The sequence below is a fragment of the Neobacillus drentensis NBRC 102427 genome, assembly GCF_001591445.1.
Taxonomy (GTDB): Bacteria; Bacillota; Bacilli; order Bacillales; family Cytobacillaceae; genus Neobacillus; species Neobacillus drentensis.
On the sequence record NZ_BCUX01000008.1, the window covers coordinates 57,672 to 173,014 of the forward strand.

Genomic DNA, 115,343 nt, shown 5'->3' on the forward strand with positions numbered 1-115,343 from the left:
AGTCTTTAGCCAGCTTAATAATTGCATGAATTAGGCTTTCAACACCTTCCTCTGTTGTTCTTGCAGGTAGACCAAGCATTTTGGCAATTTCAGCATAGCGCTCGTCTGCAATAAAACTTTCATATTTAGGATAGGTCATGAATTTATTTGGCTTAGCAGCATTATAACGAATGACATGCGGCAAAAGAATCGCATTGGCACGTCCGTGCGGGATGTTAAATTCTGCACCTAAAACATGGGCAAGGCTATGATTAATCCCTAGGAAGGAATTGGCGAAGGCCATCCCAGCTATTGTCGATGCGTTATGCATTTTTTCGCGTGCAAGCTCATCACTGCCATCCCTATAGGCCATTGGCAAATACTTAAAGACAAGCTGAATTGCTTTCAATGCAAGTCCATCTGTATAGTCATTCGCTAAAACTGAGACGTACGACTCAATTGCATGTGTCAGGACATCCATACCCGTATCAGCAGTAACATGCTTTGGAACTGTCATGACAAACTGTGGATCGATGATTGCGACATCAGGTGTCAATTGGAAATCTGCTAGTGGATATTTCATATTTGACCTTTTATCTGAAATAACAGAAAAAGCGGTAACCTCTGAACCTGTCCCGGAAGTAGTCGGAATCGCTACAAATTTTGCTTTTTCACGAAGAACTGGGAATTTTACCACTCTTTTACTTGGGTCAAAGAATTTTTGTGTTAAACTGTGGAAATCTGTTTCTGGATGCTCGTAGAATAACCACATTGCTTTCGCTGCATCCATAACAGAACCGCCGCCAAGGGCAATAATACAATCCGGCTGAAACTTTCTCATTCTTTCCGCACCTGTCATAACCGTTTCAATGCTCGGTTCCGGTTCAATATCGGAGAAAGTTTCAAATTGGATTTTACTTGGATTCTTATCAAGATAATAAAGAACCTTGTCGACATAGCCATTTTTCAAAGGGCTTCCACTTGTAACAATAAAAGCTTTTGAGATACCTGGGATTGAAGCAAGCGTTTGAATTGAATTTTTCTCAAAGAAAATCTGTGAAGGCACTTTAAACCACTGGGTAAACGTTCTTCTTTTGGCAACCTTTTTAATATTTATCAGATTTTCTGCTCCTACATTTTGTGACACAGAGTTCCCCCCATAAGTACCACATCCGATTGTTAATGACGGCAATGATGTGTTATAGATATCCCCAATCGCCCCATGGGTCGATGGTGTATTAACCATGATTCTGCCGGCTTTCATACGAAGTGCGAACATATCTACTAAATTCTGATCAGCTGTATGAATCGCAGCAGAGTGTCCAAGTCCACCGTATTCTAGAGTTTCCTCCGCAATAAGCATACCCTCTGCAAAACTATTAACCTTGTAACACGCAAGAAGCGGACTTAGTTTTTCACATGAAAGCGGATATCTTGGACCTACTCCCTTTAATTCGGCAATGAGAATCTTGGTATTTACCGGGACATTTACTCCAGCCAGTTTAGCAATCATCGCAGCTGGCAACCCAACGATTAAATGATTGATTGAATTGGTTTTTTCAAAAACTGCAACCTTTTCCACCATTAATCTTTCTTCTTCATTAAGAAAATAACAATTATTTGCTATCATTTCTTGCTTAACTTCTTCATAAATTTCTTGATCGATAATAAGAGCTTGTTCAGAAGCACAGATCATTCCGTTATCAAATGTTTTGGACAAGATAACGTCATTGACTGCCCTTTTAATGTTGGCGGTTTTTTCAATATAACAAGGCACATTTCCAGCGCCAACTCCTAGTGCCGGTTTACCGGAGCTGTAAGCAGCCTTTACCAAATTTGGTCCACCTGTTGCTAGGATCATGGATACCTTCGGATGTTTCATTAAGGCCTGAAAGGCTTCGTGGGAGGGGACTTCGATCCATTGAATACAATTCTCTGGAGCACCTGCCTTAATGGCAGCTTCCTTAAGTAGTTTTGCTGTCTCAGTGCAGCATTTTTGCCCAAACTGCGGGAATGCAAAAATAATTGGATTCCTCGTTTTAAGTGAAATCAATGATTTAAAGATAACAGTCGACGTCGGATTTGTAATCGGGATGACCGCTGCGATCACACCAACTGGTTCAGCAATCTCTACCATTCCTTCATTTTCGTTTTCACGAATAACACCCACAGTTTTCATATCTCGAATATTGTTGTAAATGAATTCTGTGGCAAACATATTCTTGAAAACTTTATCTTCATAAACGCCTCTTCTTGTTTCTTTAACTGCAAGCTTTGCTAGATTCTTATGATTTTGAAGGGCCGTAAGAGCCATTTGTTTGACGATTTCGTCGATCATTTCCTGGTTGAAACATCGAAAATCTCCGAGCGCCTTTGCAGCATTATTAGCTAATTTATCAATCATCGAAGCAATCATTTGTTTTTCTTGTACTGCCTTTTCTTCAACTGCCATTTTATATCCCTCCGTATTCATTACTACTTTAGAAATTCGACTAAAATCAGGCTCGTATACTAAGCAAATGGGTTTAAACTCACTCCCTTTTCTCTATTGGCTAAAATATATCACGACAGATAAATCGAAATTTGTCGAATTGTGCGAAAAAATGAATGAATAACCATTCATTATTAGAAGTTTCATAAAATGTTCATAATTATCCAGATCACACAGATATTCAATTCCGTTTCAGGCATGTTAGCATGAAAAAAAGCCATAAACTCCTTATTGGAAAGAGTTCATGGCTTTATCCTTATTATCAACCAGTATTTCGTAGCCCTGCAGAGATCCCGCTAATTGTCAGCAAGACTTCCGTTAGCAAGTCTTCATTAGGTTCGTCTTGATTTCGTAATTCTTTTATTAATTCTACTTGTAAAAAGTTAAGCGGATCGACATATGGATTTCTTCTATAGACCGATTCCTTAATATTCGGTGTGTGATCTAGCAATTCTTTATCGCCAGTAATTCTAAGAAGTATTTCTTTTGTTCTTTCATACTCTTCAAGAATATTCGTAAATATCCGTTCTGCAATTTTCTGATCCTCCACAAGCAATAAATATTCTCTAGCTGTTGTTATGTCTGCTTTCATTAATGCCATTTGCAGATTATCAATGGTTGATTGGAAGAACGGCCATTTTTCATACATTTCCTGTAGAAGTGGCAAATTTTGTTTTTCATTTGCTGCATAACCTGATAAACCAGTACCGGCAGCGTACCATGCAGGCAGCAGCTGACGGCTTTGCGTCCAGGCAAATACCCATGGGATTGCCCGTAAATCTTCGAAACGGCCTTGGTTTTTTCTGCTCATCGGCCTTGAACCAATATTTAAATCCCCGAGTTCTCTGAGTGGTGTTGCTTCTGAGAAGTAGGTAAGGAAATCTGGATCGCCAAACACAAGTGATTGATATTTAGTCAACGCTAGGCTTGAGATTTCTTCAATCGCCTCTACCCACAAAGGGTCACGTGTCTGTCTTTGCTCCGCTTCTTTTGATAAATGTGTGGCTGCTAAAAGGAGTGTGGAAGTTGCCTGTTCTAAACTGCGATAGGCAATATCCTCGAGTAAATACCGTGATGATAATACTTCTCCTTGCTCAGTGATTTTTACCCCGTCGCCAATAGTTTCTGTCGGTTGGGAGAGGATACTTTTGTTCAACGGACCGCCGCCACGTCCTAACGAACCACCACGGCCATGGAAGAACTTAAGTCCGATTTTGTACCTATTCGCCATTTCATGGATTTCAATTTGAGCCTTATAAAGTTTCCAGTTAGCTGTCAATGTCCCCCCATCTTTGCTTCCGTCTGAATAACCGAGCATAATTTCCTGCTGGTCGCCCATAATTTGCAAATGATTTCGATAAACAGTCATCTCAAATAGTGTTGCCATAATTTTTGGTCCTGCGGATAAATCGTCAATTGTTTCTAGCAATGGCGCCACATGTAAATGGCTTTCTAAGGTCCCATCTGCATGAAGGCGATAAATTCCGGCCTCTTTCGCAAGAACCAGTACTTCAAGCAAATCACTTGGTGATTTTGTCATGCTCACAAGATAAACGGATATAGCTCGTTTTCCGAATTCCTCATGTGCCTTCTTGATCATTTGAAACACTTTAATCATTTCTTGTGTTTGCTCCGAATAATCTTCATTTAATAATAGTAGTGGGCGAGGATCCATTAGAATATTTTGCAGTATTTTTAGTTTTTCTTCTTCGGTCAGCTTCGCATAATTTTCGGAGATACTAACTTTGCGTAAGATTTCCGTCATAGCTGCCTCATGTTCACCGCTATGATTCCGAATATCGAGTGTGGCTAAATGAAAACCAAACAATTGTACTTGTCGGATCAGCTTTTGAATCGTCTTTAATTCATGTGCAGCTGGATGATGCTTTTTCAAACTTTTTCTAATAATAAATAGGTCTTCTAATAATTCATCGGAAGAATTATAGCCCAAGTTAGTTTTACCCACTTGTTTTACCCGTTCAATAATAATTGCAAATGCCCGGCGGTACACTTCCCCTTGAATTGGCCATTTTTTCTCTTCTGTTAAATAAATATCTTCTCGTTCAATCAAATGAAGAAGCTCTGTACTTACCTCCACTCTTGAAGTGGAATGACTGTATCGTTTCATTAAATCAACCAGAACATTTCTATATTTTTTTAAGACGAGTCTTCTCTGCCTATTTAGTGTCTCCCAAGTAACATCGTGTGTAACATTGGGATTACCATCGCGGTCTCCACCGATCCATGAGCCAAAACGTAAGAAATTCGGAACTTCCCATTGTGTTTGAGTGAAGTTTTTCTCTAAACAATCTGCGACTTCTTGATGGATTTCAGGAAGAACCTCGAAAAGTGTCTGATCAAAATAATACAAACCATTTCGGACTTCATCTAAAACAGTTGGTTTCGTTTGCCTTAATTCATCTGTTTGCCAAAGAATGGAAACCTCATTAAACAAACTTTCTTCAAGTTTTTTTCTCTCTCTGCTTGTTAATAACGGGTGATTAAGACTTTTTAGGATAACAGCGATTCTCTGCTGAATTTCAAGAATGGAGCGCTTAGTTGCCTCTGTTGGATGGGCTGTAATAACAAGTTCAAGTGACAAAGTATTAAGGATATCTTGAATGACATCTTCCTTAATATTGTTTTCTTTAAGCGAAAGGATCGCACTTTCAATTGATGCGGGTTGGACAATATTTTCAGCCTCGAGTTGGTATTGTCTCCGTCTACGAATACGATGATTCTGCTCAGCGGCATTAATCAAATGAAAATACATGGAGAACGCCCGAATAACTTGTTTCCTCATCGGTGCACTAAGACTAGTAATTTCTTCCTTCAAGGCATCATAGATAGCTTGGTCGAAATGTTCTCTTAATGTCTTACACATTAATCGAATTGTTTCCACTTTATCAAGTAAATCGGAACCACCATGATTGAGCAGAATCTCACCTAGCATTTTGCCAAGTAATTTTACATCCTGTCGCAACGGAAGACTGCTGTCAGTTAATTTCAATTCTGTAGTCATACGGCCACCTTCCTTTAATCGAAAAATTCACTAAATTTTTATTTATTAATATAACATAATTTTTTACTTCATGTTAAAAATTAAATGGTCTTTTTTTAAAATAAAGTTTTTCTAATCAAAAAAACCTGCAGAAAAGCAGGCTTTTTCAAGTTATTTAAAAAATTAAAGTGATTTATTTTAGGATTTTTCAAGTTGGTTTTCCTGGTTCGGAGCCGTATTTTGGACTAACTTTATCAATCCTAGCTTAAGTTTAACTTAAGTTTATTTTTACTTGCGATGAAATTCTTCTAATTTTGAAGAAATAACTGATGCTACCTCTTCATCCGATTTTTGAAGTGCTTTTTTGAAAAGAGAATTCGCTAATGTACCCATTGGCCCTGTTGCATTAATTTCAAGAAAGCCTGTCACACGTGTTTTATTTTTATTTAATGCTTTTGCTTCAAAGTAACCTTCACCCAAATACTTTTCATTTGACCGTTTTAATTCAAAACTTACTCGGGCAGGTTCATTCCATTCTTTAATATCAATTAATAAACTTACCTTCTTTTTCATAACACCGAGATCACTCTTAAATTCCCAACAGATTTGACTGTCATTTATTTTTTCATGTTGAATATAACCAGGTACAAGTGGTGCCCAATTGTTTTCGTCTCGGATAAAGTCCCAAATTACTTCAATCGGGATATCTAATTCTAGATGTTGTAAATCGCTTAGCATTTGTATCCCTCTTTCGTATTCAATGTAAAAGACCTTCGAGTGGCAGAAGGTCCTTTCAAAAATATATGTAGATTAACCATTGATTATTACCGGGCAATACCTTAGAATCTTATGATAGATTAAAATATTCAGAAAATACATAAGAAGTGGGGGTACCTAAGGTTGAAAATCTTTCAATATTTCTTATTTTTTGGGGGTTTAACCTTTTTCGGATTAGGAAATGCGATTGCCGTAAAAGTAAAATATGTAGGGTTACACCCATGGGAAGTACTAAATGTAGCTCTATATGAACATTTTGGTTTAACTATTGGTACTTGGGGAGTGATTTGCGGGTTAATACTGATTCTCATCTCTTTTTTTGTGGCACGAAGTTATATAAGCATTGGTACCGTCCTAAACGCCCTTTGTATTGGACCAATCATGGACTTTTTCCTCTGGTTAGATATTCTTCCAAAAGCAACGGGAACTTGGGTGGACTACCTCATTCTTTTCAGTGGGATCATCATTACAGGGGTCGGTGGTGGAATGTATGTAGCGGCAGGAATTGGTGCTGGGCCACGTGATGGTTTTATGCTATCCATTTCTGATAAAACAAAGCTGTCAGTAAGCCAAGCACGTATCATTGTCGAAAGCATGGTATTAATTATCGGTTTATTATTAGGTGGTCCTGTATTTATTGCAACTTTCGTATATACATTCATTCAAAGTCCGATTTTCCAGCATTCTCTTAAGCTATTTAAAACATTAGTGGAAACTGTCAAAAGGAAAAAAGGCAAAACTCAAGAAAGTATTGTAATCTAAATAAACCGAAGATGCCGGTGGCATCTTCGGTTTAAAACTTTAGTCTGTTATTTTTTGCGAATTGCGATAAAAATTGATGCTAAAGAAAGTAACGCAGCTATTCCTGATAAAATCAGGGATAAAGAATTGGATGTTTCTGTTGTCTTCTTAGTTGCTTCTGTTTTTGCTTTTTCAGTTACTTGCTTCTGAGTCTTATCACTATGTTCTGTATTTTGAGTGGCATGGTGATCCGTGGTTGTTGACGTTACAATATCTGTAATCGAATGAGGTGCATCTGATCCTTCGTCACCTGTCCACTCGACAACGCTGCCATCTTTGTAGTATTGAAACGCATCCCACGCAGCTTTTGAAGCTTTTTCAGGGTTTTTCCCTACAAACAAAAATTGTTGAAATTGACCAGCTTGAATTCCTTCCCCTGTCGCCTTAAATGTGAAGGTTTTAACTTTTCCACTAGCATCCTTTTCAGAAGAATAAGTCCATCCGGGAACAGGCTGATAGGACATAATCTCTACTCCTTGAGGAGCCTTGATGGTCACTTTCGTTGTAGCCACTTCTTTTTCAACTGGCACTTTTAGAGTATAGGTTTCCCAAGCACCTGTTGTAGAAGTTTTTGGCATTACGGTAACATGGGCACTTGCCAAACTTGAAAAGAAAAATAAACTTACTACTGCTGGAATAAATAATTTTGAAATCCTAATCATCATTTTCTTCAATTGAATTCTCCTCAATTTTTTTATTGACTTCCCACTAAAACTTTAAAATCCGTGTCGATACTCTCTAACGACTTTGTTAGCACATGGACATGTACGTTCCATCGGCCTGCCATGCTAAAATGCAAACCCTTTACTTCATAGTTGCCTTCAGCAATTTTTGTTAAATTAACGGTTTCTTTTCCCATGTCCATTTCAAGCATGGTAAAGGTTAAGTGCATTTGTTCAATATCTTTGATTGGCTTCCCTTCTCGGTCTTTTAAGGTAACCTCGAATAAATTCACTCCGATTATATTAGGCGTTGCTTTCAATGAAACTTGCATATCTTGATTTACTTTTTTTGTTTCCTTGAAAGGTCCCGGTGACTGCATTGCCGTTGGCAAATTGGTTAAAACAACTGAAAGGACTAGAATGATCAATCCAATTAAAAGCTCTCCCTTTAGTGTTGCCCTTAGTCCTTCAGCTGTTCCCCTTTTTCCTTTAATAAAATTCACAGCTGCAAGTATCAACATTAACAAAAATAGGCTTACTTTGCACAATAAAACCTGTCCATAGTTCGTTTGGAAAAGTGCTGAAAAGTTTGGAATATATAAAAAGCTGCCATACAATCCTGTTAACGTTAGAATAAGAACCAGCAAGATTCCCCATTTGGAGAAATTTTTGACCATTTTTAGATACTCCTGCTTTAATTCCGGCTTCTTACGGAATGATAGCAATCCGACAAAACCAATTAAACTTCCTATCCAAATCGATGCGGCAAGTAAATGGAGAAAATCCATTGTTATCGCTAATACCTGATTGGTTTGTCCAGCTGCATGACTTGTCACTGCTTTTGTCAATACCATAGCTGTCCCTAAACAAAAGCACGCCCACAAAATGATTCGTTTTGTGCTCTCGGCCAATCCTATAAAAGAGGTGAGTAGGGTTAGCGTTAAAAGGATTGCGATCTGTATAAGCCACGATTGACCGTAATTTGTGTTCATTAGCATATTTTCGAAGGTTGAGAAAGTAAACACTTCACTCCAAGGATAACCCGATTCAATCGTCGCCTGTAATGGCAGGCCTAGCAGAATTATAATGAATAAAAGTTTCAAACCTGCGCTAATCAGTTTACGGAACCGCTTATCAACTAAACCTGTTTCCCTTAGTTCCTTAGGCAAAATAACCATATAAAAAAAGATGAGCCCGACGTAACACGCAGTGCTTAAATATTGCAGCCAACGAATAATAATTAAATCTGCTTTGGGTGTGTAGCCTTTCGTTTTATTTTCTATCGCAGTAGAGTCTTGTCCTTTTTCACCAATTTGAAAAGGAATAACTCCTTCAACGGGATGGCCGTCGCTTGAAACCACCTTCCACTTTATTCGATAAGAGCCATTGGGGAGATTCTTTTTTAAATCACTCTTTAAGATAAAAGGTTGCTTCGCATCAATCCGCCCATTTTTTTTATCGACTCGATTTCCTTCTGAATCAAAAACCTTTATAGAGTTAAAGGAAGGCTGGATCGATTCATCAAATTTAATCGTTACTTTGGTTGGCACTTTTTCTACCGTCTCATTTTCAAAAGGTGTAGATTTTTTAATATAAGCATGTGCAGATGAAATGGACGGAAATAAAAATAAAAGCAGGGATAGGATAACAAGCAATGAACTGGCTTTTTCTCTAATATGCAATCCATCACTCCCCTTACATTCGAATTGATATAGTAATTCATAAATACATCATATGTAATATAATTTTCACTATCGATACTATGATAATGATAAATAAGAATATTAACAATATCTTTATAAGAACAACTTGTGAAAAATTGTTGAACTTTCATATTTATAAGGCAGATTTGTCACACAATATTAGCTTTACCGCTAATATTTTTTTAACACTAAATATATAAATTAAATCTTCATAATATGTACATAGAATCTCCCCTATTTCTGCAAATTTTTGATTTATTGTTAAGAAAAGAAAGGAGTTGTAGAATAATGAAAAGATTTATTGTTGGAATTCTAAGTGCTGCTTTAATTCTTGGAGCAGGCACGGCTGTATTTGCAGCTGGAAATAGCAATTCGGGTGAACGTGTAAGTTTTGAAAAAATGTTACCGTTTATGCAAAAAATGCATCCAGATTCTTCAAAGGCTGAATTAAAAGACATGTACAAAGCTTGTCATGGAAATGAAGGGATGATGGGTGATACAAAAGGGATAGGAAATAATAGTGAAAATATGATGAATAGTTTTTAAAGCCTTAAAATAAATTCATCTCTACTATTCTAGAGGTTTGGTATTATTACCAGACCTTTTTTGCAATCTATCTAATCCCATAATAAAAAACCTGGATAGAATAAATAATTCTATCCAGGTAATATAAAATCAATGTAACTCCTTGGTTCATGATCATACCCTATGCATCATTGGTAAGGAGAATAAATAAATATTAGTGATGGCTAGTACAGTCATAAGTACGTAATATGGAAGCATTGCTTTTATAGAGGTCATTTTGCTTCTGCCCATCCTATACATAACGTAACAAGTACCGACCAATCCGATTAAAATCACGATATACTGAATCCTTTGTACGGTTGGAGTAGATGCAAGACTTAAACTTGCTGGATTTGAGTCGACTCCAAATAACCGAATCGAATTAAACCATACTGCCTTTCCTTCAGTGAAGATATGAAACAGGTTATGAGCCAGATGTCCAGCAAGATCTAAAGGAATAATAGCATAGCCAAAACGTGTAAAGTTCTTTTTAATTGAACCTTCCATTCCAAGAAATGATGCTAGTTTTGCAGTTCCTAACAATAATAGGATCGGTAATGCCATGGCAATGATAAAGGCAATAGTGAAGTTAACAACATAGTTTGAGGTACCGGTAATAGAACTGATTGTATTTAAGATATCCTGCCAAGGTTCTAGCATCGTAATATTTTGTACAAACACGATTCCCATAATAACAGCGGCAAGGGAAGCATGCTCAAGCTTCGGATTTTTTAAGCCCCATAATTCTTTCGTAGGAATTCTTGTTGTAATTTTAACTGAATTATTTGGACAGTTTTTCACACAGTTTCCGCAAATATTACATTCTGCACTTGACTCCATTGTTCTAGGGAATTGGAACATTGGACATCCTTCTACACCCTCTGTTCCTTTGTAACAGGACTGCACTCTACACGATTTACATATATCAGGTGTTGCCTGCACTTTTAATGCTCCGGAGCGTGAATAGTTTCCGGCAAGACCGCCAAGGAAACATAGCGTCTTACAAAACGTCCTTCTCTCGTAAAAAACAGAGGTTGCTACCACCATTGTGACGAGTAAAAGTAATAGGTAACCAGAACCTCGTGGTGACTCGACAATTCCCCACACATGGTCACTATAAGTAATCATAATAAAGAATAAATCAATCAGCCAAATTCCATATTTTTTTAAAAACTTAGGCATTGGTCGCTTGCTGCCAACAAATTTACGAACAATATCACTTAATTTACCGAACGGGCAGATGGCACACCAGAAGCGGCCGGTTACTAAAAATAGGACTGGAATAACTGGCCACCACAATACCCACGTCATTGTTGTACCAAAGTTTTTGCTTGGATCTACGGTACCCATAACTAATTCATAGACAATAATCGAAAATACAAAAATTACAATCCATTGAAAGATTCCCGGATACCATTTGCTTTTAACAAATTTATTCACGATCGGTATCGATAGGAGATCAAAAGGTTCTTTTTCTGGTAAGTTTTTCTCAGGCATGGCCATTGTTTACATCCCCCTTCCGTCTAAACCATTTATTCCAAACACCTATTAAAATAAATAATAGATTTACTGCTCCATAGGTTCCTAACACCTTATAGTTTGGCGGTGTTTCAACAACTGCCGCATGGTGATCATGAACTTCACTGCTGCTTCCACCCTCCATATCCATTCCTTCCATGTCGGTTCCGCTTTCATGATTCATACCTTCCATATCGGTTCCGCTTTCATGGTCCATAGTAGCATCTTCACCACCGGATTCATCATGATCCTTTTTGAGATTCTCTGTTGCTTGTTTTACATTTGGGGTATGAGAATGTCCCTCATCTGCTAAAGCCCTTACATCGAAAGAGAAAATAAATGCTATTGCAAAAATAAATAAACATAGTTTTTTCATTTTTCCACCTCCAGAAAGTTAATTATGCATCTAATGTTCATATGTTTAATTTACTGGTGAAATTTGCAGTTTGTATGCATTTTTGAAGGAGATAATATGCACAATTGATTTTCTAGTCATTTGTTCATATATTTGTAAAAACTCGAGCTTAATCATACTTACAAAACAAAAAAACAACGATACATCGTTCGTTGTTTTTTTTGTTATATATCATTTTTATAAAGACCAATAAGTTAATGTATCAAAAATTCCTAATAGTAACATCAGAACTCCTGCAATCCTTTGAATCAACATCCCAAACTTTCTCCCTTTTTTCATAATCACACCACTAGCACCGAGGTACCAAATGATAAAAATGAAAATCAATAGTGGAATAGCCGTTCCAATGGCAAATATAGGAGGCAGTATAAACCCATAGGCACTAGACAATACGACTGGCATTAAGGTGACAAAGAAAAGTATAAACATAGTAGGACAGAATGCTAGTGAAAAACTAAATCCTAACATAAAAGAACCTAGAGCATTATCACTCTTGTACTCTTTTGAACCCTTTAATAGATTTATTGTTCCTTTTAATTTGATAAAACCCAACATAAACAACCCAACAATAACTAATAAAGGTCCCATAATCTTCCGTAGCCACGGAAAATATAACGTAAGATTTTGTTCAAATCCCCTTCCGAGCAGCCAAACCAAAATACCCAATAAAGAAAATGCTACTACCTTCCCTAAAGTGAAAAAGAAAACATCCTTCCAAGCAATTTTCTTTTGAATAGAACGGTTACCATAAAGTGTTACAGCACTTATATTACCTGTGAGCTGACATGGTGCAAGAGCTCCTATAAGTCCCAGAATAAACGCAAAAACTATTGGCCATGATTCTAAGCTATATGCAAAATTGGTAAACGGTTTACTCACAAAGGAGCTAAATTGACTCAATATACTGTACATTTAATCACCTTAAATCATTATTTGATAGGCAAAAGCTTAACATAAAGTGATGCAGAAATTATGAAGAACAACCTAAAAATCGTCAATATTCTGCTGAATCAATTCTCACAAAAGGATCTAAATTTATTTATACAATTTTGTTTAAGCCCAAACCTCTTCAAGAACTTCTCGGAATAAATCATCCAAAAGTGGGGTCATATCCTTTTTGGACACTTTAAGCGTTTTGGTGTATTCCTCAAGCCGGTTGATTTCTTTTTCTAAAAATTCATTAATTACCGTTAACTTTGGTTCAAGGTCTAACTCATCCCCACTAATTTTCCGCTCTAACAATGTATGGATTTCCTCTTTTAGTTGCCCCTCTTCAAGAAGTTCCTCCACCAATGTTTGAAATTCAATCGGCGGTACCGAATTATACCTTTCAATCCAAATACACGCTAAAACTGGTCGCAGGACATAGAAGTACTTTTTAATCTTCACATGATCACCACGAAGATAATCACGAAAATTACCTTTTGCCATATTTAAATAATGATAGAGTGCTGATTGCGGTAAAAACACTTGATTTTGGATGGCCTTCAATTTATCTACTAATGAATAAGCTTGATAATAAACAATGCCCGAATGGAGCCACTCCATTAGCGGCGGATTGGATTTGCGAAATAGCTTAAGTGCTTTGCGCAATTCCCAGCCATTAATGTCCAGAAGGTCATTTATCGGAAGTTCAATGACATCACGCTTTTGATCAATACTTAAATACCAGTCCTTTTTGTGGACATAAATAAACCGAACATCGTAATCACTGTCCTTGGATGGAAAGCCCCATGCTCTGCTACCGGACTCGACTGCAAGACAGATTTTCACATCGTCATGTTCCTCGATTTTTTTAATTTCTGTTAGGATTTTTTCTTTCATACGTTATTCACTCCCCTAAACCATGCCTTGACCAAAGACTTTTACAATAATTGCGATAGTCATGATGGAGCTGTTGAACAATTGGCCCCTTTTTGCCTGGCAACCTCAGCCCCTCAAAAGAAGTAATTGGCACGATTTCTTGTATGGAATTGGTGACAAACAATTCATCTGCCTGTAGGGCGTTCTCCACGGTATAAAACCCCTCTGCCACACTCAAATTATTTTTCTTCCCTAATTCAATGACAAACTGACGTGTAATTCCATTTAATATACCGGTCTGTACTGCCGGGGTAAATAAGACATTTCCTTTTAACCAAAAGATATTTGAGACAATCCCCTCAGCCAGATATCCATCCTTGGTTAAGAAAACTCCTTCCACATCAGCGGCATTTCCGATTTCTCTTTTTGCCAGAATATTATTCATAAAATGATGGGACTTTATTCGTTCCTTACCCTCTGGGCTGTTTCGTCTTAGCTTCAATAAAACAGCCCTTTTTTCCGCTAATTCCCCAGCAGGAGGTAACGGCTTAGGAAAAATAAGGATGTTCGGTTCCATGTAAGGTTCCACCTGCAAACCAATGTCACCAATTCCAGCAGAAACATTTAAGCGGATATAGGCATTGGTTAAATTGTTTATTTCTAGTAACTCCTGCAAGTTTGAATACAGTTCGTCTCTATCAAAGCGGAAGTTAATATTAAGCAACTCTAGCCCCTGCTTAAGACGCTCTAGATGATCATCTAATAAAAAGGGATGCCTTACATATACTCGGAACGTTTCAAATAATCCCATTCCATATAAAAAACCATGATCAAAAGGTGATATTTTTGCCTCTTCTTTTTTTACAAATTGACCGTTTAAGTAGATATACATTTTTAATTCCCCTGATGAATTGGTGCTGGTTTATAGTGATAGACAAAATTCTGCAAAAGCTCTTTCCCTGAAGTAGTCATAATCGACTCCGGGTGAAATTGAACTCCTTCAATTGGTAATTCCTTATGACGAATCGCCATAATTTCCCCTTCTTTTGTCCAGGCAGAGATCTCAAAGCAATCTGGCAGCGTCTCTGTTTTGACAATCAATGAGTGATATCGTGTTGCTGGAAAAGGATTCGGTAAACCTTGAAAGATCGTCTTTCCATCATGATACATATCAGATGTTTTACCATGCATAAGCCGTTCTGCTTGGACTACCTCACCTTGAAATGCTTGGGCAATCGCCTGATGACCAAGGCATACACCAAATATAGGTATTTTTCCTTTAAATGCTTTAATTGCCTCAAGGCTGATTCCCGCTTCATTTGGACTGCAAGGGCCTGGAGACACCATTAAGAATTCAGGCTGCAGTTTCGAGATCTCCTCAATTGACGTTTGATTATTCCGTTTTACCACCAATTCTTCTCCTAGTTCACCAAGGTATTGAACTAGGTTAAAGGTAAAGGAATCATAATTATCTATCATAAAAATCATCGCTGCTTACTCCTCTGCCATTTCTTTTGCCTTCCATAATGCGGCTGCTTTTTTCATTGATTCTTTATATTCATGCTTTGGGTTAGAATCAATGACAATTCCAGCCCCTGCTTGAACATGTGCCATTCCATCTTTAACTAGCATCGTTCGGATAATAATATTTAATTCTAGATCACCGCTGAAATCAATCCAGCCAAGTGAACCCGTATAAATTCCGCGTTGGACAGGTTCAAGTTCTTCTATTATTTCCATTGTCCGGACTTTAGGGGCACCTGTGATCGTTCCACCTGGGAAAGCAGCATTAATAATATCAAAGTTTGATTTATCATCAGCCAATTCCCCTCTTACATTAGAAACGATATGCATCACATGGGAGTATTTTTCAATGACCATAAATTCATTGACCTCAACGGTCCCATACTTACATACCCTGCCAAGGTCATTGCGCTCTAAATCCACCAGCATTACATGTTCCGCTCGTTCCTTTTCATTTTCAATTAATTCATTCGCAAGCATCGTATCTTCTTGGTCGTCCTTACCTCTAGAACGAGTTCCAGCGATTGGACGTGTACTTACTTCCTGTCCGTTCTTTTTAACTAGAAGTTCTGGTGATGCACTTACGAGTTGAAATTCTGGTGTATGGAGATAGGACATGTATGGTGATGGATTCAAGGACCTTAAGTGTTCATATACTTGAAGCGCCTTTACTTCAATTGGTTTTGATTGGCGAACAGCAAGGTTCACCTGGAACACATCACCTTGAGAAATATATTGTTGAACTTTTATTACTGCTTGTTTAAATTCCGCTTCCGTTAACGATACCTCTAAATGGTCAGAAGTTATTTCTGTTGTCTTTGGCTGTTTATTTTCGACTGGTTCTTGAAGCCAGCATTGTTCCCAATAAGATAACCGCTGATCAATACCGTGTTCATTTTCAGCCAAAATCATTATCCATAATTGTTCTTGTTCATGGTCATAAATGAACCATTCTTTCACAATGAAGAAGTAAATTTCGGGCATGCCCAAATCATCTTTTGCTATTTTAGGAAGTTCTTCTATGTTTCTTGCATAATCATAGCTTATGTAACCAATCGCACCACCGAGGAAACTAGGTAGACCTTCTATTTTATCTACATGATGCTGGCTGAGCCAGTCGGTTAGTATGTGAAGTGGATTACCCACTAACCGTTCCGTCGTGTTTTCAGATTCAATTTCAAGCTGATTGTTTTTCCCTTTAATAATCGTTTCGGGTTGAAAGGCAGCAATACTATAACGCCCCCCACGCCCACTCTCCAATAACACAAAATGTGTACTATTCTCGCTAAGCGAGCGGAACTGACTAAAGAACCTTGAATAAGTATAAGGAATTTTTTTACTGTACAAATGAAGTTGACGCAAACAATCCACCCCTTACCGTTTCTCTTTTTCCATCATACTTGAAATGGGTGTCAGGCACCACTGGAGATTGACGCCAGACACGGTGGAGTGAATTATTTTTTCGGTCATTAAATGAAGGATTTATTGGACTTGCTGTGGAAATTGGTAAATAAATCATTTGAATTTTCTGGAGGCTTTCTTATGAAAAAGGATTCAATTTTAGTTGTTGAAGACGAAGAAAAGATTGCACGGTTACTTGAACTTGAACTTGAATACGAAGGTTATCATGTTACGAAAGTAATGGACGGATTGGAAGCTTTTGCAGCCTATAAGAACGGAGACTGGGATTTAATTTTGCTGGATGTTATGCTTCCCGGCATAAGTGGGATTGAACTTCTTCGCCGTATTCGGCTAACTAACAAGACTACACCGGTTCTTTTACTGACTGCTAAGGATTCTGTAGAGGATAAAGTTTCCGGTCTGGATTATGGAGCAAATGATTATATAACAAAGCCATTTCAAATTGAAGAGGTACTGGCCCGAATCCGTGCTGCTTTACGGGTTAAAGTTGTCGAACAAACAGAAGAAGGTGGCAATTATTTGACATTCGCAGACTTAAAAATTAATCCAAAAACAAGAGAAGTTTTTAGAGGTGAAGAATCAATTGATTTAACCCCTAGGGAATTCGATTTGTTGGTCTATTTAATGACGAATAAACGCCAGGTACTAAATAGAGATCAAATTTTAGAAGCTGTCTGGGGTTATGACTTTATTGGAGACACAAATGTAGTTGATGTCTATATCCGTTATGTCAGAAAAAAAATGGAGCAGCCAAATAAACCTGCATTAATTCATACTGTCCGTGGTGTCGGATATGTCTTGAAGGAAGCAAAATGAAACTGAGCAATAAAATAAATTTGTACACTTCTGTATTATTTACCACGCTCTTAATCATCATGAATATTTCTGTTTATTTCACCTTTAGCAAATTAATTCTCGATAGTGAGCTAAACACCGCCGCAAAGGAGATGGAAAAAACCGCCAATGATATTGGGAAATCACTAGGTTCCATTTCTGAGGGTGAACTTTTACGTTCTTACGTACCCCTTAATGGGATGATTCAATTTGTCACCACTGAGAACAAGCCCATATCGACAGTTACAAGTCCTACCGAAAAAAATTTAATTGAAAGAAAAGTGAAGTTTTCTAAAGGAGAAGTGAGTACCTTTATTGTTTTTCAAAAAAGGGATTATACCTATGAGTCTATGCCGATTATATTATTAGATGGGAGTGTGGCAAATCTTCAAATTACAAAAAGTATTAAATCGGCAGCCGATAACTTAGAAATTTTGCGACTGGTTCTGGTTTTGGTGACACTACTTGCGATAATTCCCATGGTTATTTCTAGCCGGATTCTTAGTAAACTGATAACTAACCCAGTTACTTCGCTGATTAAGACAATGAAGGAAATTAGACACAGCGGCCATTTTAAGCGTTTAACTCTTGAAGGAAAATCCAAAGATGAACTGAATCAAATGAGCGAAACTTTTAACCATATGATTGAATTGCTTGAAACTAATTACGAAAAACAAAAGCAGTTTGTTTCTAATGCATCACATGAATTGAAAACCCCACTAACAATTATTGAGAGCTATGCAAGTCTTTTAAAGCGGCGTGGTATAGCAGAACCAGAGCTTTTTTACGAATCGATTGAAGCTATCCATTCAGAAGCAATCCGCATGAAAGAAATGACCGAGCAATTGTTACTGTTGGCCAAACATCACGAGCAGTGGAATATCCAAAGAGCTGCCATAGATCTTGGTGATTTCCTACTTCAAACCATTAAGGCCTTCCAAAGTGCTTATAAAAGAGAAATCCAATATCAACCGGGAAACAGTCTCGTGACAACTGTTGTTACCGATGAAAAAAAACTAAAGCAACTGTTGTACATCCTGCTAGATAATGCCCGGAAATATAGTGATGAAGCTATAACAGTCAGTTCTGGCCTGGAGCGCGGTGAGGCTTTTATTAAGGTAACCGACAAAGGAATCGGCATCAATAATGATGAAATGCCTAAGGTCTTTGATCGATTTTATCGTGTTGATCAGGCGAGAACCAGGAAAAAAGGCGGTTCGGGGCTTGGCTTATCATTGGCAAAGGAAATTGCCGATGCGATTGGTATCCGGATTCAACTTGAAAGTGAGGTGGGAGTTGGAACCACGGCAACTCTTTTTTTTAAAGCAGATAAAAATTAATCCATTTCTCAGCATTTTCTAATCTTGATATTAGAAAATAAATGTACTAATCGTGGTGGGATGTGAAAAAATGAACAACAAAACAGGGATCTGGATTCTGTTAACCTCTCTATTAATTGTTGTCCTTCTCTTTATAAGTTGGCAGAAATCCGGAAATACCAATGTATCTGCTGAAATTTTAACCAAAGAGGAAGCACAAAAACTGGTCCAAGACCGCTATCAGGGAATAGTTACACAAATAAAGCGAACCGACGAGCAATATGAAATTGAATTTGAAAAAGAAGCTAATTTATATCATATCAGTCTTGATGCATTAAGTGGAAAAGTCTTAGTGTTTTCAAAAAAAGGAACAAAGTCACAATCTCCTGTTCCTTCGACAACTACGACCCGCAATGATGCTTCTAAAAAACTTACTGAGGAAGAAGCTAAAGAAATTGCAAAAAAACAAGTGGATGGCGCAGTCGATCATGTTTGGCTAGAGACAAAAGGGGAACAAACCTATTATCTTGTACAAATTAAAACCAAAGATGACCGAGAAGCCATTGTTCAAATACATGCGATTACAGGCAATGTTATGTCTGTAACATGGGATGATCATAGCAGCGGTGATGATCATAAAAAGGATGACTCTAAAAATCGGAGCAAGGATGATAAAAAAGAAGATGATGACTAATTTATCACAGAGGTGAAAGTAATGCACTACCAATAATTCTCACTAATTTCTAATGTTTCTCCCCTATTTGCTCTAATCTTCAGTGGATATTCTGTAAGTGTAGGAACAAATACAAAGGAGGAATTATTAATGAAAAACAAACTTATTGTTGGTGCATTATCAGGGTTACTTATATTGGGTGGAGCAGTGGCCGTGGGAGCTTCAAAAAATGATACACGGGTAGAGGACTCGGTTCATAAGGAGGACAAAAACAGCAACACTAGGGATGATGCTAAGGCTGTTGATGGTGCACATCAAAACAGACACAGCGGTGATGATGATAACAAAATCGATGACGGTGCACATCAAAACAGACACAGCGGCCATGACGATAACAAGGCCGATGACGGCACTCATCAAAACAGACACAGCGGCGATGACGATAACAAAGCCGATGACGGTGCTCATCAAGACAAACACACCGGTGATGACGATACAAAAGCAGAAAACGATAAATAGACAATGAAAAACTTGGGGAACATACCTCGGAATCTTTTGTAAATAATGAAGGAGCCCATCCAATTGGATAGAGCTCCTTTTTTCACTTTCAATTTCTGTGTAAAAAATTAAGATTTTAAAATTTTCCGTGCCTCCAATAACCGTTGGATTCCTGTTGTAATTTCAACACCAATAAAAATGATTGTCCAAAATACGAGATGGGATTGAAAAAGTACCAATAAGGAAAATAGAATAAAACCTTCTGTTCGTTCGGCTAAACCAGGCTGATAATAAAATGATTTATAGCTCTCTTTTTCTGACAATGCCCCCACAGTTAGGAAAATCGTCATCGTAAAAATAATCGAAATAGCTAACAAGAGAAACAGCATTAGTACATTTGGTTCAGGGTGTCGAAGTGCTAAGGCAACTAGGATCCCTGCTTCAACTACACGGTCAAATGTGACATCAAGGACTGTTCCCCAGGAAGATGAAGTTTTGCTCTGCCTTGCCATACTCCCATCCACTGCATCAAGGAAACCGGATAACCAAAGCACTGCAACCCCCACAATCGGCTGTCCTAAATAGATTAGAACGCTCGAGATGATTCCAATAATAAATGCGATATATGTTACATGATTGGCACTTAAGCCAACTTTTAATAGGTTGTGAGCAGTTTTTGAAATAATAGGTTGAACGGCTGCACGTCCATGAGTATCAAGCATAATCATCCTCCCCCTTCCAAATTATTCAGTATACCAATGAATTTTCTCAAATGGCACGATAATGCTAATCTTTTCGTCTAGTTTCGGAATTTTATTCCATCCCAACGTATTAACATCAAGCAAATTGTTTTCCGATGTTACTTGGATTGAATAGCCCTCCCTGTTAGGTCTTACTTTTGTGACGATACCTGATATGATGCACGATGAAACTTCTTTATTTATATCACGCAACTGGCAGTCTCTATCTATTACTTGGAGATGATTGGAGTCAATCCATCCTCTATTTTGTGTTGTCGGCAGGTTTAATTCACTCTGAAACCATTTATTCCATTGTTTTCGGGAGATTCGATTCGGCAGCGATAAGAACTGTGCGATTTTTTCAGTTGCAGGGTTTTGAAAAAGTGCAGCAGGTGCAGCTATTTGTTGAATTGCCCCTTCAAACATAATCCCGATACGGTCAGCAACCGAAAGTGCTTCATCTAGATAATGTGTTACCCATAATATTGAAAAACCGAGTCTTCTCTGCAGTTTAGATAACCACTCAATTAAATCTTGTCTAAGTGATGTATCCAAGGATGCAAACGGCTCATCCAACAAAAGCAGGTCAGGCTTTAAAATCAGCGCACGCCCTAAGGCAACACGCTGTTGCTGGCCTCCTGATAACTGATGAGGATAACGACTTTCCAAACTTTCCAACTGCAGATTTTTCAAGAAATCAAGTGCTTGGTTTCTTCTTTCCTTTGCTGGAATACCTTTGACTCTTAACCCAAACGCAATATTTTCCAATACAGTAAGATGAGGAAAAAGCCTGGGTTCTTGAAAGACAATTCCCGTAGTTCCATGTTTTTCTTCCCATCTTAGTTTCCCTGAGGTAAATGGGATAAGTCCTGCGATCCCCTTTAAAAGGGTCGTTTTACCACTTCCGGAAGGACCCATTAACACAAAAATTTCCCCTGAATTAATTTGCAAATCTATCGAATTAATAATTATAGATTGGTTTATTTGTATCTTTATTCGCTCTAACTGCACTCTTCCTCACCCCCTTTTCATGAATTGTTTTCTTGAATTTATCCGCAGTAGAAGATAATAAACCAATAACAGAAACAAGATGGGGATAAAAAACAAAAGACTATAGGCTGCAACAATCGATGAATTACCGCTGTTGGCAAACGGAAAAATGACCAAGGGAATGGTCTGCAAGGTACCCCCGCTCATAATCCATGTCGGTAAATACTGACTAAAGGAAATGACAATGACTAAAAAACTCCCTAATAAGACCGAAGGAATAAGCAATGGGGCTTCAATCCAGATAAAGATTTTCCATTCACTTGCCCCAAGACTGAGAGCAGCTTCTTGAAGCTTGTTTCCAATTAAACGGAATTGAAACCAGATTGTCGCAATAAAATATGGCAGTGTTACTAAAAGATGGGCAAAGGCCACGCTTACATACTCATTTAAAAAATCAAACTGAATCGCTAAATCATGCATGCCAATGATAGAAACGGTATAGGGAATGAACAAGGGGGCGAGGAGAATCGCAAAGATTACTCTCTTCCCTTTAAATTCATTCTGTGCTAAGCCTCTCGAAGCAGGAATTCCTATTAGTAGGTTTCCGATGAGTGTTAAAAAAGCCACGATCCAACTGTTTAATAGACCTTCTCCTGCCCTGCCTGAAACGGAAAACAGGTAATTCCATGAATCCAAACTCCATTTTTCAGGTAGAAGTAAAGGCCAAGGCCACTGCTTCGTAAAACTCCAAATTACAAGTGGAATAAAGGGAAGAAAGAGAAAAAGAGTTAACATCATTATGAAAAGACCTTTTGCTACCAAACTAGATTTTAGACTTTTCACCATACTCTCCTCCCCTGATTGTACCATCGCAATTGTAAAAATATTAATATACTGCCAACCAAGAAAGAAATGCCAGCTAGTACCATATTCATTGCAATTGCAATCGGTTGGCGTTCCAAGCCAAATTGAGAATACTCCTGAAACGCTTCTACGGGAATGGAGCCGAACGATGTACTAGCTAACAGTGCGGGAATTTCATATGCGCCTAACGTGAAGGCAAAGACTACCCACATCCCTCCAACCCACATCGGTAAAAGGATCGGCACGATGACCCAGCGGACGGTCTGTGAAAATGATCCTCCTAATGCGATTGATTGCTCTCTCCAGTCAGAGAACAGTTTCAAAATAAATGGACTTATTAATAAAATAATAAACGGAACTTCCTTCCACATATAAGCTAATATTACGCCAACACCCCACTCATCGTGGACCAGAACGGGAAATGCTTCGATTGAATCAATCCAGCCTATTTGATAGGCAAATCTAGAATACCAACCGCTTTGCATTAATACTTGCATGAAGAGGTATGCGGATAATAAATGTGGAATACCGACCGGCGCTTGAAAAATAATATTTAGCCACTTCCAATGACGTGAACGTTCAACAAGGAATAATGACGCAATTAACCCGGTTACACCGGATAAAACTGATACAGCAGCCGCAATCCCAACCGTGACACCAATTGATTGAAGAAATGTGACATTAATCAATTCTTTATATGCCCAAAATTTTTCCTCTTGCAAAACCAATGAGAAAGTTTCCTTACTTTCAAAACTTAACGAAAGTGAATGCAATGTTCCACCTAGAAAAAAGATTAGCATAAACAAAAGGGCCGGTAGAATTCCCAACAGCCCCTTATATTTATTTAATTGATTGCTAATTTTAGTCGTTCGCCACATTTTTCATCCAACCTCGTTCCAGCCATTGGACATATTCAGCACCAATCTCCGGTATCCGATGACTAGACAATTCCTGCTGGGTTAGGGTAGCAGGCCCTCTATCAATTGCAGCCATTGTTTTTTTATCTTTTTCAGACAAGCGATCCACTGAAAGAGACATATTTTCTCCCCAATACTCCAGTTCCATTTTCTTCAGTTGAGCAGAAGGTGAAAGCAGGGTATTAATGAGGATTAATGCGCCATTTGGATTAGGTGCATTATAAGGAATAGCAAGAAAATGGGTATTCGACAGCGTTCCTTGATCAAAGACAAAGGTTTTAGTTGAAGCAGGAAATTCACCACTCTTGATTAAGTTAGAGGCATTGGCTTCATCGTATCCCATCGTCATCCAAACTTCACCATTCTTATATAATTGCTCTAATTGAGAAATGGATTGAGGATAAGATTTACCTTCCCTCCACAAAAATGGTTCTAACTCGTTCAATGCATTCCAAACTTGGTCCGCATCCGCTTTAATCAATGCTTCATTGTACCCATTTAAATACGCATTATAATCATTACTTTCTTCATGGAGAACATGGCGAATAAATGCACTTCCCGTAAAATCCGGTGGAGCAGGATACGTAAATTTACCTGGATTTTTCTTTACCCATTCTTTTAATTCAGCAATCGATTTTGGAGGGTTTGAGATTTTGTTAGCATCATAGGCAAAGACAAACTGTACCTTTCCCCATGGAGCTTCATAGCCTTCTGTGGGAAACCCAAAGTCGTAATTAATATCATTGCTTTTGGTATCAACAAATTGGTTAAAGTTAGGAAGCTTCGAAGTAAATGGTCCAAGGAGTAATTCTTGTTGCTTGGCAATTTTAAAATTCTCTCCATTCACCCATAAAACATCCATTTCTCCTGATTTTTTATTAGCATGCTTTTCAGTCATTAATTTATTGATAAATTCTGTTGCATCCATTGGATAACGTTTTACTTCAATCCCATATTGCTCTTTTACAAGCGGTGCGACCCATTCGTCTATGTAGCGGTTGATACCTTCATCCCCGCCCCACATAAAGAAGTTAACTTTCGACCCTTTTGCCTCCGCAGTAATTTCTTTCCAGTCACTTTTTAAACTAGTTTCTCCTGGTTGTTTGCTATTATTCTTTGCATCAGAACTACACCCTGATAATATCAATAGAAATAGTAAAACTACAATCGTGAATTTCTTCATAAACATCCCTTTCTAGATTTTACAGCTTGATTTGCATTTAAAATATCGTTCCCACATTCCTACGAAAAAGTATAATGCAATGACAAAACCATTGGTAGGAAGAAATGATGACATTTCAAAGGACAAATTCAAGCAATACAGATTATAAATCATAAGTCCAATTAGAAGCAGCCACCGAAAATGCCAGAGGCTCTTATGAACCAATATTGCTGTTTTTACTTTCATTGTTTCCCTTTCCCTTTCCATTTATAAGGAAGCTTTACCATCGTTTCCGGTTCATTAATCTCGCTTAAAAAGTGAATCGCATCTTGGAGGATTTGAGTCTGCAAATGGTGTTCCCCTGCTCTTCCAAAGCTTCTTCCCAGCGGAAAACGTAAATGTAATGACCTAGGAACCCTTACCTTTTCAGTTAAATCTGCCAAATGAGTAATTGAAATTGTCGGAATTCCTGCTTTTTCAATTGCATATTGAATCAATCCCACGGATTGATGACAAATATATCAGCCGGGATTCAAAATAACGGCATCTACCTTGTCTTCTTGCAATTGTTTAAGAATTAACGGAATCGTCTCTTCAACCAGCGGTGTCGTATTAGGAATATAGCCCATTAGCCCATAATGATGTCGAGCAACACCACCAATAATACCTTTAAGCGCTAGTTCTTTGAGGCGGAATAAAGGAAAGACACAATTGATGTCTTGGTCTGCATCACTTCGATCAAAATGAGTATGGCTGATCATTAAATTCGCTTCTTGGACTGATGATGGAATATACCTGACAGAGGAATCACCTGCTTCAACCTCAAAAACAGGCTGTGTTTTCATATGGACACCAGCAGTTGTGATAAGGGCAAACACTGCTTCCGATGCTGGCTTTGTAAAAGGTACGATCGGTATATCTCCAAGTATCGGGCTAACCATATGTTTTGCCTTTATACTGACGAGGGATTCAATGAACCGATTTCCAGATAGTTTCACTCTGTTTCCTCCTCTCTGCGATCCAAAATAAACCACCGGCTAAACTTGTTATTGAAACAAGAATAAAAAATAATAGTGAAATAGTTAGGGCAATCTCAGCAGGTACACCTAGCCCTTTAAAAAATAATACATAACACCCTTCGCGAACCCCTAAACCATTTACACTGATTGGCAGCATGGTGATCACTGAAATAAGTGTGATAATCATTAACAATTGAATCCACGGGAGATTGATACCTATTGATAAAAACAGTAAATCATTAATCCAAGCAAGACCGACCTGAAAAAGGATGGAGAGGAGGGTAATCTTTAACCACCACTTATAATCTTCTTTTCGATAATTCAAGGCAATTTGACTTGTTTTAACAAGCGTGTGTTTAATTTTTAGGACCCAACGATTGATATCAGAGTCAGTCATTTTCTTTTTATCTACTTTACACTTCTTTCTACGTTTGACCACTATACTAATTAGGTAAAACAACAGCAAAAGCATCCCTATGACAAACAGGATTGGCAAAAGGAAAGGTCTCGCTTCTTCCACAAACAAGGATGAAAAAACGGCAATTACTACTAGTGCAGCCCCACTTGTTATCCGTTCGAATGCTACAGATGCGGTGGCGATGGGAACTCCTGTGATTCTTCCTAAATAGTAAACACGGACAACATCTCCACCCACACTGCCTGGTAAAAAATTATTGAAAAATAGACCTATATAGTAGAAACGCCCCAATTTAGATAATGAGGCGTCTCGCTTTATTTCTTGATTTAATGATGAATCAACAAGCAATTTCCATTTTAAGATACTCGAGACAACGGTAAGTTGAATGGCAATAAATGCAGCAATAAAATAAATGAACGAGCCCTCTTTTGCAACCTCAATAACCTTACTCCACTCGATTTTTCGTAGAATCCAATAAATTAAACAGGTGCTACCCAAAACCCTTATAATTAGATCTTTATTTTTCAAGATGGAGGCCATTACCCTTTTACTCCTTGTTTTCCTTTACCCCAGGATTGTAATTTTGGGCGAAGTATCATACCTAATACTGCTAGTGCAATCACAATTGTAAAAACAAAGAACAATATTTTTACGGTGCTTGTTGCATTTTGACCAAGATAGGAATAGAGAAGCGTTGCAGGTAATTGACCAAGGCCAGTAGCCCAGAAAAATTGCCAAAAAGAGATGGATGTTACACCTGCAGCGTAGCTAACTAAGTCAAAGGATACAATTGGAACAAGTCTGGCTATAAAAACCGCATGCTTTCCATATTTATCAAAAAATTGATCCCACCAGGTCAATGCTTTTTTCGTGATGATTTTTTCAACGACTGGTCTACCTAAAATTTTGGCTAAATAAAAACATAGGACTGCTCCTGCCATTGCGCTGCTCCAGGAGAGAATAGCTCCCCCAACCCAGCCAAATAATAATCCGTTCGCAAAGGTAATTACAAATGCCGGGAGTGGTGCGATGATGGATTGGAAGACCATCAATAATCCAGAAACAACTGCAGCTAGGGAACCAAATGATAGAAGGTAATCACGGAAGCCCTCAACATCTGCGTCTTTTAAATATTGAATCGACTGGTTAAGCGAATCCTGAATTTCTCCTTGGGCTAAATAGATTAGCAAAAACAAAGCAATGAATCCATATAAAAACATCATTCCAAACTTTTGATATCTTGATAATAGATTCCAGCCTGTGTCGGACGCCATTTCGGGATTCCTCTTCTTCAAAAGAGTGATGACCATAATGGCAATACCAACCGGAATAACAACTAGTAAAATCTGATTCATTTCACTTAGAGTAAAAATCCCTTCTAAAAACAATGATTTCCTTACTACATAGGCGGGTAGAATTGCTAGACTCCCCTTAGTCATTGTAAAGAAAGCGATAATTGCCATGCTTGCGATTACAATTGCGGCTGTTGCCTTTGCAGACTCCCAGAGCGCAAGTTTTTTTGCACTCATAAACGTCCTTAAAAAGTAAAACCATGCTCCGGTTAGAATTGAAATCGTTACAAAGTATTCACTATCAAAACGCATATCCAGCCATGAATTTTGAATCAACAGAATAGCCATCGTAAATCCCATAAGGAAGAAGAGGAATAACGACGCAATTAATTGACCGAAGGCACGAATGACGTTTTTCATTTTCTCACCCCTATTATTGTACGATTGAATAAGTTAATGTAAGAGGTGTGCCGTCCTCAGGAAGCACATCCGGATTACCATGGAATTCTGCATGACCACCTTCAAACGTAATCGCCATATTTTCCTTCGATCCAGTTAAGCCCATGGCGTGTTGAATATTAAATATTAATAAAAGTTGATGATCTACGTTTCTTTTGCCTATTTCCCTTAAGATAATGATTTTGATGAATTATGTACGTTAAAGTAAACTAATATTGACCAATATTGTAAGTTTTTAACTTAACTAAGATTAATATGATAATAACACTCCAATAAAAGGGATAGTTTTATATCTGAAATTGTTCGAAATTTCGACAAAAAATTATTACAATATTGTTAAAACCTAATGCTCTATCAGTTAACCAATTAAAAACTTTTGAAACAAATCAAGCTATATCTTGAAAAAGTAAAACTTACATCTATCTGGGCTAATATATTATATTGAATTACTATGCCAAGATAAAATCATAATATCCATTAATCCTATAGTGTGTAATCGCTTTTTTCGATATTGGAATTTCTCTTTTAGAACAGAAAGAAGCCCATCCAAGGGTTTGGATAGGGCTTCTTTTTAATAGTAATAAGTTCGCTAGGAAATGAGTTAGGAAATTTTCTTTAGTTCTTCTGTTAGCTTTAGGAATAACTCTTTATCCCCATGTTGTAATGTGTGGTCGATTTCCTTGCGGATTTTCTCCCTCTTAAATTCTAGCAGGGCATTGTTTAGAAACATCTCAGCAACGACAGCATCTGTATTTTCATCCGAATGTTGTGGTGAATTAAGTAATTTCTTTTCCATGGAAATCAACTCCTTACGTTTTTTCTAATTATACAAGGAGTTTTCTAAAAATTCAAACATTTTATTTCAAAAATCAAAAAAAAATTCACAAAATGTTCAAAAATACAAAAATATGGTGTCAAGCACCACCTTTTGGGGAACATTATACTCATCTTTATTATCGACAGAGCAGGTGAGGGTTTAGATGGAACAAGCAGTCTTTTCAGGTTATCAACCAGTTAATAACATTAATGTTTATTATGAATTTTATCCAAATCAAGCATCGGAAGAAACGTTTGTTTTATTACACGGCTTTCTTTCGTCCACCTTCACTTTTCGTCATCTCATATCATTATTAAAAAAGGATTACCAGGTATTATCGATTGATCTCCCCCCGTTTGGGAAAAGTGCGAAATGTAACCATTATGTTTATTCCTACAAGAATTTAGCCCAAACAGTCATAAAACTTACAGAGTCTTTGGGGTTAAAAAAAATGACCTTTATCGGTCATTCTATGGGCGGGCAAATTGTATTAAATATCCTTCATATGACGCCTGAGCTAGCAGACAAAGCTATACTGCTCTGCAGTTCCGCCTATCTTAAACGCTCGAAATTGCCCTTAATCTTGACTAGTTACCTGCCCTATTTCCATCTCTTCGTAAAATATTGGTTTGCACGAACCGGTGTTAAAAAGAATCTTCAAGATGCACTTTTTAATCATGCGATTATTAACGAGGAAATGATTAATGGATACTTACAACCATTTTTAGAGGATGAGATTTTCGTCGCGCTTACAAGAATGATTCGGGACCGTGAGGGGGACTTGCCAATTGAAATTCTTAATCAAATCAAAACACCTTGTTTATTGCTATGGGGGGATCATGATAAATCGATACCGCTTAATGTGGGTGAAAAGCTAAATAAAGACCTGGTTAATTCTGAGCTAATTGTATTAAAAGATACCGGCCATGCCCTTCCGGAAGAGCGCCCTATGGAGGTGTTTGAATATATCAAGGGATTTATTGATCATTACAAAACGGCAGCTGAATCCTAGCTGCCGTTTTTGTGGTGGTGGTATCCCTGAAGAATATTAGTAACGGTGCCTGACACCTGTAAAACACTCTTTATTTAAACCAGCCCTTTTCCTTAGATTGGGTGATAGCCTCAATTCGATTTTTAACTTCAAGTTTGTCGAGGATAATGGAGATATAATTTCTGACTGTTCCTGTTTTGATGCTCAGCTCTTCCGCGATTTCTTTTGTGTTTTTACCATCTGCAACGAGCTCTAACACCTCTTTTTCTCTGTCGGTTAGCGGATTTTCTTCTCCGTATACATCATCCATTAATTCCGGTGCATAAATTCGTCTTCCTGACATTACACTTCGGATGGAATTAGCCAACTCTTCGCTAGGACTATCCTTCAACAAATAGCCGCTTACACCGGCCTTTACTGCACGTTGAAAATATCCGGTTCGGGCAAATGTCGTTAAAATGATTACTTTACAGCCCAAACCCTTTAGCTCTTCAGCTGCCTCAAGTCCGCTCTTACCCGGCATTTCAATATCCATAATACAAACATCCGGTTGAAGCTTTTTCACCAGCGAAACCGCCTCTTCTCCGTTTGAAGCCTTACCGACAACTTCCATGTCATCTTCCAAATTTAGCAGTGAACCAAAGGCTCCTAAAAGCATTTGCTGATCTTCAGCAATCACGATTTTAATCATTTTTTATCCCCCTGTTCTAGGCTTGACATCATTCGGTACACTTATAATTAATGTTGTTCCATCTTTTATCAATATTTCAAGTCTTCCATTAATAAATTCCAGCCGTTCTTTCATGCCAATCAGCCCATGTCCTTCAGCTGACTTTTCCTTCTCCCCCTTAAAAATGCCATCGTCCTTAATCTTCATTACTAATTCCTTCAACGATTGCTCAATGGATATGGAACACGACTTTGCTTCACTATGTTTAACGACATTATTTACAGCCTCTTTTAAACACATGCTTAGAATATTCTCTGTTAACAGCGAGACACAGGTTGGTGAAAAGTCTCCATCACTGACAAAATTAATCTGCGCTGCCCTAAGGATTTGTTCCACCCGAAGGATTTCATCCTTCAAGCGGATTCCTCGCATCGAAGAAACCATCTTTCTAACTTCACTTAAAGCCGTTCGAGCAGTTTGCTGAACATCCTTCAATTCATTCCTTGCCTGATCAGGGTCTTTTGAGATTAATTTTCGTGCTAAATCTGATTTCAACCCTATAAGTGAAAGTTTTTGTCCAAGTGTATCATGAAGGTCACGTGCTATTCGCTGCCTTTCTTCTATTTTGACAAGTTCTGAAATCCGTTTATTTGCATCACTTAACTTTTCTTCAAGCTGTCCTCTCTCCTTGCGATTATGAATGCTAAACGGGAGAAGTATCACACTAATCCAGATAATGATAACAAATGGTAATTGTTGTAGAAATAATTTTTCATGCATGACGATGCTGAAGTTGATTGAAACAGATGTGCTAAACAAATGAATAAAATACAAGGTCAAAAAGGCAACCCTATCTTTTATATTTCCTATGAAATAGGCAAGGAAAAAAGCAAAATAAACGTAATTGAAAAGGCTGTTCGCAGTGATCGAAATTCCAATCAAAATCAACGTCCATAAATAAACCGGCCATCCTTTTGAAATGAACGCAATCCGGTAAAAGATAAAGAATAGCAGTGTCAGTAAAATTCCAACAACTATTTCAATCGTGGAAGGTGACTGGAAGATAAAGTAAAACGGCAAAATACCAAGAATCGTCCATATATACGGTGCAATCCCATTATTTTTTTGAAATGTCATATACTTTTTTATCATGAACGAAACCCCATTTTCACCTTTAATCCTTCATTCTCATATCATAACTCAAAGTAGCAATGGATTGAAAATTTGTTCTACCTGGCTCATTCCATATATGTTGTTTACACCCATATGTAATATTTTCCCACAGATAATTATATAATACACTAATCAGAATTTTATACACGTTTAGACCGTTTGAATATTGGAAATACAGGTTGTTATAAAACAACTAGGAGGAATGGATGTTGAGAGAAATATTCAAAAATTGCTCCGAAATTCCTTATTTGCGTCTTGGTGCCGGTGAACCATTAGTTTTTCTTCACGGACTTGGTGAAGTGAAGGAGGGGTGGGGAAATCAATTTGAATTTGCGAATCAGTATGACTTAATTATCCCTGATTTACGAGGTCATGGAGAGTATATTACACCTGGAGAGATATCAATAAAAAACTTTGCTTATGATGTTATTAGCCTATTAAAAGGCCTCGGAATTGAAAGCGCACACATTTGTGGGTTATCAATGGGTGGAATTGTAGCGCAAGAAATTTATCGTCAAGCACCCGAAATGTGCCGCTCCTTAATGCTGGTAAGCACGTTACATTTTGCTCCACATCATCTTGGCAAACTATTTACAGACTTTCGGAAAAATCGATCAGAAAATAAATCTCTTGAGGATATAACAGAAAGGTCTGCGAAGGTTTGCCTCTATTCTTGGACAAAAGAAAATATCGACAGCTTTTCTCAATTTTACAAACCAAATAAAGAATTCTTCTTTAAATCCATGGATGCCTGTCTAAAAGTAAATAATATCACATTACTTCCAACAATCAAGGTTCCCACCCTAATTATTGGCGGCCAGTATGATTCGGTGATCCCTGTTTGGGTACAGCTCATGATGCACAAACAAATTCGCCACTCCGAATTTGTTATTTTCAGGAATACCGGCCATATTGCAAAGTTAGAGGCGAAGGATGAATTCAATCAAGTTCTATGGACATTTTTGAACAAACATAGAATGGCAAGTTAAAGGGGAAGGATTAACCTTCCTCTTCTCATTGCCTCTACTTATTATATATTTCCTTGTACCATACTTTAGTACAAAATCATTTTGAGAGCTGTTTTGAGCGACTGGATGCCCATTGATCAACAATTCCCGCAAACATGCCGGATAATGCAAGTCCAACATGGCCTGATTCAACGCAAAGATATGTTTTATCCTTACTTGATACTAAATCCATAATTGGCTTACTTTGATTTTCCAAAACTAAGTTATCTCTAGAACCAGAGATAACAAATAGATTGGCCTCAATATTACTTAAATCCACCTTTTTATTTCCAACTAAAAATTCCCCTTTTACCAGCTTGTTATCTCTCATCAGGTCATTGGCTAACTGTTTGTAAGCCTCTCCCGTAAAAGGAACTTGATCAAGCGTCCACTTGTTCATTCGACGCCACTTATCCACATAACGCTGATCGTGGGCTCGATTTAAAAGCGTGGTATAGTTAGTAAAATAGATAGGTGATCCAACCGCTCTAAACATCATTTCAACATATTTAGGTGGGACAACCCCATAAACATCGAGAAGATGTTCAATCGTAAAATCCCCATTTTTGAAGCCCTCAGCCCATTTCTCCGGTCCGACTATCGTGGAGAAATCAATGGGTACAGTAGCTACAATTAAATTTTTAATTGGTTCTTCCGCAATCGATGCATAGATAGATGCGATCGTACCGCCTAAACAGTAGCCAACTAATGTAATTTCTTCAACATCAGAATGGCGTATCGCCCGCTTCACAGCTGTTTTTAAATATTTCTCAATATAGGTGTCGAGACCGATTTTTTTGTCCTCATAGCCTGGTGTACCCCAATCCAATAAATACACATCATAGCCCATATCCGTTAGTTTTTTAATAACACTAGACTTTGGATCAATATCTAAAATATAGGGTTTATTAAAAAGTGAGTACACGAAAAACAATGGAATTTCATATTTTTTCTGTTTGGCAGGATAATACCATAACACTGATTTATTCTTTCTCCAAACCTCAGTTCTTGGAGTCTGACCTATCCTGGGCTCCGGTTCACTTAATAGCTTAAAGACATTAGCCCAACGTTCCATTTCTTTCTGGTAATCCACATCGGGAATTAGCCCTTTGAAAGGTGTTTCAGTTGCCACTATCCTACCTCCATTTCAATTTTATTTTGATATTCCTGACCCGTGTAGCTCACGTTCCGCGTCTTTGTCTTTATTGATAAGAGTTTTTAAAGCCTCAAACTCTTCTTTAAAATTCGATAATTTCGAAAGTTCAAACTTCATTTCTTGAAGTTCTGCATGTAGTTTTTTTGATTCAACTTGCTCTTTTTTCGATTTTACTAATTCTGTTTTAAGCTGCTTCGTCAGTTTAATAATTTCTTTGGAAATTTCTACAACACTCTCAATTTCTTTGCTTTGCGTTTTCATGGAATCCTGCAAGTTCCAAATTTGTTCCTCGAGAGCTTCAATTTTCTCTTCCGCTTGAATGGTTAAGTTTGCCACATTAGAGACATCATTTTTAGTTGGCAGATTTAACACATTAGCAAGTGCTTCTTGATTCTTTTTAAATGTATCAAGATAACGGGAGTTAAATTCTGTTCCTATATTTGACATTTTCACGACATCCTTGTTATCAGTCAAAAGATAGAAAAAGTCATTCAACTGTTTTTCCCATAATAGACTAAGCTTATGAATGGATTCATATGGATCGAAAGGTTTTTTACCCGACATTACTTCCACTCCTATGATGAAATTATTTAGATTGATCGTTTGTAGTTTTCATATAGTTTTGAAATGGGAGCATCGCACTTTTCACTTGCTTTGCAAACATATTCACAAATACTTTTTGATTTTCATATAGAACATTGCTAGTTTTCTTCACACTTTCAATATATTTTTCTCTGCCATTTTTCCGATAAGCAATATATTGTTCAACTGTTTCTACAAACTTATCTAGAGCTTCCAATTGACCAGTTATTAATGATTGGGTAGGAGTTAACAATAGGTGAGCTGTTTTGTTTTGAATGTCTTCAACTACTTTGTTAATTTCTTCATATGATTTTACTGGAAATAAATTCTGTAGAGAAGTTGTTGTCACAAGTAATTCTTCGCGAGCTGATTTTTCCCACTCTTTGATTTCCATTCCAAATTGTGCCGAAACCGTGATAGCATTTTCCTGATTCTGTTTAAGCTTTTCCACATAGTTCTTTACAGCTTCCAAGAAAAGTTCATCCCGTTTGTTAAAACGTTCTGTCAAAGCATCCAATTCATTAAACCCAAGCTTCCATAGAAGATCTAGACTTGTTAAATCCTTCTCCCCATCAACCTTCGTTTCTTGATTTTCAACCTCTAATACAGCTTCAGTTTTTTTTGTCATTGTTTTTCTCCTCCATTTTCATGTGATCTGAATGAAATAATTGTTTTAAATCTATTAACTCGGATTCTAAGCTTTTTATCTTACAGTCGTGTATATCCCTTGCCTCCATTTCTAAAACAGATAGCAGGGCTTCACATGACATCCGAACCATACTTAACTGGATATTATTCTTTTGTTGTGCTTGTTTAATCTCATAGATTGTTTCATCAAGAAAATCTAATTTCCCCTCATAATCTACGATTCTTACAGAAATAGCACTTATTTCATCTTTATTCGGAAGGTCTAAATGCTTTAACCATCTAGTTGTTAATCTTTTCTGAATTCTTATTCGTTTCACGTGTGCATCCAGTGCCCTCCCCAAAGCCAATGTAAAGCTGCGTGTATTGGTATGGGCATGGATTTGTTCATTCCATTTTTTTTCTAGCTTTTTATAAAAAGTATCCATTTCTTGGTGGGTGAACTTCATCTAAACCCCTCTTAACTAACTGGCCATTCTCTACTTATTACTGTACACTGGCAGTTGTGCCTCCGTCAACGACAAGTACATGACCATAAACATAGTTAGAAGCATCCGAAGCCAAGAAAAGTGCAGGACCCTTCATATCATCATCGGAACCAAAACGTCCCGCTGGTGTCCTCTCAAGGATTTTTTCACCTGAGTAATCCAGGATGGCTTTTGCCATTTTTGTTGGAAAAAATCCCGGGGCAATTGCATTCACATGGACATTAAAAGGAGCCAATTTAACAGCTAAATCCTTTGTTAATGTAATGACAGCACCCTTGCTTGCAGCATAACCTATTGCATCCATGACTAATGGATCTTGACCACCCATACCCGCTATCGATGCAATATTGATAATCTTACCTGATTTTTGCTTTACCATAATTTTACCAACTGCTTGAGAAAATAAGAAGACTGCCTTAAGATTAATATCCATTACCTTATCCCACTTATCTTCAGGCATATCTAATGCAGGGGCTCCCCAACTGGTACCACTGTTATTAACCAAAATATCAATCCGGCCAAACTCCTTCATGGTTTCGTCAACAACAAGTTGGATATCGGTAGGGTTGGCAACGTCACACTTTAATGCAAGTGAGCGAACCCCTTTTTCTTTAAGCGCTGCGCAGAATTGTTGACATGCATCAAGATTTCTCGAACAAACGACCACATTAGCTCCTGCTTCCGCATAAGCGACAGCGATTTGCTGACCTAAACCTCTTCCTCCGCCTGTAATAATCGCAGTTTTACCTTTTAAATTAAAAAGTTCTTGAATATTCATCGGTTTCTCCCTTCTATTAAGCTTTTACCTTTAATTTCTCTTGGTCTCTTAATACTCTTCTGAGTAGTTTTCCAACAGATGACTTTGGCAGTTCTTCAAGTATTTCTACTTGTTTTGGGGCCTTGTAGGGTGCAAGATTTTCTTTACCAAACTTCAGGATTTCCTCTGCGGTAATGGAAAATCCCCCCTTTAGTTTGACGAAGGCTTTTACCGTTTCCCCACGGTAGGAATTAGGAACTCCAATGACAAGTACTTCTTCAATACCTTCAAGCTGATATAGCACATCTTCAATTTCGCTCGGATATACATTGTATCCGCTCGCAATAATCAAATCCTTCTTGCGGTCAACAATATAAAAATAGCCGTCCTCATCCATTTTTGCGATATCGCCTGTAAACAGCCAGCCATCCTTTAATACTTCGGCCGTATCTTCCGGACGATTCCAATAGCCCTTCATGACCTGTGGGCCTTGGATAATTAATTCTCCTGCTTCGCCTATTGGAGCATCGACATACCCATTGGCTGTTTCATGAACAATTCTTGCAACCGTACTTTGAACAGGGATCCCAATACTCCCATATTTTCTTGGGACGAACGGCGGACTAAAAATGGCCGTTGGGGCTGATTCAGAAAGACCGTATCCATCAAGCAGTTTTGCACCTGTTTTCTTTTCAAACATTTTTACTTGTTCTACAGGTAGTGGAGCACCGCCGCTGCTTAAGTAATACATGTCCTTAAAACTACAAGTATCTAAATCCGGTAAGCTATTTAGTGCAAAGTACATGGTTGGTACAGCTGACATTTGGAACGGCTTTTCACGATTAACCGTTTCCATTACTTCCCTTGCATCAAATCGAGGTAAGACAATCTGATTTGCCCCTTCCCTTATTCCACATAGCGCGACACTTGATAAACCATACACATGGAACATTGGCAAAACGGTTATCATCTTTAAATTTTCCGGTTTATTCTCACAAGCTTTATAAGCAAAATCACAAACTTGATTGAAATTGGCTAGGAGGTTGCGATGTGTAAGCATGACACCTTTAGATACACCAGTTGTTCCACCAGTATATTGTATAAGAGCAACGTCTTCAGATTGCTTTATCTCTACCTCTGGGATATTTACATCCTCTTCTAAAAATTCATCAAAATAATGATCGCCTTCTGCAAGGTCGACTTTTGCACCACCGAAACTTACTGCGATTATCTTCTTCAAGGATGTTTTGGATTGTAATTCTTTTATTCTTGGATAAAATGCATCAAACGCTACTATGTACTCAGAGCCAGAATCATTTAAAACGTGTTCTATTTCTCTTTCTACATACATTGGATTAACTTGAACAGCTATTCCTCCTAAACGAAAGGTACCAAATAGCGTGAATATGTAATGCGGGGAATTAGGAAGCATAATCGAAAGTCGATCACCCTTAGTAAATCCTGCTCGATGTAAGGCTGCAGCAAATTTATCGGTAATCATTTTTGTATCGTTGTAAGTCCAAACCTGTCCATAGAAGGTAAAGGCAGGATTAGTATTATAACGATTGACAGAACCATGTAAAAAATCATAAAGAGAATTGTGTTCAATATTCACATGCTCAGTAATTCTTGGATCATAAATTTTTAACCATGGCTTTTGCTGATAAACCATTAGATACGATGCCTCCTTAGGAATACTAAAATTCAATAGTAATTATTCCATTTAAAAATGGTGCAATAACTATGAAGCGTTCATCTATATCTGTAATTAGAATATTAATATAGTTACGATTATTGTTGTAAATTGGGCATTTGTAAACCTTCCTCTTTCGACAAAATTCCACAAAAAATCCGTGATTCTTAAATAAAAAGAAATACTAATCTCCATAAATTAACTATTAGTTTTTTAGGCATTTTCAAAAACATGAGAAAGATGACGAAAAATGTCGGAATATTTTTTCAATCCCGCACGATCCCGAGAGTAAAAATTCAAATAAATAAACAAACATACCTATTCCCATCCTCCTTCCAAATTAATACAAAACACAAAAAGTAGTATTCTTCTATAACATTTCAACTAGGTGTCAGGCACCAAAGGAATACATTTGTACGTATAGAGAGGACATATGTGAAATGGTTCTTTTGTATTATTCTGAATTTTATAACAACAATTACTTTACAAATAGTGGCAACCCCCTTTATAGTAAAATTCAATAGGAGGGGTAAATTTTGAGTGAAATGACAATTCGTTACTCTGAAATTCCTTACTTACGTTTTGGTAAAGGTGAACCTCTGGTCTTTATTCACGGTCTAGGCGAGGTAAAGGAGGGCTGGAACAATCAGTTTGAATTTGCAGATCAGTATGACTTGATTATTCCTGATTTAAGGGGACATGGTGAGCATATCACTACTGAAAAGATTTCTATACCACACTTTGCTCGTGATATTATTAATCTATTGAAGAAACTCCAAATTGAAAGCGCACACATCTGTGGTTTATCCATGGGAGGAATGGTGGCGCAGGAGATTTATCGTCAAGCGCCTCAGATGTGTCTCTCTTTAATGCTGGTAAGTACATTTCATTTTGTGCCAAAACCTTTAGCAAAGCTAATAATAAACTATCGGAGGGTTCGGTCACTTTCGAATAACCCCAGTCTGCCAAAAGAAACGGCTGCACGTATTTCACTTAATTCATGGAAGGGCAAAGTTTATGAGGATTTCCTTAAATTTTATAAGCCTAATCATGAGGTTTTTCTTAAATCAGTAAAAGCATGTCTCGAAGTAAATAATTTAAAACTACTTCCTAAAATTAAAGTTCCCACATTAATCATGGGCTCTCAATATGATTCAGTCATCCCTGTATGGATGCAACTTTTAATGCATAAAAAAATTCGTCATTCTGAATTTGTTATTATCAGGAATACGGGCCATATAGCCAAGTTAGAACAAAAGGATGCATTTAACAGGGTTCTCCGCAACTTTTTAAAGAAACACTCAAAAGTAAGTTAAGGGAAGAATTCCTTCTTCCCTTCTTCTATGTTCTTTCCTACTACTAATAATCATATAATTTACCGTATCTTTAAAAAGGAGGTTTATTATAAATGCCACAAACTACTGGGAATGGTATAAATCTCTATTATGAGGTTCATGGAGAGGGAGAACCTCTACTATTAATAATGGGGTTGTCGCTTAATTCAAAATCTTGGTTTAGAACTCTCCCCGCTCTAAGTGAGCATTATAAAGTAATTATTTTTGATAATCGTGGTACAGGTCTTAGTGATAAACCTAAAACCCCTTATTCAATCGCACAAATGGCAGAAGATGCTAGGTGCGTCATGGATGCTGCCGGTGTTGACTCTGCCCATGTCTATGGTATTTCCATGGGTGGGATGATTGCACAAAGATTAGCGCTTATGTATCCCGAAAAAGTCCGATCCCTTATTCTAGGTTGTACAACCTCTGGAGGGGTCAATCATGTACAGCCTGGTGCAGATGTCTCGATGTTAATGCTTTCGAGGGGTTCTTCTGTTGCAACACCGGAAGAAATGGCTTGGGCAACTGTTCCAATCCTTTACAGTCATGACTTTATAGAGAATCAGCGGGATTTAGTTGCAGAGGACATACAAAAAAGAATAGAGATCCCTGTGCTTCCCTATGCCTATATGCTCCAGCTCCAAGCCTGCTTAGCTCATGATACCTACAACAAGATAGACCAAATTAAGGCTCCAACCTTGGTTATCCATGGCGATGAAGATAAATTAGTTCCCTACCAAAATGGGGTAACCTTAGCAGAAAAAATTCCAAATGCCGAATTTTTGACGATTCAAGGTGCCGGACATATTTATATAACCGAAGCCAATGATTTAGTAAATGAAAGAGTGTTAGAATTTATAAAGAAACAATAGTTTCTATAGAAATGCCCGATCTCAAAGTGGACCGGGCATTTTAGTATCAAAGTTTAAGGTTTTCTTACTTTCTATTAAGCTTTAACCTTCGAAATCTCTTCATCTCTAAGAACTCTTCTTAATAATTTACCCACTGATGATTTTGGCAATTCAGCAAGAATTTCAACTTCCTTTGGTGCCTTATACGGCGCAAGGTTATCCTTTGCAAACTGTATGATTTTGTCCATAGAAAGTGTATAGCCTTGTTTAGGTTTTATAAACGCCTTCACTGTTTCCCCGCGGTAAGTATCCGGAACACCAATGACAATGGCCTCTTCGACACCTTCTAACATGTAGAGGACTTCCTCAACTTCACGTGGATAAACATTGTATCCACTTGCAATAATCATATCCTTCTGGCGGTCAAGGATATAAAAATAGCCGTCTTCATCCATCTTGGCAATATCGCCAGTAAATAACCAGCCATCTTTTAATACCTCTTCTGTATCCTTTGGCCGATTCCAGTACCCCTTCATTACTTGAGGACCACTGACAATTAGCTCGCCAGATTCACCAACTGGAACATCAATATATTCACCGTCTTCTGTCTCGCGAACAATCCTTACCACCGTGCTTGGAACAGGGATCCCGATACTGCCGTATTTTCTTGGGACAAACGGTGGATTAAACACCACTGTAGGTGCAGCCTCAGATAGACCATACCCATCAAACAGTGTTGCCCCGGTTAATTTTTCAAATGTTTTTGCTTGTTCAACTGGTAATGGCGCACCACCACTGCCAACATACCACATTTTATCTAACCAAGAATCCTTTATTAATTCCGGCTGGCTGTTTAACGCAAAATACATGGTCGGAACTCCTGCAAAGAGGAATGGCTTTTCCCGATTAATCGTTTCAACTACTTCTTTTACATCAAAGCGTGGTAACACAATCTGATTGGCACCTTCTCGAATTCCACAAAGGGCCACACTAGAAAGCCCATAAACATGAAACATGGGCAGAACAGTAATCATTTTAAAAGACTCTGGCATATTTTCACAGGTGTTATAAATAAAATCGCAGACCTGATTAAAATTAGCCAATAGATTATAATGAGTCAGCATAACCCCTTTAGGAACACCTGTTGTTCCACCTGTATATTGTAAAACGGCTACATCTTCATGCGGGTCAATTTCAACTGCTGGAACATCAATCTCCTCCTGAAGGACCTCTTCAAAATAATGGTCGCCTTCTCTTAATTCCTGTCTTTCCTCTCCAAAACTAACAACAATAACTCTTTTCAAGGTTGTGTCAGATTGAACTCTTTTAACCTTAGGATAAAAAGCATCTAACGCTACCATGAACTTGGCTCCTGAATCGTCCAAAACATAGGCAATTTCCCTTTCCACGTACATCGGATTCACTTGGACTGCAATTCCACCTAATCGGAAAATAGCAAATAACGTGAAAATATAATGGGGGCTATTGGGAAGCATAATGGCTACACGGTCACCTTTTTTAAAGCCTTGTTTATGTAATGAAGATGCGAGCCGATCGACAATAATTTTTGTTTCCGTGAAACTAAAAACTTTTCCATAAAAAGTAAAAGCTGGTTTATCACCAAAACGTTTTACTGCGCCTTCTAAGAAATCATATAACGACTCATGCTTTACACATACATTCTCACTTACTCTGGGATCATACAATTTTAACCAGGGCTTTTGCTGATATACCATAAACAAATCCTCCTCAGGTATTCAAATTTTTAAATCCAGTTAAATTATTGTTTCAATTGAGAATTTTGTAAACATGACATTCTCGACAATATTCCTCAATAACTTCAGGGTTTTATAAAAAATAAGAATACCTATCAGTCTACTTCCCGTTTTCCAAAGCGCATATGTCGAACAATGCCAGAATTGTATCAATTGTTCACAAAATCATAACAATTATTTGTGAAATTTATTTGAAAATCGACCGAATCGAATTTGTAAAAACTTCGTTAAATAAAGTGGAAATGCTACCCGAATTAGTGAGCCTGAATTGTAATATCAATCGTCTTATACGCAATCAAATAGGTTGCCAATGAGTATACAGCCTCAGTAAAACCAAGGATGGTAATGGATACTCCAAAGATGAATAAGTTAAAGAATAAAATAAATTGTCCTATGGTAAAAGCGCTGCGTTTACTAAAAAGAATCGCTAAAACTTCTGTACCATCTAAACAACCACCACACCGAATCGTTATTCCGACCCCCAATCCCAAGCTAATTCCTCCAAAAAGAATCACTAATATTGGGTTGTGTGTGATGACAGGAAAATTCTCTAATAGGTGTGTTCCAAATGATAGAACAAGAATAGCAAAAAGACTCAGCATTAAAAATCTTCTTCCTAGAAATGAATAAGCTAATAAGAAAAAGGGAGTATTTAGTATTAATAGATATAATCCAATTTCTTGATTTGTAATATGGGAGAGAAGGATGCTTATGCCAATAATCCCTCCATCTATAACAAAATTTCCCACTAGAAATAGTTGCAGTGAAATTGTAACAAGTGATACACCGCAAAAAATAAGCCCTGCCCGTTTAAAAAGGGAGATCTCACTTGATCTAGAAAAATCAGAATAATATTTTATGCGTTTTATATTCATATTTACTCGTCCCCTTTTTGCCCTTAAATGCAGTGACACGTGTATTAAATATATTCGGTAAAAAGATAAACATTCTCTACCTCCCCAATTGTAAAAAAAGAGCCGCTAGGAACAAATTATTCTTTGCTCCTAACGGCTCTATTATTTTCAAGCTTGAGATGTAAACGGATGTTTAAATTCCTCGGGAAGCAAGACGTTAGATAGATTTTTAATAAAAAGAACATTAACTTTTAATAAATGACAAACTATCCAAGTCATCCTATCCCCCTATTGAAACTACAAAAGGACGAGTCCTTTATCGACTTGTCCTTTTATGTGTGATTACTAGTTTAGCATCTTAAATACTTGCTCCACATCTTTATCGCCACGACCTGATAGGTTAACAATCAATATATCGTCGGTAGCCAATTCTTTAGCCAGTTTTATCGCATATGCTACAGCATGAGAACTTTCCAAGGCAGGAATAATGCCTTCCGTCTTGCTTAACACTTGAAACGCCTCTAACGCCTCCTGCCCAGTTACGGTTACATATTCAGCACGCCCGCTTGTTTTCAAATGGCTGTGCTCTGGTCCGACACCAGGATAATCAAGTCCCGCAGCAATCGAATACGTTGGTTTAGGCTCGCCCTTTTCATCTAGTAATGTTAAACATCTAAAACCATGGATTACACCTGGGACACCTTCAGTCAGAGTCGGCGCCTCCGCGGGTTCTACCCCAATTAAACGCACATCTTTTTCATAAATATAATGAGCAAAGGCTCCAATGGCATTACTTCCGCCTCCTGCACAGGCAATCACCGCTGTCGGAAGCCTGCCTTCTTTTTCAAGAACCTGGCGCTTTGACTCTTCACTTATAATTGATTGAAAATGTTTGACCATTGATGGATATGGGTGTGGACCCACAGCTGAACCTAATAGGTAAAAGGTACTTTTATAGTTTTGCACCAAGTCGCCTAAGGCTTCGTCAACCGCATCCTTTAAACGGCCCTGCCCCTTTTCTACTGGTACAACTTTCGCTCCTAATAATTCCATTCGAAAGACGTTGAGCGCTTGACGTTCCGTATCCAGCTTGCCCATATAAATGATACATTCCATCCCGAACATGGCACATGCGGTTGCAGTTGCCACACCGTGCTGGCCTGCTCCGGTTTCAGCAATAATTCGCTTCGCACCCATTCGTTTGGCTAAAAGAATCTGACCGATGGCATTATTAATTTTGTGTGCCCCCGTATGATTTAAATCTTCTCGTTTCAGATATATTTTTGCCCCTTGATTTTGTTTGGTTAAATTTTCAGCGAAGGTTAACGGATTTTCTCTGCCTATATATTCCTTTAAGTAATACTTAAATTCCTCAATAAATTCCGGATCATCCTTATAACGGAAAAATTGTTCTTCTAATTCGTTCATTACTAGTTGTAGCTCCTCGGGTACAAAGCTTCCGCCAAACTCTCCAAAATACCCTTTCTTCTCTACACTAACTCTCTCCATGCTCATCTCGACTCCTTCTAAACTATTATTTAAACTAGCCTCTATCTAATTAACTGAATATTCCTTTAATTATTTTACCATACTGTCTATTTTCTGCAACCATTAACTCTCCTGAACTAATTGAAAAAGCCTGCACTGTTTCAGATAAAGGGTTCCGTCTTCGGGTGCTTTCTTATTAAAAGACACAAGATTGACGTATGAATCGCATACGTCTTTTCTTTATTTATCAAGGTTTCTTCGAAATTTCATTAACTTTGACATAGCAATTGAGGATCAGAGGATCCGCATCTATCTGTTGGGGGGAGCGGTAGGATAATTACCCGAGCTAATAAATAGACGGAAAAATTCCGCTTAATTCGTAATTATTATTAAAAAAGGCTTAAATAGACGGAGAGATTCCGCCTATTGACTCGAAAAATTCGAAAAGGGAAGATTTTTCTTTGCATAACCGGAAAATCTCCGCTTATTTTACTTTTTTATATACCATTAACGATGTCAATACGACTGTCATTTCGGTACGTATTTTATGAAAAGCACCTCAAAAGGTAACCCTTTATGTTTCAGATAGGCTATCAAAAAATTTCGATAGCCTTTTTATTTGGTCTACCTTCCTTAAATAAAATAAAAAATTGCCGAGAAAAATACCCTTTCTCGACAATCTGCCTGCACGGTTGTGCAGACTCTTTTCACTAGATTCTATTATTTTCTCTTTATTCATATCTCAAGGAATCAATAGGATCCAGTTTAGAAGCCTTATTTGCTGGGAGCAGTCCAAACACAACCCCAATGACCATCGAAAATAGAACTCCGCCTAACACTACTTGCCAAGACACCAAAGCTGGCCAGCCTGCAAAGAAACTCACGATTGTTGACGTTCCCCACCCAAGCAAGATTCCGAGGATGCCACCAATAAAGGTCAGTGTCATCGATTCAATTAAAAATTGTGTTAACACCTGACCTCGTGTGGCCCCCAATGCCATCCGGATTCCTATTTCCCTTGTTCTTTCGGTCACCGATACGAGCATAATATTCATGACGCCAATCCCGCCGACAAATAAAGAAATCCCTGCAATACTGCCGATAATTAGGGTCATAATTTTTGTGATTTGTCCTACTCCCTGAGCGATTTCTTCCATATTGATAACCTGGTAAGATTTCTCCGTATTATGCAGGTTATTTAAAAGCTTTGCTGCCTTTTTACCTGCCACCTGCAATTGGTCAGCTGAAGCAACTTGCAGGGTTACTTGGGTAAAATCGCTGCTACCGTAAATAGTTTTCCAAGTTTGGAATGGGATATAGACCTCCATTGAACCAAAGGCAAAGAGACCTGTTGGTTTTTCAAGGACCCCGATAATTTCGATTGGCTGGTTGGCAACCATAACAACATTACCAACTGGATTTTTCCCTTTAAAAAGTTCCTCTTGTAATTTATTACTAACTAGCCCTGCCCGCCGGCCGCCTAAAAAATCAGAAGCAGAAAAATTCCTTCCCTTGGCAACCTTCAGCTCATTTAATTTAAGATATGCTTGATTAATACCGGTTGTCGACACATCCCCTGTTTCCTCTTGGAAGCGAATGGCCGACAATTTAGTGCTTGATGCAACTACACTCTTTATTTCTGGAATTTGTTCAAGCGCCCTGATATCTTCCTGTTTGAAAGGAGCCTGTTGAAATATATTAGGGTTTGCTCGAATTTCCTCATCAGAAGGCTGATAAAACAATTCAATTGTATTCCCCGGGCCTGTAATCTGTGTTTTTAACATCGCCTCTCCGCCCTGCCCGATGGCTACCACGATGATGACAGCACCGACGCCAATAATAATTCCAAGCATCGTCAGAATACTGCGCATTTTATGAGCTTTAAGGGAGCTTAATGCCATAAATAGATTTTCCATAAAACTCATTCAATTTGCCCCCTTACACCCTCAGAAGGAGACAGAATCCTTCCGTCTCTAACCATAATCGTTCTGTTCGCGTATTCCGCCACTTCAGATTCATGGGTAACAACGATAATGGTTACACCTTCCTCATTCAGTTCCTTAAATTGTTCCATTATGTCCTTACTGGTTTTCGAATCAAGAGCTCCAGTTGGCTCATCAGCTAAAATTAGTTTAGGTGTATTGACAATCGCTCTAGCAATCGCAACACGCTGCTTTTGTCCCCCTGATAATGCATTAGGAAGATGGTTCATTCGATCGATAAGTCCGACTTTTATTAATGCTTCTTCCGCACGGGCCTGGCGCTCTTTTTTTGAGATTCCGGCATAAATCATTGGCAGCTCGACATTTTTTAAAGCTGACAAACGCGGCAGTAAATGGAACTGTTGAAAGACAAAGCCTATTGATTGATTTCTAACCCGTGCCAATTCCTTGTCATTATAATGCGATACATTTTCACCGCCAAGGTAATACTCTCCTTCAGTCGGTTTATCTAGACAGCCAATAATATTCATTAAGGTTGATTTACCTGAACCAGATGGACCCATAATGGCAGCAAATTCACCTTCGTGAATCTTAAGATCGATACCGTTTAAGACAGGGACACTTTCTTTTCCAAGCAAAAACGATCTAGTGATGGATTCTAGCCGGATCATTTGACTGTCACTTCCAACCCATCCTTAATATTATCAGGTCCATTAACAATAACTTTGTCCCCTTTTGAAACACCCTTAAGGATTTCAATCTTCTTCCCTGATGTAATGCCGGTTTTGACATCCTGCTTACGGGCTTTTCCATCCTTTACAAGATACACATATGGCTTATCCCCATCGTCAAATAATGTATCTAGCGGCAGGACCATCGCTGTTTTTTTATCCGTTTCAATCTCCATGATGACTTGGAAGCCTGGTTTTAACGTTTTGGTATCACCAGAAATTTTTACGATGACGGGATATTGTACGGCCTGGGTGCCATTTTGCAAACCCGTTTGGCTTTGCTCAGGTAAAATAGCAGTCTTGGTAATAACGCCTTGCCACTCTTTGCCAGGGACTGCATCCGATCGAAGAACCACTTTTTGTCCACTGCTAACTTTTAGGGTGTCGTATTCTGACAAAAGCCCCGATGCTGTCATTCCTTCTAACTTACCAATATGTATAATAGGCTCGTTTGCTGCTTCGATCGAAGATGATGATGGCTTCTTTGCGGATAAAACGGTACCTGCGATTGTACTCTTAATCTTTAATTCATCTTGTTTTTTACTTATCAGGTCTTTTTGAAGTTCTGTTTGCTTTAGTTCGATGTTGGCTAACTTTTTTTCCATCTCAAGCTGTTCATATTCAGGAGCAAGCTGTTTTTTTGCTTCCTTTTTTCCTACTCCTACCTGCTCACTTAACGTCTTTTCTTTGTCTTTCAATTGATCAAGTTTCTTATCAATTTGGTCGATCTTTAAATTTGCAGATTCGACCGATAATTTATTTTGCTCAATTTCAAGCTCAAGCTGTGCGTTTTGCAGTTTGGCCAGGACAGTGCCTTTCTTTACTGTCTGGCCTTCTTTGACTAGTAATTCCTTGATTTCCCCTTTTTCAGGTGTTGCATATACCATTTGTTCCTCCTGAAGTTTCACGGTTCCAGGAATCATTAAAAGCGAAGAGATTTCCCCTTGACTAATTTCTGTGGTTTTAACGGAAGGTCCCTTAGTAAAAACCTGCCGGTAGACACTAACAGAAATCATAGAAATGACCAAAATAATTACACCAAGCGCAATCCAAGTTTTCTTTTTCATTATAACTTCGGTGCTCCTTGCAAGAGAGTTCCAATCAAACCAAAGCCAATACTAATGAGGAAGAATATGATGGCTATCGTCCATGCGAGCCCTTTAGAAAATTGCGCTGTTTTATTAAGTCCAAGTGCAGTCAACACCACGGACCAAATCCCAAATACCTCGATGGAACTTAGTACATCAGCTTTTTCCTGATTTAGCACCCCTGCTAAACTAGTAATATATATTTCCGGATTTCCACCAATTGCATAGCTAATGGCCATATTTAAAATCAAACCAGTTGCCCCGATAATCATAATATAAGTATTCATCGAGAGTAATTGTTTAAAAGAAACCGCTGAACTTGCAATTCTTGCAATCGCTAATTGAATAGCACTGCTGATTAGTACTCCAAAAATCGGTGTAATGATTCCTGTTACCATAACTGTTACTTTTGTAATTGTTAAAACCAGATCTATCTGGTCTTTTGGCACTCCCTGTTCAATTAAAGTATCCGCATCCAAAGACAGTGCCATAAAAGCCATACCGACCACATAGAGGAAACTAATAGTAATAAGCGGTACCCATATTTTCGGGCTTTGCTTAATCCTCTCAAACTGCAAACCAGGACTTGTAAACATACCCAATAACTTCGGATTCTCATTCAAAATATTCACTTCTTTTTGCAATTCCATGTTTAACACCCCTATTCCACTTATGTAAAATATTCCTATTAAGTATACGATAAAACAGGACAAAAGTTTCATTTTTTTCTAGTGGTGCCTGACACCAAAAAAATACTATAGTTTGGCTTCTCTTCCATGTTTTTGGTATAATTTTATCTATTAAAAGTAAAAGGGGAATAAAATGTCAAAAAGAAAATTTCAGTACGGGTTAATCCAAATACTTTTGATTTTAACTATCATCTTTGTTTCAACAAAGATATCATTCTTATTCATGCCCATTGGCATCTTTTTCTCGACTATTTTTTTTCCTATACTGATTACAGGATTTCTTTTTTTCTTGCTAAATCCTGTCGTTAATTTCCTTCATCGTCACAAAGTACCCAGACTGCTTGCCATCCTCATTATTTATGTCGTGTTTATAGGCATTCTGGTATTAGCAATTGTCAATTTGGTCCCTGCAATTACAGAGCAATTTACCGCCCTTGCCAATGCGCTTCCTGACTATGCCAACAAAACAATGCAGTATTTTGACAAGTTATCACGAAGCTCAGAATTCAAATGGGTCATGAACGAGCAAAACGACCTTTTAGAAACTGGGAAACAAAAACTGATTGCCTTCGCAAACACCCTACCAGACAGAATTACTGGCGGTATTACAAATATTCTCGGTGTGATCTCTAATATTGCAATCATTTTAGCAACCGTACCTTTTTTATTGTTCTATATGTTTAAGGATGGACATAAGTTCCCTAAGGCAGTCACTAAATTCCTTCCTGCAACTTATCGAGAAGCCGGGTTGATGATGTTAAAAGAAACAGGTGAAACACTTTCTTCCTATATTCAAGGACAAGTCATTGTAGCTCTGTCAGTAGGAACACTTGCTTTTGTTGGTTACCTGATTATTGACTTGCCATTTGCGTTAGTTATGGCTTTGATTGTAGCGTTTACGAACATAATTCCTTATGTCGGGCCCATACTCGGTGGTGCCCCTGCGGTGATTGTTGCTCTTTTTGATTCACCTACCAAAGCCTTATTGGTTATCGTGATTATCGTTATTGCACAGCAAGTTGAAGGCAATGTCTTATCTCCGCTCATCCTCGGTAAATCACTGGATACCCATCCTGCGACAATCATCATTGTCTTGCTGGCGGCCGGAAATTTGGCCGGTATCTTGGGAATGGTTTTGGCTGTCCCGTTTTATGCAGTAGTTAAGACGATTGTTTTGAACGTATTAAAGTTTTTAAAAGCTCGAAAAATGGCAACGATCACTGAACAGCCCTAAGAATACAAAAAACTGTTAAGAGAAATGTCTCCTAACAGTTTTTTTCGAGTTTCCAGCTAGAATATCACCATCCCCGGCCTGCACCACCGCCACCGGAAGATCCGCCTCCGCCCCCTCGAGAACCACCACCGCCTCCTCTGCCTCCACCTCTGGAGATAATAGACAAGAGAAGATAAGTGAGCGTTCCGCCAAAAAACTTGAAATCTAAAAACACAACGCCAATAATAACAATGACCATTAACCAACCGGGAATACCTAATCCTTTTTCACCTGCTGCCTGCGTCTGCTTACCAACATCACCTTCATTGCCATACTCAGCAAGGACTTCCTTTGCTAAAGCTTTATAGGTTTCAACAATAGCTGTGTTTGGCTGTTGATTTTTTAAATATGGAAAGGCATATTCATCAAGAATTCGGCCTGATTTTCCATCCGGAATTCTGCCTTCAAGTCCATAGCCTACTTCAATTCTCACTTTGCGTTCTTGTAAGGATAAGACGAGCAATACACCATTGTTTTTCTCTTTGTTTCCGATTCCATATTGACGAAAAGCAGCATTCGCAAACTCTTCCATCGGTCGATCCCCGATAGTACTCACAGTTAGAACAGCGATTTGTGCCGTTGTTTGGTCCTCAATGTTTCTGCCTAAATTGATTAATTCTGTTCTTTCTGTTTGGTTTAATACATTGGCAAAATCCTGTACATATATGTCTCCAACTGGGGCTGGAATTTGGACTTCTTCAGCATGTGTATTTATAGCACTTATAAAAAAAGTGAAAAACACCAATAAAAGGCTGAAGACCCGTTTCGCATTCATTATTCATTGCCCCCAAAGTCAACTTTTGGCGCTTCTTGCGCACTAGGGTCCGCTTTAAAATACTCTTTTTCATCAAATCCAGTAATACCTGCAATCATCGCACCAGGAAAGCTCTTTATTTTCTTATTATAAACAGCCACTTGATCATTGTAATCTTTGCGTGCGACTGAAATTCTGTTTTCCGTTCCTGCAAGTTCATCCATTAATTGAGTAAACTGTTGATTGGCTTTTAGATCTGGATAATTCTCAACTACAACAAGCAATCGACTTAAAGCACCTGATAATTCTGAGTTTGCTGTTGCTTGTTCATTTGGTGTATTCGCACCAGCCAGTCGGGCGCGGGCATCCGATATCGATGCAATTACTTCTTTTTCATGAGAGGCAAAACCTTTAACTGTATTTACTAGGTTTGGAATTAAATCCAGTCTTCTTTGCAGTTGATTTTCAATTTGTGCATAGGACTGATCTACATTTTCTTCTACATTGACAAAAGAGTTATAACTGGAAATAATCATGGCACCAAAAATAACAATCACCGCGACAATGATTCCAATCACCATATATCCTTTTTTCAAATTCATCACGTCCCTTCTTTCTTAGTATATTTCAAAATTAAATATTATTCCTTAATCAACACTTATCATTTGTACTTTTTTATACATTTCATTTGTTGTTTTAGATAACGAGAAATAGAGCCCACTCCGGATAGGAATGGGCTCATTTGTTTTCAATTAATCATTCATATTTCGTTGGGTCAACAAAGGCGACATAGATCAAATAAATAACCATGCAGATTGCTGTTGTAATAAATCCCCAGCCAAGTGTGATTTGTTCAATGATTAGATAGTTGTTACATAGTTGCACAGGGGAATCGATATATAACCAGCCCATTCCAAAAAACACGAAAATAAAAAAATAAAAAACAATATTTTTCACAATTGGTTTAAGCTTTTTCCAACTATCCCTTAGGGGCACGCCTGCTAATATTGGTAAACTGATAAATTTAAAAACTTCCATCCCTTGTGTCGTCAAGGCTTCATCCATTGAACGTGGCATTGTCCAATAGGTGACGATCACACCAAACAAGATAATTCCCGGGATTCCATTCCTATTCCATTTTTCAAAAAAGCGAGGAAAGCGTAGTTGAAACAAGCGGGCAAATAGAAAGCCAGTAATAATCAACAAGGGCATCTGCATATGCATGTGTATTATCATCACTGATTCCATTAAGTTCGCGACAGGAGGCAACGCAAGAAAAACAAGGATAAATAGGCCATATAGGAATTGTTTCATGACTATTCACCCGCTTCCTTGTCAAGAATCCCTATGAGCTCGTTAGCAGCTTCATCCATTCTTTTATAGTCCAAGACATCAAGCAGACTGCCTTTTTTATCCACTAAATAAAAAGCCGAATTATGGGCAAAGTTTCCGTTTTCATCAGGAATCACAATGACCCCAAACGCCTTTAATAACGAATCTAACTCTGATTGATTTGCAATTCTGGCCATCCTCCAGGTTTCTCCATCACTATTAAAATAGCCTCGGTATTTTTCTAATGTGGATGGATCATCTCTAGTGGGATCAAAACTAATACTTAAAAAAACAACATCTTTTCCTATATATTTGGTTGGTACCTTATCATAAACTTTAGACATGTTCATTTCTAATTGCGGGCAAACCGTTGTACAGGATGTATATAAAAATGTAATAAAAACATATTTATCTTCAAATTCAGCAATCGAATATTTCCGCCCCTTACTATCTTCAAAGGTTACATCTGGAAATTTAGGTTTCTCGTCTATTAGTTTATTTACTCTCGCAGTTTCCGCGGTAAACGCCTGAAAGCCATTGGTTCCAAAATAGAATAGGCCGAATCCAAATAAAAGGACAAGAAAACAAGCAAATGTATTATGCCAGGTTTTGATCATGAAGACCACTTCCCAAATCTTTTGATTTTCCACTTGCATTCTAGCTCTAAATAAGTAGAAAGAGATAGCCCAAAATCAACGAGCTATCTCTTTACTTTTATATCACCATGTCTTATATGGTGGTGACCCTGGTGGTGCATTGACGATAAATTCCGTTAATGGAATGACATAGGCCATTGCAACAACTAATAGCATGACAACAATCCATAGGCCCCAGCGTTCAGTCCAATATGGAGTTTTAGATGCATTTTCTTCTTCTTCAGCAATCGGAAATTCTGTTTCTCCTTTCGGTGCAAAGAACATCATATTAACAACGGCATACACTTGAAGCAGAACGCCAATAATTAACAGTGTTCCCCCTACCGCTAGGCACATTAAATAGGGACTCCAGCTTAATGCAGTTGCATTGTCTCCATAGGTTGTAAATGAAGTTCTACGCGGAGAACCAAGTAAGCCTACCCAATGCATCGCGCCCGACATAAATATCATACCTATTGTCCAGATCCAAGTTTGAATGACACCTAATTTGTTAATTTGTGGAGTTAAGACACGGTTTGAAATATATGGAACTAACCAATAACTAATCCCAAAGAATGTCATTACAACCGACATCCCAAGTGTTAAATGGAAATGTCCAACAATCCACATCGTATTATGAACGACCTGATCTAATTGATTGGTACTTTGAGCAATTCCACCTGCACCGGCTGGAATAAAAGCAATCATCGCAATCATTGGAGCTAGGAAACGAACATCACCCCATGGCATTTTTTTATACCAGCCAATAAGTCCTTTTTCGCCTTGCTTTCTAGCTGTCTTTTCAAATACTGCAAACATAGCCCACGCTGTCATTAATGAAGGGAAGCCGATGGCTAAGCTCATAAATACATGCATAAATTTAACTGCTTCTGCAATTCCTGGGTCAATAATTTGGTGATGGAATCCACCTGTAATGTTCATGACGACCAAGCCAATAATTACGACACGAGTTAATGTATCACTCCAGCGTTTTCCACCGATAATTTTTGGTACTACAACGTACCATGCCGAAACGGCTGTTAAATACCAAATATTAACTAATGTATGACCAAAAGCCCAAAATAGTGTACGAGCAACCATGACGTTGATTGTTTCAACCCAGCCAAATGACCAAGGAATAATCATAACGATTACTTCTATAGCTACAGGCACCGAACCGAAAAATAATAGGATAAATACACCAGTAGCAAAGTAAGCAAGGATTGGTACATGCTGCCCTTTGTTATTCCTTCTCCAATTCGCAACTTGGATAAAGGCACCGAACGCACACATCCAAACCCCAACCACAATTAATGCTAACCCAATATAAAACATTGGGGCAGCTGCCATTGGCGGATAAAAAGTATACATTACAGATGCATCACCCATGATGATTGGAATGACTGCCAAAACAAACCCGACAATCTTCAATCCAAAGCCAATCCATGCCATCGTTCTCACTTTTGGAAGAAGCCCTCCTAAAGTATGTGAAAGACTGGCATAAAAATAGCCAATTGTAAAGAAAGCAGTTAATACGACAACTAATATTAAACCATGAGCTGTTAGGACTTGATAATAGTTTAGCCAGGATGGCAACTCTAAAAGTCCTGCACGGTTAAGTCCTTGGATAAGTCCTAAAATTCCACCAAGCAGTAATGCTGCAAATGCTACAAATATATATGATTTCGTTAATAAAGCATCCTCTTTGCTTATTCCCATTACTTTATTTGCTTTATCTTTAAATGTTTGCGATTTTGCTGTTTGCATCTTGTTTCCCCCCTTTATTTAACCGTAATCGTTGTACTCATTGCTTGGTGTCCAGCCCCGCAATATTCATTACATAACACTAAGTAAGTTCCCGGTTTATTAAACTTTTGTGTGATCTTTTGAATATGGCCTGGCATAACCATTGCATTCAGGTTTGTTCCAGCAACTTCAAACCCGTGTACAACATCTTTTGATGTTAAAGTAAAATGCACAGTTGATCCTGCAGGCACCTCAAAATTGCCTGGATTAAAACTGAACGCTTGTAATGTCATAATCACTTCATATTCATTTTCACCAATCTTATTAACACCTGGTTTATCGAATGGCGCTGTTTGATCTACTTTTTGTGGATCAATGATTTCCTTATTGCTTGGTGGTGCCATATCTAATGCAAAGGCCTGATAGCCTGTGAAAAACATAAATATCATAATTATCCCAAAACTTATGGTCAGCCAAATTTTTTCATCAAGATGCATCTTCATCCCTTTTCCCCCCTATACTCTCGCCATATATAGCCCATATAATACGAAATACGTAAGTACGATAACTGCTCCTACAACACTTACGGAAATCCATGTTCCTTTTAACGGTGCTTCTTGTGCTTCACCCGACTTCTTTTTGTTGTTCACTTTTGTAGCTCCCATCAAAACCCATCCCCTTTTATGATGTTTATACTTATATCATAGTTGGGAATTATTCTCATTGTAGTGAACCGTATCACACAACAAGGAATTTTTATAAAAATAAATAATTTAAGACATCCCAGTCATAAAAAAAAGTCTGACCCTTGTATGGCGATTATGCCAACAAGGGTCAGACTTTTTCTTGTAATTATCCTTAGTGATTAAATATCGGCAGGGTAACAATAATCATCATGAGGAAGATAATCGTTATATAATTAACAGAATATAGAAAATTAACTTGTGCCCATTTAAGGTCATTTTTTGTAAAAAATCCGCTAATACTAACAACTAACCATCCAATGTTAAGCAAGGTAGCTATGACCATAAAGGTAACTCCTAGTGGCGCTAGAAAGAAAGGTAATGGAAATAAGCAAGCAATATATAACACCATTTGCCGTTTAGTCACTGCCAACCCTCGAACAACAGGAAGCATCGCAACCCCTGCCGCTTTATATTCTTTAAATTTCTTTACGGCAATGGCAAAGGTATGGGGCATTTGAAATATAAACAGGATTAGAAACAAGATTATTGGTACTTTTTGAAATCCAGGTGCGATAGCTGTCCAGCCAATTAATGGTGTTACAGCACCAGAAATACTTCCTATTATCGTGTTAAAGGTATACTTCCGTTTTGACCACATGGTATAGGGAAAGCAATAGGTAAACCATCCCACGAAAGCGTACAACGATGCTTCAAAAGTTGTAAAAAGTAAAAGAATAAACCCAAGAGCGGTAAGAGAAATCCCCATCGTTAACACGACTTTCAAAGAAATATTACCCGTTACGGTTGGACGGCTCTTTGTTCGATCCATTACGGTATCAATATCAACATCGTACCAGTTATTAAGCGCAAGTGCACCGGCAATTACCATTGTACTTCCGAAAATTGTCAAGAGTAATACATCCATATTTGTTGAAAGAGAAGCGTTCGTAAAATGTAAAGCTAACCAGAATCCTGCAAAGACAGGCAGAACATTAGCGATTAAAACATTTGCTTTAAACAGTAACTTCAAGTCAGTTATAATACCGGATATATTTCGTTGATTTGATATTATCGATCTTCCGTCCTTCCGTAGAGAAGGTATTTCATTATTACTCATTTAATATCCTCTCCTAAGAAGTAATACAAAACAGATATAATCTATCATACCATATTAAAATTATCAAAATAAGTGTCAGGCACCTGGAAATGACTGTTGCTTACTCCCAATCAAAACTGCCGGGTATAGTGTCATGTACTTTCTACAAAAATCACTGGAACTATTCTCTACACTTTCTTGCGGTTGCTACGATTTTACCATATTTCCCTTATATGTGATAATAATAGAATATAGCAAAAGGAGGGGTGAGTTATGTTGTCCAACAACGAAGACAACGAAGACAATGAAGCTATTGTCATTCCATTGTCTGAACCGTTTAACATGATCGCCAACCTTGGCTACCTGAAGCGTAGTACTAATGAATGTATGTTTGAAGTCGACAACGATGTCATTAGAAGAGTGATAGCAATTGGTGGGACTAGAATCTTAGTACAGATAGAATGCTCCGATAATAAGCAGTTGAATGTCCACTTTCTAGGAGGTACTCAACCTACCAAGCTTTGGCAGCGTGCTGAAGTTGTGCATTACATTCGAGATTGGTTTGATCTCGATAACGATTTAATTCCTTTTTATGAAATGGGAAAAGCTGATTCCTTACTAAAAATGACCGTTGAGAAGTTTTATGGATTGCGCCTCATCGGCATTCCTGATTTATTTGAAGCTCTCTGCTGGGGAGTATTAGGCCAACAAATTAACTTAGGATTCGCCTACACATTAAAGCGACAATTTGTTGAAAAGTTCGGTGATTCGATCGAATGGAATGGTATGAAATATTGGATCTTCCCAACCTACGAACGAATTGCCCAACTCACACCAATTGATCTTGAAGATATTAAAATGACCGTGAAAAAGAGTGAATATATTATTGGAATTGCAAAATTAATGGCGAGTGGAGAATTATCCAAGCAGAAGTTAATCGAAGTAGGTAGCTTTAAAGAGGTCGAAAAAAGTTTAATTAAAATACGTGGGATCGGTCCATGGACGGCCAATTATGTGCTGATGCGCTGCCTCCGTTTTCCGAATGCCTTTCCTATCGATGATGTTGGTCTAATCAATGCGATCAAAACATTATTAAAAATGGATAGAAAACCAACCAAAGAGGAAATCCTCGCTTTATCGATTCCATGGGCAAATTGGGAATCCTATGCAACCTTTTATTTATGGCGAGTTTTGTATTAAGTTGAATAAACAACTCAAATAAAAGATAAAAGTACAAGTTAGAATAAAAAAACACCTGATTAAATAAGTAACGGATTTACTTGTGAGGTGCAAAACGGTAAATCACAAACCTAATCACATAGCAAATCACATAAATTTCACAACATAATTCACAGAATATTGCACAGTTAAAAAGGCTTAGAGATGCAAATATCTCTAAGCCTTTTTTATTTTCTTTTATTCAATAAAGCACCAGTTGTGGTACAAGTTCATTAGACGCTAAAGCGGGTTCGATAAATAAGCGGAGAACTTTCTCTTAAATAGGAAATAGCACTGAAAATAGTTTAAATAGACGGAAGGATTCCGACTATTGACTCAAAAAACGTGAAAATGGGTAATTTTGCTTTGCTTAATCGGAAAACCTCCGCTTATATTCCCCCGAACTGTGCTCTATTCTATGTCTAACCGGAAAATCTCCGCTTATTTTAAATATCACTGTTTACTCAATTAAGGATAAGACTTCTGATGTTTCAAAAAAACCAAGTGAACCTCATTAAAATTAAATTCCAACAATCTTTGTAACCGCAACATAATCCACGTGCCCCTGAAGAGGCAGTGATTGAGCCGAGCTCCCTGACTAAGTTTCGGAAACTCAGACTCCAATTAACATATATACCCTACAAACTACCCGCGTATTTATTCTCAAAATAAATAAATTTATCAAATTAAAAGGTGAGCACAATTAACCAATTGATGGCTAAAACGCAATATCACTAGTATTATCCTCCTGGTATTCTAAAAGTTAACACTATCTTAATATATATTTTGCTATATTATTTTTTGGGCCTATTAAAAACAAAAAATATAGAAGGATGGGTGCATAATGAAATTAGGAAGAAGAAACAGGAGCAAGAAAATTTTGTCCAGTACACTTGCAATCACCGTGTTAGCAGCTCCTTTCTTGTCTGGCAATGCAATGGCTGCAAAGCCCTCTAAAGTCAAGGTTCAATCAGAGGTTGAACTTCGTATTATGGAAACGACCGATGTCCATAACAATCTACTAAGCTATGATTATTATAAAAATAGTGTAGCTCCTAAATTGGGACTGGCTAAAACGGCAACTCTTGTGAAAGAAGCACGAAAAGAAGTAGAAAACTCTGTACTCGTGGATAATGGTGACCTTATACAAGGGAATCCTCTCGCTACATACAAAGCAAAAATTGATCCTCTAGAGGAAGGAGAAATACATCCAGCTATCAAGGCCATGAACCTAATGGGCTATGATATGGCGACACTCGGAAACCATGAGTTTAACTATGGATTGGAGTATCTAGATGAAGTGTATGATGATGCCAACTTCTCTTTTGTCAACGCCAATGTATACGTAGATGATCATGATAATGATCCAACTAATGATGTAAATAAATATACTCCTTATAAAATTGTGAATAAAAAAGTAACAGATGAATTTGGTAAAACTAATGTTATTAAAATTGGATATATTGGGTTTGTTCCTCCTCAAATTAATGAATGGGATAAATCGGTTCTAGATGGAAAGGTCATTACCAAAAACATCGTAGAAACAGCGAAAAAATATATCCCTATGTTGAAAGAAGAAGGAGCAGATGTCATTATTGCATTAGCTCACTCAGGTTTTAGTGCAAATGAAGCGAATACTGAAAATGCAGTCTATGCTTTAAGTAAAGTACCTGAAATTGATGCGATTACATTTTCACACACGCATAAAACCTTCCCAGCAAAAAATGTAGCTAGTCTAGATACAATGTTCAAAGGTGCCGACGGACAACCTCTCCCTGGAGTAGATAACGGAAAAGGAACGATTAACGGTGTAGCTGCTGTACAAGCTGGATTTGCCGGTGGATCATTAGGAATTATTGACCTTACCTTACAAAAAATAAAAGGGAAATGGACAGTTTCTAATTCACAATCCTCCACAAGACAAATAGATGCTATTCAACCAGACCAGTCAATAGTTGATGCTGTAAAAGCCGATCATGAAGCTACCTTAGAATATGTGAATACACCAATTGGAACGACTACAGATGACATCTATAGCTATTTCGCACTCGTACAAGATGATCCATCTATTCAAGTAGTGACAAACGCACAAAAATGGTATGTCGAAAAATATATCGAATTAAACAAGCCGGAATTAAAAGATCTTCCGATTTTATCAGCAGGAGCCCCTTTTAAAGCTGGTGGAAATAGCGTGGATGAATACACAGAGATTAACCAAGGTGATTTAACCATTCGTAGTGCGTCTGACTTATACCTTTATGATAACACTCTAAAAGCTATTAAGGTGAAAGGTTCGGATGTTAAAGAGTGGCTTGAAATGTCTGCCGGTCAATACAACACGATCGATCCTTCAAATACAACTGAACAACCGTTAATCAATTCTAACTTTCCAGTATTTAACTTTGATGTGATTGATGGCGTAGAATATCAAATTGATGTTACAAAGCCTGCCAAATACGCACCAAATGGGGAACTTTTAAACCCGAATTCAAGCCGTGTTGTAAATCTTAAATATAATGGGGAACCATTGAATCCGGAACAAGAATTTATTGTGGTAACAAATAATTATCGTGCTGGTGGCGGAGGGAATTTCCCTGGGGTAAAGGGCAGTGAATTAGTAGTTGATTCAGCCGATGAAAACCGTCAAATTTTAATGAACTACATTTCTGAGGTGAAAGAAATTACCCCAACAGCTGATGGAAACTGGTCAATCGCTCCAATCTCAGGAAATGTAAATGTTACTTTTACGACTTCACCAAAAGCAGAGCAATATATCACGGAAAAAAGCCCATTTTCTTATACTGGCAAAACCGATTCAAAAGGTTTTGGAATCTTTAATTTTAACTTGGATAGCCATTCAGATAGCGACCTTTTAAAGGTTCAGCTTTTAGGAGTAAATGATTTACATGGACAGTTAGATACGGTTACAAAAGTTGGAGATTTATCAGCCGGACCTATTGAGTACTTGGCAGCTGCATTAAAACAAGAGGAAGCAACAAATCCTAATACCCTTCTTTTACATGCTGGAGATATGATTGGAGGAAGCCCGTTAATATCCGCTCTTTTCCAGGATGAGCCTACCATTGAAGTATTGGAAAATATCGGTTTTGATGCAGGCACATTCGGAAATCATGAATTTGATGAAGGGATTGACGAACTACACCGTATGATGAAAGGTGGAGATCATCCAAACGGTACGGTTGGTTATGACGGAATGAACTTCCCACTTGTTGCCGCAAACGCTTATGATACAAGAGATGGAAATCTAATTACGGATCCTTACACTATTTTCACAATAGAAGGTCAAAAAATTGGTGTGATCGGAGTTGTAACTCAGGAAACACCTAATATGATTGTTAGAAAAGGAAACGAATCATTACAGATTACAGACGAAGTTGAAGCCATTAACAAGTATACGGAAGAATTAAAAGGACAAGGAATCGAAGCCATTATCGTCCTTGCTCATAATCCTGCTACCCAAACAGGTTATACCGATTCATTCGATGCTAGCAGAATCGCAGAACAAATTGATGATGAAGTAGATGTTATCTTTGCTGCACACAACCATGTAGGGGTAAACCGAGTAGTGGACAACAAACTCATTGTCCAAGCCTATTCTTATGGATCTGCTTTTTCTGATGTAGAAGTTGAAATTGACCGTGAAACTGGTGATATCGTGAATAAATCAGCAGAGATTAAAACGGTTTATCAAAAGGACTATACTCCAGATCCAGAAGTTGCAGAGATTATGAAAAAATATTCAGAGAAAGCCGAACCAATTAAAGCAAAAGTTGTTGGGCAATCTTCATCTACCCTTGAAAAAGGTTATCCAACTGTAGATAATGAATTTGGTGATTTTGCTCTTGGAAATCTTATTGCGGATGGTATGAAAGCTGCAATGAACGCAGACTTCGCCATGATGAATGGCGGCGGTGTCCGCTCTCCATTAGAAGCAGGTGAAGTAACATTTGGTGATTTATTTGCCATTCAGCCGTTTGGTAATGTGTTAAATAAAGTAAAACTTAGCGGTGCAGATTTAGAGACAGTATTAAATAACCAGATTACAGATAGAGGTCTTGACTTCCATATTGCTGGCTTTAAATACACGTATACTTATGACAGCACAGCTAAAACAGGCAAGGTTGTAGACATCTTCTTACCAGATGGAAGCAAGATTGACAAAACGAAGGAATACACAGTTGTTATCAACAACTATATGACGGGAAACCTTAAATACGGTATTGGGGCTCTTTCTACTGATTTAGAAGTTGGCCCAATAGATGTAGATGCATCCGTTGATTTTGTAAAAACATTATCTTCTCCTTTTGAATATAAGTCTGAGGGAAGAATTCAAAGAGTTAATTAATTAACTAAGGACTGTATAGATTCTATAAACGAATCCATACAGTCCTTTAATTTTCAAATACTTATATAATTTGCGAATTTACGCCAATCTTTACCTTTTGATTTATTCCATGCAAATAAAAAAATCCTAGCATCGTAAAGATGCTAGGATTTTAAATGATGATCTGAGAGGGATTCGAACCCCCGACCCCATCCCTGTCAAGGATGTATTCTCCCGCTGAACTATCAGATCGCTTATTAAGTACAAATTTAATTATATTGAATTTTTCTAGAATGTCAATATCTTTTCAGCATTACTGCATAAAAACCACAAAAAAGAAACATTTGTTCCACTTTTCTTTAATAAAGAACAAATGTTTGGATAAAATAATAACATATAGTATAGGAAGGAGTGATTCAAATGGATGGTTTATTTATGCGTTCTATCGAGGAAAATATTCCATTAGAAATGATTTACCTTGCAGAAAACCAAGAATTATCACAACGGAAGCTAATTGTGAAGGAAGTTACCAACGAATACATTCGAGCCTATTGTTTGCTTCGGAAACAAATGCGCACCTTTAAACGTGAAAACATTTTATCGATTATGCCTGAATCCCGTCACAAAAACCACTACCTTCACTAATCCTCTTCCCGCCTACAAATCACATTAGCTTCCGTCCCCCTATTATTAAAAGCATTTCCAATTTAGTTTTGTTATAATGCAGTGGTAGAGATCGAATCATTGGGGGAATAAATGCATGGAGTTTCCAAAAGGAACAATCAAAGAAGTTACCATTCAGAGCAGCGAACTTGGAGAAGATGTGCAGCTTTTAATCTACCTGCCTGCAAACTTTTCGCCACTATATAAATACTCACTGCTGATTGCCCAAGACGGCCAAGACTATTTTCAACTCGGCAGAATCGCTCGTTGGGCAGACGAGTTTCTTTTCCAAAGAGAAATTGAAAACTTAATCATTATTGGGGTACCCTATAAGGATGTAGAAGACCGTAGCAAGAAATACCATCCGAGTGGCATACAGAATCAACAATACATTCGTTTTCTAGCCCATGAATTAGTTCCTTACCTTGATACAGAATTCCCAACTTATCAAATGGGATCGACAAGAGCACTGATTGGTGACTCGCTCGGTGGTGCCGTTTCACTAATGACAGCGCTTCAATATCCACATACGTTTGGAAAAGCCCTGATACAGTCTCCTTATGTGGATGAAAATATTCTTAATTCTGTCGAGGACTTCTCGGAGGGACAGTTATTACAGCTCTATCATGTAATAGGGAATCAAGAAACAGAAGTTGAGACATCAGATGGCAGTTTGAAAAATTTCCTAATCCCAAATCGTAGGCTTTCAAAAATAATTTCAGAGAAACCCATTACATATTTTTATGAAGAATTTAACGGAAATCATACTTGGACTTACTGGCAGCCAGATTTAAGACGAGCACTTAAAATGCTGTTTTAATCTTCTTAGCATGGACACCAACGATAAGTTGTTTAATATATTTTGAAAATTTGTTATAATATTAGGAAGGTTGATTTTTTTATCTAAAAAAAAGTTCAGTTTATCATAATGGAGGTATTCGAATGAAATTTGGTGTTGTCATTTTCCCATCAAAAAAACTACAAGATTTAGCTAATTCCTATCGAAAACGTTATGACCCGCATTATTCTTTAATTACGCCACACCTCACACTGAAATATTCATTTGAGGCGACCGAAGAAGAGGCTAAAGAATATGCCGAAAAATTACGGAGAGTCGCTGTAAACCATAATGCTTTCCCTTTAAAAACTTCAAAAATCAGCTCCTTTCAACCCGTTAATAATGTTATTTATTTAAAAGTGGACAAGACGGAAGAACTTTCCGCCTTGCATAATGAAATCAACCAAGAATTTTCGGAGCAAAATTTAGATTATGCATTTGTTCCTCATATTACGATTGGTCAAAAGCTATCAAATGATGAGCATTCTGATGTATTTGGTTCACTCCGCATGACCAAAATAAATCATGAAGAAACGGTTGACCGCTTCCATCTTCTGTATCAACTAGAAAATGGGTCTTGGACCGTTTATGAAACATTTCGTCTTGGAAAGGAATAGTTTAAGTGACAATAAAGGTTGTTGAAAATCAAAAAGAACTTGAAGATGCTTATTCCGTTAGGAAAACTGTTTTCGTTGAAGAGCAAGCAGTTCCACTTGAAGAGGAAATTGATGCCTACGAGGACGATGCAGAACACTTTGTCATGTACGATGAAGGTTCTCCTATTGCTGCGGGACGATTTCGTTTCGTTGATGGCTATGGAAAAGTTGAACGAATTTGCGTATTAAAAGTGGCTAGAAAAACTGGTGCAGGTAAAGCGATGATGAATGCAATCGAGAGTTACGCCCTTAAAAAGGATATTCATAAATTAAAGCTTAATGCTCAAACCCATGCCATTCCCTTTTATGCCGGACTTGGTTATGAAGTTGTCTCAGAGGAATTTTTGGATGCTGGAATTCCACATAAAACGATGTTAAAAGAAATATAAACATAGGAAGCACTTGGCGCTTTAAGCGGCAAGTGCTTTTTTGGTAATTCCATCAATGTTCGGGAATCCCTTTTAGTTCCCTTCAGGTTTTGATATGATAGAACATGTCTTGATTTTTGGATATAGAGGGTAAAAACTATGAAAACAGCGATTTATCAAAATCAGAATATTTTCCTTGAACAATTAAGCAGGGATCAATATCAAAAAATATTTCTGGCCGGAAAAAATGGTCAACTGAACTGTTCTGTATGTAAAGAGAACGTTCGATTGTTTTTAGGTATTCAGAAGGAACCACATTTTTATCATATGCATTCACCCGATATACATTGTCCAGAGCCCACTGTAACTGCGGTAAAATTAGATTCCCACCAATCTACCGAGATAAATGGATTTCACATGCCAAAGGGCAGGACGATTACAACGACCCCACCAAGCATTGATATGTTCAAAACCGCCACAAGCATTGAATCTACTGTTCCATACAAACAGTCAATTAGTAACAACCATGTGGAGCGCTCAGCTTACTTACAGCAGCTTGCCGAAAGTGGCGTTATTTTAGATGAAAGTCAGGCAGCCGCGGTCATGGAGACTGAAGGCTCTTTATTAGTCCTTGCAGGTGCCGGGAGTGGCAAAACTCGTGTATTAACCGCACGGACAGCGTTTATGATGAATGAAAAACACTTGGATCCAAGGACAATTATGCTTGTTACTTTCACATCGAAAGCAGCAGCTGAAATGAAAAACCGGCTGCTTTCGTACCCGCATATGAAACGAGAAAAAATCACTCAACTTGTTACCGGTACTTTCCATAGCATTTTTTATCGAATTCTTATGTTTCATGATGGAAATAATTGGTCATCAAATAAGTTGCTGAAAAAAGAATGGCAGCGGGATAAAATTTTGAAGGAATCAGGAAAAGAGCTCGACTTGTCGGAAAAAGAATTTGCCTATGATTTGGCCCTTCAGCAAATCGGCCTTTGGAAAAACTCATTACTGATGCCGAATGAAGTGAAGCCTGCTTCCGAATGGGAAGAAAAAGTAGTCTTTTTATATAAAAGATATGAGGAATATAAGAATAGAGAGGGTTTGTTTGATTTTGATGATATGCTGATTGGCTGCTATCAGCTGTTTGTCTCGACCCCCTCCCTGCTTGAACAGTATCAAGAGCGGTTTCATTATTTCTTAATTGATGAGTTTCAGGATATAAATAAGGTGCAGTACGAGCTTATTAAACTTTTATCAGGTAAACATAAAAATGTTTGTGCCGTTGGTGACGACGATCAAGCAATCTATTCGTTTCGTGGTAGTGATCCTAGTTATTTGTTGGAATTTGAAAAAGATTTTCCATATGCCAAGATGGTCACACTTGACCAAAATTACCGATCGTCACATGAAATAGTTACTGCCGCTAATCAAATGATTGCTGCCAATAAAGTGAGAAGAACGAAGAAAATGAAGGCACAGTTTTCATCTCAAAGACTCCCGCAGTTATTTTTCCCTTTTGATGAAGAGGAAGAAGCAACAATGATTCTTACAGATATACAAGAGCAGATTTCACTCGGAGCAAATCCGTCAGACTTTGCGATTCTTTACCGGACCAATGCCGGGTCTCGCGCAGTCTTTGAAAGGCTGGCTGGCTCCAACCTTCCTTTTAAAATCGATTTAGATGCAGAGGCTTTCTATGAACGTTATATTGTGAGAAGCGCTCTGGCATTTCTAAAGGTAAGTTTAAATGAAGAGGACCCGCAAGCAATGGCAGACATATTACCATTACTTTTTTTAAAACAGACTATCCTAAAAGAATTAAAAGCACAAAGCATCCTAAGAGACTGTAGTCTTCTTGAGGCACTCGCACACTTAACAACAGCCCATGCATTTCAGGAAAAGAAATTAAAAAAGGCTGTCACGATTATTCGTGGATTAAAGCACACGTCACCGCAATTAGCAATCGAAAAGGTAGAGAAAGATATTGGCTTTCTTGATTTTCTAAAAAAACGCGGAAATGAATCGAATAAACTTGAAAAAGGATCGGACGACCTTAAGGATTTAAAAGTGGCAGCCAAAAGTTTTGACAGCCTTGAAGCGTTTCTAGCACATGCCGAGCATATGTCGGCAATGAATCGAGAAATCAAAAATTTAAGTAAACATTTTCAAGAAGCCATCAGCCTAAGTACAATCCACCGCTCAAAAGGCCTTGAATACAAAACCGTTTATATCATTGGCGCAGTCGACGGCAGCCTTCCGCATGATTTTGCCCTCGAAGCGTATCGAAATGGTGATTTTACAGCACTCGAGGAAGAAAGAAGATTATTTTATGTTGCGATGACTCGTGCAAAGGAGCAGCTGTTTATTTCCGTGCCACAAAATAGAAGAGGAAAAAAAGCCAACCGTTCACGGTTTATTGCTCCGCTTAATAAAAAGAAGAAGACCAATTCCTAAATTAGGAAAGTGGTCTTCTTCTTTTTATTTTTTATTGATCATATTCGAGATTGTATTGAGGTCAAGTTGTTTTCCATCGTTGATGATCGATTTAACAATTTGATCTTCCATTTCTTGATTTACCGGTTTATTGGCAATTTGAGAAACTCGACGAATTACATTACGGACAGTTTTTTCATCTTTAAAATTCGCATTTTGTAGTGAATTGGCTAAATCAAAGATATCTTTCATATTAACGCCCGTTTTCTTTTCAATGTTTTTAAAAAATCCATTATCCATGTTCAAAGATCACGCTCCTTCATAAACTACTTTTATTGTATGAAGAAAGGGAAAAATGGTGAATAAAATAGGAAAAGCGTACACACCCATAGGCGCATACGCTATTGAAGCAAAGAAGGGGCTGGCCATCTTTTTTGGCCAACCCCTTCCATTAATACAAGCTTACTGTTTATTAATAGAAGCTTGCACCAACAATGATTAAAAGGATGAATAATACGACGATTAATACAAAAGTTGAACCGCCGCCATACCCACCGCCGTAGCCGTAGCCGCCATATCCAAAGCACATAGAATGTCACCTCACTTCTGTAATCTCATTAATAACATATGAAATTACTTAATACAGTGTGTAGGCTCGACATCTATTTCGGTAAATTGGATATAAAAATAAATAAATTATCCTTTTGGTTTAAAAATAAGGGCACCTATAAATCCGAAAATAATGGCAGCAGAAATACCGGAACTTGTCACTTGAAACATACCGGTCAATACTCCGATCAGCCCATGTTTCTCTGCATCCTGCAATGCTCCGTGGACTAGAGAATTACCAAAACTGGTAATTGGAATGGTAGCTCCAGCCCCTGCAAAGTCAACAAGCGGCTCATACAGTCCGAAACCATCCAATATTGCTCCAATAACAACAAGCAAACTTAGTGTATGACCTGGGGTAAGCTTGGCCACATCAAATAAAAGCTGCCCGATAACACAAATTAGCCCGCCGATAACAAATGCCCAGAAAAACATCGCTAACATTGAATCACTCCTTATCTCCATTCATTTCGATCGCTACCGCATGTGCAATACAGGGGATCGATTCGTTTTGCTGAAAACTAAGCGGTGACAGCAATGCCCCAGTTGCAACTACAAGGATTCGTTTATATACACCCTTTTTCAATTGGTTTAATAAATGCCCATATAAAGCTGTTGCTGAGCATCCCGCGCCGCTTCCACCCGATTGTACAGGCTGATTATCTTTATACATTAATAAACCACAATCCTGAAATTGTTTCCGCTCTAATTGAAGACCACTTTTGTTGATCAACTCGAAAGCTGTATCATGACCGACCCTTCCCAGGTCGCCGGTTACAATTAAATCATAATAAGAGGGCTCTAATTGAAGATCACGGAAATGGGCCATTATTGTATCAGCTGCCGCTGGTGCCATCGCCCCACCCATATTAAAAGGGTCAGATAACCCCATATCGACGACTTTTCCAATCGTTGCCGATATTGTCACCGGATGCATCTGCCCAGGTTTATTTGGTTGCACTAAAGCTACTCCAGCACCTGTAACCGTCCATTGTGCAGTAGGCGGCTTTTGACCCCCGTACTCTGTAGGGTAGCGAAATTGTTTTTCAACTGCTGCATTATGACTTGATGCACCCGTAAGTACGTACTTTGCTCCCTGGTAATTAACGACGAACGAGGCTAGCGCCAATCCTTCCATTGACGTTGAGCAGGCACCAAAAAGTCCAAAGTATGGAATCTGCATCGTACGTGCCGCAAAGCTGGTTGGCGTAATTTGATTAATTAAATCTCCAGCAAATAAAAATTGAATCTGCTCTTTCTCAATCTTCCCTTTTTGTAAAGCTGTTTTAATCGCTTCTTCTATCAGTAACCGATGTGCTTTTTCATACGTTTCCTTTCCCATCCACAAATCCTCAAATAATAAATCAAAATCATTAGCTAAATTTCCATTTGCCTCAAATGGTCCACCGGTAACCCCGGTAGCAGTGATCATTGGCCGATTTGTAAAGATCCATGATTGGTGCCCCTTTAACAATTACAAAACCCCCCACATTACCAGCAGCGTTTTAATAAGTGCTACAACAAAGGCTGAGAAAACACCGAAGAGAACAACAGATCCTGCCAGTTTAAACATATTTCCACCTACACCTAAAACAAAGCCTTCCGTTCGATGTTCGATGCATGCCGAGATTACGGCATTTCCAAAGCCAGTAACGGGCACGGCACTTCCTGCTCCGGCAAATTGTCCTAGACGATCGTAAATTCCGAAGCCAGTGAGTAACATTGATAAAAAGACCATGGTGGCTACTGTCGGGTTTCCTACGCTCTGTTCAGTAAAATCAAAAAAGTAAATATAAAAATAACTGATGGCTTGTCCGACAACACAAATAATTCCGCCAACAAAAAATGCCTTAATACAATTCTTTAAAACAGGCCTTTTAATTTCGTGCTTCTGCTGAAGTTGTTGATACTTGCGCTGTTGGAGCGTCATATTTTTCTGCTTACTGTTCGCCATCTTGAATCTTCCTTTCTTACTTCATTTCTTTCGTCATTTTAACAATGTCGTTAAAGCGCTTTTCAGCTCTCTGATGAGAAAATTTAGCGGATTTCATTCTCTCTTCAAGTCTCACTGCTTCGAGAAATATTTTATAATCACTCGAAATTGTAAAGTTATCATTTGGATATTTTTCTTCAAGCATTTTGTTGATGTCTTTTTCAATTTTTTTCATTCTAAAACGAGACAAATGCTTAACCTTATAAACAACCAGGGTGTCCTTTTTCCCTTTTATTACCGCAACATCATATAATTCTGGAATTGCGCTTACATCCTGTTCAATTTCTTTTACCTGACTTTTACTTTCATTCTTTACTGTCATAATCGGGCTGGGGTTCGTTGTTTTCATAAGGGTCAATTGGCTATCCTTAACCTGTTGATTTTGAGAACAGGAGGAGAGTAATAATAAACAAGCAAATAATATCCAATAATGAATAACTTTCATTTGAATCCATCCCCTATTCCGTTTTTTTTCCATCACTATAGGTAGTTTTTTCGACATTGTCGAAAATTATGACTAGATACGCGTAATTTATCTATATTTCTCAGTAAATATAAAAAACTGCCAGTTAATCTGACAGTCCCAATAGCTTACTTTGAAGTTTTTTTGCCGCATCCGCACCCTTTTTTCTTTATCGATTTAGATGGTTGATACATTTGGGTTGTTTCGGATGACTGTATGGATTGTGAGTAATCAGTTGTTTGAGTTCTCCTTTTTTTTTGACTCATTTATCTCTCTCCCTTACTCAATTCATTAACTACTTGTATTAGAATATGAACAACCTCTAAGTCTTGTCTCAGCGAACACCTTTATTTTTCGATAAAATGCTGTACAATTGACTCCAATATTGATGCGAAGCCAGCCACTGCAAAAATTATAATAATCGGAAAAGAGAAGTCAGGGTATAGGAAAGATATAGCTACGACTCCTGTAGAGGCCCATATCCCGGTACACCAGTAACAGCTAAGCAGTTCACCGATAAACTTTTTAGCCCCTTTTTCCTTGGGGAGATAATAAACCTCGATTTCACCATCCTCATTTTCTTCTTTGATTTCATTGAAAAAAGGCTCCCGAATAAACTCAGTTATTTTATCAAAAACAAGGAGTCTGGTCAGCCTAAAGCTTGCAAGCGAAAGAATAAGAAGTTGTAAAATCGTTATATTCATGTTGAATTTTCCTTTCCAACTAACATGAAATATATTAATTGCCTAATTTTTCTAAAACAAGGCTATTGTCCGTTACCCAAAAGTGCTCTGTGAAATATGTTAGTAATGTAAGATATATATCACGGTTAAGGAGGAAAAATAAATGGGTTGTGGAAATAATAATCATGATTTTCGAAACGGCAATTGTGTTTGCGAAGTCGTTCGTGCAATTAAAGATATCCAAGATAATGCTGTAGAAGAAGACGAGTGCCCAGAGTGTTCCAGTTGTTTCGCTGAGCCTCTAGGTTCTTTGGTGTCACCTGCGAGGAGAGATCCTGTAGATACTCGTGTATTTGTATTAAGTACTGCGGATGGTTCTCCATTCCATGCATTCTTTAGTAACGAAAACAATGCATGTGTATCCATCTACTTCCGCGTAGAAGATGTATTTGACAACTGTTGTGCTACACTTCGTGTGTTAGTACCAGGGCGCCGCGAGGGCGGAACCTTCTGCCCGGTAAACTTAGTTTCAGGTGGAGATAAGTGCTGCATTAACCTGGATAAAGTTTGTCAGGTTGAACGTTTCCGTGCTAGTAACGACTGCATTACAGTTGACTTAAGCTGCTTCTGTGCAGTTCAATGTATTGCTGATGTTAACCTTGGAATTTGCAACTAAAAACTTAGCCAGTCGGTAATTCGGCTGGCTTTTTTTGTTTTGGAAGAACGAAGAATTTACGTTTGCCTGCTATTTCTTTATCCCGATCAGCATTACATTTTTTAGTGCATTGACTGATACTGTTTTCTTCGTTTGGTCATGGAAACGGATCGTTATTTCGTTTCCATCATACTTAGTTAGGTACCCCTGATAATTTCCTTCGTCAGTAATGAATACACATGGGGGAGGTGGAAGGACTATTGGATAGTTGATTAAATAATCTAATCGTTCGATTACATTCATTTCTTTGAAAGGTTTTACCCGTTTAAATGTTGAGTGATGCTTATCTGATATTGCTGTTTTTTGTTGATTTTCTAATTTATTTTCTTCTTTAGTTTTTGGCTCTGGTTCAATATCCTTCTTAGCTAAGGAAATTTTCTTTTTACTTTCAGCTTCTATTGGCGTTTCTTCCTCAATTAGCACTTCATCCAGTTTGATTGAATAACTGTCCTGCATGTTAGTTGCAGGAGGCCTTGCAAACGGCTGATGTATATAGAGTAATGGTCCTTTACTCTTCTTTTTCGACATGCTCTAAACCTCCATTTACGTAATCCTACACATTATATTTATGCTAAATGCCTATACGCGTTCATAATAAAAATAAGAAATTTTCGGCAAGCAAAAAGACCCGCATAAATACGGGTCTTTCATTATCATTATAGGATATGATATCCGGAGTCAACGTGAATGTTTTCACCGGTAATTCCACGGGACAGGTCACTGAAAAGGAAAAGGGCTGTATCGCCAACCTCTTCGGTAGTTGTTGCTCTTCGTAATGGGGCTCTTTCTTCCACTACTCTTGTGATTTCGTTAAAATCACCCACGCCTTTAGCTGATAACGTCCGAATCGGACCAGCTGAAACGGAGTTAACACGGATGCCTTCTTTTCCAAGATCTGCTGCTAAGTACCTGACACTTGCATCAAGAGAAGCCTTAGCCACTCCCATAACATTATAATTTGGAAGGGCACGCTCACCGCCAAGGTAAGTCAACGTCACGATGCTTCCACCCTCTGTCATCAATCCTCTTGCCTCTTTGGCTACTGCTGTTAAAGAATACGAACTGATATTATGAGCAAGCAAGAAGCCCTCTCTTGTAGTGTTCAGATATTCACCTTTTAATTCTTCTTTGTTTGCAAAAGCAATACAATGTGCTACACCTTGAATTGTTCCAACTGCTTCTTTAATTTCAGCAAAGCACTTCGCGACATCTTCATCACGTGTAACATCACACGGTAAAACAAGAGTCCCTTCAGCTTCTAACGAATTAGCAAGCTCACGAACACTGCTTTCTAATCTTTCACCTGCATAGGTAAAAATTAATCTAGCCCCTGCATTGTGCAATGAGCGGGCAATTCCCCATGCAATACTGCGTTTATTGGCAACACCCATTACTACATAAGTTTTTCCGGATAAAGAAAGATTCATATTTAAAAAGTCCTCCTACGATTACATGAGTTATTAGTACTTGGTACTAATTTTACACTAATTTACGACAAATGAAAAGTTCAACACCTCAAACAAAATTTTTTCAATAATATTTTAACAGGTTTCGCAGAATTCCAGCTCTCTTTTCAGTTCATCCACATATTCCTTCGACCCAGTAACAATCAAGCGGTCATTCATTAGCAGCTCTGTATCTCCATGTGGGACGATGGAATCCTTGCCACGGAAAATCCGGACAAATATGATATCGCCTGTAAAAGGAAATCGCCGTAACGACAATTCATCAAATTGCCTATTCAACATGACAATTTCATAAAGTCCTGTTTCCTGATTGGTTAATATGTTTAACAAGGTTGGCGATTCAATTAAGGCTCGGAGCAATACTTTGGTGGACATAAAGGTAGAAAATACCTCAATATTATGCTCACGTAAGTTTTCCTCTAATTCAGGACTTTCTATTCGCGCAATGACCCTTGATACTCCTTTCTCTTTTGCAGCAATGGAAAGTGTGGCATTGACTCTCTCATCACCTGTTGAAATCACCACAACATCAGATTGAAAAACTGATGTCTTCTCCAACGTTTCCAGCGAATAATCAGGTATTTCAACTATGTCAAAAAGAGAATTAGCAATTTGTTTTTCAGATTTCTCCATTTGTATATGATAAAGTATTGGGTCATACAAGCCTGCCTTTAATTCCCGTGAAACAGGCATTGTCGTCTGGTTTGCACCTAAGAATGCCACACTAACCCTTTTATTAGCGACCACTTCTTTAGGGAATAACTTTTTAAAAACAATCGGTGTAAAAATAGACGTAATTACAGCAACCAATATTAATGTGCCACTCATCTGCGGGGTTATGATTTCTAACCTCTCTCCTATTGTCGCCGCTGCAATTACAAGTGAAAGTGTTGACGTGAGTAAAAAACCCGCTGCAATGACTGTTTTTAACTCATACCAAATTTTCAATATATACACGGGGATTAGTTTTGATAATAACAGTCCTATTAATAGAAGTGGTATCAATAATAAAAGTTTTTTTTCACTAAAAAGGGACCAAATATCAAGATTTACCCCTACCATTACAAAAAAGATGGGAATCAAAAATCCATAACCGAATGAATCCAGCTTATGTACAAGCTCCTGGTTCGGTGATAACAACGAAACCAGGACCCCCGCTAGAAATGCTCCTAAGATGTTTTCTGCACCCACTGTTTCAGACAGGCCAACTAAAACGATGATTAGTGTAAATACGGCTCTCGTCCCAATTTGAACGGTCCCCGTTGAAAGTGTTTCAATAAACGTTCGATTTTTAAATCTTTTTCCAAGAAAATAAAGAACTATACCAGCTACAAACAAGATAAGTAGCAGCCACGTATTTCCATGACCTGATTCATAAAGAGATACAAAGACAGCTAGTAAGATCATCGTCACCAAATCAGCAATGACCGCCACCAATAAGATAATTTGTCCGATAACAGTTTTCATCAGGTGTGCCTCTTTTAGTGTGGGTACAACAACGCCTAATGATATCGTTGAGATGATCAAGGTCATTAAAAAGGCATTATCAATAAAGCCTGCCATTACAAACAAATACGATAAACCAAGCGAGAAAATAAAGATACCTGCAAAGATTAGCCCCGCGACAACGAATGAATTGGGCTCTACTTTCCCATTTGGAAGCTTTTTACGGAACTTTCTCCCAGCAAAAGCCGTGAAGTCTATCTCCAGTCCGCTTAAAAACATGAGAAAGATAAACCCTAATGTAGATAGGGTTGAGATCCACATATCTTCGTGAACCACATCGAAACCGCTTTTCCCAATTACAAGACCCATTATAATTTCAGCGACAACCACAGGGATATAATTCAATTTAAATCGATGTAAAAGAATGGGGGTTAAAAAGGCCATCGTCACCACAATTAATAAAGAAATAACTGATACATGCTGCTCCATTCATGTAACTCCTCTCCAATAATTTATAGTTTAGAATCCTTTTTATAAAAACTAACTCTAAGGTAAAAAATATCAATATAAGGGAGTTGATTTAATGAAAATTGATATAATCGGTGATATTCATGGCTGTCTTACGGAATTAAAGGAACTCACGCTAAAACTGGGTTATCAATGGGAGAATGGAATACCGATACATCCTGATGATAGAGTACTGGGATTTCTAGGCGATTTAACGGATCGCGGACCTGCATCACTGAACGTAATCGAAATTGTATGGCAACTGGTTCTTAAAGAAAAAAAAGCCTATTACACACCGGGGAATCATTGTAATAAGTTATACCGCTTCTTCCTTGGCAACAAAGTTCAGATTGCTCACGGACTAGAAACAACAGTTGCCGAATATCAATCATTATATAAACAAGAGCAACAATCCATTCGAAAAAAATTCACCGAACTTTATGAAAAAGCTCCATTATACCTACAATTAGACAACAAAAAGCTTGTGATTGCCCATGCCGGGATTAAACAAGAATTTATCGGACAATCACATGCAAAGGTCAAAGAGTTTGTCCTTTACGGAGATATTACAGGAAAAAAACACCCTGATGGATCACCGATAAGAAGGGATTGGGCCAAAGAATATCAAGGTGATACATGTATCGTATACGGACATACACCCGTTCATGAACCAAGGATCATTAATAATACCTATAATATTGATACCGGGGCAGTCTTCGGCGGAAAACTAACCGCGTTAAGATATCCAGAAATAGAATTGATTTCAGTTAAATCAACTATGCCATATGTAGAAGAAAAATTTAAGGAATTTGAATGACAAGGAAGGCACAGCGCCCTGCCGTTGAAAAAAAGGCTGCCTCCTAAAAAAGCGAGTCAGCCTCTAAGATTTCACCCATATCATCTGGAAGTGGTGCAGTAAAAATCATTTCTTCTCTTAAAAATGGGTGAATAAATTTTATTTTTTTACAATGAAGTGCCTGCCTGACAATTAAGGACCGATCCCCTCCATACAAATCATCACCAAGCAAAGGATGCTTTAAATAAGTCATATGAACCCGAATTTGATGGGTTCGTCCGGTATCAAGCTTTAGCTCTAAATAAGTAAATCCACGATGTCGCTCAATCACCCGATAATGGGTGCAAGCAAATTGTCCATCCTCACGAACTTCCCTCTCAATTATACTGTCGTCTTTGCGTCCAATTGGCGCCTGTATCGTACCGCTGTCTAACAAAACCCTGCCTTCTGCAAATGCTTCATAAGTCCTCTTAACCCCACCACTGCGCTGCATCATACTAAACAAATGGTGGACATGACGATGCTTCGCTACGAGAACAATTCCTGAAGTATCTCTGTCCAGCCGAGTAACAATATGGGAAGTGGTCTGTAGTCCACTTCGCTGATAATAGCCAATTAGTGCATTCGCAAGGCTGCCGTCAGGATGCTCTCGAGACGGAATCGTATTCATTCCTGCCGGCTTATTTATTACTAATAGATACTCATCCTCGTATAGGATTGTTAACGGGATTTCTTCTCCCTTAAGTCCCTCACTAGGATACTCTATTGGAAAAGTAACCGTTACTTCCTCCCCTATTGATAGCTTGTATCGAACATTTACTTCTTCTCCATTTACTTGGATACTCCCACCCTTGAACTTAATATCCGTTAAGGCAGTCCGAGAAACCTCTTCCTTCTTTAAAAATTCCCTTAATAATTTCCCGGCATCGCTTTCATTAATAATCCACTTCAATTTAAAGGGAGAATACATAACCATACCCCCTTCATGTCAATCGGAAATAAAGGAATCATGTACTCTTTTCCAAAAAGGAAACGGCCGGAAACGGGCAAAGCGAATTTTTTCATCTGGGACCCTAAATTGAATGGATTTTACATCCTTATGAAGCAGTGTCAGGTGATCGATTGTCACTTGAAAATCAGACCGATTTACCGGTTTAAGCATACAGGTATGGTGTGCAGGGAGAATAAGCGGTGAACCTATAGTTCTAAAAACTTTGTTATTAATCGATGCCATTTCAGCCACTTGGAGGGCAGCAATGGACGGATGGATAATCGCTCCGCCAAGTGCCTTATTATAGGCCGTACTTCCTGATGGAGTTGAAACGCATAAACCGTCACCACGGAACCGCTCAAAATGCTGTCCGCGGATTTCCACATCCATCACGAGTGTCCCTTCAACACTTTTAACGGTTGACTCATTTAAGGCAAGATACCTAGATTCCTTCCCTGCATGAGAATAGCGGATAATCACCTCTAACAATGGGTATTCCACGACATGATAGGGTGTTTTAGCAATCGCAATCACTAACTTTTCAATTTCATCGGGAATCCAATCTGCATAAAAGCCGAGATGACCCGTGTGAATTCCGACAAAAGCCGTTTTATCCAATCGGCTGCTATAGCGATGAAAGGCATAAAGGAGTGTCCCGTCACCGCCAATGGAAACAACTATATCTGGTTGGTCCTCATCGTACACAAGATCAAAATCAAGTAAATAGGTCCTCATTTTGTGCATTAAGATATTTGATTTTTGATCTCCTTTTGATGTAATCGCAAATTTCATAGTATTTTTGCTCCTTGTGGCTTGTTTGGCTATTCAAAAGGCGGTATTGACAATTAATCCTTTTCTTCTTGTTTCAATTCTTTCTTTCTTGTAAAAAAAGCTTGAGCATCCTGTATTTCACCGCGAATCAATGACATTTCCTCGTCTAAACGAAATGCTGCTTCCGCCGCTCTTTGCAAACGCATTTGAATATCACTGGGAAAAACACCTTTGTACTTATAGCTTAATGTATGTTCAATTGTCGCCCAAAAATTCATTGCAAGCGTTCGTATCTGAATTTCCGCTAAGATTTTCTTTTCTCCATGGATGGTTTGAACTGGGTAGCGAATAACAACATGGTAGGACCTATACCCGCTTGTCTTTTTATGTGAAATATAATCTCTATCCTCGACAATTTCTAAATCATTGCGGTTTCGTAATAAATCGACGACAGTATGAATGTCATCGACGAACTGACACATAATACGCATACCCGCAATATCTTGCATTTCTTCTTCCAATCTTTCTAGTGGTATTCCTTTTTGATTTGCTTTGTCAAGAATACTTGCGATCGGTTTAACTCTTCCAGTAACAAATTCAATCGGTGAGTGAGTGGCATCAAGTTCGAATAGACCTCTCATCCCCTTTAATTTTACTTTTAATTCTGCAACAGCCTGTTTATAGGGGGCTAAAAATTGGTCCCAATGCTTCATGATTTCACCTCAAACCATATTATGTTAAGAATATACTCTCTACCTTTGAAACCAATTCTTTCCCATAATTACTATTTCCCTTAATATTAGATAGGACATCATCAAATTCATCATGGAAATTTACCAATTCTTTTTGTTCATCATTAAAGGAAATCCAGACAGGTAACCTTTTTTCATAGGCATTTTTTAATAGCGGCCAAATTTGTTCATGTAATACGATATATGTATAATCATTTTTATCCTCCATTAAGTAAATGAAAGAGTATTGGATAGAATCAACAAGAATCTGTTCCTCAGGAACCAAATCAATAATTGACTCATTCGTTTCTAACATTAGTTTATCTTCAAATATGTATGCTTTTAGAATTGTAATATTTTTCTTCATCTCTCTACCTCCATTATCTCCCTACTTATTTTAGCATAATTCATGCAGTTCTCCCAAGAATTGATGTTAAAGTCGGAGTGGATAATAGAGAAAAACTCTAGGTTGAAAGGAAGTTAGGCAATGACGCAAAATATCGAAATCGAATTTAAAAATATGCTGACAAAAATAGAATATGAAAGCTTCCTTAAGTATTTCAAGATCAGCCAAAGCCAAATATTTTCCCAGGAAAACCACTACTTTGATACACCTGATTTTGCTTTAAAAAGTAATGATTCTGCACTAAGAATTCGCAAAAAGGGCGGAACCTACGAAATGACATTAAAACAGCCAGCAGACGTAGGGCTGCTTGAGACCAATCAGGTCATTGGGGAAGAGGAAGTTTTAATGGCCATTCATCAGGGCATCCTACCAACTGGAATCATTCAACCTCTTATCGAAGACTACCAAATTTCTTTTTCTACTATCGAATATTTTGGATCCTTAATTACGGAGCGAGTTGAATTGGAATACAAGCAGGGGTTACTAGTGTTGGACCATAGTATCTATCTAAGCAAAGAAGATTATGAATTAGAATATGAGGTTGAGGATTATCAGATTGGAGAGAAAATCTTTTTGGAACTTCTGAAGCAATTTAAGATTCCTTCTCGAAAGACAGAAAATAAAATTGTCCGTTTCTATAAACAAAAGTTTGATCAAACGAACTAAAATAATATCTTCAAAGAAGAATTAGAGCAGTTTCGAGATTTGGAGTTATTTCCAACATACTCCTTTCTATTTCTCCTATTAAAATATTCTCAATTGGTATACATTAATAATGCCATTGGATGACAAATTCGCATTTTCAAAGCAATTAATTTGAGATATGAAATGGGCATTGTTAAAATTAATTTACATAATACTTTAGGGGAGTTGTCAACATGATTGAGAGAAAGCTTTCACCATTCGAATCCATAGGTGAAGATACATTACACCGTCTTGTGGACACTTTTTATGGCCTTGTTGCACAACATCCTGATCTTGCTCCTATATTCCCAAATCAATTTACTGAGATTGCTCGTAAACAAAAGCAATTCTTAACTCAATATTTAGGCGGACCGAACGTTTATACAGAAGAGCATGGCCATCCGATGATGCGTGCTCGCCATCTGCCATTCCCGGTTACACCAATACGAGCGAGAGCTTGGTTATCATGTATGACTCAAGCAATGGACACAATTGGCTTACAAGGTCCGATCAGGGACGAATTTTATTCACGACTTCATCTTACTGCTCAACATATGATTAACACGCCAGATGGCGCGATATCAGGTGAAGAACGTGAATAGTTCAAGATTTTCAGGCTCTAAGCAGCAGTGTAGTGGTAGTGAAAAAAAGCCGATTGAGATTTATATGTTTATTGACCCAATATGTCCGGAATGTTGGGCATTGGAACCTATTTTAAAGAAGCTTCATATCGAATACGGTCGTTATTTTTCTATAAAGCATATTTTAAGTGGACGATTAGCCGATTTAAATTTGAGTAAGAAAAAGAATTTTGAGAATATCGCTCAAGTTTGGGAGAAGACTGCTAGCAGATCTGGAATGTCATGTGATGGGAGCCTTTGGTTAGAAAATCCTGTCGATTCACCTTATACAGTTTCAATTGCGCTAAAGGCAGCTGAGCTGCAAGGGAGGCGTGCCGGGCTTCGTTTCTTGAGAAGAATTCAAGAAGGATTATTTTTAGAAAAACGAAATATTTCTAATCTTGAAGTGTTAAAGGATTGTGCAAAGAGTCTAGGTTTGGATGTGGATGAATTCATGATTGATATCCATTCCGATAGTGCCGCGAAAGCCTTCCAATGTGATTTAAAAATCACATCAGAAATGGATGTACAAGAAATTCCCACATTAGTATTTTTCAATGAAAATGTCGAGGATGAAGGAATCAAGATAACTGGGTCTTATCCATATGAGGTATATGTCCAAATTTTAGAGGAAATGCTTTCTGAAAAACCAGTACTGACTCCCCCACCTCCGTTAGAAACGTTTATGAAATTTTTTAAATTTGTTGCCTCAAAGGAAATTGCAGTGGTTTATAATATGTCTATTTCGCAAATTGAACGGGAAATGAAAAAGCTGCTTTTAAAGCAGGTTGTCGAACAGATTCCCGCTAAATATGGGACCTTTTGGAGGTATATTGAAGAATAGGAAATGTCGGGATTAACCGGCATTTTTTATTTCCATGTAAAAACGAAAATGCCTTGCAGCTGTTACACTGCAAGGCATTTTTCTATTATACGAACAAAGGGGATGGGAGAAATTTTTCACGGTTCAAACAAAGGGGTATATGTTTGTTGTGATCAACTTCACGTATATAATATAGCATGGGATCAAAGAGGCTGACAATAAGTTTGTGCTTTATTTCACATAATTGTCAAAAATCATAATTCCATGGAAAGGACAATAAACATAGTAGTATAAAGAATAAAAACTTACTTTTAAAAAGGGTGGCAATATTCTATGAGAAAATTCCCTTTCGTTATTATGGTGCTTTTTATATTCATTGCTTTTTTCCTTCAAATACTCGCATTGTTAAAGATCTTTCCTCTTTTAATTAGTACACCCATTTTGTTTGTATCCATTTTTATTTTCATTTTTTATCTTAATGATCGAAAGCGGTTTAGAGGATTTTAAAAGGGATGGCTGCCAAACAGGCACCATCCCTTTAATTATGCTTTTGATAATAATTGTTCTAATTCATTCAGTTTCTCTTCAAATACCTTACAGGCATTCTTGATTGGATTAGCACTTGTCATATCTACACCAGCTTTTTTCAGGACTTCAATTGGATAATCTGAACTTCCTGAACTTAAAAAGTCGATGTATCGTTTGACTGCCGGCTCACCCTCTTCTAGAATTTGTTTGCTTAACGCAGTAGCTGCACTAAAACCAGTGGCATATTGGTAAACATAATAATTGTAATAAAAATGCGGAATTCTTGCCCATTCTAACCCGATTTCCTCATCTATTACAATATCCTCTTCTCCGAAATATTTCTTATTTAATTCGTAATAGCTTTCCGTTAAGGCGTCTGCAGTTAACGCCTCGTTATTTTGGGCCTTTTGATGGATCATGTGTTCAAACTCTGCAAACATAGTTTGCCTGAACACGGTGCCTCTAAAGCCTTCTAAATAATGATTGAGTAAGTAAATACGTTTTTGTTCATCATCAATGGTTTTCAGTAGGTAGTCATTAAGAAGTGCTTCATTACATGTTGAAGCCACTTCAGCAACGAAAATAGAATAGTTGCCATAAGGATACGGCTGTGATTTTCTTGTATAATAACTGTGTACTGAATGGCCAAATTCATGGGCAAGTGTAAATAAATTATTTACATTATCCTGCCAATTCATCAGAATATACGGATGTGTACCATATGCTCCTGAAGAATAGGCCCCACTCCGCTTTCCTTTATTTTCATGGACATCGACCCAGCGATTTTCAAAGCCCTCTTTTAATATATTCGAATATTCCTCGCCTAATGGGGCTAACCCTTTAATGACTAAATCTTTTGCCTCTTCGTATTTAATTTCCATTTTCACATCTTTGACAAGAGGTGTGAATAAATCATACATATGAAGCTCATTAAGCCCTAGGACTTTTTTACGAAGCTTGATATAGCGATGTAATAAATGAAGATTATCCGTAACCGCATTAACAAGGTTATCATAAACACTTTCTGGGATATTGTTTGCAGAAAGGGCAGCATGTCTGGCTGAATTATACTTTCTTACCCTGGCATTAAAATTATCCTTCTTCACATTCCCACTTAATGTACTTGAAAATGTATTTTTAAAATCGCCATACGTCTTATATACTGCCTTAAAGGCATCTTGTCTTACTCTAGGGTCTGCGCTTTCTAAAAAGCGGATATATCGGCCATGAGTAATTTCTACCTCTTCGCCATTTTCATCTTTAATCGTTGGAAATTCGAGGTCTGCATTGTTCAACATCCCAAACGTATTGCTAGAAGCATCCATCACTTCGCTCGCCTCAGCGAGCAATGCTTCCTGCTCCGCTGTCAGGACATGCGGTCTTTGCAAATTAATTTCAGCTAAAGCATGCTCATACAATTTTAATTCCGGTTTCTCATTTAAGAAGCTAGTTACTTTGCTCTCATCTAGTGAGAGAATTTCCGGAACAATAAATGCTAACTGACTGGCTGCCTGTGAATACAGATTCTTCATTCTGTCATCTAAACCTTGGTAAAATGAGTTCGTAGTGTCTTGGTCATAACGCATATGTGAATATGTATAAAGCTTTCCAATCCGTTCTAACAGTTTATCTTGGAATTGAAGAGCTTCATAAAGTGTTTCTGCGCTTTCTCCTAATTTCCCTTCAAAATTTTTTATCCCTGGGATTTGGCCTTTTACCTCTTGAAACTCCTTTTCCCACTCCTGGTCACTTGAGAAAATATCTTCTAATTTCCACGTATCTTGCTCTGGAATCTCATTTCTTGCTGGCAGTGATTTTACTGCAGTTTCATTTGCCATTCTTCATCCTCCATTATTTTTTTAGGCTTCGAAATGTAGTTATCATTTATTATATTCTCCTTAACTTTTCAATCTCCTTTTCTGTTTTGGCAGAAAGGACACTATTTACACCTCTATATAGTATGCCCTTATACCTGGTTTCATTTATTTATTTGATTGGATTCGATGATATTTTTGAAAAAATGCCAGCTTTGCTTCCTCTCTTTCGCGATTGGACTTGGGAATGGAGATGGACTTTTTCAATTGGAAAGTAGTTTCCCCTTTTCTTGCTATAATACCCAATTGGTCTAAGAGTAAAAGATAATCAGTAATCGCTAATAATGGATTAACCGATTCAAGCTGTGGTAAATTTCTTACGGCAATTTGCTTTTTACTCAGCCTCTTTTGTAAATGGAAGTTTATTTCATGAAGGGAAATTAAATCATAGGGTCTTTTTGAGGCAATAAAATCCATATATAAATACGTTTGCCAAATGATTGCTGGTGTCTGGAGAAGTAATGAGCGTGGGACGGGCAGGCCAATTTCTGGTGGCAATAAGAAAGGATTTAGATTTTTGTTATAAATTTCATGAAGGAAGGCTTTATGCTGTTTATTAGGATGAATAATCCAATTCAAATTAAATTTTTCAATTTCCCGTGTCCAGCTTGATAAATCAAAAGAGAGCTTTACCTTAGGTTCCACTAAGTCATTTACGTTCATTTTCATTATAGGGTGAAAAGTATGATGGACGAAGGCATTTTTAATGGAGTAGGGGTGAATTGAATCAATCAGATGAAATTGTTGTTTTTCGGGGCAATATGCTGGGATATAGAACTTTCCTGAGGATGTGGTCCGTAAAAATAAATACTGAAAGTTTGACAATGCAACAATATTCTTCTTTTTATTGTGGATTTGACTACTAGCAAGAATCCAAATTGGAATGTACCCTTTCTGCTGGTATGAATTCGTCCGCTTGATAAAATTACTTTCTGAAATAGTTGAGCATTGATACTCTAATGCGTATTTCCTTCCATTAAGATGGAAAATGATATCAGGCCGCTGCTGAATCTCCCGATCATAATATTCTAAAATGGCAGGAATCTTTTGTCCCACCAGCCACTTATAGAGTTGACGTTTTCCCTCCATATGGGATATTGATTCATTTTCATAAAAATTACGACAAGTTCCCCCTTGCTTATGTGCAAAATGAAAAATCCGCTGATCTCCTAATTTCAGCAATACCCTTTCTCCACAAATAGGGCAATAAAATTCTTCCTTGCTTCGAAGGTCCAAAAGTGCGTCCTTTTTGTAATCAAACCCTAGACAAATACTTTTACCAGTGTTTGTTAGTGCAGTTAACAATTATTTATCTCCTCCTTTTCTTTCATAATTCGCTATGTCTATCGATAATTCCTTTTAATATCAAAAAAAACTCGCCAATTCGACAAGTTTTTTAAAATGATTCTTACAGTAAGGGCGAGAGTAACCGCGCTGTGGATTCTAGGACCCTTAATCCTAGGTGTCTTTCATGAAACGTTTTTTTATCCAACTGTATAGAATATTCAAGGTCATTTATATATTCCGCAACGAGCTTCTGGGTACTTTTCGTTCGGAATAAAAAGGCATTTACTTCAAAATTCAAATGGAAGCTTCTCATATCCATATTGGATGTTCCAATCGAAGCCAGTTCATGGTCAACGATCACAATCTTACTGTGCATAAAGCCCCGCTGGTATTCATATACCTTAACCCCCGCTTCTAAAAGCTCTGGAAAATAAGATCTTGAAGCATGAAAGACGATCCGTTTATCAGGTTTATTAGGAACCAGGAGGCGTACGTCTACACCACTAAGTGCTGCAACTTTTATCGCCGAAAAGATATCTTCATCCGGAATAAAATACGGCGAAGCAATCCAAACTGATTTTTCCGCACTTGCAATCATTGAGAAAAAGATATTTTTAATAACACTCCATTCATTATCCGGTCCTCCAGCGATGAGTTGGACACCACCATGACTTTCATTATCATTTTGGGGGGATAAATATTCGGCTGTTAAGAAACTATGATTGGTCATATAGTACCAGTCTTGTAAAAAAATTAGCTGTAGCGTTCGAACAGCTTCCCCACGAAGCATTAAATGAGTATCACGCCAAAAGCCAATGGTCTTATCCCTTCCTAAATATTCATCTCCGATATTGAGCCCGCCAACAAATCCGATCGTCCCATCTATTATAATCATTTTCCGATGATTACGAAAATTAAATTTATTGTTTAAAAAAGGAAGTTTTACAGGCCCAAAAGTCACCATTTCAATCCCAGCATTTCTTAGGTCCTTAATATAAGACTTAGAAAGCTGCCAGGAGCCAACTGCGTCATATAAGAAACGAATCTTTACTCCTTGTTGGGCTTTTTCAATAAGTAAATCCTTAATTTCCTGACCAATATGATCGTGGCGAACAATATAATATTCAAGATGTATATGATGCCTTGCTTTTTTTAACTGTTCTAAGATATGGCGAAATGTTTCTTCTCCATTTGTTAAAATCTCTGTGGATGTATCGAAGGATATTGGGCTATTCCCAAGTTTTTGAGCCAAATTGAATAATTTCCCTTGATGTTCCCTCATTAAACTAAGCTTTTCTTCACTTCTCGGGTCATCCTCGCCTTCAACTGTCAAAAAAGCCTGTTTGTCTAAGAAATATTTCTTTCTAAACATCTTCTCCTTCCGATAATTACGACCGAAAAGGATGTAGAAAATAAAACCAACCAATGGAAAACTTCCTAGGACAACTAACCAAGTGAGTGTTTGTGTTGGATGGCGGTTCTCAAAGAATATTACAAAGCCAATAAAGATCACTGAAAGTGTGACCAATACACTCAAGAATCCAAAAATCCCGCTTGCTAATTGATCCCTAAAGAAAAACAATAGTACGGATAATACCCCCAAAAATATAATAACCCTTACTGTGTTTTTCAGTGTACTCACCTGCCAGATTATTTTCAAAAACTATTAATGTTAAAAATACCGATTTCAATATTGAAATCGGTACATTTATTAGCGAAAATATTTTCGTAATTCAGCAAAAACATTTTCGGCAAGTATTTCTTTTCCATATTCTTGAATTCGATGAATGGTAAGTTGTGTTTCAAAACCGTACTCAAGCAAAATACTCAAAATATCGTCAATTTCCTCTTCTTCAAATAAATCTTCAGGGAATTCCGTATAAAGATAGTATTTTCCTTCAAAATGATAAAGCATCGTAACTAAATCATCCAATCCAGAGCGATTGGATAAACTAATAACATCCTCAAAGTCTTTAAAGCCAATCAGGAATTCTAATATTTCTTCCTCAAGCAGGATACTTTCCTCATCGGAATGATTGGGATTGAAGTGATGATCCAAAAGCTCTTCAAGCTTATCCTCAGCAGGAAAATCTTTACCTTTTTCATTTGGGATTGGAAGTTCAAACTTTTGCCCATCTTTTGATAGCTGAGCTTTGGTAACAAGAACCTCTAAGCCTTTATCAAGTGCTTGGACTTGAATCCAAAGAGGACCTTCAATAACAAATTCTTCCTCATCATGAACTTCATCCATCATTTCCCAAAAAAGTTCTTCACTTCGTTCACGATTGTACCAAATTTCTTCGCGATCAAAGCCTCTTTCCTCTATATCACCATATGAAATATAAAATTTAACTGTGTAATCATTAATGCGTTCAATCTCCATCAAAAACCTCTCCCTTCCGTTTTCCAGATTGAAGGGACTAAATACCCCCAAGCAGATACTGCCTTAGCATTTACTTAAATTACAAAGAATTTTCATACCTTGAAAAAGTAAATACTCGTGTACTCTCATTTTATGACAAAAGTACTTATAAGGGAAATAAAAAAGGCTAAAATCTAAAAAACCGTGTAAACGCCTATTCATTTGCATTAAGATTTTCATTATATTGTAGCAAAATCGAGTAGAAACTACAAACGATATCAACTATTCTTTATATACAAAAAAAGACCTCCAAAAGAAGGCCTATTTATTTAATTAACCATTCGTTGTGCTTCACGAAGCTGAAACGTTCTGACTCTTCTTGGAAGGAATCGTCTAATTTCATCCTCGTTATATCCTACTTGCAAACGCTTTTCATCAATTATTATCGGCCTGCGCAAAAGACCCGGATTCTCTTTTATTAATCTAAATAAATCTTGAAGTGGCATTGTATCTAAGTTAACGTCTAATTTTTGAAATGTCTTGGATCTTGTTGAAATAATTTCATCCGTCCCATCTTCCGTCATTCGAAGAATTTCTTTTATCTCTTCCATTGTTAATGGCTCAGAGAAAATATTTCTTTCTGTGTATGGGATTTCATGCTCTTCTAACCATGATTTAGCTTTCCTGCATGATGTACAACTTGGTGAAGTGTATAGTGTAACCATCCGATTTTCACACTCCTTTATTATTTAAGTCATAAATTAATAAATCCAGTATATTTGAATAAGCAATTGTTAATATGTTCTTATTAAGACATTTTTAATAATAATTATAAATAAGTAATTTATATCATTAATTATACACCACAGTTTCTTAAAAGGGTATCCCTTTTTCAAAAAATATTGTAAGTCAAAAACAATACAAATTTATCTATTTCACTATATCAGACGAATAATTCTTCAAAAAGTTTCATAATTTATTAAAATTTTATATTGAATTTTTTCAGAACTTATTAGCCCTCTTGATATACTGTTCGTCTATTAAGGAAGAAAAATTGTGGGTCTTCAAGAAAAATATAATTTTCCTATCTTTAATAATCATTTTTTCACCTGACATAACAATTAACTAAAAACTTATTCTCAATTAAAAATTATTAATGAAAACGCATTCATTATTTTACAAATTATTAGTGAAAGTTATTTAATTTCCTCTTTAAATAAACAGTAAGTTCTTTTACAATAAGGGAGGGGATATTTAATGTCACGCTACAAATAATCAATATAGCTGATAAATGAAGGGAGTTAATACCATGGGCGCATACATACTTGATTTAACTATTGTTGCTTTACTAATTGTAGGGATTACTGCCTTAATGGGTGTTATTACAAACAGTTTTGGTGAAAAAGTGTTTGGTGGTAAAAATCGTAGTGAATTTGTTGATGAAAGTGCAAAATACCAGACTGGTTGGAAAACTGTCGGGGGTACCAAAAAATAGAACAAAAAAAAACGATCTCACAGCGGGATCGTTTTTTTTGTTTATTTAGATTGTACCTTGAATTGCTTGAATTCTTTCTCCGAGCAAAGCACAAAGTGACCAGGAGTAACCTCTCTAAATTCAACAGGCTCATTAGGTTCGTAGTTATGACTTGCCGGATCATATGATTTCCGTTTCCGTGTCCGTTCACTGATTGGGTCCGGTGCAGGAATCGCTGATAAAAGTGATTGTGTGTACGGGTGAAGTGGATTTTTATAAAGTTCATCCGCAGGTGCTAGCTCAACCATTTTACCAAAATACATAACACCAATACGATCACTAATGTATTTTACCATTGAAAGATCATGGGCAATAAAAAGATAGGTTAAGTTTTTCTCTTTTTGAAGTTTTTTCATTAAGTTAACAACCTGAGCCTGGATTGACACGTCCAACGCTGAAATGGGTTCATCAGCAATGATAAATTCAGGTTGGACAGCAAGGGCGCGTGCAATTCCAATCCGCTGACGCTGACCACCACTAAATTCATGTGGATAACGGTTCGCATGCTCTCTATTCAAGCCAACGGTTTCTAAGAGCTCATAAACTTGCTCCATCCGTTCTTGTTTTGTTTTCGCCAAACCATGAATGTCAATTCCCTCTGCAATAACATCAGCTATTTTTAATCTCGGGTTTAATGACGCATATGGGTCTTGGAAAATCATTTGCATTTTTCGGTTAAAATCTTTTAACTGTTTTTTAGACTTTTTGCCGTGGACATTTACGCCGTCATATAAAACTTCGCCGCCAGTAGCATCATACAAACGGATGATCGTGCGACCTGTTGTTGATTTTCCACAACCTGACTCCCCGACTAATCCCATTACTTCACCTTTAAAAATATCAAAAGAAACATTGTCGACTGCTTTTACTTCGTTCACTTTACCTTCATTAAAATATTGCTTTAAATTTTTTATTTCAAGTAGTTTTTCACGCTGAGCCATTTATTTTCCCTCCTTTTTTCCAGGGAACTGACTTTGACCAGTTTTCTCTAAGGTAGCTGTTGGAGCATTTCCAGCAAATTGATTTTGGCGTCTTTTTACAGCTTCTGGTGGGTTTACCTTAGGTGCATCAGGATGTAAAAGCCATGTAGCTGCATAATGTGTATCAGAAACTTTAAAGAATGGCGGCTCTTGCTCCAAATCTATTTTCATTACAAATGGATTACGTGGTGCAAACGCATCACCTTTTGGAGGATCTAATAAATCAGGTGGTGTCCCTGGGATAGAGAATAATTCCTCGTCATGGGTATCCATATCAGGCATTGAACTAATTAAGCCCCATGTGTAAGGATGCTGTGGGTTATAGAAAATCTCATCGGCAGTGCCAATTTCCACAATTTTTCCACCATACATTACTGCTACCCGATCGGCTACATTGGCAACTACCCCAAGATCGTGCGTAATGAAGATGATCGATGTATCAATTTTCTTCTGCAGATCCTTCATTAACTCAAGAATTTGTGCTTGAATTGTTACGTCAAGCGCAGTTGTCGGTTCATCGGCAATGAGGATTTTAGGATTACATGCCAATGCAATGGCGATAACAACCCGTTGTCTCATCCCTCCGGAGAACTGATGTGGATATTGATCCACACGAATTTCCGCCTTAGGAATACCAACTAGCTTTAATAAATCCACTGCTCTTTCTTTGGCAGCATGTCTGCTCATGTTTTGATGTTTAATAAGAGGCTCCATAATTTGCTTGCCAATTTTCATAGTTGGATTCAAGGAAGTCATTGGATCCTGAAAAATCATTGAAATATCTTTTCCACGAATTTTCTGCATTTCTTTATCTTTAAGTTTTGTAAGGTCTTTTCCTTCGAAAAGAATTTCACCACTTTTAATTTCAGAATTATGTTCAGGAAGTAAGCGCATGATTGATTTAGTTGTAACTGATTTTCCAGAACCTGATTCACCAACGATTGCTAATGTTTCACCATTATATAAATCAAAGTTTACACCACGAATCGCTTGCACTTCTCCAGAAAATGTATGAAACGATATTTTTAAATCCTTTACTTGTAAAACTTTCTCCATTTACATACACCTGCCTTCTAATCACGCATTTTTGGATCCAACGCATCTCGTAATCCATCCGCCACTAAGTTAAAACAAACCATAATAATAGCTATCATTAAGGAAGGAATTATCATTTGATAAGGAAAAGCAATCATAGATTTAAATCCTGAATTGACTAATGTTCCTAAAGATGCATTCGGTTCTTGTAATCCCAACCCAATAAAGCTCAAAAATGCTTCAAAGAAAATAGCATTTGGGATGGAAAACATCGTATTTATTATAATGACACCAAACATATTCGGAATCATATGTTTAAAAATAATAGAAGAATTGGAAGCACCTAGTGTTTTGGCAGCCAATACAAATTCCTGACCTTTAAATTTCAACACCTGTGCTCGAACAACTCGGGCCATACTAGTCCAGCCGGTTATCGTTAAGGCGATTATGATTGGAATAATACCTGGCTTTAACACCAAAATCATTAATACAACAACAATCAAGTTGGGGATACCAACAATAACTTCTATAATACGTTGCATAACACCGTCCACTTTGCCGCCTAAATAACCAGAAACAGCTCCATATGCGACTCCAATGGCCATATCAATTAAAGCTGCCATGAAGGCAATAAATAATGATACTTGTGTACCTTTCCAAATACGAGCAAATTGATCACGACCTAAATTATCAGTACCAAACCAATAATAGGCATCAATTTTCCGAACTTCATATGCGTTATAAACTGTGCCGTCTCTCCTGGATAATGTTCCATCAAAGGGGAGCCATTCTACATCTTCTAAACCTTGAATACGCGGCGGCAGGTTATTATGCTTTGTGTTTTGTGTATCGAAATCATACGGAGTAATCATCGGACCAACAAATGCCATAATAAGCATGATAGCTAAGACCACTAAACTAACAACAGCACCTTTGTTCTTCCGAACTCTTAGCCATGAATCCTGCCAAAAGTTCAGGCTCTTCTTGGCAATTTTTTCACTATTTGCCGGATCAATATGGGCAGGAGTAAACAGATCTTTTGAAATGGTAATGTTCTTGTTGCTCATTTAGTTTTCCCCCCCGATATACGAATACGTGGGTCGATGATTCCATATAGAATATCAACAATCAAAATAACTACCACAAATAATACTGCAAATAAAATATTAGTTCCCATAATGACAGGGTAATCATTCATATTAATAGATTTAACGAATTGCTCACCAAGTCCTGGAATTCCAAAAATTTGTTCAATTACTAGTGAACCGGTCATCAAACTAACTGCTAGTGGTCCAAGAACAGTCACAACTGGTATTAAAGCATTCCGGAGTGCATGTTTTAGACTAATTTGCCAGCGGCTTGCTCCCTTAGCTCGTGCTAAGGTAATATAATCCGAACCTAAAACCTCAATCATTTCAGTCCGCATAAACCTTGCGGCTATTGAAATTGGGAACATAGCTAATGCAATGGTAGGAAGAATCGTATATTCCGGTCCTTTCCATAACATAACAGGCAGCAAATGCAATTTAACAGAAATATAATACTGAAGTAATCCGGCAAAAATAAATGACGGTACTGATTTACCAACTACAGCAATAAATGTAGACCCATAATCTATCCATGTATTTTGCTTTAAGGCAGCAATTACACCCAAGAATATGCCAATTATTGCACCAACTATCATTGCCTGCAAACCTAATTGTGCAGATGGCCCGATGCGGTTAGCAATCAGTTCTGTTACAGGGGTATTGTCAAATTGAAAGGAGATTCCTAGGTCACCTTTTACCAAATTCCTCATATAATTAAAATATTGAACAGGCAGAGGTTCATTCAAACCATATTTATCCAGCAAAATTCCCCGCTGAACGTCAGAGAGCTTTTCGAAGTTATTAAAAGGGCTACCCGGAATTAGCTTCATGAGGAAAAATGTAAGTGATGTTACGATTAAAAGTGTAATGATCATATAGCCAGTTCGTTGTAAGATATATTTTGCCATGCTTACACCTCCTAATTTTCTAAATATTCGACGTTTTTCGACAATTTGCATACAGGTAAAAAGAGAGTATATTTCTTCAATATACTCTCTTTCTATTTGATTAGTATAGCTACTATTTTGTGATTTTAATCCACTGGTAACTATAGTCCGGACCAAATGCATGGTGTGCAAAGCCTTGAACCTTTGGATTGATAAGAAGGTTAACTGAACGTTGGTAAAGTGGTGCAATTGCTGCATCATCTTCTAACAAGATTTTTTCTGCATCTTGAAGAGCTTTCCAACGATCTTGTGGCTTAGCTACAAGTTCTTCACTAGCTGATTTAATTAACTTATCAAATTCTGGATTACCATAATCCATGTGGTTTTGTCCGCCGCCAGTAACCCATAGATCCATATATGTCATAGGGTCAGCGTAGTCAGGTCCCCAACCACCCATTAATAAATCGTAGTCTTGAGCGTCTTCACGAGCGATACGAATTTTAAAAGGTACAGCTTCAACAGTAATTTTTAATCCTGGTAAGTTTTTCTCTAATTGGTCTTTAACAAAAGCATCAGTTAATTTTGAAGTTTCAGTATCTTGACCAACATAAGTAAATTTCACTTCTTTAAGACCTGTTTCTTTAAGACCTTTTTCCCAAAGCTTTTTAGCCTCTTCTTTGTTAGTGCTTAGGTAAGTTCCAGCAGTATCACGGAAATCTTTACCATCTAAGAATGAGAAACCTTTCGGTACAAGGAAATCAGCAGGGATTGATCCGTTTGCTAATACATCCTCTGTTAAAGCCTTTTTGTCAACAGATAAAGCAATTGCTTTACGGATGTTAACATTTTTCAATGCTTTGTTCTTTTCGTTCATTTTTAACCACCAGATAGATGGCTCTTGGTAGCGTAGTAAATCTTTTTGTCCTTCAAATTGAGAAAGAATCGCAGCTTGTGCAAGCTTCCCTGTGATATCAGCTTCGCCTGCTGTATATGCATTTGCAGAAGCTTGTGGATCTTTAGAAACGTTAAAGTTGATTTTCTCTAGTGTAACGTCTTTAGCATTTACATAATCAGCATTCTTTTCTAATACCCATTCAGTTCCAGTTGGGCCGTCCCACTTAGTCATTTTAAATGGACCATTGTAAAGTAGGTGAGTAGCATCTTTCGCATAGTTAGCGCCTTCTGCTTCAACAAACTTTTTGTTTTGTGGGTAGAACAATGGGAATGTTAGGTAAGATTCGATATATGGAAGAGCTCTAACTAAAGTAATTTCCACAGTATAATCATCTAATGCTTTAATACCTAAATCATCAAGTTTTGCTTTACCAGCAACAATTTCAGATGCATTTTTGATTTTGCCTTCCATGAAGTATGCACCATATGGAGCAGCAACTTTTGGATCAATTGCACGTTGCCATGCAAACACAAAGTCATGAGCAGTAACTGGGTCACCGTTTGACCATTTTGTATCTTGTTTTAATTTAATTGTGATAACAGTTTTGTCATCATTGTATGTAGGTGCACCCTCAGCAACACCAGGAATAACTTTTTGGTCGGGATCTAAACGATATAAACCTTCATTTGTAGCATTTAACATTGTGAAGCTTAATACGTCTTGAGACATTACGCTGTCCATGGATGGAATTTCTGCAGTTTCAAGAACATTTAGAACTTGTTCATCTGCTAAAGTTGTTTCCTCTGTGCCAGCATTTTTCTTGCCTTCATCCGTTTTCTTGCCTTCATTCTTAGTTCCGCCTGAACATGCTGCTAGAAACATGCTTAGAACTAGTGATAGTACTAAAAGTAGTGAAAGTTTTGATTTCTTCACTAGTAGACCTCCCTTTTCTATTATTCTGAAAAATTACTACATTCTCTATTATACATATTTTCTACAAATTGTACATTATTTTTTTGAAATTAATTTACAGATTAACAACATTCTTTACATTTTCATTACGATTTCTTATGGTATAATTTGAACTTACACTGATTTTTGGTATAAAATACTTAAGTAAAAACCCTATTAAATTAATCTTTTGGAGGTTATTTAGTGAATTATCAACTTAAGAAAAGACTTTTTATCTTGGCCTTATTACAACTTTCCATATTAATTGTCTCCTTTTTTCTTGATCACAAAATCGCTTTGTTAAGCTATATAAATATATCTTTTTATTTCACTTCTGCACTCCTTTTAACATCTTTACTTCTATTTACTATTCATTCAGGGTTTTTTGATGTCATATCAAGGTCCTTCAGTTTTGCTTTTCAAAGAGGGCAAAACAAACGAAGATTTGATGAAATACCTCCCCTCTCAGAACTTATTACAGTTAATCAGCGACCACTAGTGTTTTACGGCTTAGGAACTGGATTGTTCATGGGTATTGCTTTATTCTTTTATTATTTTTTGCAGACTTGAAATTAAATATGCAGTTCATATATAATAATAAGCAATTGTATAGTACTTAAAAGGCTATGATAAAGAGTAGTACGTATTTCCCTTCGTCTTAGAGAGTTTGTGGCTGGTGTAAACAAACACGAATCAATACGGAATGGACTTTTGAGCTTCGGTCTGAACATTTAAAATGGTTAAAAAGTAGGATTAGACGTTTTCCTTGCGTTAAAAGGACTCCTGATTGTCGTGTTATGGGATGATCGTGGAATTGAGTGACTCATTTTTGAGTAATTTAGGGTGGTACCGCGAAACCATTCGTCCCTATTAGTTTTCCTGGGATGAATGGTTTTTTTTATATTTTTTTTGGGAGGAAATTTATCATGAAAACGATTTTTTCTGGTATTCAGCCAAGTGGAACAATTACCCTTGGAAACTATATCGGAGCATTAAAACAGTTTGTCGAAATGCAAAATGATTACAATTGCTTCTTTTGTATCGTTGACCAGCATGCCGTTACGGTTCCACAAGATCCAATAACACTTCGTAAAAATATTCGAAGTTTAGCAGCGTTGTATCTTGCAGTTGGAATTGATCCAGAAAAGGCTACACTATTTATTCAATCTGAGGTCCCGGCTCACGCACAAGCAGGATGGATGATGCAGTGCGTAGCATACATCGGAGAATTAGAAAGAATGACCCAATTCAAGGATAAATCTACTGGGAAAGAGGCTGTACAGGCGAGTTTATTAACTTATCCACCACTGATGGCAGCTGATATTCTCTTATATAACACGGATTTGGTACCTGTCGGAGAAGATCAAAAGCAACATATGGAATTAACACGGGACCTTGCGGAAAGATTTAATAAAAAATACAGTGACATATTGACCATCCCCGAAATAAGTATTCCAAAGGTTGGAGCAAGAATTATGTCTCTACAAGAGCCAACAAAAAAAATGAGCAAATCTGATCCAAATCAAAAAGCAAATATCACACCTTTAGATGATCCAAAGCAAATTGTGAAAAAGATTAAAAGTGCGGTTACAGATTCCGAAGGGATTGTTAAATTCGATAAAGAAAACAAACCCGGAATATCAAACTTATTATCAATTTATTCAATCTTGGGTGGAAAATCTATTTCTGAAATTGAAGAAATGTATGATGGAAAAGGCTATGGTGAATTTAAAAGTGACTTAGCAGATGTCGCAGTTAATTTCTTTAAACCAATTCAAGATAGATATTATGAGTTACTTGAATCTCCTGAACTTGATCGTATATTAGATGAAGGTGCAGCAAAAGCAAATCTAGTGGCTAATAAGACTCTTAAGAAGATGGAAAACGCCATGGGACTTGGTAGAAAAACTAGGAAGTGAAAAAAAGCCTGACCCACAATAGATATGGAATCCATATCTTTTGGGTCAGGCTTTTAATTTACTTTCGGGCCGTGCTCCATTTCCCATAGCTTTTCAAAAAATGGCTGCCCTTTTATTAAGTTTTCACAAAAGGTTTCGTGACGCTTAGACCATCCATACTTTGTTTCTTCAAATAATTGTTCCCATGCGGCTTCAAAATTTAATTCTTGTATTGTTGAATAATGCTCTGGACACCATTCGGTATACCAGTATCTAACCTCTGCTTCATTACTAGATGATAGCAATTGATCTAGAGCCATAAATAAAAGTTGTTTTAATTGGCGTTCTTTTCTTGTTAGTCCTCTCATTAATTCTGGCTCAGGTGAGAGAATATGATAGTCCTTCATTTTCTCCTGCTCATAAAAGTGATATTTATTAGCCTCATGTTGAGCGATCATTTCGTACACCAACTGCTCCTGTCTAGGGATTATCCGACTTTTTCGAATTGGAATATTATAGCCGATTGTATCAATTGCCAAGATTCCAACTCCATCAGTTACCACGAAGCAATAGTCGAGTTGAACTCTCTCATGGTTTTTCCTTAAATAAGCTTTCTGAAAAATATCATCTAGAAGCTGCTGAGGTAATTCTGACAAATCATTTTCAATGTAATTAAACAATACTGGTTCAACTTTCAAAAGTGGTACCTGGTCTAACAATTCCACCCCGTCATCCTTACGCCATTCATGAAAGTGACATACATTATAACCGTTTTCTTCCCCTTCAAACCAATTTACCCATACATCATGAAGATACAACATTCTACAACCCCTCACTTCAAGAATCTGTTTGTAAATCAGTATGGGCAGTCCTTAGTTAAATTATTCCTTTATATATATTTTGCTCCAATTAGATGAGGACACAAAAAAATCCACCAAGATCTTGGCAGATTTATCTTTTGGATTTTGGATTGAAGGCATCCTTTAGCCCTTCCCCGATAAAGTTAATGGATAAAATGGTAATTGTAATAATTAATGCCGGTGGTACCCATATCCAAAGCTTAAATTGGAGAACATCCGGTTCGTTTGCTGAATTCAACATGTTTCCCCAACTTGGAATTTCCTGTGGAACACCAAATCCTAGAAAACTTAAACCTGTTTCAGCAACAATCATCGTAGCAAAGGTGATTGTCGCCTGAACAATAATAGTTGATAGAATGTTTGGAAGGAGATGTTTCATAATTACTTTAGCGGGTGAACAACCAATCGAAATAGCTGCCGTTATATATTCATTCTCTTTTTCAGCAAGAATTTTACTACGGACAATTCGCGCGATTCCACCCCAACTTAGCATGCTAATCGTTCCAATTAATACCCAAAGCCCATTTACTTTTCCATAAAGAATTGCATTTAGGACGATCACGAAAACTAAAAATGGAAAGTTTAAGATAAAATCGGTAAACCTCATGAATATGCTATCAACAGTTCCACCGAAATATCCTGATATAGAGCCAACCAAAGTTCCAAGTGCAATGACAAATAATGTACAACTTACGCCAACTAATAACGATATGCGGCCACCATAAAGTAATCTCGTAAACACGTCCCGGCCGGCTTTATCCGTTCCAAGCCAATGTTCAGCCGATGGCTCTAACGACATTTGTCCAATGTTAATTCTCGTAATATCTGCAGTGGTAATAAAAGGTGCAAGGATCGAAACAATAGAAACAATCATTAAAAAAATAAGGCTAATCATTGCAAGTTTATTTTTTATAAATTTCTTCCGAGCAATTGCAAAGGGAGATAAACTTTTTTTCGGGGGTGTTACTAGCATATTATTATTATTTTGTGTAACGATTTCCATTTTTCCTCCCCCTAATCCAGCCTAATTCGCGGATCTACTACACCATATAGAACATCTGCAACTAAGTTGCCAATCAATGTTAAGAATGAAAATAACATGGTCAATGTCATTAAAACTGGATAATCTCTCGTCCCAACAGATTGAAGAAATAATTGTCCAAGACCAGGATACGTAAATATTGTCTCGGTAATAATTGCGCCGCTAATAATGGCGACAATATCAAAACCTAAAAAAGTTATTAGTGGAATAATTGAGTTTCTTAAAATATGAACATGGTAGATTTTTCTTTCCGGGGTCCCTTTTGAACGAGCTGTACGAACATAGTCTTTGCGGCTATTTTCAATAATATCGTTTCGTAAAAATTGAGTATAACTGGCTGTACTTAATAATCCAAGCACAACTGCTGGTAAAAATACATGGTGAAAACGGCTTAGCCACCATTCTAACGTTCCATCTGTTACTCCAATGTCCACCGAACCATTGGATGGAAACCAACCTAACTTAAATGAAAAGAAAAAGATGGCAAATACCCCTGCGATGAAGGATGGAATAGCTAAACCAATGTAGTTTAATCCTCCGATAAGGTTGTCCATCAAGGTATATGGTTTTCGACCTGCATACGACCCCATAAAAAAAGCGAGGATATAAGTAATTAAGATGGCTGAAAGACCTAAAAGTATAGTATTAGGGAGCCGTTCTCCAATAACCTCAGATACCTGTATTTTGAACCGTGTAGATTTCCCAAAATCCCCCTCCACGAAACCACTAATCCAACGGAAATATTGCTGTGGCAATGGGTAATTATACCCCAACTTTTCACGCATATCAGCGATATACTCAGGATTTGTATTTCTTGGATCAATTTCTCCACTTAGAGAGTCACCCGGCATTAATTTTGCCAGCGAAAATACTACAATGGAGGTTAGGAGTAACATTGGAATCATTCCCAATATTCTTCGAAATGCATATTTCAACATGTGCATTCTCCTTGTCTATAAGCTATGTAAGGACACAAGCAGTGTTTCTCGCCCAATCTGTTCAAATGGGAGAAGCTTAGCCATCTCCCATTTGAAACTCAAAATTGAGTTGTTGGTATTAATCCTAAAAACAGCTTGTTTTGACCTTTAGGAAATTATTACTATTGTTTAATCCACCATTCATTTGGACGGTTCATACCGGATACATCAAATTTTACGTCTTGAACTCGCTTGCTGACAGCCATCGTTTCCTCTAGTTCAGCAATTGGTAATGCAGGAAGATCCTGCATGAATAGTTTTTGCCACTGGACATAAAGATCTTTACGCTTGTCGTTATCTGTTCCTACTACACTAATATCAAGTGCTTGATCCAATAATTTATCACTGTCAGTATTTACCCAGCGTGGATAGTTCCAAATTGCTTTTGATCCCCAAAGTGGAGTTGGGTCCGGATCTGCCCCCGTTGACCAGCCGCCAAAGAATACTTCCATTGATTTATCAGCTTTATCAAGCATTTCATAATAAAGGTTTACATCAGTCATCGTTAATTTAGTTTTCAAACCAACTTCTTCCCAATATTGAGTCATTGCCTTAGCACGTGCTTCAAAAGTTGGGTTATCTGTGGCATAGTGGCTGAAGTTTACAACGAATTTCTTACCATTCGGATCTTCACGGAAACCATCACCATCAACATCTTTATATCCAGCTTCATCTAATAAAGCTTTTGCTTTTTCCGGATTATATTTGTATTGCTCTAATTCTTCATTAGGTGCAGCAATCCAATGATTTGTTGGAATTGGACGGTTAACTGGCTTTCCTACACCAAAAAAGAACGCCTTAACCCATTCTTCACGGTTGATTGCATAATACATAGCTTCACGAAGCTTCTTCTCTTGGTATTTAGGTTCATTCATGACATTTTTTTTGCCATCCCAAGTACCTAGTCTAAAACCAACATAGTAATAGCTTACACCGGGATAAGTTACAGCATTTACATTATCCAGGGCTTTTACTTGATCAATAATACTTGGATGGAAAGATGTCATATCAAGCGTTCCGTTTTTAAGTTCTCCAACAGAAAGGGATGGATCAATTACTTTAATAACCACTTTTTCAATATGCGGCTTACCGCCAAAATAATCATCAAAGCGTTCCATTTCTACAGATTCACCTGGAATAATTTTTGTCACTTTAAATGGCCCTAAACCAACAGGTTTTGTACGAACTTGTGCAGAACCTATCATATCTTTTACTGCAAGACCTTTAAATTCAGTACGATTCATAGGGTATGTCCAAAGATTATCCAAGTTGTTAACACGAGCTTTATCAAATGTAATTTGGATATGGTAATCATCTACTACCTTAATCCCAGCGATTTCTTTCGCTTTTCCATCATGATAATCCTGTGCACCCACGACATTTCTTACGTTATCAAAACGTGGACCATCATAATCCTTATCAGCAATAACTTTCAATGCGAATTCCCAGTCCTTTACAGATAATTCTTCGCCATTGTGCCACTTAACACCTTGTTTGATTTCGAAGTCAAACACTTTATTGTCTGCTGTTTTCCATGAGGCGATATGCGGCTGGGCCTTTAAGTTCTCATCGTAGTCGATTAGATTTTCATCAAAGAAATCTAGTACATATTGATCAGTTGCATTTCCATAAAAAGAATAGTTAAATTTCCCCTCAGGTGCAGAATCTAGTGCATATACTAGTGTTCCGCCATCCTGGGGTTTCCCGGCTGCTTCGCTCGGTTTACCTTCGTTTTCATTTTTGGTTGTACCTGTTTTTTCTCCGCTGCTGCAAGCTGCTAAAAATGCTGATAGAACAAGCATTAATGCTGCTAACATAAGCATACTTCTCTTTTTCATTTGTTTCCCCCCCTATAAACTTTGAATTAGTTACTGTCTAGCTCTTGCGCTTTTCTAGTAAAGGTGGCAAGCTACTCGATGTGAGGGCTTCACCTCCTTCAATACTGGCTTGCTTCTAGAACATTCCTCCATTGCCATAGGGCAGCGCGGGTGGAATGTGCATCCGGTGGGAGGATTGATAGGGCTTGGCACATCCCCTTTTAAAATAATACGCTCCTTCTTCACCCTCGGATCCGGGGTTGGAATAGCTGAAATTAATGCTTGTGTATATGGATGGAGAGGATTCGCATATAAGCTATCTTTATTCGAAACCTCCACCATATTCCCTAGATACATAACGCCAATTCGGTCACTCATATGTTTAACAACACTTAAGTCATGCGCAATAAAAAGAAAAGTAAGGTCAAATTCTTCCTGTAAATCTTTTAACAGGTTTAAAACCTGTGATTGGACTGACACATCAAGTGCTGAAACAGGTTCATCAGCAATTATTAATTTTGGTTTTAATGCAAGGGCTCTCGCTATTCCGATTCTTTGGCGCTGCCCCCCGGAAAATTCATGTGCATATTTGTAATAGGCATCTGGCGGCAAGCCTACTTTTTCTAACAAACCCATGACTTCCATTTTTAAGTCAGCCATACTTTTTTTAGAAAAGTTATATATAGGCTCAGCGATAATATCTCCAATCATTTGCATAGGATTCAAAGAAGCATACGGGTCCTGAAACACCATTTGCATATTTTTTCGAATCTCTCGAAGGGATTTACCAGATACTCTTGTGATATCTTTACCATCAAAAAGTATTTGTCCCTCGGTTGGTTTTAATAGCCGAAGAATAGTTCTCCCCGCCGTAGATTTACCACAGCCAGATTCACCAACAAGCCCTAGTGTTTCTCCTTTTTTTATCTCAAAGGAGATATTATCAACTGCTTTTACATTTCCAATTGTTCGTTTTAGAAATCCGCCTTTAACAGGGTAATAGGTTTTAAGATTTTTAATCTCTAATAGGTTTTCAGACTGTGAGGATGAATGGTCTCCCTGCTTATGTACTGAAACGATACTCATTTTCTCACCCCCTCTTTTGGCCTACTTGTTTCAAAGAGTAAACAGGCAACTTCGTGACCTTGTCCAACGTCTTGAAGTAAGGGGGTAATTGTTGTGCATTCAGTCATTACTTTTGGACATCGATTCGCAAAACGGCAGCCTTCTGCCGGCATATTTATAAGGGAAGGGACGATGCCTTTAATTGAACTTAACCTTTCTGCTTGTCCATCCATTTTCGGGATTGCCCCTAAGAGCAAACTTGTATAAGGATGTTTAGGATTATGGAAAAGTGTATCCACATCTGTATGTTCTATAATCCTGCCAGCGTACATGACCATTACTTCATCACACATTTCAGCAATAACTCCCAGATCATGTGTAATTAAAATAACAGACATGTCATTAGCTGCTTGAATCTCTTTTAATAGTTCGAGAATTTGAGCTTGAACGGTAACATCGAGGGCTGTGGTTGGTTCGTCAGCAATTAATAATTTGGGCTGACAAGCAATAGCAATGGCGATCATGACACGCTGCCTCATCCCACCTGATAATTGGTGCGGATACTCATCAATGAGTTTTTCCGGCCTTGAGATTCCTACACTTTTTAATAAAGCGATTGATTTTAGCCGAGCTTCTTGTTTCGTAATCTTAAGGTGGTTAAAGAGGACTTCCTGGAGTTGATATCCAATTGTAAAGACTGGATTTAATGAGGTCATTGGTTCTTGGAAAATCATAGAGACATCTTTCCCACGAATTTTATTGATTTGCGATTCCGACATTTTCTCCAGATTTAATCCATCAAAAATGACTTCACCTAATTTAATTTTACCGCTTTCTTTTGGCAATAACCTGATAATGGAGAGGCTCATAACAGATTTACCGCAACCCGACTCTCCAACAATACCGACAATTTGCCCAGGCTTTACTTTAAACGAAACATTATCTACTGCATTATAATCAGTTCCATCAATATCAAAAGCAGTTTGTAAATTTTTCACTTCGAGTAGTGGGGCCTCTTTGTGCAGCTCTTTTTTTGTGCTCATAGTACACCCTCTAACTTTTAAATTATTCAATTTATTCAGTATATTCAAATAAATTTTATTACGTAATTATAACATTTGCAAGATTTTTTTGTACAACTACCTGATAATGTTAACTAATATTAAAAAAAGCCCAATTTTACTGGCTTTTTTTGTTGAGATTATAAAAATCTTCAAGATACTTTAGTGCAGGATTCGTAAATGATAGTTTTGTAGAATAATTGTTATTTTCGTAAAAACGTTCAACAATATTATATCCCACAGCATAACCTAGTAGATTCGGCAGCCTTCCTACCCCGTAAAGTAATTCATCGTGCTTTCTTTCATGTTTTTTTGTGTTTAGATGTTCTTTCAAATATTTCTCCCAAAAATTTAATAGGTCCTTTTCTTTATACATACGACACCAAGCTGCTAAATATTCCCGTCCACAATATTTTAAAACTGCATATTCAGCCAAACCTTCTATAATAATTGAATCAAGCAAGCTATATTCTTCGATCCTTTTACCTAACATTCTAAGTCGGCAGACGTGGTGGTATTCATGAACCAGCAAAGCCTCTACCTCTTTTGGGTCATCATAATTAGAGAGAAAGAGAAACATTTTATCAGGGAACGAAACGCCAGCTTTACTTTTTACTTCTCTGAAAAAAAATCCACCAGATTGGGCTACTGGAAAAAGAAAGACTGGAATATCCGGACCATGCCACTTTTGCTTATATTTATTAAATAGTTGTTCCACTTTATCCCAAGCTTTTTGTTCTATTAACTGATCGAAATTTTCTAAGGCAGACCTAGACGGCCGGTACATCCCGAAATCCACTAATTGATTGTAAATATCCTTTGGTGTTTGTCTCTTAAAATAAGGCTTTAATTTTTCGCAAATTTTTAAGGGTCTATCAATTTCCTCTTCTAACCATTGATCAGTTCGAATAATTCCCATCACTTCACCCCATGTTCCTTCAATTCACCCTCCGATCAGTTTATTACTAATAACAAGAAGTGGTTCTTGTTATTAGTATCAAAAAAAAAATCGACCAGATTTCATCTCTGGTCGAATGGTTTACTTATTCGTATTTTTTGAACACAATCGTTGCGTTGTGTCCGCCGAAGCCTAGTGAATTACTCATGGCTGCTTTAATTTCCTTCGGACGTGCTTGATTCGGTACATAATCTAAGTCACATTCTGGATCCGGTGTTTCATAGTTAATGGTTGGCGGTAGCATGCTGTCTCTTATCGCTAATACCGTAAAGATTGCTTCTACACCGCCGGCCGCACCAAGAAGATGCCCCGTCATCGATTTAGTTGAACTTAACGCTAATTTATAAGCATGCTCTCCGAATACTTCTTTAACGGCAAGGGTTTCAAACTTGTCATTATATTCTGTACTTGTGCCGTGCGCATTTACATAATCAATTTCCTCAGGTTTTAACCCGCCATCATTGATAGCCATTTTCATAGCACGGGCACCTCCCTCACCACCTGGTGCTGGTGCAGTAATATGATAGGCATCACCAGTTGCCCCATAGCCGACTATTTCAGCATAAATTTTTGCACCACGGGCTAAAGCATGTTCAAGTTCTTCCAGAACAATAATCCCTGCACCTTCACCGATAACAAAACCATCACGGTTTTTATCGAATGGTCTGCTCGCCGTCTTTGGGTCTGGATTTGTGGAAAGGGCAGTGTTTGCACAAAAACCTGCAACAGACATTTTTGTAATCGGTGCTTCCGCTCCGCCTGCTATCATTGCATCTGCGTCGCCGCGTTGAATTACTTTAAAGGCATCACCGATTGAATTTGTTCCTGTTGCGCAGGCAGTTACCGTACAAGAATTAAAACCTCTTGCACCGAGTGTAATTGAAACCTGTCCAGCTGCCATATCTGGAATTAACATCGGTACAAAGAATGGACTTACACGTTTGTAGCCTCTCTTTTGGAATATCTCAAATTGCTGTTCGAAGGTTTCCATTCCGCCGATTCCCGAACCAATCCATACTCCGACACGATGGGAGTTATCTTCGTTAATTGTTAAATTAGCATCTTTCGCTGCCATAATTGCCGATGCAACTGCAAATTGTGTAAAGCGATCCATTTTACGCGCATCTTTTCTTTCCATAAATACTTCAGGATCAAAATCAGTTGATTCTGCGGCAACTTTTGCCGGATATTCATCAGCATTGACTCTCGTCATCGGGCCAATCCCGGATTTTCCTTCTAATATGTTTTTCCAAGTTGTTTCGGCATCATTTCCAAGCGGTGTTACTGCACCTATGCCTGTTACTACAACTCTGCGCTTTTCCATTTTATCTATCTCCTTCATCTTTTTCCGGATTGATATTTTTAACTTATTTAAACCTGCTTGTTTATTTCCGCTCTATGCGACCTTTATTTTCCCCACCTGATAGCAATGGCACCCCATGTTAAGCCACCGCCGAAGCCAACCATTACAATGAGGTCGTCATCTTTAATTCTTCCCTCTTCCAAATCTTCCACAATTGAAATTGGAATCGATGCTGCAGACGTATTACCATATTTATTTATCGTTTTGGACATTTTTTCGACTGGCAAATCTAATCTTTGCCTAGATGCTTCCATAATTCGAATATTAGCCTGATGTGGAATTAAGAAATCGACATCATCCTTTGTTAGACCTGCTTTTTCGAGAACATTGATGCAGCTTTCCCCCATTTGCCTTACAGCAAATTTGAACACTTCTCTACCATTCATAATTATATATTCATCCTGGTAAAGATGTTTTGACCCGGTACCATCTGCTCCAAGCTCAAAGGAAAGAATTCCCCGATTTTCTGAAACAGGGCCAATAATGGTAGCACCAGCACCGTCTCCAAATAAGACTGCTGTATTGCGATCATTCCAGTCAGTAACTTTAGAAAGCTTTTCTACGCCAACCACTAAGATATATTTATAAACCTCAGACTCAATAAATTGTTTAGCAGTCACAATTCCGTACATAAATCCCGCACATGCTGCACTGACATCCATCGCTGCTGCTTTTTTTGCCCCAAGCCTTTCTTGAATTCTGCAGGCAACAGATGGAAAAGGAGTATCTGGTGTAACCGTAGCTACTAAAATTAGGTCAATCTCTTCTGCAGTAATTCCAGCATCTTGAATGGCCTTTTTAGCTGCTTCAAATGCCATATCTGATGTATTCTCATCATCAGCAGCAATTCTTCTTTCTTCGATCCCTGTCATAGTACGAATCCATTCATCAGAGGTATCCATTATTTTTTCCAAATCCTTATTGGTGACAACTTTCTCTGGTAAATATCTGCCGATACCAACAATACCTGCTTTCATAAGACCCAGCTCCTTTTTTCACAATTCTCTATATCACAAAGTTTAATATCAATTATTATGACTTGGTACTAATTTTATCAAATAAAACCTATTTTAAGCAACTGTTTCTTATTATTTCCCCCTCTGCTAAAGGACAATCTTTTACAAAAGAAATAAGCTCCCGATTTTGAGAGCTTATTTCCTCTTTATATTTCTTTTCGCCCTTCAGCTAGACCAAGTTCATAGGCTTCTTGCATGACCTTTGTAAAAAGATTCATAAAGGGCTCGATTAATTCCATTGATAAATCCACACCAGCCCTATCCAATTGTTCCTTTGCTTCTGGTAAGTATTTCATTGCAATCTGCATAAATTGTAATGTATTATCTTGACTATTCATATGTACTGCTCCTTCAAATTCTCATTTTGGCAATTTTCCTGTTTCTTTATAGATGTCAATTTGCTTATTTATCTTTTGAATAAATTCATTATTTACATTGGGACTATATTTACCAAGTGAAATAACGTTGTCTTGAAAATCGTAGGAAAGATTTCCTGGTTTAAGTACCCCTTTATTATATTGCTCAGCCACTTTTTCATATAATTTATCGACCTGTTGTACTGTACTTGTAAGTACCGTAGATTCACCTAAATCTGATTGGTCAGAAACGTATCCTATAACATACAATCCACGTTCTTTTACCCTTTCTATTACTGGCACATTATATCCATCACCAGCAGGATAGATGACATCAATCCCCTTATCCATCATGTCATTTGCTAATTCAACTGCCTTTATTTCATCATCCCAATTTCCAACATATTCTATACTAACCTTTGTGTTTTTATTTTCAGCTATTGCTCCTTGATAGAAGCCTTCAATCTCCGGCTGCCATTCATATGCGGCTATAACACCTACATTTTGTGTTTTTGACATATGTGCTGCGACCATTCCACCAAAAAAACCCATCGCGTGGCCTTTAAAATTCAGACTTGTTGTATTCTTGTTTTTAGCATCACCATTAAAACTTATAAAATGGATATTAGGATAGTCAGATGAAATATCATTAAAATACTCTGCATATTCAGACCCATGACCAAAGATTAAATTTACCCCTTTTTGGTCAAAATCCTCAACTGCACGCCGAGCAAAAGCTTCTGAATTCATACCTTCATTATAAAATACATCTACATCAATATTCTTATGAATTTTCAACAAGCCATTAAAGCCATTTGTCCCCCATACCTGGTCATTGACCGTTTCGGGTACTAACAATCCAACCTTTTTTATTTTACCTGTAGGTTTTGTCTCTCCGCAGGCTCCAAGTAAAAAAAGGCATATAAGTATCATTCCGAAACGGTATATCATGTTATGCATCTCCTCTGCCCTATTGCCATTTCTATACACGTTTCCTTTGCACTAATAATTTACTTCACCTATGACCATAGGTATATGACTCTATTTTCCAGTTTTATTCTAACCCTTCAACAAATAAATGAAAAGATAATTTTCCACTAGCCGCCAATCTACATTATCTTACAAACGGTTGGCATACAAACGTTGAACATGTTCTATTTGTGTCATGATAGAATCTGCTATTGGACTAACCTTTTTTACAGCCACTTTTTCAAGTCGATCGTTATCCTCTATTGATACATTGCTTTTTAACAATGCCTGATTTTCATCAATATTAAGATATTCTGCGCACCTGTCCCAATGATCTTCATTTCCGCTTTCAATCAAGTAACTGCCCGGTCTTCCGCTCTCTATAATTTCTAACATGGATTCGATGGCGTCATCAACAAAAAGACAATCGTTTGTCCATTCCCGTACATCAGTTATTAAATTTACATTTTTGTATTTTGAAGCAATGGCTTGTTGAAACAAAAAAGCTGATGGCTGCCATGGACCATAAATAGCAGGTAGGTACAATAATTGGATATTTGTTACTAATCCTTTTACATTCCCTAAAAACCTCTCTATTTCTTTCCCCCTATACGTTCGGGTAAGCATTTGAATAGGTAGAATAAAAACAATCTTTGCTTTGTTTTTGTTCTCCTCTACAAATTGAATGATCGGCCGAGTAACTTCCTCCATTTGTAAAATTTGTTCTTTTTTAAGCATAAACAGGTCATATATTGAAAATATTAGCCTTGAACGACTGATTTCATGTTGCTCATTTTTACTCCACTCGATTAATGATTGTTCTAAAAAGTTTGCATTTCGACCAACTTCAAGTCTTTTCTCATCAATAAAATGTATATTATCAGGATTTTCAATATGAATACCCTTGACCTCGATTCCTTTATTCAGTAGGTGCTTACCAACATGAAAACCAACAAAATCGAACATTCCAAAAATAATTGCCTTGTCCATAAAATCTTCCTCCCCATCCTAACCTTATTGAATCCTATGCACATCGATAAGGAAATATTTCTTTTTGGGGAGGAGCAGTCTAAAGGACTGTTTCATGGCTGCTGAAGAACTTAATCATCATATTTCCAAGCTGTGGTTTTTTTTCAGGGAGAATAAATATAGGGTTTATATCAGGATCACTTATAATTTGGTGATATAGTTTCGATTGATTGTATGATTTTCCTCCTGCCAAGACATGAATTATTTTAACCGGACATCCAAATTGAAGATTAACTTTATCTTGGCTGCTAAAAACATTGTTTTCAATCACTTTTTGGTCCAATTGATATGCTGCCACTAATTCTCTCATTAACTTTTTATAAAAGAATTTATGTTCCTTTTCTTGTTCAAGATGGTCTTTTAAGGAAATGATTGGGTTGAGCAGAATAAGCGATCTTATACGCCCCTTCATTTTTTCCATTAGTCTTATCGCAACCAGTGCCCCCATACCTTCAGCCAAAATATGGATTTTATTATTAAGAATTTCACTTCTTATTACATGATGATATAATTTCTCGGCAAGTTCAACTGCAATATTGCTCCCCCAGTTGCGCCCATATAGATTTGAGGAAAAAATGGTGTACCCTTTTTCTTTAAGCTGGTTAACAATAGCTAGCCTTCCTTCATTTTGTGTCCAAAAACATTTGCTTTCATCTACAAAATGTCTTTCATCTCCAATGATTAAAATCCCAAATCCTGTAGGCTTTTCAGGGTAGTGAAGAATATTCCATTGGGTATCCATCTGAAAGTTACGATTTTCCATAGATAAATCTCCTTTTACATATTTCCTCACGGTATTGTATGCTGTCTCATTAGAGATGAAAGGGGGTTTGCCTATTTATAAGATATTATAGTTTCACTTTATCATTTCAGAATCATATGATAATATTAATAAAGATGTAAAATAGGTTAGAGGTGAAGAAATATGCGATTTTTTTGGACCTTTTTCTGGTCATTTCTATTGGTGCAAATGCTTACATATGTAGTAAGTTCAATGACCCCGGGTGCTGAATATGAATTTATGCCTGCAGTTATCGCTTCAGTTGTTGTGACGATCTTAATTTTCGTTGTAGCTTCTGTGATTCCAAACGAACCTGCTGCAAAACATTAAGAAAAAGGTCATCCTTTCAAACGGATGACCTTTTTTCTTTAGCGATATTTAGTAAACAGATACTTGAACTTCTCCATTATTGATATTTATTTCAACTTTCGACTGATCATGTACCCTGCCGGCAATAATTTCACGGGCAATCTTTGTCTCAATATTTCTTTGGATAAATCTTTTTAAAGGCCTTGCCCCATAAATTGGATCAAATCCATTAACGGCAATAAATTCTTTTGCATCCTCGCTAATATCAATATCAATTTGTTGATGTTTTAACCGATTTTGAAGCTCTCTCATCATTTTGACGACGATATTCTTTATTTCATCTAATGAAAGGGGCTTAAAGAGGATGGTCTCATCGATTCGATTTAAAAATTCAGGACGGAAATGCCCCCTTAATTGACTCATTACTTTCTCCCTTACTGAATCAGAGATTTCAACCTCAGTTTCATTTCGTTCAAGTAAAAAATGCGAGCCAATATTAGAGGTCATAATGATAACCGTATTTTTAAAGTCAACTACACGCCCTTTTGAGTCGGTAATTCTTCCGTCATCAAGCACTTGTAAGAGAATATTAAATACCTCCGGATGAGCCTTTTCAATTTCATCCATTAAAACAACAGAATAAGGTCTTCTCCTAACCGCTTCTGTCAACTGTCCGCCTTCCTCATAGCCAACATAACCTGGAGGAGCACCAATCAAGCGGGACACAGCATGCTTCTCCATATATTCAGACATATCAATCCGAATAATTTGTTCTTCACTATCAAATAAAGATTCGGCCAACGCTTTTGCAAGTTCAGTTTTCCCAACACCTGTTGGACCTAAAAATAAAAATGATCCAATGGGTCGATTAGGATCTTTAATTCCAGCTCGCGCTCTGAGCACGGCATCGGCTACTAAATTTACCGCCTCATTCTGGCCGATGACTCTTTCATGTAGAATTGATTCTAATTTTAAGAGCTTTTCTCTCTCGCCTTCAACTAGTTTAGCAAGTGGTATACCTGTCCACCTTGATACAATATTAGAGATTTCTTCCCCGGTAACTTCTTCTCGAAGTAAACGTTCGTCCTTAGCAGTTGCTGTTTCGAGTTCCTTCAACTCTTTTTCTGCTAACGGAATCTGACCATGACGAAGCTCTGCAGCTCGGTTTAAATCATATTTATCTTCAGCTAGTTGAAGCTCCCTGCGAAGTTTTTCTAATTGTTCTCGTTTCTCCTGCAATTTTTGTATACTTTGTTTCTCTTGGAGCCATTTTGCCTTCATTTCATGGGCTGATTCTTTTAAGTCCGCTAGTTCTTTAAGGAGAGAATCCAGCCTTAACTTGCTCCCTTCATCGACTTCTTTACTTAATGCTGCTTCTTCAATTTCTAATTGCATGACCCTGCGAGTTACTTCATCTAATTCGGTAGGCATAGAATCTATTTCGGTCCGTATAAGTGCACAAGCTTCATCAACTAGATCAATGGCCTTATCCGGTAAAAAACGATCAGTGATATAACGGTCAGAAAGTGTTGCTGCCGCTACCAAGGCATGGTCATGAATTTTAACGCCATGATGCACCTCATATCGTTCTTTCAAGCCTCTTAAAATGGAAATCGTATCTTCAACGTTTGGTTCTTGGACCAGAACCTGCTGAAATCTACGTTCAAGTGCAGGATCCTTTTCGATATATTTCCGGTGCTCATCAAGTGTGGTTGCTCCAATACAATGAAGTTCACCGCGAGCAAGCATCGGCTTTAACATATTGCCTGCATCCATTGCACCTTCAGTCTTACCTGCCCCGACAATCGTATGAATTTCATCTATAAATAACAATATTTGTCCTTCACTTTTCTTAATTTCATTTAAGACTGCTTTTAATCTTTCTTCAAACTCACCTCTAAATTTTGCTCCGGCAATTAACGCGCTCATGTCCAATGAGAATATCGTTTTATCCTTAAGTCCTTCTGGTACATCTTTCCTAACAATCCTTTGTGCCAACCCCTCCACAATGGCCGTTTTCCCTACTCCAGGTTCACCAATTAATACAGGATTATTCTTTGTTTTTCTCGATAATATCCGAATTACATTACGGATTTCGGAATCACGGCCAATCACTGGATCCATTTTTCCTTCTTTAACCTCCGCAACAAGATCCCGTCCATATTTTTTTAGAGCTTCATATCCCGCTTCTGGATTTTGTGATGTCACTCTTTGGTTCCCCCTTATTTCTTTTATCGCGTGCAAAACTTTGTCAGGTTGAATTCCAAAAGTTTGTAAAAGTCTCCGCATTTCTGAATCATTCGAGTTGACTGCTGCTAACAGAAGATGTTCAACTGATAAATACTCATCTGAATACTTTTTAGCAAACTCCTCGGCACTTACAAAAAGTTTTTGCAGCTTAGCTGTGATATATAGTCTCCCTTGTTCAACACCGTTTCCGGTAACAGTTGGTTTTTTAGCAAGGGCAGCAGTAAGGTGGTTTCTTATCTTTTCAGGTGGAATTCCTGCCTTTTCTAATATGGATAAAATAAGGCTATCCTCTTGTTCCATTAAACATAAAAACAAATGGGGTTCATCAATCTCTTGATGATTTTTTTTAACAGCTAATGACTGTGCATCCATCAGTCCTTTTTGTAAACGTTCTGTCATTTGATTCATGTCCATTTCAACAGCACCCTCTTTGACCATTTTTGACCTTTATTTTATTATAAAACTTCGATTGTAAAAAGTAAATTTTTGCAAAGAAGAAATGCAGAAGTACTTTAATTGCAAGGCTGGGGTAGACAAAAGAAAAAGCCACCCAATGGATGACCTTATCCTTATTAAATTTATGGCTTCCGCTGATATGTCCAAACTCGTTCATCATTTGATGTTTCAGGAAATGCATCCCCTGCTTTAAGCCTAATTTTTTTGGGATTATTAACATTGCTTCCTGTATCTCCGACCTCAATATAAATACCACTATTTGGGGCTTTACTCCCGGACTTAAACTGACGATTTTGTCCCATTCTTTTCCCTCCTTTGCTTCACATACCTTATTATTACCTTTTCACGGATAGTCATTATAGGAATTTCTTTCAAAATAACCTATAAGTCGACAGTATTTCCTAAGAAATACAATGTAATGTGTGTGAACTTTTGACGATTGTATGAACTTATTGCTCATTTGTTGCTAATTATTCTTCGTTAACAATATAATTATAGTATTATCTAGTAAATCAAAACCTTGACTGTCATTTTTTTAAATTAAATTAGTTTTGAATCCGTACCTTTAAAGGTGGTTATTAGTATGCAGTCAGTAAAAGAAATGCCAGTAACACTGTCCCATCTTTTTGATACAGTTCATCATATAAGGAAAGTTGAAAAAGGTACTTTTCTATTTCAAGAAGGATCTATGGCTGATGAATTGTATATTATTCAAAGTGGAATTCTTCAAATCAGTAAGATCATTCCTGATGGAAGAGAACTGACTTTAAGAATGTGCTCGAGTGGTGATTTTGTCGGTGAATTAAACTTATTCTCCCCTTCTTCACGCTATTTATTAAGTGCCCGAGTAGTCGAGAGTGGCGAAGTAGCCGTTATTATGAAAGACACGCTTGAAGAAAAACTTTCACAAAATCTTGCGCTTTCTTTTGAATTCATAAAGTGGATGAGTCAACAATATCGAAAAACCCAAACCAAATTTCGTGATTTGGTTCTTCATGGTAAAAAAGGGGCACTTTATTCCACACTCATTCGAATTACCAATAGTTATGGAATTAAAACTAATAAAGGAATACTAATTGAATTACCATTAACCAATCAGGAACTAGCCAATTTTTGTGGTACATCCAGAGAAGTAGTAAATCGTTTGTTAAGCGATTTACGAAAAAGTGGTATCCTATCTATTGATAAAGGGACCATTACAATTCACGATTTAGCGTATTTAAAACGCGAAATTGATTGTGAAGATTGTCCAACGGAAATCTGTAAAGTTGACTAGGATGGCTGCTTGCAAACAATTTAATATAATGCAAAAAAATCGGTCATATTGACCGATTTTTTATTTTAGTAAGAGTATTTGAATCGCCATAATTATAAAGAATATAGCTGAATTAATGATTTCGTAAATGCCAATATGTTTAGGCGAAAATGGTCTTCCGTAAAAAATAATAGCTCTCAAAAGACTTGGGATTAATGCGATTGCAACCATCCAATAGCCAACCCCGAACCACACTGCTACTATCAGAAGATGGTAAATCCATGAAATCCATTTAAATTGGATATTCTTCTTTTCCCTAATCATTGACTTGACATAAAAAGTACAGCCCACAAAAAACAGGATCGAAGTTAAAAAAGTGAATACAAGAGTCTCGATGTTCATCACACCATGCCCTAAATAACTGCTTGCGAGGCCAACTACCGAAAAAGCAAAAATAGCAGATATATCATTCATAAAAGCACGATCTTGATTTTTGGAAGTAAAGTAAGCATTTATCATAAAAAACGGAATCATTAGTAGACCGAAATAAATAATGGTTGGTCTTTCCAGAAGTGGAATAAGTAAAAGTAATAGGGCTGGAATCATATATACAAGTGTCCATTTTGTATAGTACTGAAGTTTTTTCCTTTTAAATAAAAGAAGCATCGGATAGGTTGCTAAGTACAATAAGAGCCAACCCATGAAAAATGGGATATGCTTCCACATAAACCCGCCTTCAATGACACCAAGCCAAAACGGGATGATTAGCATTGCCCATGCACCATGTTGTTTCGGTAAAAATAACTTCATCATGTTCACTCCTTTTCCTTGCCTAACCTAAATATAAGCTAGCTAAGCGGAAAAATAAGTGAAATACATCACAAATTAAAGCAAAAAAGAAGGGCATCGCCTTCTTTTTGTGACAATTTTGTATAGGTTTAAATGCAAATACAACAATTCCAGATCATCTACAAGGTAACTTCGTTCATCTCTAGGTCGGTTAACTGATGAGTGATTGCTGTAGTTACATTAAAAACCCATGATTCTATTTTAACAAACAATATATCCCCTAATTAGTATTGTAAAGTATATCCATAGTATAGGCTGTGATAAAAGTAACAGATTTGACAATTTTATTAACTTTTTTAATCAATTTTATGAACAAGTTCCTGAAGTAAGTGCTCGGTCCAGATTAATGCACCTGCATCATCGATTTGAAAGCTGGGAACATTGATTCTTGAGGCGATTTGCCTTTGCATTTCTTCCTTCCAATACAAAATCCCCAAAACATTACTTACAGTATTTAGCAATGAGAGGTCACTTTCATCCCTTACTAACAGTAATTTTGGATAGGGCTTTTGCTTATAGCCTTCGATTAATATAATATCTGGATGAAAGAATTTCATCAACTCGATTTGTTCCTCTAGTGATGGAAAGAAATTATCAGCTTGTAAAATTAAACTTCCTTCTCCTTCAACAATCGAGGCGAGCGCCCCCGCATTTAGATGTTTTTCTGTATCTTTCTGCGGAAGTGCTGCAAGCTTGCCACCATGTCCGTGATGCTTAATCGTAACTGTCTTTAGCCCTTTTTTTACTAGGTCATTAATCAGTTTGGATGTGATTGTGGTTTTTCCACTATTTTGATAACCAACCACTTGAAAGATGACAGGCTTTACCACGGCCACTCACTGCCGACCTGGTCTTCAAGCAAGAGGATCTCCACTTCACATCCGGCTGTAAAACCTCTAGTTCCACCTGGAAGTATCATTAGCGAATTAGCTCCAGAGAGGCTCATAATTATGTTAGACTTGTCGAGTCCACTTGGTGTCGCCTTTAGTCTTCCTGCATCAATAAACGTTGAACTTCGGACAAACCTTGTAAACGGATTTGCTTTAGGAAAATCAACTTCCAGAAGAGCTTGTTCTTTACGAAGGTGCGGTTTTTCTGAGAAAAGCATCCTACGGATAATTGGACGCGCAAACAATTCAAAGCCAACATAACAAGCAGATGGATTACCCGATAATCCAAAGAGAAGTTTCCCATTATACTGTGCAACCGTCGTAACACTTCCAGGGCGCATCGCAACTTTATTAAAGAATACCTCTGCTCCAAGCTTTTCATAAA

The 115,343-nt window shown here is 37.5% G+C and carries 117 protein-coding genes, 1 tRNA gene and 1 other annotated feature (2 of these 119 cut by a window edge); of the genes, 29 read left to right on the forward strand and 89 right to left on the reverse strand.

Annotation, left to right across the window (positions count from 1 at the left end):
- The 3 genes from adhE to BDR01S_RS04140 form a co-directional block, all read right to left on the reverse strand.
- Positions 1–2,431 carry the 5' portion of a bifunctional acetaldehyde-CoA/alcohol dehydrogenase gene (gene adhE / locus BDR01S_RS04130; RefSeq protein ID WP_066252324.1) on the reverse strand. The gene continues 173 nt to the left of window position 1, outside the view, so the window shows 2,431 of its 2,604 coding nt (coding positions 1–2,431); the start codon lies at positions 2,429–2,431; its stop codon lies beyond the left edge, outside the window.
- A 301-nt stretch (positions 2,432–2,732) separates the two neighbouring features.
- Positions 2,733–5,492, reverse strand: coding sequence for a phosphoenolpyruvate carboxylase (gene ppc / locus BDR01S_RS04135; RefSeq protein ID WP_066252321.1), 2,760 nt, complete (start codon positions 5,490–5,492; stop codon positions 2,733–2,735).
- A 267-nt stretch (positions 5,493–5,759) separates the two neighbouring features.
- The gene (locus BDR01S_RS04140; RefSeq protein WP_066252319.1) at positions 5,760–6,209 is read right to left on the reverse strand and encodes an SRPBCC family protein; all 450 of its coding nucleotides are present in this window, start codon (positions 6,207–6,209) and stop codon (positions 5,760–5,762) included.
- A 162-nt stretch (positions 6,210–6,371) separates the two neighbouring features.
- Here BDR01S_RS04140 and BDR01S_RS04145 point away from each other — a divergent pair, with 162 nt between their 5' ends.
- Positions 6,372–7,010: a YczE/YyaS/YitT family protein gene (locus BDR01S_RS04145; RefSeq protein WP_157406103.1), complete on the forward strand. Its 639-nt coding sequence runs from the start codon at positions 6,372–6,374 to the stop codon at positions 7,008–7,010.
- A 47-nt stretch (positions 7,011–7,057) separates the two neighbouring features.
- On the opposite strand, the gene BDR01S_RS04150 is transcribed toward BDR01S_RS04145, so the two are convergent.
- Positions 7,058–7,714, reverse strand: a complete 657-nt coding sequence (locus BDR01S_RS04150) for a YcnI family copper-binding membrane protein (protein WP_082797304.1) — start codon at positions 7,712–7,714, stop codon at positions 7,058–7,060.
- A 29-nt stretch (positions 7,715–7,743) separates the two neighbouring features.
- A complete protein-coding gene (locus BDR01S_RS04155) occupies positions 7,744–9,393 on the reverse strand; it encodes a copper resistance CopC/CopD family protein (RefSeq protein ID WP_066252314.1) in 1,650 nt (549 codons plus the stop codon).
- 309 nt (positions 9,394–9,702) lie between these two features.
- Between BDR01S_RS04155 and BDR01S_RS04160 the strand changes: the two genes are divergently transcribed.
- Complete coding sequence (locus tag BDR01S_RS04160) at positions 9,703–9,960, forward strand: hypothetical protein (RefSeq protein ID WP_066252311.1); 258 nt, start codon at positions 9,703–9,705, stop codon at positions 9,958–9,960.
- A 153-nt stretch (positions 9,961–10,113) separates the two neighbouring features.
- Here the strand turns inward: BDR01S_RS04160 and BDR01S_RS04165 are convergent, their stop codons facing one another.
- From BDR01S_RS04165 to pabB, 7 genes are all read right to left on the reverse strand, one after another.
- Entirely contained in the window at positions 10,114–11,481 is a 1,368-nt protein-coding gene (locus BDR01S_RS04165) for a 4Fe-4S binding protein (RefSeq protein WP_066252310.1), read from the reverse strand.
- Complete coding sequence (locus BDR01S_RS04170) at positions 11,468–11,872, reverse strand: hypothetical protein (protein WP_066252308.1); 405 nt, start codon at positions 11,870–11,872, stop codon at positions 11,468–11,470. Before BDR01S_RS04170 ends, BDR01S_RS04165 begins: the two co-directional genes overlap by 14 nt.
- Positions 11,873–12,088: 216 nt before the next feature.
- A complete protein-coding gene (locus BDR01S_RS04175; protein ID WP_066252306.1) occupies positions 12,089–12,823 on the reverse strand; it encodes an urease accessory protein UreH domain-containing protein in 735 nt (244 codons plus the stop codon).
- A gap of 141 nt (positions 12,824–12,964) precedes the next feature.
- A complete protein-coding gene (locus BDR01S_RS04180; protein ID WP_066252304.1) occupies positions 12,965–13,735 on the reverse strand; it encodes a nucleotidyltransferase domain-containing protein in 771 nt (256 codons plus the stop codon).
- Between the two features lie 7 nt (positions 13,736–13,742).
- Positions 13,743–14,606: an aminodeoxychorismate lyase gene (gene pabC, locus BDR01S_RS04185; RefSeq protein WP_066252302.1), complete on the reverse strand. Its 864-nt coding sequence runs from the start codon at positions 14,604–14,606 to the stop codon at positions 13,743–13,745.
- A 2-nt stretch (positions 14,607–14,608) separates the two neighbouring features.
- Positions 14,609–15,202: an aminodeoxychorismate/anthranilate synthase component II gene (gene pabA, locus BDR01S_RS04190; protein ID WP_066252301.1), complete on the reverse strand. Its 594-nt coding sequence runs from the start codon at positions 15,200–15,202 to the stop codon at positions 14,609–14,611.
- 6 nt (positions 15,203–15,208) lie between these two features.
- Positions 15,209–16,600 carry an aminodeoxychorismate synthase, component I gene (pabB, locus tag BDR01S_RS04195; RefSeq protein ID WP_066252299.1) on the reverse strand — a complete coding sequence of 464 codons (1,392 nt, stop codon included), beginning with the start codon at positions 16,598–16,600 and terminating at the stop codon, positions 15,209–15,211.
- Between the two features lie 180 nt (positions 16,601–16,780).
- On the opposite strand from pabB, the gene BDR01S_RS04200 reads away from it, so the two are divergent.
- The 4 genes from BDR01S_RS04200 (at position 16,781) to BDR01S_RS04215 (ending at position 20,005) form a co-directional block, all read left to right on the forward strand.
- Positions 16,781–17,476, forward strand: coding sequence for a response regulator transcription factor (locus BDR01S_RS04200; protein ID WP_066252297.1), 696 nt, complete (start codon positions 16,781–16,783; stop codon positions 17,474–17,476).
- Positions 17,473–18,834, forward strand: coding sequence for a sensor histidine kinase (locus BDR01S_RS04205; protein ID WP_066252295.1), 1,362 nt, complete (start codon positions 17,473–17,475; stop codon positions 18,832–18,834). The genes BDR01S_RS04200 and BDR01S_RS04205 overlap by 4 nt, the downstream gene beginning before the upstream one ends.
- Before the next feature lie 70 nt (positions 18,835–18,904).
- Positions 18,905–19,507 carry a PepSY domain-containing protein gene (locus BDR01S_RS04210; protein ID WP_066252292.1) on the forward strand — a complete coding sequence of 201 codons (603 nt, stop codon included), beginning with the start codon at positions 18,905–18,907 and terminating at the stop codon, positions 19,505–19,507.
- Between the two features lie 129 nt (positions 19,508–19,636).
- Positions 19,637–20,005, forward strand: a complete 369-nt coding sequence (locus BDR01S_RS04215) for a hypothetical protein (RefSeq protein WP_066252290.1) — start codon at positions 19,637–19,639, stop codon at positions 20,003–20,005.
- A gap of 107 nt (positions 20,006–20,112) precedes the next feature.
- On the opposite strand, the gene BDR01S_RS04220 is transcribed toward BDR01S_RS04215, so the two are convergent.
- The 10 genes from BDR01S_RS04220 to BDR01S_RS04265 form a co-directional block, all read right to left on the reverse strand.
- Positions 20,113–20,706: a CDP-alcohol phosphatidyltransferase family protein gene (locus tag BDR01S_RS04220; RefSeq protein ID WP_066252289.1), complete on the reverse strand. Its 594-nt coding sequence runs from the start codon at positions 20,704–20,706 to the stop codon at positions 20,113–20,115.
- 21 nt (positions 20,707–20,727) lie between these two features.
- Entirely contained in the window at positions 20,728–21,735 is a 1,008-nt protein-coding gene (locus BDR01S_RS04225; protein ID WP_066252287.1) for an ABC transporter ATP-binding protein, read from the reverse strand.
- 6 nt (positions 21,736–21,741) lie between these two features.
- Positions 21,742–22,557, reverse strand: coding sequence for an ABC transporter permease (locus tag BDR01S_RS04230; RefSeq protein WP_235846490.1), 816 nt, complete (start codon positions 22,555–22,557; stop codon positions 21,742–21,744).
- The gene (locus BDR01S_RS04235; protein WP_066252284.1) at positions 22,554–23,456 is read right to left on the reverse strand and encodes an ABC transporter permease; all 903 of its coding nucleotides are present in this window, start codon (positions 23,454–23,456) and stop codon (positions 22,554–22,556) included. The genes BDR01S_RS04230 and BDR01S_RS04235 overlap by 4 nt, the downstream gene beginning before the upstream one ends.
- Positions 23,440–24,678: an ABC transporter substrate-binding protein gene (locus BDR01S_RS04240; RefSeq protein WP_066252283.1), complete on the reverse strand. Its 1,239-nt coding sequence runs from the start codon at positions 24,676–24,678 to the stop codon at positions 23,440–23,442. The genes BDR01S_RS04235 and BDR01S_RS04240 overlap by 17 nt, the downstream gene beginning before the upstream one ends.
- A gap of 221 nt (positions 24,679–24,899) precedes the next feature.
- Positions 24,900–25,655, reverse strand: coding sequence for a glycine/sarcosine/betaine reductase selenoprotein B family protein (locus tag BDR01S_RS26460; protein WP_244889014.1), 756 nt, complete (start codon positions 25,653–25,655; stop codon positions 24,900–24,902).
- Positions 25,627–26,634, reverse strand: a complete 1,008-nt coding sequence (locus BDR01S_RS04255) for a lysylphosphatidylglycerol synthase transmembrane domain-containing protein (protein ID WP_066252280.1) — start codon at positions 26,632–26,634, stop codon at positions 25,627–25,629. The genes BDR01S_RS26460 and BDR01S_RS04255 overlap by 29 nt, the downstream gene beginning before the upstream one ends.
- Positions 26,634–27,806, reverse strand: a complete 1,173-nt coding sequence (locus BDR01S_RS24740) for a TVP38/TMEM64 family protein (protein WP_082797300.1) — start codon at positions 27,804–27,806, stop codon at positions 26,634–26,636. Before BDR01S_RS24740 ends, BDR01S_RS04255 begins: the two co-directional genes overlap by 1 nt.
- A 13-nt stretch (positions 27,807–27,819) precedes the next feature.
- Positions 27,820–27,951: a hypothetical protein gene (locus BDR01S_RS26465; protein ID WP_268874652.1), complete on the reverse strand. Its 132-nt coding sequence runs from the start codon at positions 27,949–27,951 to the stop codon at positions 27,820–27,822.
- 495 nt (positions 27,952–28,446) lie between these two features.
- Complete coding sequence (locus tag BDR01S_RS04265; RefSeq protein WP_066252279.1) at positions 28,447–28,641, reverse strand: IDEAL domain-containing protein; 195 nt, start codon at positions 28,639–28,641, stop codon at positions 28,447–28,449.
- 184 nt (positions 28,642–28,825) lie between these two features.
- Between BDR01S_RS04265 and BDR01S_RS04270 the strand changes: the two genes are divergently transcribed.
- A complete protein-coding gene (locus BDR01S_RS04270; protein WP_066252277.1) occupies positions 28,826–29,674 on the forward strand; it encodes an alpha/beta fold hydrolase in 849 nt (282 codons plus the stop codon).
- Positions 29,675–29,744: 70 nt separating this feature from the next.
- On the opposite strand, the gene BDR01S_RS04275 is transcribed toward BDR01S_RS04270, so the two are convergent.
- Entirely contained in the window at positions 29,745–30,344 is a 600-nt protein-coding gene (locus tag BDR01S_RS04275; RefSeq protein ID WP_066252275.1) for a response regulator transcription factor, read from the reverse strand.
- A gap of 3 nt (positions 30,345–30,347) precedes the next feature.
- On the reverse strand, positions 30,348–31,475 hold the full coding sequence (locus tag BDR01S_RS04280) for a sensor histidine kinase (protein ID WP_066252274.1): 1,128 nt from the start codon (positions 31,473–31,475) through the stop codon (positions 30,348–30,350).
- Positions 31,476–31,702: 227 nt separating this feature from the next.
- Here BDR01S_RS04280 and BDR01S_RS04285 point away from each other — a divergent pair, with 227 nt between their 5' ends.
- Complete coding sequence (locus BDR01S_RS04285; RefSeq protein WP_066252272.1) at positions 31,703–32,485, forward strand: alpha/beta fold hydrolase; 783 nt, start codon at positions 31,703–31,705, stop codon at positions 32,483–32,485.
- A gap of 76 nt (positions 32,486–32,561) precedes the next feature.
- Here BDR01S_RS04285 and BDR01S_RS04290 read toward each other — a convergent pair whose 3' ends face one another.
- Genes BDR01S_RS04290 through BDR01S_RS04315 form a run of 6 tightly spaced genes read right to left on the reverse strand, consistent with a single transcriptional unit; the run spans position 32,562 to position 37,803 of the window.
- Entirely contained in the window at positions 32,562–33,635 is a 1,074-nt protein-coding gene (locus BDR01S_RS04290) for an alpha/beta fold hydrolase (RefSeq protein ID WP_082797301.1), read from the reverse strand.
- Positions 33,636–33,656: 21 nt separating this feature from the next.
- On the reverse strand, positions 33,657–34,223 hold the full coding sequence (locus BDR01S_RS04295; protein ID WP_066252270.1) for a polyhydroxyalkanoate biosynthesis repressor PhaR: 567 nt from the start codon (positions 34,221–34,223) through the stop codon (positions 33,657–33,659).
- A 22-nt stretch (positions 34,224–34,245) separates the two neighbouring features.
- A complete protein-coding gene (locus BDR01S_RS04300) occupies positions 34,246–34,869 on the reverse strand; it encodes a hypothetical protein (protein WP_066252269.1) in 624 nt (207 codons plus the stop codon).
- On the reverse strand, positions 34,853–35,335 hold the full coding sequence (locus BDR01S_RS04305; RefSeq protein ID WP_066252266.1) for a hypothetical protein: 483 nt from the start codon (positions 35,333–35,335) through the stop codon (positions 34,853–34,855). The genes BDR01S_RS04300 and BDR01S_RS04305 overlap by 17 nt, the downstream gene beginning before the upstream one ends.
- Positions 35,336–35,372: 37 nt before the next feature.
- The gene (locus BDR01S_RS04310) at positions 35,373–36,152 is read right to left on the reverse strand and encodes an SDR family oxidoreductase (protein ID WP_066252265.1); all 780 of its coding nucleotides are present in this window, start codon (positions 36,150–36,152) and stop codon (positions 35,373–35,375) included.
- Between the two features lie 16 nt (positions 36,153–36,168).
- Positions 36,169–37,803 (reverse strand): long-chain-fatty-acid--CoA ligase, encoded by a 1,635-nt coding sequence (locus BDR01S_RS04315; protein WP_066252263.1) that lies wholly within the window; start codon positions 37,801–37,803, stop codon positions 36,169–36,171.
- 566 nt (positions 37,804–38,369) lie between these two features.
- On the opposite strand from BDR01S_RS04315, the gene BDR01S_RS04320 reads away from it, so the two are divergent.
- The gene (locus BDR01S_RS04320) at positions 38,370–39,140 is read left to right on the forward strand and encodes an alpha/beta fold hydrolase (RefSeq protein ID WP_066259814.1); all 771 of its coding nucleotides are present in this window, start codon (positions 38,370–38,372) and stop codon (positions 39,138–39,140) included.
- Between the two features lie 92 nt (positions 39,141–39,232).
- Positions 39,233–40,036 (forward strand): alpha/beta fold hydrolase, encoded by an 804-nt coding sequence (locus BDR01S_RS04325; RefSeq protein ID WP_066252260.1) that lies wholly within the window; start codon positions 39,233–39,235, stop codon positions 40,034–40,036.
- A 74-nt stretch (positions 40,037–40,110) separates the two neighbouring features.
- Here BDR01S_RS04325 and BDR01S_RS04330 read toward each other — a convergent pair whose 3' ends face one another.
- The 7 genes from BDR01S_RS04330 to yknW form a co-directional block, all read right to left on the reverse strand.
- Positions 40,111–41,751: a long-chain-fatty-acid--CoA ligase gene (locus tag BDR01S_RS04330; RefSeq protein ID WP_066252259.1), complete on the reverse strand. Its 1,641-nt coding sequence runs from the start codon at positions 41,749–41,751 to the stop codon at positions 40,111–40,113.
- A gap of 293 nt (positions 41,752–42,044) precedes the next feature.
- Positions 42,045–42,665: a YitT family protein gene (locus BDR01S_RS04335; protein ID WP_066252256.1), complete on the reverse strand. Its 621-nt coding sequence runs from the start codon at positions 42,663–42,665 to the stop codon at positions 42,045–42,047.
- A 324-nt stretch (positions 42,666–42,989) separates the two neighbouring features.
- Positions 42,990–44,153, reverse strand: a complete 1,164-nt coding sequence (gene trpB / locus BDR01S_RS04340; RefSeq protein WP_066252254.1) for a tryptophan synthase subunit beta — start codon at positions 44,151–44,153, stop codon at positions 42,990–42,992.
- Between the two features lie 710 nt (positions 44,154–44,863).
- Positions 44,864–46,057, reverse strand: coding sequence for an ABC transporter permease (locus BDR01S_RS04345; protein WP_066252253.1), 1,194 nt, complete (start codon positions 46,055–46,057; stop codon positions 44,864–44,866).
- Positions 46,054–46,746 (reverse strand): ABC transporter ATP-binding protein, encoded by a 693-nt coding sequence (locus BDR01S_RS04350; RefSeq protein ID WP_066252251.1) that lies wholly within the window; start codon positions 46,744–46,746, stop codon positions 46,054–46,056. Before BDR01S_RS04350 ends, BDR01S_RS04345 begins: the two co-directional genes overlap by 4 nt.
- Positions 46,743–47,873 (reverse strand): efflux RND transporter periplasmic adaptor subunit, encoded by a 1,131-nt coding sequence (locus BDR01S_RS04355; protein ID WP_066252249.1) that lies wholly within the window; start codon positions 47,871–47,873, stop codon positions 46,743–46,745. Before BDR01S_RS04355 ends, BDR01S_RS04350 begins: the two co-directional genes overlap by 4 nt.
- Positions 47,873–48,544 (reverse strand): YknW family membrane protein, encoded by a 672-nt coding sequence (gene yknW / locus BDR01S_RS04360; protein ID WP_174523429.1) that lies wholly within the window; start codon positions 48,542–48,544, stop codon positions 47,873–47,875. Before yknW ends, BDR01S_RS04355 begins: the two co-directional genes overlap by 1 nt.
- Positions 48,545–48,716: 172 nt before the next feature.
- On the opposite strand from yknW, the gene BDR01S_RS04365 reads away from it, so the two are divergent.
- Positions 48,717–49,817: an AI-2E family transporter gene (locus tag BDR01S_RS04365; protein WP_066252247.1), complete on the forward strand. Its 1,101-nt coding sequence runs from the start codon at positions 48,717–48,719 to the stop codon at positions 49,815–49,817.
- Between the two features lie 64 nt (positions 49,818–49,881).
- Here the strand turns inward: BDR01S_RS04365 and BDR01S_RS04370 are convergent, their stop codons facing one another.
- From BDR01S_RS04370 to cyoE, 8 genes are all read right to left on the reverse strand, one after another.
- The gene (locus tag BDR01S_RS04370; RefSeq protein ID WP_066252246.1) at positions 49,882–50,631 is read right to left on the reverse strand and encodes a TPM domain-containing protein; all 750 of its coding nucleotides are present in this window, start codon (positions 50,629–50,631) and stop codon (positions 49,882–49,884) included.
- Positions 50,631–51,191, reverse strand: a complete 561-nt coding sequence (locus BDR01S_RS04375) for a LemA family protein (RefSeq protein ID WP_374725441.1) — start codon at positions 51,189–51,191, stop codon at positions 50,631–50,633. The genes BDR01S_RS04370 and BDR01S_RS04375 overlap by 1 nt, the downstream gene beginning before the upstream one ends.
- Positions 51,192–51,366: 175 nt before the next feature.
- Entirely contained in the window at positions 51,367–51,924 is a 558-nt protein-coding gene (locus tag BDR01S_RS04380) for a hypothetical protein (protein WP_066252244.1), read from the reverse strand.
- Positions 51,925–51,926: 2 nt separating this feature from the next.
- Complete coding sequence (locus BDR01S_RS04385; RefSeq protein ID WP_066259808.1) at positions 51,927–52,559, reverse strand: SCO family protein; 633 nt, start codon at positions 52,557–52,559, stop codon at positions 51,927–51,929.
- A 102-nt stretch (positions 52,560–52,661) separates the two neighbouring features.
- Positions 52,662–54,344, reverse strand: a complete 1,683-nt coding sequence (locus tag BDR01S_RS04390) for a cbb3-type cytochrome c oxidase subunit I (protein WP_066252242.1) — start codon at positions 54,342–54,344, stop codon at positions 52,662–52,664.
- A 14-nt stretch (positions 54,345–54,358) separates the two neighbouring features.
- Positions 54,359–54,826 carry a cytochrome c oxidase subunit II gene (locus tag BDR01S_RS04395; protein ID WP_066252240.1) on the reverse strand — a complete coding sequence of 156 codons (468 nt, stop codon included), beginning with the start codon at positions 54,824–54,826 and terminating at the stop codon, positions 54,359–54,361.
- A 12-nt stretch (positions 54,827–54,838) separates the two neighbouring features.
- Positions 54,839–54,988, reverse strand: a complete 150-nt coding sequence (locus BDR01S_RS25230) for a cytochrome c oxidase subunit 2A (RefSeq protein ID WP_157406104.1) — start codon at positions 54,986–54,988, stop codon at positions 54,839–54,841.
- 193 nt (positions 54,989–55,181) lie between these two features.
- The gene (cyoE, locus tag BDR01S_RS04400; protein WP_066252239.1) at positions 55,182–56,126 is read right to left on the reverse strand and encodes a heme o synthase; all 945 of its coding nucleotides are present in this window, start codon (positions 56,124–56,126) and stop codon (positions 55,182–55,184) included.
- Between the two features lie 252 nt (positions 56,127–56,378).
- On the opposite strand from cyoE, the gene BDR01S_RS04405 reads away from it, so the two are divergent.
- The gene (locus BDR01S_RS04405; protein ID WP_066252237.1) at positions 56,379–57,305 is read left to right on the forward strand and encodes a DNA-3-methyladenine glycosylase 2; all 927 of its coding nucleotides are present in this window, start codon (positions 56,379–56,381) and stop codon (positions 57,303–57,305) included.
- Positions 57,306–58,167: 862 nt separating this feature from the next.
- A complete protein-coding gene (locus BDR01S_RS04410) occupies positions 58,168–61,689 on the forward strand; it encodes a bifunctional 2',3'-cyclic-nucleotide 2'-phosphodiesterase/3'-nucleotidase (RefSeq protein WP_066252235.1) in 3,522 nt (1,173 codons plus the stop codon).
- Positions 61,690–61,848: 159 nt separating this feature from the next.
- On the opposite strand, the gene BDR01S_RS04415 is transcribed toward BDR01S_RS04410, so the two are convergent.
- Positions 61,849–61,920 (reverse strand) — tRNA-Val (locus BDR01S_RS04415).
- A 168-nt stretch (positions 61,921–62,088) separates the two neighbouring features.
- Here BDR01S_RS04415 and BDR01S_RS04420 point away from each other — a divergent pair.
- The 5 genes from BDR01S_RS04420 (at position 62,089) to BDR01S_RS04440 (ending at position 66,653) form a co-directional block, all read left to right on the forward strand.
- Entirely contained in the window at positions 62,089–62,313 is a 225-nt protein-coding gene (locus BDR01S_RS04420; protein WP_066252234.1) for a hypothetical protein, read from the forward strand.
- Between the two features lie 115 nt (positions 62,314–62,428).
- On the forward strand, positions 62,429–63,151 hold the full coding sequence (locus BDR01S_RS04425) for an alpha/beta hydrolase (RefSeq protein WP_066252232.1): 723 nt from the start codon (positions 62,429–62,431) through the stop codon (positions 63,149–63,151).
- 122 nt (positions 63,152–63,273) lie between these two features.
- Positions 63,274–63,786 carry a YjcG family protein gene (locus tag BDR01S_RS04430; protein ID WP_066252231.1) on the forward strand — a complete coding sequence of 171 codons (513 nt, stop codon included), beginning with the start codon at positions 63,274–63,276 and terminating at the stop codon, positions 63,784–63,786.
- 5 nt (positions 63,787–63,791) lie between these two features.
- The gene (locus BDR01S_RS04435) at positions 63,792–64,214 is read left to right on the forward strand and encodes a GNAT family N-acetyltransferase (protein ID WP_066252228.1); all 423 of its coding nucleotides are present in this window, start codon (positions 63,792–63,794) and stop codon (positions 64,212–64,214) included.
- A 138-nt stretch (positions 64,215–64,352) separates the two neighbouring features.
- Positions 64,353–66,653: a UvrD-helicase domain-containing protein gene (locus BDR01S_RS04440; protein ID WP_066252226.1), complete on the forward strand. Its 2,301-nt coding sequence runs from the start codon at positions 64,353–64,355 to the stop codon at positions 66,651–66,653.
- Between the two features lie 24 nt (positions 66,654–66,677).
- Here BDR01S_RS04440 and spoVIF read toward each other — a convergent pair whose 3' ends face one another.
- The 8 genes from spoVIF to BDR01S_RS04470 all read right to left on the reverse strand — a co-directional run bounded on the left by spoVIF (position 66,678) and on the right by BDR01S_RS04470 (position 70,401).
- The gene (gene spoVIF / locus BDR01S_RS04445; RefSeq protein WP_066259806.1) at positions 66,678–66,932 is read right to left on the reverse strand and encodes a sporulation-specific transcription regulator SpoVIF; all 255 of its coding nucleotides are present in this window, start codon (positions 66,930–66,932) and stop codon (positions 66,678–66,680) included.
- 172 nt (positions 66,933–67,104) lie between these two features.
- Entirely contained in the window at positions 67,105–67,221 is a 117-nt protein-coding gene (locus BDR01S_RS24745; RefSeq protein ID WP_074432806.1) for a YjcZ family sporulation protein, read from the reverse strand.
- A gap of 107 nt (positions 67,222–67,328) precedes the next feature.
- Positions 67,329–67,685, reverse strand: coding sequence for a stage V sporulation protein AE (spoVAE, locus tag BDR01S_RS04450; protein ID WP_066252224.1), 357 nt, complete (start codon positions 67,683–67,685; stop codon positions 67,329–67,331).
- 4 nt (positions 67,686–67,689) lie between these two features.
- Positions 67,690–68,715: a stage V sporulation protein AD gene (gene spoVAD / locus BDR01S_RS04455; RefSeq protein ID WP_066252222.1), complete on the reverse strand. Its 1,026-nt coding sequence runs from the start codon at positions 68,713–68,715 to the stop codon at positions 67,690–67,692.
- A complete protein-coding gene (spoVAC, locus tag BDR01S_RS04460) occupies positions 68,716–69,195 on the reverse strand; it encodes a stage V sporulation protein AC (RefSeq protein WP_066252219.1) in 480 nt (159 codons plus the stop codon).
- 16 nt (positions 69,196–69,211) lie between these two features.
- Positions 69,212–69,679 carry a sporulation protein gene (locus tag BDR01S_RS04465; RefSeq protein WP_066252217.1) on the reverse strand — a complete coding sequence of 156 codons (468 nt, stop codon included), beginning with the start codon at positions 69,677–69,679 and terminating at the stop codon, positions 69,212–69,214.
- A 146-nt stretch (positions 69,680–69,825) separates the two neighbouring features.
- Positions 69,826–69,963: a hypothetical protein gene (locus BDR01S_RS25670; RefSeq protein WP_169801410.1), complete on the reverse strand. Its 138-nt coding sequence runs from the start codon at positions 69,961–69,963 to the stop codon at positions 69,826–69,828.
- A gap of 81 nt (positions 69,964–70,044) precedes the next feature.
- On the reverse strand, positions 70,045–70,401 hold the full coding sequence (locus tag BDR01S_RS04470) for a DUF1360 domain-containing protein (protein WP_066252215.1): 357 nt from the start codon (positions 70,399–70,401) through the stop codon (positions 70,045–70,047).
- A gap of 142 nt (positions 70,402–70,543) precedes the next feature.
- Between BDR01S_RS04470 and BDR01S_RS04475 the strand changes: the two genes are divergently transcribed.
- Complete coding sequence (locus tag BDR01S_RS04475) at positions 70,544–71,056, forward strand: CotY/CotZ family spore coat protein (RefSeq protein WP_066252213.1); 513 nt, start codon at positions 70,544–70,546, stop codon at positions 71,054–71,056.
- A gap of 69 nt (positions 71,057–71,125) precedes the next feature.
- On the opposite strand, the gene BDR01S_RS04480 is transcribed toward BDR01S_RS04475, so the two are convergent.
- The 3 genes from BDR01S_RS04480 to BDR01S_RS04490 all read right to left on the reverse strand — a co-directional run bounded on the left by BDR01S_RS04480 (position 71,126) and on the right by BDR01S_RS04490 (position 74,496).
- Positions 71,126–71,623 (reverse strand): CotO family spore coat protein, encoded by a 498-nt coding sequence (locus tag BDR01S_RS04480; protein WP_066252210.1) that lies wholly within the window; start codon positions 71,621–71,623, stop codon positions 71,126–71,128.
- Positions 71,624–71,751: 128 nt separating this feature from the next.
- Entirely contained in the window at positions 71,752–72,522 is a 771-nt protein-coding gene (gene fabI, locus BDR01S_RS04485; protein WP_066252208.1) for an enoyl-ACP reductase FabI, read from the reverse strand.
- Positions 72,523–72,636: 114 nt separating this feature from the next.
- A complete protein-coding gene (locus BDR01S_RS04490) occupies positions 72,637–74,496 on the reverse strand; it encodes a monovalent cation:proton antiporter family protein (protein ID WP_066252206.1) in 1,860 nt (619 codons plus the stop codon).
- Between the two features lie 94 nt (positions 74,497–74,590).
- Between BDR01S_RS04490 and prpE the strand changes: the two genes are divergently transcribed.
- Positions 74,591–75,331 (forward strand): bis(5'-nucleosyl)-tetraphosphatase PrpE, encoded by a 741-nt coding sequence (prpE, locus tag BDR01S_RS04495; protein WP_066252203.1) that lies wholly within the window; start codon positions 74,591–74,593, stop codon positions 75,329–75,331.
- A gap of 43 nt (positions 75,332–75,374) precedes the next feature.
- On the opposite strand, the gene BDR01S_RS04500 is transcribed toward prpE, so the two are convergent.
- Genes BDR01S_RS04500 through BDR01S_RS04515 form a run of 4 tightly spaced genes read right to left on the reverse strand, consistent with a single transcriptional unit; the run spans position 75,375 to position 78,170 of the window.
- Positions 75,375–76,280 carry an RluA family pseudouridine synthase gene (locus BDR01S_RS04500; RefSeq protein WP_066252199.1) on the reverse strand — a complete coding sequence of 302 codons (906 nt, stop codon included), beginning with the start codon at positions 76,278–76,280 and terminating at the stop codon, positions 75,375–75,377.
- An 18-nt stretch (positions 76,281–76,298) separates the two neighbouring features.
- Complete coding sequence (locus BDR01S_RS04505) at positions 76,299–77,093, reverse strand: NAD kinase (RefSeq protein WP_066252196.1); 795 nt, start codon at positions 77,091–77,093, stop codon at positions 76,299–76,301.
- A 53-nt stretch (positions 77,094–77,146) separates the two neighbouring features.
- Positions 77,147–77,785: a GTP diphosphokinase gene (yjbM, locus tag BDR01S_RS04510; protein ID WP_066252193.1), complete on the reverse strand. Its 639-nt coding sequence runs from the start codon at positions 77,783–77,785 to the stop codon at positions 77,147–77,149.
- A 19-nt stretch (positions 77,786–77,804) separates the two neighbouring features.
- Positions 77,805–78,170 carry a UPF0738 family protein gene (locus tag BDR01S_RS04515; protein WP_066252190.1) on the reverse strand — a complete coding sequence of 122 codons (366 nt, stop codon included), beginning with the start codon at positions 78,168–78,170 and terminating at the stop codon, positions 77,805–77,807.
- A 120-nt stretch (positions 78,171–78,290) separates the two neighbouring features.
- Here BDR01S_RS04515 and BDR01S_RS04520 point away from each other — a divergent pair, with 120 nt between their 5' ends.
- The 4 genes from BDR01S_RS04520 (at position 78,291) to BDR01S_RS26795 (ending at position 80,843) form a co-directional block, all read left to right on the forward strand.
- Positions 78,291–78,875, forward strand: coding sequence for a CYTH domain-containing protein (locus BDR01S_RS04520; protein WP_066252187.1), 585 nt, complete (start codon positions 78,291–78,293; stop codon positions 78,873–78,875).
- Positions 78,876–79,087: 212 nt separating this feature from the next.
- Positions 79,088–79,495: a globin domain-containing protein gene (locus tag BDR01S_RS04525; protein ID WP_066252184.1), complete on the forward strand. Its 408-nt coding sequence runs from the start codon at positions 79,088–79,090 to the stop codon at positions 79,493–79,495.
- On the forward strand, positions 79,464–80,357 hold the full coding sequence (locus BDR01S_RS04530; RefSeq protein WP_066252181.1) for a ClpXP adapter SpxH family protein: 894 nt from the start codon (positions 79,464–79,466) through the stop codon (positions 80,355–80,357). The genes BDR01S_RS04525 and BDR01S_RS04530 overlap by 32 nt, the downstream gene beginning before the upstream one ends.
- A gap of 336 nt (positions 80,358–80,693) precedes the next feature.
- On the forward strand, positions 80,694–80,843 hold the full coding sequence (locus tag BDR01S_RS26795) for a hypothetical protein (protein ID WP_501193410.1): 150 nt from the start codon (positions 80,694–80,696) through the stop codon (positions 80,841–80,843).
- Positions 80,844–80,878: 35 nt separating this feature from the next.
- On the opposite strand, the gene pepF is transcribed toward BDR01S_RS26795, so the two are convergent.
- The 5 genes from pepF to spxA form a co-directional block, all read right to left on the reverse strand.
- Positions 80,879–82,702, reverse strand: coding sequence for an oligoendopeptidase F (gene pepF / locus BDR01S_RS04535; protein ID WP_066252178.1), 1,824 nt, complete (start codon positions 82,700–82,702; stop codon positions 80,879–80,881).
- 144 nt (positions 82,703–82,846) lie between these two features.
- Positions 82,847–84,043, reverse strand: a complete 1,197-nt coding sequence (locus BDR01S_RS04540) for a competence protein CoiA (protein WP_066252175.1) — start codon at positions 84,041–84,043, stop codon at positions 82,847–82,849.
- Positions 84,044–84,146: 103 nt separating this feature from the next.
- Entirely contained in the window at positions 84,147–85,658 is a 1,512-nt protein-coding gene (cls, locus tag BDR01S_RS04545) for a cardiolipin synthase (protein WP_066259804.1), read from the reverse strand.
- Between the two features lie 78 nt (positions 85,659–85,736).
- Positions 85,737–86,408, reverse strand: a complete 672-nt coding sequence (gene mecA, locus BDR01S_RS04550) for an adaptor protein MecA (RefSeq protein ID WP_066252172.1) — start codon at positions 86,406–86,408, stop codon at positions 85,737–85,739.
- A gap of 308 nt (positions 86,409–86,716) precedes the next feature.
- Positions 86,717–87,112 carry a transcriptional regulator SpxA gene (gene spxA / locus BDR01S_RS04555; RefSeq protein WP_066252169.1) on the reverse strand — a complete coding sequence of 132 codons (396 nt, stop codon included), beginning with the start codon at positions 87,110–87,112 and terminating at the stop codon, positions 86,717–86,719.
- Between the two features lie 584 nt (positions 87,113–87,696).
- Here spxA and BDR01S_RS04560 point away from each other — a divergent pair.
- Positions 87,697–87,882, forward strand: a complete 186-nt coding sequence (locus BDR01S_RS04560) for a hypothetical protein (protein WP_066252166.1) — start codon at positions 87,697–87,699, stop codon at positions 87,880–87,882.
- Between the two features lie 41 nt (positions 87,883–87,923).
- On the opposite strand, the gene BDR01S_RS04565 is transcribed toward BDR01S_RS04560, so the two are convergent.
- From BDR01S_RS04565 to BDR01S_RS04585, 5 genes are all read right to left on the reverse strand, one after another.
- Positions 87,924–88,862, reverse strand: coding sequence for an ABC transporter ATP-binding protein (locus BDR01S_RS04565; RefSeq protein WP_066252164.1), 939 nt, complete (start codon positions 88,860–88,862; stop codon positions 87,924–87,926).
- A complete protein-coding gene (locus BDR01S_RS04570) occupies positions 88,863–89,957 on the reverse strand; it encodes an ABC transporter ATP-binding protein (RefSeq protein WP_066252161.1) in 1,095 nt (364 codons plus the stop codon).
- A 17-nt stretch (positions 89,958–89,974) separates the two neighbouring features.
- Positions 89,975–91,003 (reverse strand): oligopeptide ABC transporter permease, encoded by a 1,029-nt coding sequence (gene opp3C / locus BDR01S_RS04575; RefSeq protein ID WP_066252158.1) that lies wholly within the window; start codon positions 91,001–91,003, stop codon positions 89,975–89,977.
- Positions 91,000–91,932 carry an oligopeptide ABC transporter permease gene (gene opp3b, locus BDR01S_RS04580; protein ID WP_066252154.1) on the reverse strand — a complete coding sequence of 311 codons (933 nt, stop codon included), beginning with the start codon at positions 91,930–91,932 and terminating at the stop codon, positions 91,000–91,002. Before opp3b ends, opp3C begins: the two co-directional genes overlap by 4 nt.
- A 112-nt stretch (positions 91,933–92,044) precedes the next feature.
- Positions 92,045–93,739: a peptide ABC transporter substrate-binding protein gene (locus BDR01S_RS04585; protein WP_066252151.1), complete on the reverse strand. Its 1,695-nt coding sequence runs from the start codon at positions 93,737–93,739 to the stop codon at positions 92,045–92,047.
- A gap of 222 nt (positions 93,740–93,961) precedes the next feature.
- Between BDR01S_RS04585 and BDR01S_RS04590 the strand changes: the two genes are divergently transcribed.
- Both BDR01S_RS04590 and trpS read left to right on the forward strand, forming a co-directional pair.
- Positions 93,962–94,327, forward strand: a complete 366-nt coding sequence (locus BDR01S_RS04590) for a DUF3899 domain-containing protein (protein WP_066252148.1) — start codon at positions 93,962–93,964, stop codon at positions 94,325–94,327.
- 47 nt (positions 94,328–94,374) lie between these two features.
- Positions 94,375–94,629, forward strand: a binding site (T-box leader).
- A gap of 51 nt (positions 94,630–94,680) precedes the next feature.
- Complete coding sequence (gene trpS, locus BDR01S_RS04595) at positions 94,681–95,676, forward strand: tryptophan--tRNA ligase (protein ID WP_157406108.1); 996 nt, start codon at positions 94,681–94,683, stop codon at positions 95,674–95,676.
- A 53-nt stretch (positions 95,677–95,729) separates the two neighbouring features.
- Here trpS and BDR01S_RS04600 read toward each other — a convergent pair whose 3' ends face one another.
- From BDR01S_RS04600 to BDR01S_RS04660, 13 genes are all read right to left on the reverse strand, one after another.
- Positions 95,730–96,476 (reverse strand): YjbA family protein, encoded by a 747-nt coding sequence (locus BDR01S_RS04600; protein ID WP_066252142.1) that lies wholly within the window; start codon positions 96,474–96,476, stop codon positions 95,730–95,732.
- Positions 96,477–96,606: 130 nt separating this feature from the next.
- Positions 96,607–97,518 (reverse strand): oligopeptide ABC transporter permease, encoded by a 912-nt coding sequence (gene opp4C, locus BDR01S_RS04605; protein WP_066252138.1) that lies wholly within the window; start codon positions 97,516–97,518, stop codon positions 96,607–96,609.
- A gap of 11 nt (positions 97,519–97,529) precedes the next feature.
- Positions 97,530–98,495 carry an oligopeptide ABC transporter permease gene (gene opp4B, locus BDR01S_RS04610; RefSeq protein ID WP_066252136.1) on the reverse strand — a complete coding sequence of 322 codons (966 nt, stop codon included), beginning with the start codon at positions 98,493–98,495 and terminating at the stop codon, positions 97,530–97,532.
- A gap of 161 nt (positions 98,496–98,656) precedes the next feature.
- A complete protein-coding gene (gene opp4A, locus BDR01S_RS04615; RefSeq protein WP_066252133.1) occupies positions 98,657–100,372 on the reverse strand; it encodes an oligopeptide ABC transporter substrate-binding protein in 1,716 nt (571 codons plus the stop codon).
- A 54-nt stretch (positions 100,373–100,426) separates the two neighbouring features.
- Positions 100,427–101,437 (reverse strand): ABC transporter ATP-binding protein, encoded by a 1,011-nt coding sequence (locus BDR01S_RS04620; protein WP_066252131.1) that lies wholly within the window; start codon positions 101,435–101,437, stop codon positions 100,427–100,429.
- Positions 101,434–102,459, reverse strand: coding sequence for an ABC transporter ATP-binding protein (locus BDR01S_RS04625; RefSeq protein ID WP_066252127.1), 1,026 nt, complete (start codon positions 102,457–102,459; stop codon positions 101,434–101,436). Before BDR01S_RS04625 ends, BDR01S_RS04620 begins: the two co-directional genes overlap by 4 nt.
- 136 nt (positions 102,460–102,595) lie before the next feature.
- Positions 102,596–103,396, reverse strand: a complete 801-nt coding sequence (locus tag BDR01S_RS04630; protein WP_066252125.1) for a DUF2268 domain-containing putative Zn-dependent protease — start codon at positions 103,394–103,396, stop codon at positions 102,596–102,598.
- 124 nt (positions 103,397–103,520) lie between these two features.
- A complete protein-coding gene (gene fabF, locus BDR01S_RS04635; RefSeq protein WP_066252123.1) occupies positions 103,521–104,759 on the reverse strand; it encodes a beta-ketoacyl-ACP synthase II in 1,239 nt (412 codons plus the stop codon).
- Between the two features lie 83 nt (positions 104,760–104,842).
- Complete coding sequence (locus tag BDR01S_RS04640; protein WP_066252120.1) at positions 104,843–105,775, reverse strand: beta-ketoacyl-ACP synthase III; 933 nt, start codon at positions 105,773–105,775, stop codon at positions 104,843–104,845.
- A gap of 185 nt (positions 105,776–105,960) precedes the next feature.
- Entirely contained in the window at positions 105,961–106,152 is a 192-nt protein-coding gene (locus tag BDR01S_RS04645; RefSeq protein WP_066252115.1) for a ComZ family protein, read from the reverse strand.
- Positions 106,153–106,173: 21 nt separating this feature from the next.
- Entirely contained in the window at positions 106,174–107,121 is a 948-nt protein-coding gene (locus BDR01S_RS04650) for a BMP family ABC transporter substrate-binding protein (RefSeq protein WP_082797302.1), read from the reverse strand.
- Positions 107,122–107,289: 168 nt separating this feature from the next.
- Positions 107,290–108,129: a hypothetical protein gene (locus BDR01S_RS04655; protein WP_066252111.1), complete on the reverse strand. Its 840-nt coding sequence runs from the start codon at positions 108,127–108,129 to the stop codon at positions 107,290–107,292.
- Between the two features lie 79 nt (positions 108,130–108,208).
- Entirely contained in the window at positions 108,209–108,931 is a 723-nt protein-coding gene (locus BDR01S_RS04660) for an alpha/beta fold hydrolase (RefSeq protein WP_066252108.1), read from the reverse strand.
- Between the two features lie 162 nt (positions 108,932–109,093).
- Here BDR01S_RS04660 and BDR01S_RS04665 point away from each other — a divergent pair, with 162 nt between their 5' ends.
- On the forward strand, positions 109,094–109,279 hold the full coding sequence (locus BDR01S_RS04665) for a YjzD family protein (RefSeq protein ID WP_066252105.1): 186 nt from the start codon (positions 109,094–109,096) through the stop codon (positions 109,277–109,279).
- A gap of 48 nt (positions 109,280–109,327) precedes the next feature.
- On the opposite strand, the gene clpB is transcribed toward BDR01S_RS04665, so the two are convergent.
- Positions 109,328–111,922, reverse strand: a complete 2,595-nt coding sequence (clpB, locus tag BDR01S_RS04670) for an ATP-dependent chaperone ClpB (protein ID WP_066259802.1) — start codon at positions 111,920–111,922, stop codon at positions 109,328–109,330.
- Positions 111,923–112,086: 164 nt separating this feature from the next.
- Positions 112,087–112,266 carry a YjzC family protein gene (locus BDR01S_RS04675; protein WP_066252102.1) on the reverse strand — a complete coding sequence of 60 codons (180 nt, stop codon included), beginning with the start codon at positions 112,264–112,266 and terminating at the stop codon, positions 112,087–112,089.
- Positions 112,267–112,547: 281 nt separating this feature from the next.
- Here BDR01S_RS04675 and BDR01S_RS04680 point away from each other — a divergent pair, with 281 nt between their 5' ends.
- Positions 112,548–113,240 carry a Crp/Fnr family transcriptional regulator gene (locus BDR01S_RS04680; RefSeq protein WP_418303025.1) on the forward strand — a complete coding sequence of 231 codons (693 nt, stop codon included), beginning with the start codon at positions 112,548–112,550 and terminating at the stop codon, positions 113,238–113,240.
- Positions 113,241–113,300: 60 nt separating this feature from the next.
- On the opposite strand, the gene BDR01S_RS04685 is transcribed toward BDR01S_RS04680, so the two are convergent.
- The 3 genes from BDR01S_RS04685 to BDR01S_RS04695 all read right to left on the reverse strand — a co-directional run.
- Positions 113,301–114,029 (reverse strand): YwiC-like family protein, encoded by a 729-nt coding sequence (locus BDR01S_RS04685; RefSeq protein WP_066252099.1) that lies wholly within the window; start codon positions 114,027–114,029, stop codon positions 113,301–113,303.
- 335 nt (positions 114,030–114,364) lie between these two features.
- Positions 114,365–114,904 carry a molybdopterin-guanine dinucleotide biosynthesis protein B gene (gene mobB, locus BDR01S_RS04690; protein ID WP_066252097.1) on the reverse strand — a complete coding sequence of 180 codons (540 nt, stop codon included), beginning with the start codon at positions 114,902–114,904 and terminating at the stop codon, positions 114,365–114,367.
- Positions 114,892–115,343, reverse strand: partial view of a molybdopterin molybdotransferase MoeA gene (locus BDR01S_RS04695; protein ID WP_066252094.1) — the end only. Its footprint extends 814 nt past the window's final position; 452 of the gene's 1,266 nt are visible here — the last part of the coding sequence; the start codon falls outside the window, past its right edge; its stop codon occupies positions 114,892–114,894. Before BDR01S_RS04695 ends, mobB begins: the two co-directional genes overlap by 13 nt.

Excerpts from the sequence above, each read along its gene's own strand:
- BDR01S_RS04655 (WP_066252111.1), bottom strand. The coding sequence starts at position 108,129 with ATGGACAAGGCAATTATTTTTGGAATGTTCGATTTTGTTGGTTTTCAT.
- BDR01S_RS04430 (WP_066252231.1), top strand. The coding sequence starts at position 63,274 with ATGAAATTTGGTGTTGTCATTTTCCCATCAAAAAAACTACAAGATTTA.
- BDR01S_RS04650 (WP_082797302.1), bottom strand. The coding sequence starts at position 107,121 with ATGATATACCGTTTCGGAATGATACTTATATGCCTTTTTTTACTTGGA.
- opp3b (WP_066252154.1), bottom strand. The coding sequence starts at position 91,932 with ATGGCAAAATATATCTTACAACGAACTGGCTATATGATCATTACACTT.
- BDR01S_RS04305 (WP_066252266.1), bottom strand. The coding sequence starts at position 35,335 with ATGAAGTTCACCCACCAAGAAATGGATACTTTTTATAAAAAGCTAGAA.
- BDR01S_RS04380 (WP_066252244.1), bottom strand. The coding sequence starts at position 51,924 with ATGAAACAATTCCTATATGGCCTATTTATCCTTGTTTTTCTTGCGTTG.
- spoVAC (WP_066252219.1), bottom strand. The coding sequence starts at position 69,195 with ATGGCGAACAGTAAGCAGAAAAATATGACGCTCCAACAGCGCAAGTAT.
- BDR01S_RS04675 (WP_066252102.1), bottom strand. The coding sequence starts at position 112,266 with ATGGGACAAAATCGTCAGTTTAAGTCCGGGAGTAAAGCCCCAAATAGT.
- BDR01S_RS04320 (WP_066259814.1), top strand. The coding sequence starts at position 38,370 with ATGACAATTCGTTACTCTGAAATTCCTTACTTACGTTTTGGTAAAGGT.
- BDR01S_RS24740 (WP_082797300.1), bottom strand. The coding sequence starts at position 27,806 with ATGAAAAACGTCATTCGTGCCTTCGGTCAATTAATTGCGTCGTTATTC.
- BDR01S_RS04625 (WP_066252127.1), bottom strand. The coding sequence starts at position 102,459 with ATGAGCACAAAAAAAGAGCTGCACAAAGAGGCCCCACTACTCGAAGTG.
- BDR01S_RS04205 (WP_066252295.1), top strand. The coding sequence starts at position 17,473 with ATGAAACTGAGCAATAAAATAAATTTGTACACTTCTGTATTATTTACC.
- BDR01S_RS04680 (WP_418303025.1), top strand. The coding sequence starts at position 112,548 with ATGCAGTCAGTAAAAGAAATGCCAGTAACACTGTCCCATCTTTTTGAT.
- spoVIF (WP_066259806.1), bottom strand. The coding sequence starts at position 66,932 with ATGGATAATGGATTTTTTAAAAACATTGAAAAGAAAACGGGCGTTAAT.
- BDR01S_RS04405 (WP_066252237.1), top strand. The coding sequence starts at position 56,379 with ATGTTGTCCAACAACGAAGACAACGAAGACAATGAAGCTATTGTCATT.
- yknW (WP_174523429.1), bottom strand. The coding sequence starts at position 48,544 with ATGGAATTGCAAAAAGAAGTGAATATTTTGAATGAGAATCCGAAGTTA.
- yjbM (WP_066252193.1), bottom strand. The coding sequence starts at position 77,785 with ATGAAGCATTGGGACCAATTTTTAGCCCCCTATAAACAGGCTGTTGCA.
- trpB (WP_066252254.1), bottom strand. The coding sequence starts at position 44,153 with ATGGAGAGAGTTAGTGTAGAGAAGAAAGGGTATTTTGGAGAGTTTGGC.
- BDR01S_RS04280 (WP_066252274.1), bottom strand. The coding sequence starts at position 31,475 with ATGATAAAAAAGTATATGACATTTCAAAAAAATAATGGGATTGCACCG.
- BDR01S_RS04505 (WP_066252196.1), bottom strand. The coding sequence starts at position 77,093 with ATGAAATTTGCGATTACATCAAAAGGAGATCAAAAATCAAATATCTTA.
- BDR01S_RS04645 (WP_066252115.1), bottom strand. The coding sequence starts at position 106,152 with ATGAATAGTCAAGATAATACATTACAATTTATGCAGATTGCAATGAAA.
- BDR01S_RS04365 (WP_066252247.1), top strand. The coding sequence starts at position 48,717 with ATGTCAAAAAGAAAATTTCAGTACGGGTTAATCCAAATACTTTTGATT.
- BDR01S_RS04515 (WP_066252190.1), bottom strand. The coding sequence starts at position 78,170 with ATGAAGAAAAATATTACAATTCTAAAAGCATACATATTTGAAGATAAA.
- pabA (WP_066252301.1), bottom strand. The coding sequence starts at position 15,202 with ATGATTTTTATGATAGATAATTATGATTCCTTTACCTTTAACCTAGTT.
- BDR01S_RS04355 (WP_066252249.1), bottom strand. The coding sequence starts at position 47,873 with ATGAAAAAGAAAACTTGGATTGCGCTTGGTGTAATTATTTTGGTCATT.
- BDR01S_RS04350 (WP_066252251.1), bottom strand. The coding sequence starts at position 46,746 with ATGATCCGGCTAGAATCCATCACTAGATCGTTTTTGCTTGGAAAAGAA.
- BDR01S_RS25230 (WP_157406104.1), bottom strand. The coding sequence starts at position 54,988 with ATGGGAGCTACAAAAGTGAACAACAAAAAGAAGTCGGGTGAAGCACAA.
- BDR01S_RS04330 (WP_066252259.1), bottom strand. The coding sequence starts at position 41,751 with ATGGTATATCAGCAAAAGCCCTGGTTAAAATTGTATGATCCCAGAGTA.
- BDR01S_RS04285 (WP_066252272.1), top strand. The coding sequence starts at position 31,703 with ATGTTGAGAGAAATATTCAAAAATTGCTCCGAAATTCCTTATTTGCGT.
- BDR01S_RS26795 (WP_501193410.1), top strand. The coding sequence starts at position 80,694 with ATGGTGCTTTTTATATTCATTGCTTTTTTCCTTCAAATACTCGCATTG.
- BDR01S_RS04665 (WP_066252105.1), top strand. The coding sequence starts at position 109,094 with ATGCGATTTTTTTGGACCTTTTTCTGGTCATTTCTATTGGTGCAAATG.
- BDR01S_RS04300 (WP_066252269.1), bottom strand. The coding sequence starts at position 34,869 with ATGACAAAAAAAACTGAAGCTGTATTAGAGGTTGAAAATCAAGAAACG.
- BDR01S_RS04160 (WP_066252311.1), top strand. The coding sequence starts at position 9,703 with ATGAAAAGATTTATTGTTGGAATTCTAAGTGCTGCTTTAATTCTTGGA.
- BDR01S_RS04255 (WP_066252280.1), bottom strand. The coding sequence starts at position 26,634 with ATGGCCTCCATCTTGAAAAATAAAGATCTAATTATAAGGGTTTTGGGT.
- BDR01S_RS04620 (WP_066252131.1), bottom strand. The coding sequence starts at position 101,437 with ATGAGTATCGTTTCAGTACATAAGCAGGGAGACCATTCATCCTCACAG.
- BDR01S_RS04440 (WP_066252226.1), top strand. The coding sequence starts at position 64,353 with ATGAAAACAGCGATTTATCAAAATCAGAATATTTTCCTTGAACAATTA.
- BDR01S_RS04425 (WP_066252232.1), top strand. The coding sequence starts at position 62,429 with ATGGAGTTTCCAAAAGGAACAATCAAAGAAGTTACCATTCAGAGCAGC.
- BDR01S_RS04315 (WP_066252263.1), bottom strand. The coding sequence starts at position 37,803 with ATGGTTTATCAGCAAAAGCCATGGTTAAAAATTTATGATCCAAGAATT.
- BDR01S_RS04570 (WP_066252161.1), bottom strand. The coding sequence starts at position 89,957 with ATGGAGAAAGTTTTACAAGTAAAGGATTTAAAAATATCGTTTCATACA.
- prpE (WP_066252203.1), top strand. The coding sequence starts at position 74,591 with ATGAAAATTGATATAATCGGTGATATTCATGGCTGTCTTACGGAATTA.
- BDR01S_RS04235 (WP_066252284.1), bottom strand. The coding sequence starts at position 23,456 with ATGTGGCGAACGACTAAAATTAGCAATCAATTAAATAAATATAAGGGG.
- BDR01S_RS04165 (WP_066252310.1), bottom strand. The coding sequence starts at position 11,481 with ATGGCCATGCCTGAGAAAAACTTACCAGAAAAAGAACCTTTTGATCTC.
- BDR01S_RS04140 (WP_066252319.1), bottom strand. The coding sequence starts at position 6,209 with ATGCTAAGCGATTTACAACATCTAGAATTAGATATCCCGATTGAAGTA.
- BDR01S_RS04265 (WP_066252279.1), bottom strand. The coding sequence starts at position 28,641 with ATGGAAAAGAAATTACTTAATTCACCACAACATTCGGATGAAAATACA.
- BDR01S_RS04385 (WP_066259808.1), bottom strand. The coding sequence starts at position 52,559 with ATGATCAAAACCTGGCATAATACATTTGCTTGTTTTCTTGTCCTTTTA.
- BDR01S_RS04530 (WP_066252181.1), top strand. The coding sequence starts at position 79,464 with ATGGCGCGATATCAGGTGAAGAACGTGAATAGTTCAAGATTTTCAGGC.
- BDR01S_RS04275 (WP_066252275.1), bottom strand. The coding sequence starts at position 30,344 with ATGATTAAAATCGTGATTGCTGAAGATCAGCAAATGCTTTTAGGAGCC.
- BDR01S_RS04395 (WP_066252240.1), bottom strand. The coding sequence starts at position 54,826 with ATGAAGATGCATCTTGATGAAAAAATTTGGCTGACCATAAGTTTTGGG.
- BDR01S_RS04500 (WP_066252199.1), bottom strand. The coding sequence starts at position 76,280 with ATGTATTCTCCCTTTAAATTGAAGTGGATTATTAATGAAAGCGATGCC.
- BDR01S_RS04270 (WP_066252277.1), top strand. The coding sequence starts at position 28,826 with ATGGAACAAGCAGTCTTTTCAGGTTATCAACCAGTTAATAACATTAAT.
- BDR01S_RS04660 (WP_066252108.1), bottom strand. The coding sequence starts at position 108,931 with ATGGAAAATCGTAACTTTCAGATGGATACCCAATGGAATATTCTTCAC.
- BDR01S_RS04685 (WP_066252099.1), bottom strand. The coding sequence starts at position 114,029 with ATGAAGTTATTTTTACCGAAACAACATGGTGCATGGGCAATGCTAATC.
- BDR01S_RS04565 (WP_066252164.1), bottom strand. The coding sequence starts at position 88,862 with ATGGCTCAGCGTGAAAAACTACTTGAAATAAAAAATTTAAAGCAATAT.
- BDR01S_RS26465 (WP_268874652.1), bottom strand. The coding sequence starts at position 27,951 with ATGGGCTTAACTGGATCGAAGGAAAATATGGCGATTACGTTTGAAGGT.
- BDR01S_RS04480 (WP_066252210.1), bottom strand. The coding sequence starts at position 71,623 with ATGTCGAAAAAGAAGAGTAAAGGACCATTACTCTATATACATCAGCCG.
- BDR01S_RS04370 (WP_066252246.1), bottom strand. The coding sequence starts at position 50,631 with ATGAATGCGAAACGGGTCTTCAGCCTTTTATTGGTGTTTTTCACTTTT.
- cyoE (WP_066252239.1), bottom strand. The coding sequence starts at position 56,126 with ATGAGTAATAATGAAATACCTTCTCTACGGAAGGACGGAAGATCGATA.
- BDR01S_RS04150 (WP_082797304.1), bottom strand. The coding sequence starts at position 7,714 with ATGATGATTAGGATTTCAAAATTATTTATTCCAGCAGTAGTAAGTTTA.
- BDR01S_RS04200 (WP_066252297.1), top strand. The coding sequence starts at position 16,781 with ATGAAAAAGGATTCAATTTTAGTTGTTGAAGACGAAGAAAAGATTGCA.
- BDR01S_RS24745 (WP_074432806.1), bottom strand. The coding sequence starts at position 67,221 with ATGTGCTTTGGATATGGCGGCTACGGCTACGGCGGTGGGTATGGCGGC.
- BDR01S_RS04175 (WP_066252306.1), bottom strand. The coding sequence starts at position 12,823 with ATGTACAGTATATTGAGTCAATTTAGCTCCTTTGTGAGTAAACCGTTT.
- mecA (WP_066252172.1), bottom strand. The coding sequence starts at position 86,408 with ATGGAGATTGAACGCATTAATGATTACACAGTTAAATTTTATATTTCA.
- pepF (WP_066252178.1), bottom strand. The coding sequence starts at position 82,702 with ATGGCAAATGAAACTGCAGTAAAATCACTGCCAGCAAGAAATGAGATT.
- opp4B (WP_066252136.1), bottom strand. The coding sequence starts at position 98,495 with ATGTTGAAATATGCATTTCGAAGAATATTGGGAATGATTCCAATGTTA.
- BDR01S_RS04600 (WP_066252142.1), bottom strand. The coding sequence starts at position 96,476 with ATGTTGTATCTTCATGATGTATGGGTAAATTGGTTTGAAGGGGAAGAA.
- fabF (WP_066252123.1), bottom strand. The coding sequence starts at position 104,759 with ATGGAAAAGCGCAGAGTTGTAGTAACAGGCATAGGTGCAGTAACACCG.
- BDR01S_RS04215 (WP_066252290.1), top strand. The coding sequence starts at position 19,637 with ATGAAAAACAAACTTATTGTTGGTGCATTATCAGGGTTACTTATATTG.
- BDR01S_RS04560 (WP_066252166.1), top strand. The coding sequence starts at position 87,697 with ATGGGCGCATACATACTTGATTTAACTATTGTTGCTTTACTAATTGTA.
- BDR01S_RS04420 (WP_066252234.1), top strand. The coding sequence starts at position 62,089 with ATGGATGGTTTATTTATGCGTTCTATCGAGGAAAATATTCCATTAGAA.
- BDR01S_RS04410 (WP_066252235.1), top strand. The coding sequence starts at position 58,168 with ATGAAATTAGGAAGAAGAAACAGGAGCAAGAAAATTTTGTCCAGTACA.
- BDR01S_RS04475 (WP_066252213.1), top strand. The coding sequence starts at position 70,544 with ATGGGTTGTGGAAATAATAATCATGATTTTCGAAACGGCAATTGTGTT.
- BDR01S_RS04470 (WP_066252215.1), bottom strand. The coding sequence starts at position 70,401 with ATGAATATAACGATTTTACAACTTCTTATTCTTTCGCTTGCAAGCTTT.
- ppc (WP_066252321.1), bottom strand. The coding sequence starts at position 5,492 with ATGACTACAGAATTGAAATTAACTGACAGCAGTCTTCCGTTGCGACAG.
- BDR01S_RS04390 (WP_066252242.1), bottom strand. The coding sequence starts at position 54,344 with ATGCAAACAGCAAAATCGCAAACATTTAAAGATAAAGCAAATAAAGTA.
- BDR01S_RS04345 (WP_066252253.1), bottom strand. The coding sequence starts at position 46,057 with ATGAGTTTTATGGAAAATCTATTTATGGCATTAAGCTCCCTTAAAGCT.
- BDR01S_RS04630 (WP_066252125.1), bottom strand. The coding sequence starts at position 103,396 with ATGGGAATTATTCGAACTGATCAATGGTTAGAAGAGGAAATTGATAGA.
- opp4A (WP_066252133.1), bottom strand. The coding sequence starts at position 100,372 with ATGAAAAAGAGAAGTATGCTTATGTTAGCAGCATTAATGCTTGTTCTA.
- BDR01S_RS25670 (WP_169801410.1), bottom strand. The coding sequence starts at position 69,963 with ATGAGTCAAAAAAAAAGGAGAACTCAAACAACTGATTACTCACAATCC.
- BDR01S_RS04210 (WP_066252292.1), top strand. The coding sequence starts at position 18,905 with ATGAACAACAAAACAGGGATCTGGATTCTGTTAACCTCTCTATTAATT.
- fabI (WP_066252208.1), bottom strand. The coding sequence starts at position 72,522 with ATGAATCTTTCTTTATCCGGAAAAACTTATGTAGTAATGGGTGTTGCC.
- BDR01S_RS04220 (WP_066252289.1), bottom strand. The coding sequence starts at position 20,706 with ATGCTTGATACTCATGGACGTGCAGCCGTTCAACCTATTATTTCAAAA.
- BDR01S_RS04525 (WP_066252184.1), top strand. The coding sequence starts at position 79,088 with ATGATTGAGAGAAAGCTTTCACCATTCGAATCCATAGGTGAAGATACA.
- BDR01S_RS04240 (WP_066252283.1), bottom strand. The coding sequence starts at position 24,678 with ATGAAGAAATTCACGATTGTAGTTTTACTATTTCTATTGATATTATCA.
- BDR01S_RS04375 (WP_374725441.1), bottom strand. The coding sequence starts at position 51,191 with ATGGTGATTGGAATCATTGTCGCGGTGATTGTTATTTTTGGTGCCATG.
- BDR01S_RS04520 (WP_066252187.1), top strand. The coding sequence starts at position 78,291 with ATGACGCAAAATATCGAAATCGAATTTAAAAATATGCTGACAAAAATA.
- BDR01S_RS04465 (WP_066252217.1), bottom strand. The coding sequence starts at position 69,679 with ATGAAAGTTATTCATTATTGGATATTATTTGCTTGTTTATTATTACTC.
- BDR01S_RS04295 (WP_066252270.1), bottom strand. The coding sequence starts at position 34,223 with ATGTCGGGTAAAAAACCTTTCGATCCATATGAATCCATTCATAAGCTT.
- BDR01S_RS04310 (WP_066252265.1), bottom strand. The coding sequence starts at position 36,152 with ATGAATATTCAAGAACTTTTTAATTTAAAAGGTAAAACTGCGATTATT.
- BDR01S_RS04325 (WP_066252260.1), top strand. The coding sequence starts at position 39,233 with ATGCCACAAACTACTGGGAATGGTATAAATCTCTATTATGAGGTTCAT.
- BDR01S_RS04170 (WP_066252308.1), bottom strand. The coding sequence starts at position 11,872 with ATGAAAAAACTATGTTTATTTATTTTTGCAATAGCATTTATTTTCTCT.
- opp4C (WP_066252138.1), bottom strand. The coding sequence starts at position 97,518 with ATGGAAATCGTTACACAAAATAATAATAATATGCTAGTAACACCCCCG.
- spxA (WP_066252169.1), bottom strand. The coding sequence starts at position 87,112 with ATGGTTACACTATACACTTCACCAAGTTGTACATCATGCAGGAAAGCT.
- BDR01S_RS04490 (WP_066252206.1), bottom strand. The coding sequence starts at position 74,496 with ATGGAGCAGCATGTATCAGTTATTTCTTTATTAATTGTGGTGACGATG.
- pabC (WP_066252302.1), bottom strand. The coding sequence starts at position 14,606 with ATGTATATCTACTTAAACGGTCAATTTGTAAAAAAAGAAGAGGCAAAA.
- spoVAE (WP_066252224.1), bottom strand. The coding sequence starts at position 67,685 with ATGTTAGCGATGTTTTTCTGGGCATTTGTTATCGGCGGGCTAATTTGT.
- BDR01S_RS04335 (WP_066252256.1), bottom strand. The coding sequence starts at position 42,665 with ATGAATATAAAACGCATAAAATATTATTCTGATTTTTCTAGATCAAGT.
- clpB (WP_066259802.1), bottom strand. The coding sequence starts at position 111,922 with ATGGACATGAATCAAATGACAGAACGTTTACAAAAAGGACTGATGGAT.
- BDR01S_RS04180 (WP_066252304.1), bottom strand. The coding sequence starts at position 13,735 with ATGAAAGAAAAAATCCTAACAGAAATTAAAAAAATCGAGGAACATGAC.
- opp3C (WP_066252158.1), bottom strand. The coding sequence starts at position 91,003 with ATGAGCAACAAGAACATTACCATTTCAAAAGATCTGTTTACTCCTGCC.
- BDR01S_RS04640 (WP_066252120.1), bottom strand. The coding sequence starts at position 105,775 with ATGAAAGCAGGTATTGTTGGTATCGGCAGATATTTACCAGAGAAAGTT.